At 58.4% G+C, this 111,917-nt stretch carries 108 protein-coding genes and 6 pseudogenes (1 of these 114 running past the window's edge); 64 read left to right on the forward strand and 50 right to left on the reverse strand.

The annotated features are described in order from the left end of the window. Positions 1 to 642: pseudogene (locus AAEZ06_RS21425) on the forward strand (type IV secretion protein Rhs); the annotation flags it as partial. 3 nt (positions 643 to 645) lie between these two features. Then, on the forward strand, positions 646 to 1,062 hold the full coding sequence (locus tag AAEZ06_RS21430) for a hypothetical protein (RefSeq protein ID WP_350616077.1): 417 nt from the start codon (positions 646 to 648) through the stop codon (positions 1,060 to 1,062). Between the two features lie 494 nt (positions 1,063 to 1,556). Here AAEZ06_RS21430 and AAEZ06_RS21435 read toward each other — a convergent pair. Together AAEZ06_RS21435 and AAEZ06_RS21440 are read right to left on the reverse strand one after the other, a co-directional pair. After that, positions 1,557 to 1,926 (reverse strand): annotated as a pseudogene (locus AAEZ06_RS21435) (transposase); the annotation flags it as partial. A 29-nt stretch (positions 1,927 to 1,955) separates the two neighbouring features. Next, positions 1,956 to 2,546, reverse strand: a complete 591-nt coding sequence (locus AAEZ06_RS21440) for an NAD(P)H-dependent oxidoreductase (protein WP_350616079.1) — start codon at positions 2,544 to 2,546, stop codon at positions 1,956 to 1,958. Positions 2,547 to 2,637: 91 nt separating this feature from the next. Here AAEZ06_RS21440 and AAEZ06_RS21445 point away from each other — a divergent pair, with 91 nt between their 5' ends. Next, the gene (locus AAEZ06_RS21445) at positions 2,638 to 3,255 is read left to right on the forward strand and encodes a TetR/AcrR family transcriptional regulator (RefSeq protein WP_149415069.1); all 618 of its coding nucleotides are present in this window, start codon (positions 2,638 to 2,640) and stop codon (positions 3,253 to 3,255) included. 12 nt (positions 3,256 to 3,267) lie between these two features. Here the strand turns inward: AAEZ06_RS21445 and AAEZ06_RS21450 are convergent, their stop codons facing one another. Together AAEZ06_RS21450 and AAEZ06_RS21455 are read right to left on the reverse strand one after the other, a co-directional pair. Then, complete coding sequence (locus AAEZ06_RS21450; RefSeq protein ID WP_149415068.1) at positions 3,268 to 3,954, reverse strand: GNAT family N-acetyltransferase; 687 nt, start codon at positions 3,952 to 3,954, stop codon at positions 3,268 to 3,270. 83 nt (positions 3,955 to 4,037) lie between these two features. Then, positions 4,038 to 4,928 (reverse strand): LysR family transcriptional regulator, encoded by an 891-nt coding sequence (locus AAEZ06_RS21455; RefSeq protein ID WP_350616082.1) that lies wholly within the window; start codon positions 4,926 to 4,928, stop codon positions 4,038 to 4,040. Between the two features lie 127 nt (positions 4,929 to 5,055). On the opposite strand from AAEZ06_RS21455, the gene AAEZ06_RS21460 reads away from it, so the two are divergent. From AAEZ06_RS21460 to AAEZ06_RS21480, 5 genes are all read left to right on the forward strand, one after another. Then, a complete protein-coding gene (locus AAEZ06_RS21460; protein ID WP_350616084.1) occupies positions 5,056 to 6,285 on the forward strand; it encodes an MFS transporter in 1,230 nt (409 codons plus the stop codon). A gap of 57 nt (positions 6,286 to 6,342) precedes the next feature. Continuing rightward, positions 6,343 to 7,053: a FadR/GntR family transcriptional regulator gene (locus tag AAEZ06_RS21465; RefSeq protein WP_350616086.1), complete on the forward strand. Its 711-nt coding sequence runs from the start codon at positions 6,343 to 6,345 to the stop codon at positions 7,051 to 7,053. 116 nt (positions 7,054 to 7,169) lie between these two features. Beyond that, positions 7,170 to 8,363 (forward strand): L-2-hydroxyglutarate dehydrogenase, encoded by a 1,194-nt coding sequence (lhgD, locus tag AAEZ06_RS21470; RefSeq protein WP_350616088.1) that lies wholly within the window; start codon positions 7,170 to 7,172, stop codon positions 8,361 to 8,363. Positions 8,364 to 8,497: 134 nt separating this feature from the next. Continuing rightward, positions 8,498 to 9,826 (forward strand): MFS transporter, encoded by a 1,329-nt coding sequence (locus AAEZ06_RS21475; protein WP_350616090.1) that lies wholly within the window; start codon positions 8,498 to 8,500, stop codon positions 9,824 to 9,826. Between the two features lie 78 nt (positions 9,827 to 9,904). Continuing rightward, positions 9,905 to 10,756 (forward strand): CAP domain-containing protein, encoded by an 852-nt coding sequence (locus AAEZ06_RS21480; protein WP_149415062.1) that lies wholly within the window; start codon positions 9,905 to 9,907, stop codon positions 10,754 to 10,756. A 74-nt stretch (positions 10,757 to 10,830) separates the two neighbouring features. On the opposite strand, the gene AAEZ06_RS21485 is transcribed toward AAEZ06_RS21480, so the two are convergent. The 3 genes from AAEZ06_RS21485 to AAEZ06_RS21495 all read right to left on the reverse strand — a co-directional run bounded on the left by AAEZ06_RS21485 (position 10,831) and on the right by AAEZ06_RS21495 (position 14,653). Beyond that, the gene (locus tag AAEZ06_RS21485) at positions 10,831 to 11,958 is read right to left on the reverse strand and encodes a GGDEF domain-containing protein (RefSeq protein WP_149415061.1); all 1,128 of its coding nucleotides are present in this window, start codon (positions 11,956 to 11,958) and stop codon (positions 10,831 to 10,833) included. A gap of 150 nt (positions 11,959 to 12,108) precedes the next feature. Beyond that, positions 12,109 to 13,524, reverse strand: a complete 1,416-nt coding sequence (locus AAEZ06_RS21490) for an amino acid permease (RefSeq protein ID WP_350616093.1) — start codon at positions 13,522 to 13,524, stop codon at positions 12,109 to 12,111. 94 nt (positions 13,525 to 13,618) lie between these two features. Beyond that, entirely contained in the window at positions 13,619 to 14,653 is a 1,035-nt protein-coding gene (locus tag AAEZ06_RS21495) for a histone deacetylase family protein (RefSeq protein ID WP_350616095.1), read from the reverse strand. A 123-nt stretch (positions 14,654 to 14,776) separates the two neighbouring features. Between AAEZ06_RS21495 and AAEZ06_RS21500 the strand changes: the two genes are divergently transcribed. The 4 genes from AAEZ06_RS21500 to AAEZ06_RS21515 all read left to right on the forward strand — a co-directional run bounded on the left by AAEZ06_RS21500 (position 14,777) and on the right by AAEZ06_RS21515 (position 19,689). Then, on the forward strand, positions 14,777 to 15,274 hold the full coding sequence (locus AAEZ06_RS21500) for an Lrp/AsnC family transcriptional regulator (RefSeq protein WP_149415059.1): 498 nt from the start codon (positions 14,777 to 14,779) through the stop codon (positions 15,272 to 15,274). A 643-nt stretch (positions 15,275 to 15,917) separates the two neighbouring features. Beyond that, on the forward strand, positions 15,918 to 17,630 hold the full coding sequence (locus AAEZ06_RS21505; RefSeq protein ID WP_350616097.1) for a peptidoglycan D,D-transpeptidase FtsI family protein: 1,713 nt from the start codon (positions 15,918 to 15,920) through the stop codon (positions 17,628 to 17,630). Between the two features lie 472 nt (positions 17,631 to 18,102). Beyond that, on the forward strand, positions 18,103 to 19,314 hold the full coding sequence (locus AAEZ06_RS21510) for a YeeE/YedE family protein (RefSeq protein WP_350616099.1): 1,212 nt from the start codon (positions 18,103 to 18,105) through the stop codon (positions 19,312 to 19,314). 213 nt (positions 19,315 to 19,527) lie between these two features. Then, on the forward strand, positions 19,528 to 19,689 hold the full coding sequence (locus tag AAEZ06_RS21515; RefSeq protein WP_133103395.1) for a DUF2986 domain-containing protein: 162 nt from the start codon (positions 19,528 to 19,530) through the stop codon (positions 19,687 to 19,689). A 197-nt stretch (positions 19,690 to 19,886) separates the two neighbouring features. On the opposite strand, the gene AAEZ06_RS21520 is transcribed toward AAEZ06_RS21515, so the two are convergent. Continuing rightward, a complete protein-coding gene (locus AAEZ06_RS21520) occupies positions 19,887 to 20,252 on the reverse strand; it encodes an avidin-fold protein (RefSeq protein ID WP_149414553.1) in 366 nt (121 codons plus the stop codon). Positions 20,253 to 20,708: 456 nt separating this feature from the next. Here AAEZ06_RS21520 and AAEZ06_RS21525 point away from each other — a divergent pair, with 456 nt between their 5' ends. The 7 genes and pseudogenes from AAEZ06_RS21525 (at position 20,709) to AAEZ06_RS21555 (ending at position 28,187) form a co-directional block, all read left to right on the forward strand. Continuing rightward, complete coding sequence (locus AAEZ06_RS21525; protein ID WP_149414552.1) at positions 20,709 to 22,085, forward strand: pyridoxal-phosphate dependent enzyme; 1,377 nt, start codon at positions 20,709 to 20,711, stop codon at positions 22,083 to 22,085. Beyond that, complete coding sequence (locus tag AAEZ06_RS21530; protein WP_350616102.1) at positions 22,082 to 23,248, forward strand: cystathionine gamma-synthase; 1,167 nt, start codon at positions 22,082 to 22,084, stop codon at positions 23,246 to 23,248. The genes AAEZ06_RS21525 and AAEZ06_RS21530 overlap by 4 nt, the downstream gene beginning before the upstream one ends. A gap of 204 nt (positions 23,249 to 23,452) precedes the next feature. Next, a pseudogene (locus tag AAEZ06_RS21535) lies at positions 23,453 to 24,106 on the forward strand (IS3 family transposase); the annotation flags it as partial. Between the two features lie 247 nt (positions 24,107 to 24,353). After that, the gene (locus tag AAEZ06_RS21540) at positions 24,354 to 24,833 is read left to right on the forward strand and encodes an InvB/SpaK family type III secretion system chaperone (RefSeq protein WP_149414550.1); all 480 of its coding nucleotides are present in this window, start codon (positions 24,354 to 24,356) and stop codon (positions 24,831 to 24,833) included. Positions 24,834 to 24,846: 13 nt separating this feature from the next. Continuing rightward, positions 24,847 to 25,671 carry an IQM protein middle domain-containing protein gene (locus AAEZ06_RS21545; protein WP_350616104.1) on the forward strand — a complete coding sequence of 275 codons (825 nt, stop codon included), beginning with the start codon at positions 24,847 to 24,849 and terminating at the stop codon, positions 25,669 to 25,671. 75 nt (positions 25,672 to 25,746) lie between these two features. Continuing rightward, a complete protein-coding gene (locus AAEZ06_RS21550; protein ID WP_350616106.1) occupies positions 25,747 to 26,880 on the forward strand; it encodes a m7GpppX diphosphatase in 1,134 nt (377 codons plus the stop codon). 110 nt (positions 26,881 to 26,990) lie between these two features. Further along, entirely contained in the window at positions 26,991 to 28,187 is a 1,197-nt protein-coding gene (locus AAEZ06_RS21555) for a hypothetical protein (RefSeq protein ID WP_350616108.1), read from the forward strand. 451 nt (positions 28,188 to 28,638) lie between these two features. Here the strand turns inward: AAEZ06_RS21555 and AAEZ06_RS21560 are convergent, their stop codons facing one another. The 4 genes from AAEZ06_RS21560 to AAEZ06_RS21575 form a co-directional block, all read right to left on the reverse strand. Further along, positions 28,639 to 30,054, reverse strand: a complete 1,416-nt coding sequence (locus AAEZ06_RS21560) for a purine-cytosine permease family protein (protein ID WP_149414546.1) — start codon at positions 30,052 to 30,054, stop codon at positions 28,639 to 28,641. 41 nt (positions 30,055 to 30,095) lie between these two features. Continuing rightward, complete coding sequence (locus tag AAEZ06_RS21565) at positions 30,096 to 30,872, reverse strand: TorF family putative porin (protein WP_350616110.1); 777 nt, start codon at positions 30,870 to 30,872, stop codon at positions 30,096 to 30,098. Between the two features lie 103 nt (positions 30,873 to 30,975). Continuing rightward, complete coding sequence (locus tag AAEZ06_RS21570) at positions 30,976 to 32,718, reverse strand: amidohydrolase (RefSeq protein ID WP_350616112.1); 1,743 nt, start codon at positions 32,716 to 32,718, stop codon at positions 30,976 to 30,978. Between the two features lie 203 nt (positions 32,719 to 32,921). Then, complete coding sequence (locus AAEZ06_RS21575) at positions 32,922 to 33,944, reverse strand: helix-turn-helix transcriptional regulator (protein ID WP_350616114.1); 1,023 nt, start codon at positions 33,942 to 33,944, stop codon at positions 32,922 to 32,924. A 216-nt stretch (positions 33,945 to 34,160) separates the two neighbouring features. Here AAEZ06_RS21575 and napE point away from each other — a divergent pair, with 216 nt between their 5' ends. The 5 genes from napE to AAEZ06_RS21600 are packed head-to-tail and all read left to right on the forward strand — an operon-like array spanning position 34,161 to position 38,218. Further along, a complete protein-coding gene (napE, locus tag AAEZ06_RS21580) occupies positions 34,161 to 34,319 on the forward strand; it encodes a periplasmic nitrate reductase, NapE protein (protein WP_133103414.1) in 159 nt (52 codons plus the stop codon). A gap of 34 nt (positions 34,320 to 34,353) precedes the next feature. Further along, positions 34,354 to 34,614, forward strand: a complete 261-nt coding sequence (locus AAEZ06_RS21585; RefSeq protein ID WP_133103415.1) for a chaperone NapD — start codon at positions 34,354 to 34,356, stop codon at positions 34,612 to 34,614. Beyond that, a complete protein-coding gene (gene napA, locus AAEZ06_RS21590; RefSeq protein WP_350616117.1) occupies positions 34,611 to 37,115 on the forward strand; it encodes a nitrate reductase catalytic subunit NapA in 2,505 nt (834 codons plus the stop codon). The genes AAEZ06_RS21585 and napA overlap by 4 nt, the downstream gene beginning before the upstream one ends. A gap of 11 nt (positions 37,116 to 37,126) precedes the next feature. Further along, entirely contained in the window at positions 37,127 to 37,612 is a 486-nt protein-coding gene (locus AAEZ06_RS21595) for a nitrate reductase cytochrome c-type subunit (protein WP_350616119.1), read from the forward strand. 9 nt (positions 37,613 to 37,621) lie between these two features. Beyond that, complete coding sequence (locus tag AAEZ06_RS21600) at positions 37,622 to 38,218, forward strand: cytochrome c3 family protein (RefSeq protein ID WP_133103418.1); 597 nt, start codon at positions 37,622 to 37,624, stop codon at positions 38,216 to 38,218. 44 nt (positions 38,219 to 38,262) lie between these two features. Here AAEZ06_RS21600 and AAEZ06_RS21605 read toward each other — a convergent pair whose 3' ends face one another. From AAEZ06_RS21605 to AAEZ06_RS21625, 5 genes and pseudogenes are all read right to left on the reverse strand, one after another. Then, a complete protein-coding gene (locus AAEZ06_RS21605; RefSeq protein ID WP_350616121.1) occupies positions 38,263 to 39,300 on the reverse strand; it encodes a sensor histidine kinase in 1,038 nt (345 codons plus the stop codon). Further along, complete coding sequence (locus AAEZ06_RS21610; RefSeq protein ID WP_350616123.1) at positions 39,297 to 40,784, reverse strand: ATPase domain-containing protein; 1,488 nt, start codon at positions 40,782 to 40,784, stop codon at positions 39,297 to 39,299. The genes AAEZ06_RS21605 and AAEZ06_RS21610 overlap by 4 nt, the downstream gene beginning before the upstream one ends. Further along, complete coding sequence (locus AAEZ06_RS21615; protein ID WP_256666347.1) at positions 40,781 to 41,215, reverse strand: hypothetical protein; 435 nt, start codon at positions 41,213 to 41,215, stop codon at positions 40,781 to 40,783. Before AAEZ06_RS21615 ends, AAEZ06_RS21610 begins: the two co-directional genes overlap by 4 nt. 216 nt (positions 41,216 to 41,431) lie before the next feature. After that, positions 41,432 to 42,202 (reverse strand): annotated as a pseudogene (locus tag AAEZ06_RS21620) (agmatine deiminase family protein); the annotation flags it as partial. A gap of 123 nt (positions 42,203 to 42,325) precedes the next feature. Beyond that, entirely contained in the window at positions 42,326 to 43,378 is a 1,053-nt protein-coding gene (locus AAEZ06_RS21625) for an agmatine deiminase family protein (protein ID WP_350616126.1), read from the reverse strand. 136 nt (positions 43,379 to 43,514) lie between these two features. On the opposite strand from AAEZ06_RS21625, the gene AAEZ06_RS21630 reads away from it, so the two are divergent. The 3 genes from AAEZ06_RS21630 to AAEZ06_RS21640 all read left to right on the forward strand — a co-directional run bounded on the left by AAEZ06_RS21630 (position 43,515) and on the right by AAEZ06_RS21640 (position 45,330). Then, entirely contained in the window at positions 43,515 to 44,381 is an 867-nt protein-coding gene (locus AAEZ06_RS21630; RefSeq protein ID WP_149414537.1) for a LysR substrate-binding domain-containing protein, read from the forward strand. A gap of 367 nt (positions 44,382 to 44,748) precedes the next feature. After that, a complete protein-coding gene (locus AAEZ06_RS21635; protein ID WP_350616128.1) occupies positions 44,749 to 44,949 on the forward strand; it encodes a hypothetical protein in 201 nt (66 codons plus the stop codon). Between the two features lie 132 nt (positions 44,950 to 45,081). Continuing rightward, positions 45,082 to 45,330 carry a hypothetical protein gene (locus tag AAEZ06_RS21640; RefSeq protein ID WP_350616130.1) on the forward strand — a complete coding sequence of 83 codons (249 nt, stop codon included), beginning with the start codon at positions 45,082 to 45,084 and terminating at the stop codon, positions 45,328 to 45,330. A 517-nt stretch (positions 45,331 to 45,847) separates the two neighbouring features. On the opposite strand, the gene AAEZ06_RS21645 is transcribed toward AAEZ06_RS21640, so the two are convergent. Next, complete coding sequence (locus AAEZ06_RS21645; RefSeq protein WP_350616132.1) at positions 45,848 to 46,438, reverse strand: hypothetical protein; 591 nt, start codon at positions 46,436 to 46,438, stop codon at positions 45,848 to 45,850. 746 nt (positions 46,439 to 47,184) lie between these two features. Then, positions 47,185 to 47,577, reverse strand: coding sequence for a GFA family protein (locus AAEZ06_RS21650; RefSeq protein WP_149414524.1), 393 nt, complete (start codon positions 47,575 to 47,577; stop codon positions 47,185 to 47,187). Positions 47,578 to 47,777: 200 nt separating this feature from the next. Between AAEZ06_RS21650 and AAEZ06_RS21655 the strand changes: the two genes are divergently transcribed. Further along, positions 47,778 to 49,955, forward strand: coding sequence for a TonB-dependent siderophore receptor (locus AAEZ06_RS21655; protein WP_350616134.1), 2,178 nt, complete (start codon positions 47,778 to 47,780; stop codon positions 49,953 to 49,955). On the opposite strand, the gene AAEZ06_RS21660 is transcribed toward AAEZ06_RS21655, so the two are convergent. Next, a complete protein-coding gene (locus AAEZ06_RS21660; RefSeq protein WP_256666345.1) occupies positions 49,897 to 50,115 on the reverse strand; it encodes a LysR family transcriptional regulator in 219 nt (72 codons plus the stop codon). The genes AAEZ06_RS21655 and AAEZ06_RS21660 overlap by 59 nt on opposite strands. After that, positions 50,070 to 50,300, reverse strand: coding sequence for a DUF6434 domain-containing protein (locus tag AAEZ06_RS21665; protein WP_149414522.1), 231 nt, complete (start codon positions 50,298 to 50,300; stop codon positions 50,070 to 50,072). The genes AAEZ06_RS21660 and AAEZ06_RS21665 overlap by 46 nt, the downstream gene beginning before the upstream one ends. A gap of 77 nt (positions 50,301 to 50,377) precedes the next feature. On the opposite strand from AAEZ06_RS21665, the gene AAEZ06_RS21670 reads away from it, so the two are divergent. Then, positions 50,378 to 51,058, forward strand: a complete 681-nt coding sequence (locus AAEZ06_RS21670; RefSeq protein WP_350616137.1) for a hypothetical protein — start codon at positions 50,378 to 50,380, stop codon at positions 51,056 to 51,058. Between the two features lie 176 nt (positions 51,059 to 51,234). Further along, entirely contained in the window at positions 51,235 to 51,876 is a 642-nt protein-coding gene (locus AAEZ06_RS21675) for a LysE family translocator (RefSeq protein WP_350616139.1), read from the forward strand. On the opposite strand, the gene AAEZ06_RS21680 is transcribed toward AAEZ06_RS21675, so the two are convergent. After that, on the reverse strand, positions 51,873 to 53,201 hold the full coding sequence (locus AAEZ06_RS21680; protein ID WP_149414519.1) for an aminotransferase-like domain-containing protein: 1,329 nt from the start codon (positions 53,199 to 53,201) through the stop codon (positions 51,873 to 51,875). The genes AAEZ06_RS21675 and AAEZ06_RS21680 overlap by 4 nt on opposite strands. 89 nt (positions 53,202 to 53,290) lie before the next feature. Between AAEZ06_RS21680 and AAEZ06_RS21685 the strand changes: the two genes are divergently transcribed. From AAEZ06_RS21685 to yghX, 3 genes are all read left to right on the forward strand, one after another. Next, positions 53,291 to 54,181: a DMT family transporter gene (locus AAEZ06_RS21685; protein WP_149414518.1), complete on the forward strand. Its 891-nt coding sequence runs from the start codon at positions 53,291 to 53,293 to the stop codon at positions 54,179 to 54,181. 87 nt (positions 54,182 to 54,268) lie between these two features. Continuing rightward, on the forward strand, positions 54,269 to 54,763 hold the full coding sequence (locus AAEZ06_RS21690; RefSeq protein ID WP_149414517.1) for a PaaI family thioesterase: 495 nt from the start codon (positions 54,269 to 54,271) through the stop codon (positions 54,761 to 54,763). A 57-nt stretch (positions 54,764 to 54,820) separates the two neighbouring features. Next, positions 54,821 to 55,708 (forward strand): YghX family hydrolase, encoded by an 888-nt coding sequence (gene yghX / locus AAEZ06_RS21695; protein WP_350616142.1) that lies wholly within the window; start codon positions 54,821 to 54,823, stop codon positions 55,706 to 55,708. Between the two features lie 212 nt (positions 55,709 to 55,920). On the opposite strand, the gene AAEZ06_RS21700 is transcribed toward yghX, so the two are convergent. After that, positions 55,921 to 56,802 carry a LysR family transcriptional regulator gene (locus tag AAEZ06_RS21700; protein WP_350616144.1) on the reverse strand — a complete coding sequence of 294 codons (882 nt, stop codon included), beginning with the start codon at positions 56,800 to 56,802 and terminating at the stop codon, positions 55,921 to 55,923. Positions 56,803 to 56,934: 132 nt separating this feature from the next. Between AAEZ06_RS21700 and ampC the strand changes: the two genes are divergently transcribed. Then, on the forward strand, positions 56,935 to 58,089 hold the full coding sequence (ampC, locus tag AAEZ06_RS21705) for a class C beta-lactamase (protein WP_350616146.1): 1,155 nt from the start codon (positions 56,935 to 56,937) through the stop codon (positions 58,087 to 58,089). A gap of 209 nt (positions 58,090 to 58,298) precedes the next feature. Here ampC and dctM read toward each other — a convergent pair whose 3' ends face one another. From dctM to AAEZ06_RS21745, 8 genes are all read right to left on the reverse strand, one after another. Then, positions 58,299 to 59,579 (reverse strand): C4-dicarboxylate TRAP transporter large permease protein DctM, encoded by a 1,281-nt coding sequence (gene dctM / locus AAEZ06_RS21710; protein WP_350616148.1) that lies wholly within the window; start codon positions 59,577 to 59,579, stop codon positions 58,299 to 58,301. Further along, on the reverse strand, positions 59,579 to 60,211 hold the full coding sequence (locus AAEZ06_RS21715) for a TRAP transporter small permease (RefSeq protein WP_149412357.1): 633 nt from the start codon (positions 60,209 to 60,211) through the stop codon (positions 59,579 to 59,581). The genes dctM and AAEZ06_RS21715 overlap by 1 nt, the downstream gene beginning before the upstream one ends. 166 nt (positions 60,212 to 60,377) lie before the next feature. Continuing rightward, positions 60,378 to 61,361, reverse strand: coding sequence for a TRAP transporter substrate-binding protein (locus AAEZ06_RS21720; RefSeq protein ID WP_149412358.1), 984 nt, complete (start codon positions 61,359 to 61,361; stop codon positions 60,378 to 60,380). A gap of 101 nt (positions 61,362 to 61,462) precedes the next feature. Beyond that, positions 61,463 to 62,278 (reverse strand): HpcH/HpaI aldolase/citrate lyase family protein, encoded by an 816-nt coding sequence (locus AAEZ06_RS21725; RefSeq protein WP_149412359.1) that lies wholly within the window; start codon positions 62,276 to 62,278, stop codon positions 61,463 to 61,465. 14 nt (positions 62,279 to 62,292) lie between these two features. Further along, positions 62,293 to 63,489: a CaiB/BaiF CoA transferase family protein gene (locus AAEZ06_RS21730; protein WP_149412360.1), complete on the reverse strand. Its 1,197-nt coding sequence runs from the start codon at positions 63,487 to 63,489 to the stop codon at positions 62,293 to 62,295. A gap of 9 nt (positions 63,490 to 63,498) precedes the next feature. Further along, positions 63,499 to 64,848, reverse strand: a complete 1,350-nt coding sequence (locus AAEZ06_RS21735) for an MmgE/PrpD family protein (RefSeq protein WP_350616151.1) — start codon at positions 64,846 to 64,848, stop codon at positions 63,499 to 63,501. Positions 64,849 to 64,858: 10 nt separating this feature from the next. Then, positions 64,859 to 66,022 carry an acyl-CoA dehydrogenase family protein gene (locus AAEZ06_RS21740; protein WP_149412487.1) on the reverse strand — a complete coding sequence of 388 codons (1,164 nt, stop codon included), beginning with the start codon at positions 66,020 to 66,022 and terminating at the stop codon, positions 64,859 to 64,861. A gap of 35 nt (positions 66,023 to 66,057) precedes the next feature. Then, positions 66,058 to 66,876 (reverse strand): HTD2 family dehydratase, encoded by an 819-nt coding sequence (locus AAEZ06_RS21745; RefSeq protein ID WP_350616153.1) that lies wholly within the window; start codon positions 66,874 to 66,876, stop codon positions 66,058 to 66,060. Positions 66,877 to 67,115: 239 nt separating this feature from the next. Here AAEZ06_RS21745 and AAEZ06_RS21750 point away from each other — a divergent pair, with 239 nt between their 5' ends. From AAEZ06_RS21750 to AAEZ06_RS21760, 3 genes are all read left to right on the forward strand, one after another. Further along, positions 67,116 to 68,009: a LysR family transcriptional regulator gene (locus AAEZ06_RS21750; RefSeq protein WP_350616155.1), complete on the forward strand. Its 894-nt coding sequence runs from the start codon at positions 67,116 to 67,118 to the stop codon at positions 68,007 to 68,009. A gap of 94 nt (positions 68,010 to 68,103) precedes the next feature. Then, the gene (locus AAEZ06_RS21755) at positions 68,104 to 69,927 is read left to right on the forward strand and encodes a serine hydrolase domain-containing protein (protein WP_350616157.1); all 1,824 of its coding nucleotides are present in this window, start codon (positions 68,104 to 68,106) and stop codon (positions 69,925 to 69,927) included. A gap of 18 nt (positions 69,928 to 69,945) precedes the next feature. Next, entirely contained in the window at positions 69,946 to 70,737 is a 792-nt protein-coding gene (locus AAEZ06_RS21760) for a MipA/OmpV family protein (protein ID WP_149412365.1), read from the forward strand. A 94-nt stretch (positions 70,738 to 70,831) separates the two neighbouring features. On the opposite strand, the gene AAEZ06_RS21765 is transcribed toward AAEZ06_RS21760, so the two are convergent. From AAEZ06_RS21765 to AAEZ06_RS21775, 3 genes are read right to left on the reverse strand one after another with little or no spacing between them, the layout of a single operon-like run. Next, positions 70,832 to 71,068 (reverse strand): cytochrome C oxidase subunit IV family protein, encoded by a 237-nt coding sequence (locus tag AAEZ06_RS21765; RefSeq protein WP_149412366.1) that lies wholly within the window; start codon positions 71,066 to 71,068, stop codon positions 70,832 to 70,834. Between the two features lie 7 nt (positions 71,069 to 71,075). Continuing rightward, complete coding sequence (locus tag AAEZ06_RS21770) at positions 71,076 to 71,657, reverse strand: cytochrome c oxidase subunit 3 (protein WP_350616160.1); 582 nt, start codon at positions 71,655 to 71,657, stop codon at positions 71,076 to 71,078. Beyond that, positions 71,641 to 72,432 (reverse strand): CbbQ/NirQ/NorQ/GpvN family protein, encoded by a 792-nt coding sequence (locus tag AAEZ06_RS21775; protein ID WP_149412368.1) that lies wholly within the window; start codon positions 72,430 to 72,432, stop codon positions 71,641 to 71,643. The genes AAEZ06_RS21770 and AAEZ06_RS21775 overlap by 17 nt, the downstream gene beginning before the upstream one ends. Before the next feature lie 199 nt (positions 72,433 to 72,631). On the opposite strand from AAEZ06_RS21775, the gene AAEZ06_RS21780 reads away from it, so the two are divergent. From AAEZ06_RS21780 to AAEZ06_RS21830, 11 genes are all read left to right on the forward strand, one after another. Next, positions 72,632 to 74,314, forward strand: a complete 1,683-nt coding sequence (locus tag AAEZ06_RS21780) for a nitrite reductase (RefSeq protein WP_149412369.1) — start codon at positions 72,632 to 72,634, stop codon at positions 74,312 to 74,314. A 24-nt stretch (positions 74,315 to 74,338) separates the two neighbouring features. Then, positions 74,339 to 74,653, forward strand: coding sequence for a c-type cytochrome (locus tag AAEZ06_RS21785; RefSeq protein WP_149412370.1), 315 nt, complete (start codon positions 74,339 to 74,341; stop codon positions 74,651 to 74,653). Between the two features lie 16 nt (positions 74,654 to 74,669). Further along, complete coding sequence (locus tag AAEZ06_RS21790; RefSeq protein WP_178114494.1) at positions 74,670 to 74,996, forward strand: c-type cytochrome; 327 nt, start codon at positions 74,670 to 74,672, stop codon at positions 74,994 to 74,996. Continuing rightward, on the forward strand, positions 74,993 to 76,168 hold the full coding sequence (locus tag AAEZ06_RS21795; RefSeq protein ID WP_149412371.1) for a cytochrome D1 domain-containing protein: 1,176 nt from the start codon (positions 74,993 to 74,995) through the stop codon (positions 76,166 to 76,168). The genes AAEZ06_RS21790 and AAEZ06_RS21795 overlap by 4 nt, the downstream gene beginning before the upstream one ends. A gap of 2 nt (positions 76,169 to 76,170) precedes the next feature. After that, positions 76,171 to 76,629 (forward strand): Lrp/AsnC family transcriptional regulator, encoded by a 459-nt coding sequence (locus AAEZ06_RS21800; protein WP_149412372.1) that lies wholly within the window; start codon positions 76,171 to 76,173, stop codon positions 76,627 to 76,629. Further along, entirely contained in the window at positions 76,626 to 77,141 is a 516-nt protein-coding gene (gene ahbB / locus AAEZ06_RS21805) for a siroheme decarboxylase subunit beta (protein ID WP_350616163.1), read from the forward strand. The genes AAEZ06_RS21800 and ahbB (AAEZ06_RS21805) overlap by 4 nt, the downstream gene beginning before the upstream one ends. Beyond that, positions 77,134 to 77,577, forward strand: a complete 444-nt coding sequence (locus tag AAEZ06_RS21810; RefSeq protein WP_149412374.1) for an Lrp/AsnC family transcriptional regulator — start codon at positions 77,134 to 77,136, stop codon at positions 77,575 to 77,577. The genes ahbB (AAEZ06_RS21805) and AAEZ06_RS21810 overlap by 8 nt, the downstream gene beginning before the upstream one ends. Then, positions 77,552 to 78,055 (forward strand): siroheme decarboxylase subunit beta, encoded by a 504-nt coding sequence (gene ahbB / locus AAEZ06_RS21815; protein ID WP_149412375.1) that lies wholly within the window; start codon positions 77,552 to 77,554, stop codon positions 78,053 to 78,055. The genes AAEZ06_RS21810 and ahbB (AAEZ06_RS21815) overlap by 26 nt, the downstream gene beginning before the upstream one ends. Positions 78,056 to 78,081: 26 nt before the next feature. Next, positions 78,082 to 79,260 carry a heme d1 biosynthesis radical SAM protein NirJ gene (nirJ, locus tag AAEZ06_RS21820; protein ID WP_350616165.1) on the forward strand — a complete coding sequence of 393 codons (1,179 nt, stop codon included), beginning with the start codon at positions 78,082 to 78,084 and terminating at the stop codon, positions 79,258 to 79,260. A 67-nt stretch (positions 79,261 to 79,327) separates the two neighbouring features. After that, a complete protein-coding gene (gene cobA / locus AAEZ06_RS21825; RefSeq protein WP_350616167.1) occupies positions 79,328 to 80,164 on the forward strand; it encodes a uroporphyrinogen-III C-methyltransferase in 837 nt (278 codons plus the stop codon). Next, the gene (locus tag AAEZ06_RS21830; protein ID WP_350616169.1) at positions 80,161 to 81,621 is read left to right on the forward strand and encodes a cytochrome D1 domain-containing protein; all 1,461 of its coding nucleotides are present in this window, start codon (positions 80,161 to 80,163) and stop codon (positions 81,619 to 81,621) included. The genes cobA and AAEZ06_RS21830 overlap by 4 nt, the downstream gene beginning before the upstream one ends. An 80-nt stretch (positions 81,622 to 81,701) precedes the next feature. On the opposite strand, the gene hemN is transcribed toward AAEZ06_RS21830, so the two are convergent. From hemN to AAEZ06_RS21845, 3 genes are all read right to left on the reverse strand, one after another. After that, complete coding sequence (hemN, locus tag AAEZ06_RS21835; RefSeq protein WP_350616171.1) at positions 81,702 to 83,087, reverse strand: oxygen-independent coproporphyrinogen III oxidase; 1,386 nt, start codon at positions 83,085 to 83,087, stop codon at positions 81,702 to 81,704. Then, a complete protein-coding gene (locus AAEZ06_RS21840) occupies positions 83,074 to 84,399 on the reverse strand; it encodes an oxygen-independent coproporphyrinogen III oxidase (RefSeq protein WP_350616173.1) in 1,326 nt (441 codons plus the stop codon). Before AAEZ06_RS21840 ends, hemN begins: the two co-directional genes overlap by 14 nt. Before the next feature lie 107 nt (positions 84,400 to 84,506). After that, positions 84,507 to 84,950, reverse strand: coding sequence for a hypothetical protein (locus AAEZ06_RS21845; protein ID WP_133100962.1), 444 nt, complete (start codon positions 84,948 to 84,950; stop codon positions 84,507 to 84,509). Between the two features lie 326 nt (positions 84,951 to 85,276). On the opposite strand from AAEZ06_RS21845, the gene AAEZ06_RS21850 reads away from it, so the two are divergent. Together AAEZ06_RS21850 and AAEZ06_RS21855 are read left to right on the forward strand one after the other, a co-directional pair. Beyond that, positions 85,277 to 85,882: an SCO family protein gene (locus AAEZ06_RS21850; RefSeq protein WP_149412381.1), complete on the forward strand. Its 606-nt coding sequence runs from the start codon at positions 85,277 to 85,279 to the stop codon at positions 85,880 to 85,882. Continuing rightward, entirely contained in the window at positions 85,882 to 86,349 is a 468-nt protein-coding gene (locus AAEZ06_RS21855; RefSeq protein WP_350616176.1) for a copper chaperone PCu(A)C, read from the forward strand. Before AAEZ06_RS21850 ends, AAEZ06_RS21855 begins: the two co-directional genes overlap by 1 nt. Before the next feature lie 11 nt (positions 86,350 to 86,360). On the opposite strand, the gene AAEZ06_RS21860 is transcribed toward AAEZ06_RS21855, so the two are convergent. Next, positions 86,361 to 86,690 carry a DHCW motif cupin fold protein gene (locus tag AAEZ06_RS21860; protein WP_350616178.1) on the reverse strand — a complete coding sequence of 110 codons (330 nt, stop codon included), beginning with the start codon at positions 86,688 to 86,690 and terminating at the stop codon, positions 86,361 to 86,363. A gap of 137 nt (positions 86,691 to 86,827) precedes the next feature. On the opposite strand from AAEZ06_RS21860, the pseudogene AAEZ06_RS21865 reads away from it, so the two are divergent. Then, positions 86,828 to 86,911 (forward strand): annotated as a pseudogene (locus AAEZ06_RS21865) (HIT family protein); the annotation flags it as partial. Between the two features lie 5 nt (positions 86,912 to 86,916). Here the strand turns inward: AAEZ06_RS21865 and AAEZ06_RS21870 are convergent. Then, a complete protein-coding gene (locus tag AAEZ06_RS21870) occupies positions 86,917 to 87,384 on the reverse strand; it encodes a GNAT family N-acetyltransferase (protein ID WP_149412384.1) in 468 nt (155 codons plus the stop codon). A 37-nt stretch (positions 87,385 to 87,421) separates the two neighbouring features. After that, the gene (locus AAEZ06_RS21875; RefSeq protein ID WP_350616180.1) at positions 87,422 to 87,856 is read right to left on the reverse strand and encodes a GNAT family N-acetyltransferase; all 435 of its coding nucleotides are present in this window, start codon (positions 87,854 to 87,856) and stop codon (positions 87,422 to 87,424) included. Positions 87,857 to 87,968: 112 nt separating this feature from the next. Between AAEZ06_RS21875 and AAEZ06_RS21880 the strand changes: the two genes are divergently transcribed. Then, a complete protein-coding gene (locus AAEZ06_RS21880) occupies positions 87,969 to 88,499 on the forward strand; it encodes a GNAT family N-acetyltransferase (RefSeq protein WP_149412386.1) in 531 nt (176 codons plus the stop codon). Positions 88,500 to 88,543: 44 nt separating this feature from the next. Next, positions 88,544 to 89,059, forward strand: a complete 516-nt coding sequence (locus AAEZ06_RS21885) for a P-loop nucleotide/nucleoside kinase family protein (protein WP_149412387.1) — start codon at positions 88,544 to 88,546, stop codon at positions 89,057 to 89,059. Positions 89,060 to 89,101: 42 nt separating this feature from the next. Here AAEZ06_RS21885 and AAEZ06_RS21890 read toward each other — a convergent pair whose 3' ends face one another. Next, on the reverse strand, positions 89,102 to 90,667 hold the full coding sequence (locus tag AAEZ06_RS21890) for a L,D-transpeptidase family protein (protein ID WP_350616183.1): 1,566 nt from the start codon (positions 90,665 to 90,667) through the stop codon (positions 89,102 to 89,104). 37 nt (positions 90,668 to 90,704) lie between these two features. Here AAEZ06_RS21890 and AAEZ06_RS21895 point away from each other — a divergent pair, with 37 nt between their 5' ends. Then, positions 90,705 to 91,403, forward strand: a complete 699-nt coding sequence (locus tag AAEZ06_RS21895; RefSeq protein WP_350616185.1) for a murein L,D-transpeptidase catalytic domain family protein — start codon at positions 90,705 to 90,707, stop codon at positions 91,401 to 91,403. A gap of 44 nt (positions 91,404 to 91,447) precedes the next feature. Continuing rightward, positions 91,448 to 92,197: a creatininase family protein gene (locus AAEZ06_RS21900; protein WP_350616187.1), complete on the forward strand. Its 750-nt coding sequence runs from the start codon at positions 91,448 to 91,450 to the stop codon at positions 92,195 to 92,197. An 8-nt stretch (positions 92,198 to 92,205) separates the two neighbouring features. Here the strand turns inward: AAEZ06_RS21900 and AAEZ06_RS21905 are convergent, their stop codons facing one another. Continuing rightward, positions 92,206 to 92,850, reverse strand: a complete 645-nt coding sequence (locus tag AAEZ06_RS21905) for an ATPase (RefSeq protein WP_350616189.1) — start codon at positions 92,848 to 92,850, stop codon at positions 92,206 to 92,208. A gap of 147 nt (positions 92,851 to 92,997) precedes the next feature. On the opposite strand from AAEZ06_RS21905, the gene AAEZ06_RS21910 reads away from it, so the two are divergent. Continuing rightward, on the forward strand, positions 92,998 to 93,270 hold the full coding sequence (locus tag AAEZ06_RS21910) for a hypothetical protein (RefSeq protein ID WP_149412392.1): 273 nt from the start codon (positions 92,998 to 93,000) through the stop codon (positions 93,268 to 93,270). A gap of 91 nt (positions 93,271 to 93,361) precedes the next feature. On the opposite strand, the gene AAEZ06_RS21915 is transcribed toward AAEZ06_RS21910, so the two are convergent. Continuing rightward, positions 93,362 to 93,946 carry a DUF924 family protein gene (locus AAEZ06_RS21915; RefSeq protein ID WP_350616216.1) on the reverse strand — a complete coding sequence of 195 codons (585 nt, stop codon included), beginning with the start codon at positions 93,944 to 93,946 and terminating at the stop codon, positions 93,362 to 93,364. After that, positions 93,947 to 94,708 (reverse strand): annotated as a pseudogene (locus tag AAEZ06_RS21920) (pyrroline-5-carboxylate reductase family protein); the annotation flags it as partial. A gap of 222 nt (positions 94,709 to 94,930) precedes the next feature. Here AAEZ06_RS21920 and AAEZ06_RS21925 point away from each other — a divergent pair. After that, on the forward strand, positions 94,931 to 96,094 hold the full coding sequence (locus tag AAEZ06_RS21925; RefSeq protein WP_149412393.1) for an acetyltransferase domain-containing protein: 1,164 nt from the start codon (positions 94,931 to 94,933) through the stop codon (positions 96,092 to 96,094). Between the two features lie 31 nt (positions 96,095 to 96,125). On the opposite strand, the gene metE is transcribed toward AAEZ06_RS21925, so the two are convergent. Continuing rightward, positions 96,126 to 98,414 (reverse strand): 5-methyltetrahydropteroyltriglutamate--homocysteine S-methyltransferase, encoded by a 2,289-nt coding sequence (gene metE, locus AAEZ06_RS21930; RefSeq protein ID WP_350616191.1) that lies wholly within the window; start codon positions 98,412 to 98,414, stop codon positions 96,126 to 96,128. 96 nt (positions 98,415 to 98,510) lie between these two features. Here metE and AAEZ06_RS21935 point away from each other — a divergent pair, with 96 nt between their 5' ends. The 3 genes from AAEZ06_RS21935 (at position 98,511) to AAEZ06_RS21945 (ending at position 101,490) form a co-directional block, all read left to right on the forward strand. After that, positions 98,511 to 98,984 carry an FAD-binding oxidoreductase/lyase gene (locus AAEZ06_RS21935; RefSeq protein WP_149412395.1) on the forward strand — a complete coding sequence of 158 codons (474 nt, stop codon included), beginning with the start codon at positions 98,511 to 98,513 and terminating at the stop codon, positions 98,982 to 98,984. A 132-nt stretch (positions 98,985 to 99,116) separates the two neighbouring features. Next, positions 99,117 to 100,214, forward strand: a complete 1,098-nt coding sequence (locus AAEZ06_RS21940) for a carboxynorspermidine decarboxylase (RefSeq protein ID WP_149412489.1) — start codon at positions 99,117 to 99,119, stop codon at positions 100,212 to 100,214. 28 nt (positions 100,215 to 100,242) lie between these two features. Next, entirely contained in the window at positions 100,243 to 101,490 is a 1,248-nt protein-coding gene (locus tag AAEZ06_RS21945) for a saccharopine dehydrogenase family protein (protein WP_149412396.1), read from the forward strand. A gap of 62 nt (positions 101,491 to 101,552) precedes the next feature. Here the strand turns inward: AAEZ06_RS21945 and AAEZ06_RS21950 are convergent, their stop codons facing one another. From AAEZ06_RS21950 to AAEZ06_RS21960, 3 genes are read right to left on the reverse strand one after another with little or no spacing between them, the layout of a single operon-like run. After that, complete coding sequence (locus AAEZ06_RS21950; protein WP_350616194.1) at positions 101,553 to 102,548, reverse strand: ABC transporter substrate-binding protein; 996 nt, start codon at positions 102,546 to 102,548, stop codon at positions 101,553 to 101,555. Then, a complete protein-coding gene (locus tag AAEZ06_RS21955) occupies positions 102,541 to 103,314 on the reverse strand; it encodes an ABC transporter ATP-binding protein (protein ID WP_149412398.1) in 774 nt (257 codons plus the stop codon). Before AAEZ06_RS21955 ends, AAEZ06_RS21950 begins: the two co-directional genes overlap by 8 nt. A gap of 1 nt (position 103,315) precedes the next feature. Beyond that, positions 103,316 to 104,200, reverse strand: a complete 885-nt coding sequence (locus AAEZ06_RS21960; protein WP_350616196.1) for an ABC transporter permease — start codon at positions 104,198 to 104,200, stop codon at positions 103,316 to 103,318. Between the two features lie 445 nt (positions 104,201 to 104,645). On the opposite strand from AAEZ06_RS21960, the gene AAEZ06_RS21965 reads away from it, so the two are divergent. Continuing rightward, on the forward strand, positions 104,646 to 107,075 hold the full coding sequence (locus AAEZ06_RS21965; protein WP_371923901.1) for a TonB-dependent receptor plug domain-containing protein: 2,430 nt from the start codon (positions 104,646 to 104,648) through the stop codon (positions 107,073 to 107,075). A 28-nt stretch (positions 107,076 to 107,103) separates the two neighbouring features. Then, positions 107,104 to 108,192 carry an LLM class flavin-dependent oxidoreductase gene (locus tag AAEZ06_RS21970; protein WP_350616199.1) on the forward strand — a complete coding sequence of 363 codons (1,089 nt, stop codon included), beginning with the start codon at positions 107,104 to 107,106 and terminating at the stop codon, positions 108,190 to 108,192. Between the two features lie 198 nt (positions 108,193 to 108,390). Here the strand turns inward: AAEZ06_RS21970 and AAEZ06_RS21975 are convergent, their stop codons facing one another. Continuing rightward, entirely contained in the window at positions 108,391 to 109,185 is a 795-nt protein-coding gene (locus AAEZ06_RS21975; RefSeq protein ID WP_149412402.1) for a class II aldolase/adducin family protein, read from the reverse strand. Positions 109,186 to 109,347: 162 nt separating this feature from the next. Next, positions 109,348 to 110,253, reverse strand: a complete 906-nt coding sequence (locus tag AAEZ06_RS21980; protein WP_149412403.1) for a LysR family transcriptional regulator — start codon at positions 110,251 to 110,253, stop codon at positions 109,348 to 109,350. Positions 110,254 to 110,485: 232 nt separating this feature from the next. Between AAEZ06_RS21980 and AAEZ06_RS21985 the strand changes: the two genes are divergently transcribed. Together AAEZ06_RS21985 and AAEZ06_RS21990 are read left to right on the forward strand one after the other, a co-directional pair. Then, on the forward strand, positions 110,486 to 111,094 hold the full coding sequence (locus AAEZ06_RS21985) for a cysteine dioxygenase family protein (RefSeq protein ID WP_149412404.1): 609 nt from the start codon (positions 110,486 to 110,488) through the stop codon (positions 111,092 to 111,094). Further along, positions 111,091 to 111,917, forward strand: partial view of a rhodanese homology domain-containing protein gene (locus AAEZ06_RS21990; protein ID WP_149412405.1) — the 5' portion only. The gene runs 757 nt beyond the window's last position; only the first 827 of its 1,584 coding nucleotides appear in the window; its start codon is at positions 111,091 to 111,093; the stop codon falls past the right edge of the window. The genes AAEZ06_RS21985 and AAEZ06_RS21990 overlap by 4 nt, the downstream gene beginning before the upstream one ends.

Below are 111,917 nucleotides of genomic sequence, written 5' to 3' on the forward strand. Positions count from 1 at the left end.
CCGGTGAAACTGGCGGGCGGGCTGAACGGATACCAGTACGTGCCCAACCCTACGGGGTGGGTGGATCCGTTGGGGTTGAGTACGTGTCCGGGTGGGGATGGGTGTAAGCCCAGTGAAGGGGGCGAAAACCCAGCGGCAAAGGCGAAGGTAGATGACGGCGAGCCGCCTCTACCCAAACAAACACAGGCCGAGCGCCGGGAACGAATTAACGAGCTAACGGAAGCGAACGCAAAACGGCGAGTCCTAGAGTTTGAAAAGAAATACAACATGCATACTGTAGTCAAGCATGGACCAGAGATACCGGGAATATCTATGAGACAACGTGCTATAGATGGGACTAATCCAGCCAATGGCAAAAAGGGAAAAGTAAGTTCCAGCTCTCAATTTAACAGCTGGAAAATGCAGCTTCATGCGATAAATAAGGCGCTATCTAAAATGCAGGGCAATAATCCTTCACCTACAGGATATGACAGTGACGGCAATCCAGTAGTCCGTATGGAGTTGCCAGGAGCAGGGCGTGGCTACATGCCAAACAACAAAGATAAAAACAATCCTAAATACTTCGAAAACATGAATAAAGCAGAAGTCCGATTCGACAAACACAACGTGAGCCGTCCTTTCACCGCGTTTCCAGTGAGATAAGAAATGTTAAAAGTTCCATATATAGATGCTCCCTACGAGCCAAAAATCTCCCACATACTGGGAGCACTCTCGATATATGACCGTGAAGAAACTAAAGGCGAAGCGCTTTGGCAATACAACCCTAACGATTCTAAAGACCGAGAAGAGATCATTAGGTCGTTTATTTTAAAAGATCTTATGTACCTACCTTACAGACACCGCTTTGTCTTAATTACCATATTGAAAGACGCATTAGAAATTCCAGAGTTTGATTTTTCGAAAGAATTTGAAAGCGACTATGACAAATATATAAGCATGGCTTGGGATGAGACCGAGATAGATGACCCGAGAGGTTTTTTCGAAGAAGTTTTTAGATTAGCCAATAAGGAATGGGAAGATGACATCCAGAAGGCCAGCCTAGAAGATCAGTCCACTTGGTAAGACCGTGAATAAAACTAAATACACCCATCTTCTTCTCTCTATCTAGCGGCATCTTTACGGGATCTAAAAATGAAAAACCCACCTAACCTTTCGATAGTTCGAGGTCTGTTTGTACACATACAACATTGAAAACATAAAAAACCTCGAGTGAGAAGAGCTTATCGTCTCGAAAAGCGTGAACACCTCAAAAAAATTGTCAGAACTTTTCGAGGCCCTTACCAAGCCAGAATTTACTTCATATACAAAAGCCGACCAGGACTGGTTTATAAGCGCCCTAAAATACTATTTAGCCACCGATGATAATTTCGACTCCACTTTTTATCTATTTGACACATACTTCGACGATGAAATCTCTGATCAACGTCAGTTCATGAAAGCTTTACTGAAATATTTGACCCGATACCAGGCGGAAGTCATAGCGAAAGCATTGGATTAGCCAATAACAACCAAAAACCTTCAAACCACCTGCTGCAACCGACTAGCGGCCTGAGCGATTAATTCAACCACTTACTCTTTATCGCGCCAAGCTTTGCTCTGCTTACAGAGCTGATGATTGATTCAGCTGTTTTGTTCCACCGAAAAGGCTGAGCCTGAAAGTTCATTGTGAGCCTCAATAAATTGACGGATAGCTGCTTTTAGTTCGGCATCGCGGATGAAGACGCCACGATACAGCGCCCGTATTTCCAGTTGAGCGAACCAGCCTTCTACTGCGTTCATCCACAAGGCACTGGTTGGTGTGAAGTGCAGTTTGAAACGCGGGTGTTTTTCTAGCCATTGCTTGATGGCCGCCGTTTTGTGAGTCGAGCTGTTGTCCAGAATGACGTGCAGATCAAGCTCTGCCGGGGTAGCACGGTCGATCTGCCGCCAAAAGGCCAAAAACAGTGTGCCGGCTATTACCTGGAAAACATAACCCCGTCACGCCCCATCGCCCGAACTGCTGCCAGATGAACCTGAGGCTCAGCCGTCTCCGACTCCAGCAACAACTGCGAACCCACCACCCTCGCCCCACAATAATCAAAAATTCCATGGTCAATTTGTGCGCGCATGGCCTCGGCATAACCATGGCGCTCATAAGTGCCGCCATCGGCGCCGCCCACGCCAATCAACTGCACGTGCAGGTGTCCGAGCTTTTTCACCAGCTTGGCGTCGAGGCTGAAATCGAAAGCCCAGCCGTTGGCAAAGACCCGGTCAATCCAGCCCTTGAGCAACGCTGACATGGACCACCAGTAGACCGGGAACACCAGTACCAGCGCATCGGCGCGGTCGATCCGTGCTTGTTCGGCGAGAACATCGGCGGGTGGCGTTGCCTGGGTGCGGTGGGCGGCGTGATCGGCCAGGGTGAAACGTGGGTCGAAGCCTTCAGCGGCCAGGTCGGCGATGTCGAACGTATCGCCGGACAGGGCCAGGCCTTCGGCCAATTGTGTGGCGAGGCTATGGGTGAGGGACTGAGGATCGTGGTGAGCAACAACGATAAGCGCGTGCATGGCGAAGACTCGGGGGCAATTTGCGAGCAGAAGGCGAACCGTATAGGCTGGACATAAGTTACCTTTGGTAAGTTACTTTTGGTATATAAGTATGTCAAGCACCGAAACGAACACCCCACAGCCACGCCGTCGCCTGGCGCGGGAGGATCGCCTGCGCCAGTTGCTGGATGTTGCCTGGCAGTTGGTTCGCGAAGAAGGCACTGAAGCACTGACCCTTGGTCGACTGGCAGAAATGGCGGGCGTGACCAAACCGGTGGTGTATGACCACTTCACTACGCGGGCCGGCCTGTTGGCGGCGCTGTATGAGGATTTCGACGGACGCCAGAACCAGTTGATGGCCTGTGCCCTGGAGGCCAGCGAACCGACCCTTGATGAGCGCGCGTGGGTGATCGCTTCGTCCTATGTCGACTGCGTGCTGTTCCAGGGCCGGGAGATACCGGGCGTGATCGCAGCACTGAGCAGTTCGCCGGAGCTGGAAACCCTCAAGCGCGAGTACGAGATGATTTTCATGGAGAAGTGCCGCGCCGCCCTCGCCCCTTTTGCAGTGTCAGGTGCCATTTCCCAGGCGAGTCTGCGGGCAATGCTCGGCGCGGCCGAGGCGTTGTCCCATGCGGCTGCCAGCGGTGAAGTCAGCCCGCTGGAGGCGCAGGAAGAACTGTTTGCCAACATCAAGGCGATGGTCAATCGCGGTGCACGCCTGGAAAAGTAAGGGGGCGTTTTTTCAGTCCTCGCCCAAACGCCCGCGCACAAAACCCTGGGCCTTGTGCGTCATCTGGTCGAAGTGCCGGTCTCGCTGTTTTTCGGCGTCGACCATTGCCCGCTTGCCGTGTTTTTGCAGCAGATAGGTGTGAATCTGCCGCACTTCCAACGAACTGTAGATCGACGCCACATCCAACAGCCCCATCAAGCCATCGGTGCTGTAGTCGCGGGTGTTCATCAACACCTGAGTACCGCGTACGCCCCGGACCTGAAAGCCCATGGATTCAAACGCCGGTACCTTTTCCACGGCGCAGGTCAGTTCGGCATGAGGGTAGCGAGCGAGCATGTCCTGCATCATCGCTCGCGCCACGCCCTGGCGCCGATGACTGGCATGCACCGCCATATAGGCCACGCCGCACGCGTCGGGGTCGCCCTTGACCGGCAGGTACAGCAAAAAGCCGATGGCCTGTGCCGGGGCCTGCTCGTCCACGGCGACGATCAGTTCAACCGCAATCCCCTTCGAGCCTCCGACCGCTTCCAGGTACAGGTGCACTTCATAACCGATCGTATATTGGTAGACGTTGTAGAGCAGGTTGCTCGGCGCGATAGCAACCATACTGATGTCAGTCAGGTAGTCGACCACCATCTGCAAGATCTGGCTGTTGATGTGCTCGGGGCACGGGGTTTCATAGTGGGTAAGGCTGAACATTGAATTCCTGTTTCCTGGTGTGTCGCATCAAGGCTGGGCAGAGTGTACCTGTTGCAGCAACACCTCGACGCAGATGCGTTGTTTCACTGCGCACACACCTCGCGCAGGCAACCGCGCAACCAGCGGTGCGCCAAATCGGCATCCAGGCGTGGATGCCAGAGCATCGCGACACTGAACACCGGCAACTCGACCGGCAACGCAAAACTATACAGGCCATCCCGCAGGCCGCTGGTGTGTCGCTCAGGGACGCTGGCGATCAGGTCAGTGCTGCGCACCAGAGCCAGTGCGGTAGAGAAACCGGAGACGATGGTGACGATGTCTCGCGTCAGTTCGAGAGACTCAAGAGCATCGTCAATCTGCCCCCTGTCGCGCCCGCGTCGGGACACGTAGATGTGCTTGCCTGCCGCATAGCGGGCCAGCGTGATCTTGCCCTGGCTCAGCGGATGATCACTGCGCACCACGCCGATAAAACGGTCGCGAAACAGCGCCTGGGTCAACACCTCGGGGCTGGCGTTACTGTCGACTACGCCGGTCTCCAGGTCGACGCTGCCGTCGCGCAAGGGCGTGCTGTCCTTGTCCGGCTTGTGCACGAAGCGCAACCGCACGCCGGGGGCTTGTTCGGCAACACGGGCGAGCAGTGCCGGGCCGAAACTTTCGACAAAGCCTTCGCTGGTGCGCAGGGTGAAGGTGCGCACCAAGTGTATAAGGTCCAGAGTCTGGGCCGGACGCAGCACCGCCTCGGCGTCCTGCACCAACTGGCTGACCTGTTCGCGCAGCTCAAGGGCACGCGGTGTCGGCACCAGGCCGCGACCGGCGCGCACCAGCAGCGGATCGCCGGTAGTCTCACGCAAGCGCGCCAGGGCTCGGCTCATCGCCGACGGGCTCAGGCGTAAACGCTGTGCGGCACGGGCGACGCTGCCTTCGGCAAGCAACACGTCCAGGGTAACCAGCAGATTGAAATCAGGGGTCGACACGGGGCAATCCTCACAAGGCGTCAGGCGCAAGCATAGAGTGCAACTGCTGCGTCTTCCGCCATGTTATGCGAGGGCGTAACTTTCTGACAGCTGTCCGTTTGGCAGTGGTCAGAACAAGGAACCGCCCATGACATCCCTAACCCCTCGCGGCGCCCTCGCCAGCCTGTCGCTGTCCATGCTGCTGGCGTCCCTGGGCACCAGCATCGCCAATGTCGGCCTGCCAAGCCTGGCCCAGGCTTTTGATGCGTCATTGCAGGCGGTGCAATGGGTCGTCCTGGCTTACCTGCTGGCAATTACTGCGGTGATTGTCAGTGTCGGCCGACTGGGTGATCGCCTAGGCCGCCGCCGTCTGTTGTTGGCGGGGCTGGCACTGTTCACCCTGGCCTGCGCACTGTGCGGTGCCGCGCCTTCTCTGGGACTGCTGATAGGCGCACGCGCTCTGCAAGGTCTCGGTGCGGCAACCATGATGGCAATGACGATGGCCCTGGTCGGCGAGACGGTACCCAAAGACCGGACCGGCCACGCCATGGGTTTACTGGGCACGATGTCTGCCATTGGCACCGCACTGGGGCCAGGTATTGGCGGCGTGTTGATCGCTGGATGGGGCTGGCAGGCGTTGTTCTTCTTCATGGTGCCGCTGGGCGTGCTGACGTTTGCCCTCACCCGCCGCTATCTGATGGTCGACTGTAATGAGCAGAATTCGACGCGAGCCGATTTCAATTTTTTCTCGGTGTTACGCGACGCGCCGCTAAGAGCCGGGCTTTGCATGAGTACGCTGGTCTCTGCCGTCATGATGACAACGCTGGTGGCCGGGCCGTTCTACCTGACCCATGGAGTAGGGCTTGACCCGGCCTCAATGGGCTTAGTGATGGTGGTCGGGCCATGCATTGTTGCGCTAGTGGGAATACCTGCGGGCCGTCTGACCGATTGTTTTGGTGGCCATCCCATGACCCTCGCAGGCCTGGCTGGCATGCTTGGCGGCTGCCTGTTGCTGGCGCTGACGCCGCTGAACCTGGGCGTTACCGGGTATATCGGCGCCCTCGCCATCCTCACCCTCGGCTACGCCCAGTTCCTGACGGCCAACAACACCAACGTGATGAGCAATGTGGCGACGGATCGGCGCGGCGTGATCGCAGGCCTGCTAAACCTGTCGCGCAACCTTGGGCTGATCACTGGCGCCTGGGCGCTGGGTGCGGTCTTCGCCTTGGCCACGGGCGACATCACGGTAGCCACGCCTGAAACGATTGGCAGCGGCCTGCGCATCACCTTCGCCGTGGCGCTGGGGTTGATCGGCGCGGCGTTGCTGATTGCCTTGAGCCATCGCTCGGCAGCCACCCAGCTTTCACGGGCGCCTTGACAAGAGAAAATCACCGCGGCTATTGTCTGACAACCTGACCACTAAGGTTTTGCTTCCATGCTTGAACTCCAGCGCCCTGATTCGCTCGTCGTGCGTGTCGTCAACGCCATTCGTACCGAGATCGATTCCGGACAGCTCGCGCCCGAGTCGCGCCTACCCACCGAGCAACAGTTGGCCGAACAGCTCAACGTCAGCCGCTCCGTGGTGCGCGAAGCCATTGCCCAGCTCAAGGCCGATGGCGTACTGACCGCCCGGCGCGGCCTGGGCTCATTCATTTCGCAAACGCCGACCGGAACTGTTTTCCGTTTCCCGGAAAAAGACGGGCGCCGGCCAGACTTGGCGCAAATGTTCGAAGTGCGCCTGTGGATCGAAACCCAGGCCGCCTCCATTGCCTCCCGCCGCCGTGACGCCACTGACCTCAAGCGCATGAAACAGGCCTTGCAGGAAATGCACGACAAGCGCGCCGACTTCGAAGCCGCCGCCCTCGCCGACGTGGAATTTCACCGGGCCATCGCCGAAGCCAGCAAGAACGACTACTTTGTCGCCTTCCATGACTTCCTCAGAAGCCAGTTGGCGAGCGCCCGTAAAACCGCCTGGGAAAACTCGGCATCGCGTTTTGCCAGCGGCTCGGCCGACGCCACCCAGGAACACCAGGCGCTCTACCAGGCCATCGCCGACGGTGACGCCCAGGGCGCAGCCGCGACCGCCGAATCGCACTTGCGTGCCGCCGCCAAACGCCTACAACTTGAACTGCCTGCCACCGATTGATTGATTCACCCAACTATTTGAAGCGTGCCTCTAGTGCGCCGTTTTTTTAACAAAAACATTAGTCTGACAACCTGATAAGCAGACTGAAATGTATTGATTCTAGGTAGCCACACACCATGATTTATGACTTTTGCATCATTGGCGGCGGTATCGTCGGCCTCGCCACCGCGATGGAGCTGCTCAAGCGCCAGCCCGAGGCATCCTTGGTGATTCTGGAAAAGGAACCGGCGCTTGCCAAACACCAGACTGGTCACAACAGCGGCGTGATCCATGCCGGCATCTACTACGCGCCGGGCAGCCTCAAGGCGGACCTGTGCAAGCGCGGCGCCGAGGCGACCAAGCAGTTCTGCACCGAGCACGGCATTAAGTTCGAGGTGTGCGGCAAATTGCTGGTGGCCTCCACGGCGCTGGAAGTGGAGCGGATGGAGGCGCTTTACGCCCGCTCGCAACTCAATGGCATGAAGGTCGAGCGCCTAGACGCCGATCAACTGCGCCAGCGCGAACCCAATATTGTCGGGCTCGGCGGGCTGTTCCTCGACGCCACCGGCATCGTCGATTACCGCCAGGTCTGCGAAACCATGGCCGGAGTCATTCGCCGAAGTGGCGGTGAAATCCGCCTGGAAAAAACCGTCACCGCGATCCAGGAAGATACCGACAAGGTCACCGTCAGCACCCACGACGGCGCCTGGCAAGCCAGGCACCTGGTGGCCTGCGCGGGCCTGCAATCGGATCGCTTGGCGACCCTGGCCGGGATCGACATTGACCACCAGATCATCCCGTTTCGTGGTGAATACTTCCGTTTGCCTGCGGCGAAAAACAACATCGTCAATCACTTGATCTACCCGATCCCGGACCCGGAGTTGCCGTTCCTGGGCGTACACCTCACCCGGATGATCGATGGCAGCGTCACCGTCGGCCCCAATGCTGTGCTGGGCCTGGGTCGTGAGAACTACAAGAAGTTTTCCATCAACTGGCGAGACGTGGCCGAGTACGCCAGCTTCCCGGGCTTCTGGAAAACCATCTGGCAGAACCTGGGCTCCGGCAGCGTCGAGATGAAAAACTCACTGTTCAAGTCCGGCTACCTGGAGCAATGCCGCAAGTATTGCCCGTCCCTGGAGATTGACGATCTGCTGCCCTACGAAGCAGGCATTCGTGCCCAGGCAGTCATGCGCGACGGCACGCTGGTCCACGATTTCCTGTTCGCCCAGACGCCGCGCATGTTGCACGTGTGCAACGCACCTTCGCCCGCCGCGACCTCGGCCATTCCCATTGGCGAAATGATCGCCGACCGTATGTTCAAGTCCAACTGAAACCCACCCGTTTTATCCGTCGGTTGACTTCGCCAAGAGGTGGACTGCCAACCCCCTATCGCCGAAAAACGGCCCCTGGGGCGTAGTAAGCGTCAATTTAACAATAAATATAATGACTCATAAGGAAGTACAGAATGACGGCACCAGCCCACAACACCGCCGCCGTGGAAACCCCGGCACAAACCAAAAAACGCCTGCGCAAGGTCGCTGCCGCCACCATCTTTGGCTCGATGCTGGAGTGGTATGACTTTTACCTCTACGCAACCATGGCGGCGATTGTCTTTTCGAAAATATTCTTTGATAACAGTGACCCGAAAGCCGCCACGCTGATGGCCTTCTCCACCTTTGCCATTGGTTTTATCGCCCGCCCCTTCGGCGGCGTTCTGTTTGGTTACCTGGGGGACAAGTTCGGCCGCAAACACGTATTGGTGATCACTTTCTGCATGATGGGTGTGTGCACCACACTGATCGGCCTGATCCCAAGCTACGCGTCCATCGGCATCTGGGCGCCGATTGTCCTGGTGTTTATCCGGATCATCCAAGGGCTGGGCGCCGGTGCCGAATTGTCCGGCGCGGCGGTCACGTCCTACGAGCACGCATCCGAAGGCAAGCGCGGCAGCCAAGGTGCCTGGCCGGCGCTGGGGCTGAACCTGGGCCTGCTGCTGTCCTCGCTGACCGTGTACCTGCTGACCATCAACGGCAACGAATTCCTTTTGGCTGGCGGCTGGCGTATCCCGTTCATCTGCAGCATTGCGCTGGTGGGTGTCGGCTTATGGGTGCGTAACAGCATCCCGGAAACCCCGGAATTCAAAGAGCTGAGCAAGGAAACCGCCAAGTCCAAGGTATCGCCGCTCAAGGCCCTGTTCAAGAACGACCTCAAGGGCCTGGCCGTGGTGTTTTTCGTGGCGGTTGGCTACAACGCCCTGAGCTATATCTTCAAAACCTTTTCCCTGGCCTACCTCACCCAGTTCAAGGGTATTGATGTGCATGTCACCTCGTTGTCGGTGACCATTGCCAGCCTGATCGCCATCGTCGCCGTGCCCTGCTTCGGCTGGCTGTGCGACAAGTGGAGCAGCAAGAAGGTGCTGATGCTCGGCGGTGTGTTGTCGCTGCTGTTTGCCTACCCGTTCCTGGCGCTGCTCAACACTGGTGAAAGCCTGATGATCTACATCGCCATTGGTGTGGGCACCGGTATTCTCGCGCCGATGATGTTTGCGCCCCAGGGGTCGTTCCTCAGCCGTCAGTTTCCTACCCAGACCCGTTCTTCAGGCTTCGGCACCGGACGCGAAATCGGTACTGCCATCGCCGGTGGCCTGGCGCCGCTTGGGGCGTTGTCGCTGGTGGCGTCGTCGGCTACCCATTCAACGGATGGCGTGGTGATCATCCTCGCAATCGCCTCGGTGCTGGTGGTGGTGTTTGCCCTGTGTGATCAGGGCCGCAAGCACTCGGCGTTCAAGAACTGACCAAAAAACTGACCAACGGGTGCATGGATGCCCCTTCATCGCGCATCATGGGCACTTTTAAGCTCAAGGATAACGTCCATGCGCGTGCTGTCATTGATGATGGGGTTTACGACGCTGGCCGCCAGTCTGGTGTTCTGTGCCCAGGCGTCGGCGAGCGAAGAAAGCCAATTAGTAGATTCGATCAACCAGTACCGCAGCCAGGTGCAACGTTGTGGCAACCAGGGTTCCCAGGAGTTGCCCCCCCTGGCCACCGATGCGCGCCTGGTGCTGCCGGTCAACAACGCCGGTGACCTGCAACAGGCGCTGGCGCGGGCGGCGTACCCGATGGTCAACGTCCAGGCCATCAGCCTGTCCGGCCCACGGGACGCCCAGTCCGCCATGAAGGCCGTGCGCGAAAGCTTCTGCCGGGTGGTGCTGGACCCGCAATTCGTCGACATCGGCGTGAGCAATAATGGCCAGGACTGGCGCATCGTGCTGGCCCGTCCGCTACTGACCCGCGGCCTGGGTAGCTCGCAGGCTGCCGGCCAGCAAGTACTTGAGATGATCAACGCCGCCCGCAATCAACCGCGCCAATGTGGCGGACAAGCCTTCGCAGCGACCAAACCACTGGCCTGGAACACCCAACTTGCCAGCGCCGCCGACAGTCACTCGCGCAACATGGCCAACAACAATTTCTTCGATCACCTTGACCGCGACGGTCGTACGCCGGGCGACCGAGCGGAACTGGCGGGCTATATCGGCCAGGCAATCAGCGAAAACATCGCCGCCGGCCTGGACACCCCACGCAAGGTGGTCGACGGCTGGCTCGCCAGCCCTGGCCATTGCGCCAACCTGATGAACCCGCAGTTGCGCGAATTGGGCGCTGCTTATGGACTTGACCCGAAAAGTGATGCGGGAATTTATTGGACGGGGTTGTTCGGGGTGCAGTAAATAGATGACGGAACGCGATGGACGGCCAGGCACGCGGGGGCTGGCCAAGGCTATGCGCAAGGATTGAGCGCACTCTACGACGCCACCGCCACCTGATTGCGCCCTTGGGCCTTGGCGCGATACAGCGCTTTGTCGGCGGTGTTCATCAGGCCGTGCAGATCGTCGTCCACTGATTGCGTCGAGGCGACACCGAGGCTGGCGGTCAGGCCAAGTACCGGTTCGGTAATCAAGCCCGCGATGGCGCGGATCAGTTGCTCGGCAATGTCCCGCGCCACCTCGACAGTGGTGTCCGGCAGCAGCACCGCGAACTCCTCGCCACCCAGGCGACCATAAACATCAGCCTGGCGAAACGACGCACTGATCACCCCGCCGATCTGGCGCAATACCTGATCGCCGGCCTGGTGGCCGTAGGTATCGTTGATAGCCTTGAAGTGATCCATATCCAGCATCAACACACACAACGGCTGTTGGTTGCGTTTGCACTGGTTGTACAACAGCTGGGCATGCTCGAAGAAAGCCCGGCGGTTCATCAGGCCGGTGAGTTCATCGGTCTGTGCGGCACGGGTGGAGATGTTGTGGGCCCGCTCCATTTCCCGGGTCAGGCGAAAGGCAGTCTCCAAGGCCTCGGACAATTTGCGCGTGGCGCCCACCACAAACGAAGAGAAAACCAGAACCGCCATGGCCATGCCCACTTGCATCGATGCCGGTTGAAACAGTAGCCACAGGGTGCAGGGCAACAACACCAGGCCGATAGACCCCAGCGTCATGTAACGGTATGCCGAGTAACACGACACCGCGCTGACCGACATGCCCACGGCAAACAGCATGACCAGCGCCTGGGACAGCCGATCGTCGGTGGGCATCACCGCAAACGCGCCGGCCCCCCAGATCCCAGCGGATAGCACCAGGGTGCTCCAGTAGCGGCGCTCCCAGCGCTGGGGCGTGCGTTCACTTTTAGGGCTGCGAAAATAGGCCATGAACATCGCGACACGCAGCAGCGTCGCCCCCGCCAGCAGCGCCAGCCAGCTGACCATGACGTTGTGCTCAAACCGGTCCCAGCACAACCAACAGAGCATGATCGCGGCCATATAACTGCCGAAAACGGCAAAAAATGATTGGCGAAACAACTGGTGCAGTCGATCAGTGCGCACCTGTTCCTCTATGGAAAAATCCTGGTCCTGCCCACGCCCAAGGCCATTCATTTGATCCGCCTGATCATAATGCTGCGACAAAATGGCATTGTGGCATCCTGCCAGCAGGCGGAACAGCAGAATCAAGCGGATCAGGACCGGGAAAGCGCTTGCTAAAGCGTGCGGATGAAGCTTTCGCGGGGACCGGACTGGAAAGTAGCGTCAACCCACTCGCCCGGCCACCGCGCTCGCCACAAACCGATTCCGCAAATGCGAGAGCTGGTAGGCGATGGCCAGCCAGATAAACCACGCGGGCATCACGCACAGCGCCAATCGTGTATCCGGCCGCAAGGCCAGCAAGCACAGCACAAATGCCAGGAACGCCAGGGAGAACCAGGCCATCGGTACCCCACCCGGCATTTTGTAGAGCGATTGTGCATGCAGGTCAGGTCTTTTTTTGCGGTAGGCAATGTAGGACGCCAGGATGGTCGACCAGGTAAAGATCACCAGGATCGCCGATACCGTCGAGACGATGGTAAAGGCGGTCATCACTTCCGGGACGATAAACAGCAGCAACACCCCCAGCAGCATCAGAAAGGTGGTGAAGGCCAGGCTGATAAACGGCACGCTGTTTTTCGACAGCCGGCGGAAGATCCCCGGCGCATTGCCCAGGTCCGCCAGGCCAAACAGCATGCGGCTGGCGGAGAACACCCCGCTGTTGGCGGACGATGCCGCCGAGGTCAGTACCACAAAGTTGACGATACCAGCCGCCGCCGGAAAGCCCGCGATCAGGAACAGTTCAACAAACGGACTCTTGCTCGGCGACACCTGCTGCCAGGACGTCACAGCAATGATGCAAGCCAGGGCCAGCACGTAAAACAGAATGATCCGCAGTGGTATGGAGTTGATCGCCTTGGGCAAGGTCTTTTCCGGGGAGCGGGTTTCGGCGGCCGCGGTGCCGATCAGTTCAGTGCCGGCGAAGGAGAAGACTGCCATCTGGAAACCGGCGAAGAAGCCAAACAGGCCATTGGGAAATACCGCCTGCTTATCCAGCAGGTTTGTCAGGGATGCGGTAACGCCGGTGGGCGATACAAAGGAGCTGGCGATCAGCGCCACACTCACACCGATCAAGGTGACGACGGCAATGATCTTGATGATCGCGAACCAGAACTCCACTTCGCCGAACAGTTTGACGGTCAGTACGTTCAAGGCGAACAACGTCAGCATCATGCCAATGGCGGGAATCCAGGCGGGTACATCGGGGAACCAGTACTGGAAAAACCCGCCCACCACCACCGCATCCCCCACCACTGCCACACTCCAACTCAACCAATAAGACCAGCCGAGAAAGAACGCCGCGCGCGGCCCGAGGTAAGCGCCGGCAAAGTCGGCGAAGCTTTTGAAGTTCAGGTTGGATAACAGCAACTCGCCCATGGCACGCATGACGAAGTACACGAACAGGCCGATGATCATGTAGATCAGGATGATCGAGGTGCCGGACAGGGCAATGATCTTGCCGGATCCCATGAACAGGCCGGTGCCGATCGCCCCGCCCATGGCCATGAGTTGAATATGACGATTGCTCAAGGTGCGCTGCAACGCAGGCTTTTCGATTAGCCCAGGCGTAGTTGTTTTCATCACAAAACCTCTTGATCTTATGTTTTTGAGTTTTGGCAGAAAAATATCGGGCGATTTTTATTGTGGGTGGGGCTCGGACTCAGGGGGTCAACTTTCAGGCATGTTTGCTTTCATAGCCTCGCAGCACGTTGACTGCATTGATGCCAATCTCATCGACCATGTAGCCGCCCTCCATCACAAAGAGCGTGGGCACGCCTACGCTGGCGATGATTTCGCCCATGCCGGTGAAGTCATGACTTTCCAGGAGGAAATGGCTGATGGGGTCGTCCTTGAAGGTGTCGACGCCCAGGGAAATCACCAGCACTTCAGGCGCGAAGTTGCGCAGCTTTTGGCAGGCGTCGATCAAGGCTGTTTTGTAGGTTGGCCAGGTGGTGTTTTTTGGCAACGGGTAATTCAGGTTGAACCCCTCGCCCGCACCGGCACCGCGTTCGGTACTGAACCCGGAAAAATAGGGATAGGACACCGATGGCTCGCCATGCAGGGAGACAAACATCACGTCGCTGCGATCAAAGAAGATGTTTTGTGTGCCATTGCCATGGTGGAAATCCACGTCCAGCACCGCGACGCGTTTGGCTCCTTGGGTTATCGCCTGTTGCGCCGCGATGGCCGCGTTGTTCAAGTAGCAATAGCCGCCCATGTATTCCCGCGCGGCGTGGTGGCCGGGCGGACGGCACAGGGCGAAGGCACTGTTGTGACCCTCGTCGATCAAGGCCAGGCCGGTGAGCGCGATGTCAGCGCTGGTCTTGACCGCTTCCCAGGTGGTCGCGGTGATCGGCGAGCCGGCATCCATGGCGAAGAAGCCGAGCTTGCCGTCGATAAAGTCGGGGGCCTGATCGTTGGCCAGGTCGCGAACCGGCCAGACTAGCGGCAATGCGTCATGGCTGCGGCCGATGGCGGTCCATTGCGCCCAGGCTGTTTCCAGAAAGGACACGTAGCGCTCGCTGTGGGCGTTGACGTAGCACGAGCGGTCGAACGTGCGCGGGACGATGATATCGCCAAGCTCTACCTGCCTGACGCGATCACGAACGGTGTCCGCCCTGCTCGGCTGCTCGAAAGACGGCTTGAGCACGCCGTCCTTCAATTCGGTGCCATGGTGCAAACGATGGGAGTCGCTAAAAATAGTCAGCATGAGTACATATCCGCCTAATGAGATCCAGGCGTCTATTTTGTTCTGGCCGCAAGGGGCTTTCTTTGCTTTTACTTCTCGTGATGCTAGCGTAATCGGGAATATTTTCCCCAAAGACATTCAATAATGAAAAAAACAACCAAGCATGCCGCGCTTGACGATACCGACCTTGCGATCCTCGCCCTGCTGCAGGAAGACGCCAGTATCTCCAACGCCGAACTGAGCGAGCGCCTGTCCCTGAGCCTCACACCTTGCTGGCGACGGCGTAAACGTTTGGAAGAAGAAGGCGTGATCAAGGACTACCAGGCCAACCTGGACCGACGCAAGCTGGGCCTGGATATCATGGCCTTCGTGCATATCCGCTTTGCCACCCACACCGACCACACCCCTGAAGCCTTCGAAGCGGTGATCAAGCAACTGCCACAGGTGCAGTCGTGCCACAAGATCACTGGTGATGCCGACTATTTGTTGCAGGTGTTGGCTGAGGATCTGGACAGTTACAGTGAGTTTGTTGAAAGCGTGTTGCGGCGCCAGTTGGGGATTGCGTCGATTCAGTCGAGTTTGGCATTGCGGGAGGTGAAGACGACGAGCCGGATTGCTATTCCAGAGCGGATCAAGCAGTGAACGGCGATGCCCAACCAGCCTGTTCTAACGCGCGCCGATGATCACCGTGAAGTCATAAGTCCATATCCATCGCACATCCGTCCTGATCCTGCGTCAGGGCCAGGCAAGTAGCAACGAGCCTCCGTTAACGCCTCAACGCTCCTTAGCTCGCCGCGATGTCGATTTTCCTCATCCCCGTCATGGCATCGAACAACCGCCTGGTCGCCACTCGATCAGGATTGGGCTGCTCTTGTTACGCCTCTCAAGGTGTTGGCTGAGATTGATTAGTAAGGTAGGCGCTCAAACGACGGCAGGCTAAGTAAGTCATCTCGAACTTGAGTGCTCGCTTTGGGTCGATTGCAGCCCTTGGTGACCGGTAGCAATCGGCCAAAAACGGTCATTCAGCTTCGAAGACATCGATTTCTCTCACCGTCTTTTAACAGGGTATGAAAAACGCAGGGATCCGCGCCGTTACTGCGAACTGGTACGGCATTACGAAATAGCAAGGGACTAGACTCGCTTGAAACATCTGCATTTCACTCTTGATTCACCGTAATTGTTTTCCCGTAACTCATGAAAAACTGTTTCTTAATAATACCAAGCAAAATAGTAATAAGTTAGTTAGGCTGTTTTTTTCATAGTACGTATAAATCAGGAAAGCTGCATGAGTCTCCTAGCGCAAAATCCAAGATTTACGATAATTTTAGCTATTTTTTATTTCCTTTCAATGGTACTTGCGGCAAGGATTATTCACCTTACAATTTTTTCTCATGAGTTCTTGAATAACGAAGGCCGCAAACGTTCAACGCGACTGACTGAAACAGTCCCCGTCCGCGGCACTATATTTGATCGATTCAAACAGCCCTTGGCGGTCTCCACACCCGTCAGCACCTTGTGGGTGAATCCTAAACAGTTCGCCCCAACTAAACAGCAGGCAGTAATATTGAACGAGCATCTTGATATTGATGCCTCGCTGATTAGCCATTTGACATTGAACTCCCAAGGCAAATCCTTCGCTTATTTAGCCAGAAGGGTTGATCCAGAGGTCGCAAGGAAGATAATAAAATTATCTATCCCAGGCATCTATGAGCGCCAGGAATACAAGCGATTTTATCCGCAGTCTTCGATGCTAGCTCAGACATTAGGCTTCACCAACATTGACCAAAAGGGCATTGAAGGCATTGAATTAATGTACAATCATAAACTTTCAGGCATGTCTGGCCTAGAAGAACTCACCTTGAATTTACGCAAGAGAGTCACTAGCGAAATCCTTGTGCACAAGCTCATCACCCCTGGAGAGGATCTATATTTAACAATTGACTCCACCCTTCAGCACTACGTTGAAAAAGCACTATTGAAAGGACTTAAGAACAATGCAGCACGGTCGGCAAGTGCAATTCTTATACACGCTAAAACAGGAGAGATATTAGCATTATCCACGATGCCCTCATTCAATCCAAATGCGCGTAAAAGCTTTAGCGCGGACGTCATTCGAAACCGAGTATTTACTGACGTATATGAACCGGGATCAGTGATAAAGCCATTCAGTATGGCCGCCGTTCTGACAGCTGGTATAGTTGACAAAAATGCCATAATTCAAATAGCGCCTGGCTTCGTAAAAATTAATGGATATACGATTCGAGATGTGGGTAGGGACAATCAGTTAGACCTGCCGGGCATCATCCGCCGCTCTTCAAATGTCGGCATGAGCAAGGTCGCGATTCCGACAGGTGGAGCAGTCATTTCGCGATTGCTGATTGAGCTGGGATTCGGAAACAACACCTCGGTCTACTTTCCAGGGGAAAGTGTTGGGACTGTTCCAACCAAGAGGGTATGGTCAGATATCGCCACCGCTAGCCTTTCATACGGATACAGTTTGTCGGTCAACTTGGCTCAACTAGCTCAGGCTTATACCGTCTTTGCAAATAATGGAAACCTGGTTCCATTATCGATAATCAAAGGTGAGGCACAGCCACCCCGCAATGTCATAAGCCCGGAGGTCGCCAACAGTATTCTGGACATGTTGGTGCATGCAGTCGATGGACCTGGAGCAGGCGGAAAGCGCGCAGCAATCAAAGGTTATGTAATTGCGGGTAAAAGCGGGACCTCACGCAAGGCATCCAGTGGCGGATATCAAAGCAATAAATATAGAGCCATATTCGTGGGTATCGCTCCGGCCAACGCGCCTGAGTTCATTATGGCTGTATTGGTGGATGAGCCCACCGCCAAGGGTTACTTCGGGGGAGCGATTGCAGCACCGATTTTCAAGGAGGTACTTGAAGATGTCCTTCGCATCAGAAATATACCGAGTGACCAAAATCAAACTCTGCCAGCCGCTCAAGGTTCAGTTGGCGCAGAACGTTCCGGCCCGGTCTAGAGTTATGGCGACTGAAGTGACCGTGATAACCACCCTGAAATGCAGACCGGCTTGCGGCGCTGACTGAATCGATTTCGGGCCGTTGGCAGACAAGGGGCCTATCCCAAATCGTTCCAACAATCAGCTTCTGATTACTGGCGCAGGATTAGGATCCTTCGGTTTCCAGCGGGAGGAAGCTCCCGCTGAACGCCAGCTCGACATTGACGGTGCCACGCCAGTTTCCCAGGCGATCGATCTGATAGATGAGCTGCTCGAAGCAACAACGGGTTACTTTTGGCCGTTTTCTGCCTGTCTCGACTGACTGAAATCGACCCATAGCTGCCAGTCATTTGTGTCTACACAATCAGGGCAATTCACTCCTTGGCAAAGGCAATGGGCACCTAATGACCATTTATACAAAGATCAGACACCCTCCTGGGTTTATACTCGGCGCCATCGAAATTAACCAAACTCAAATGAACTGAGATACCTCATGAGCCGTTCTCTCTCTATGACACCTGAACGCAAGCTGGTCGCGCCACTGGTGGCTTTTGTATTCCTGTTAGTTGGCGCCGCGTTCCTGCAAAACAGCGTCGGCTCGCGCCAAGTGCTGTTGCTGGTGGTCGGCGCGGCGCTGGGTTTGACGCTTTATCACGCAGCCTTCGGTTTTACGTCGGCCTGGCGGGTGTTCATCAATGATCGGCGTGGCGCGGGTTTGCGTGCGCAAATGGTGATGCTGGCGGTGGCGGTGCTGCTGTTCTTCCCTGCACTGGGGGCGGGCACTCTGTTCGGTCAGCCAGTGGTCGGGTTGGTGGCGCCGGCCGGGATTTCGGTGGTGTTCGGTGCGTTCATTTTCGGCATCGGCATGCAGTTGGGCGGCGGATGTGCGTCAGGCACCTTGTTCACCGTGGGCGGCGGTAATGCGCGCATGCTGGTGACCTTGTTCTTCTTTATCTGCGGTTCGTTGATCGCCACTCACCACGTTGACTGGTGGTTTTCTCTGCCCTCGTTCCCGGCGACTTCCATCGTCAAAAGTTTCGGCGTGGTTCCGGCATTGCTCGTGAGCCTGGCCGTGTTCGGGATGATTGCGGCTGTGACCGTACGGCTGGAAAAGGGCCGTCATGGGCAGCTTGAAAAGGGCGTGACCAGCGAGCACCAAGGTCTGCGCCGCTTCTTGCGCGGGCCGTGGCCATTGGTATGGGGTGCAATTGGATTGGCCCTGCTCAACTACGCCACTCTGGCGCTGGCCGGGCGGCCGTGGGGCATTACTTCGGCGTTCGCGCTGTGGGGCGCCAAGGCTGCTAGCGGGTTGGGCGTCGATGTCGGCAGTTGGGTGTTCTGGCAGATCCCGGGTAATGCCAAAGCCCTGGCCGCGCCGGTGTGGGAAGACATCACCAGCGTCATGGACATCGGCATCATCCTCGGTGCGCTATTGGCCGCAGGCTTGGCCGGGCGTTTTGCACCCAACCTGAAAATTCCGGCCCGTTCGCTGTTCGCGGCGGTGATTGGTGGCCTGCTGCTCGGTTATGGTTCGCGCCTGGCATACGGTTGCAACATCGGCGCGTACTTCAGTGGCATCGCCTCGGGCAGCCTGCATGGCTGGCTGTGGTTAGTGGCTGCGTTTATCGGTAATAGCGTGGGCGTGCGTCTGCGGCCGTTTTTCTTTGGGGCCGAGCGTCGGCAATTGGCGTTGGGCGGTTGCTGAGAAATCTGCGGCTGGCAGCCGATAAACCTCGACTGCCGGCCTTGGTACTGTTCTACGGGATCAAAGAGCATGGGCTTCCCGAGGCATACATCAGTCCCCTCGAAACGAGCGCTGCCAAGATCGATGCCGATGCACTAAGAACCGAGAAGAATTTCGCCCTTACTAATGCCGGCTAACCAGTCAATCAAGACCTTACAAGCTGAGTAGAAAAACATGAATCGTCGTAAAAAAATAAAGCAGCTATTAAAGGCTCACGCCAAAAAGGCTAGTGCCAAATTGGCACCGCCAAGCAAGTCTAAATACATTAGTAAAGCTGACCAATTGAAACTAGCTGCTGAATCCAGTCACGACTCAATCATTTCCTCTGAGAGCTGATCTTAGGTATTGCGATGGCACGTACCGCGAGAACGCGGCCGAACAATGCAGTCAACGTCGCTCTCTTCGGGTGCTGGACGCTGCAAATTCCACTACGAAGGGAGGTTTAGGTCATTTCGTATGGTTCGCGGCAACCCAGGCACCTTCGACATATACGCCCGTTTGAGCACGGACTGTCCCCTTTAGTCCGTTAACCGCTATGCGGCAAGCTCGACGTAGCTTGACTCCCCTCCTCCAGTCGCGCCCGACAACCAACCCCATATGAAGGTCAGAGTGGTACGTCCTGCGTGATCAACGCCTACCTTGCCACGAGACCAGCCGGCAAGAATCTCGCCATCCGTAGTTAAGCACTGATAAAGAAGCTCAATGGTATCGGGGCCTGTTGCACGCCCGACTTGATTACCCATGCGGATCCGGCCGCCTTGGTAAGTGCCCGAAATGGCATTTTCCTCGACATGGTAATGAAATACTGTGCCTGCACCGGATAGCCCGTGGGTGTTGTCCGCTACCGTAAATCGGCGATTGTTCAAACGCTCGCTGATTTGAGAAAAGGGGGTTTCCATAAATGTCGCGTCCTTTAGTCGAGATGTTCCATTCCAGCCTTCGATTATCTTAAGCCATTTTTTCGCGACTGCAGAAAGCGCTGCTTTGGCTATCTCTGAAGCTGCGAACCCACGACGATAAAAAGCAAGATGGGTTCACCTCCGACCAAAAAAGGGGCACTGTTCGTTCTGCATGGTGGACTCCATCTTGTATCCAAGCTGGAGTCCTCTAAAGCAAGCCGTGGCCAACGGCTAAACAGTCAATGAATACAGGCTTTGGCCAGACTAAAGAACGTTGGCATCTCAGGTAAAGCCCCCTAATGAAACAGTAAGGCCTGCTTTCGGTGCAGCATGGAGAACCCATACGGTTGCAGGTGGCGCGATACCGGCCTATGTTCCAGACAGTGCATTGTCTGCAACCACCACCCGCAGGCTGCTGTCGATCCAATACGATTACCCCCGTAGTGAGGTAAAGACATGCCGAACGATTCCCGCCCCGCCGTGCTCGAACTGATCGGTAATACGCCGCTGGTGCGTGTCAGCCGTTTCGATACTGGCCCGTGCACCCTGTTCCTCAAGCTCGAATCCCAGAACCCCGGCGGCTCGATCAAGGATCGCATCGGCCTGGCGATGATCGATGCCGCCGAGCGCGATGGTCGGCTGCGCCCCGGCGGCACCATCGTCGAGGCCACCGCTGGCAACACCGGGCTGGGCCTGGCCCTGGTAGGCCGGGCCAAGGGTTATCGAGTGGTGCTGGTGGTACCGGACAAAATGTCCACGGAAAAAGTCCTGCACCTCAAGGCCATGGGCGCCGAGGTGCACATTACCCGCTCCGACGTCGGTAAGGGCCATCCCGAATACTACCAGGACGTGGCGGCGCGGATGGCGCGGGGCATTCCCGACGCATTTTTCGCCGACCAGTTCAATAACCCGGCCAACCCGCTGGCCCACGAGACCAGCACCGCGCCGGAGATCTGGGCGCAGACTCAGCATGACCTGGACGCTATCGTCGTCGGTGTCGGCTCAGCCGGCACGCTAACCGGGCTGACCCGCTTCTTCAAACGCGTGCAACCGAACCTGGCCATGGTACTGGCCGACCCGGTGGGTTCAGTGGTTGCCGAATACAGCCGCAGCGCCACCCTCGGCACGCCAGGCTCATGGGCGGTAGAAGGCATCGGCGAAGACTTCATTCCGTCGATTGCCGACCTGTCCAGTGTGCGCCAGGCCTACTCCATCAGCGACGAAGAAAGCTTCGACCATGCCCGCCAACTGCTGCGCGCCGAAGGCATTCTCGGCGGTTCTTCCACCGGCACCCTCCTCGCCGCCGCACTGCGTTACTGCCGCGAGCAAACCGAGCCCAAGCGTGTTGTGACCTTCGTCTGCGACACCGGCACTCGCTACCTGTCCAAGGTCTACAACGACCAATGGATGAACGATCAGGGGCTGTTGCAGTACAAGCACTACGGCGACCTGCGCGACCTGATCGCCCGGCGCTTCGAGGATGGCCGGGTGATCAGCGTAGGCCCGGACGACACCCTGCTCACCGCCTTTCAGCGCATGCGCCTGGCGGATGTTTCGCAACTGCCAGTGCTGGTGGACGGCCAGCGGCTGGTAGGCGTGATCGACGAGTCAGACATCTTGCTCGGCATCCACCACGACGCCTCGCACTTTCACATGACCGTGGCCAGCGCCATGACCAACACCCTGCAAACCCTGGCCCCCAGCGCCAGCCTGGCGCAACTGCAGGCAGAACTGGACCGCGGCCTGGTGGCAATCATCGCCGACGCTACAGGCTTCCATGGCCTGATTACCCGCGTCGACCTGCTCAATCATTTACGGAGATCCCTTGCATGAGTCAGCACGATAAAAGCGCCTTCGCCACCCGCGTCATCCACGCAGGGCAAACGCCAGACCCCACCACCGGCGCGCTGATGCCGCCGATCTACGCCAACTCCACCTATTTGCAAGAGAGCCCCGGCGTGCACAAGGGTTTTGACTACGGTCGCTCCCACAACCCCACGCGCTTTGCCCTGGAGCGTTGCGTGGCCGACCTTGAGGGCGGCACCCAGGCCTTCGCCTTTGCTTCCGGGCTGGCGGCGATTTCCACCGTGCTTGAGCTGCTTGATGCAGGCTCGCATATCGTCTCCGGCAATGACCTGTACGGCGGCACCTTCCGCCTGTTCGACAAGGTGCGCCAACGCAGCGCCGGGCATCACTTCAGCTTCGTCGACCTGACGGACCTGGCGGTTTTCGAAGCATCATTGCAGGCCGACACGCGCATGGTATGGGTCGAAACACCGAGCAATCCCCTGCTGAGCCTCACCGACCTTGGCGCCATCTCACGCATCTGCCGCGACCGGGGCATCCTCTGTGTCGCCGACAACACCTTTGCCAGCCCGTGGATTCAACGCCCGCTGGAACTAGGCTTCGACATCGTGGTGCACTCGACCACCAAGTACCTTAACGGCCACTCCGACGTCATCGGTGGCATCGCGATAGTCGGACAAAACCCGGAACTGGCCGAGCGCCTGGGCTTCCTGCAAAACTCGGTGGGCGCCATCGCCGGCCCCTTCGACGCGTTCCTCACCCTGCGCGGGGTCAAGACCCTGGCGCTGCGCATGGAGCGCCACTGCAGCAACGCCCTGGAACTGGCGCAATGGCTGGAGCAGCAGCCACAGGTAGCACGCGTCTACTATCCGGGCCTGCCTTCGCACCCACAGCACGAACTGGCGCGCCGGCAGATGCGCGGCTTCGGCGGGATGATTTCGGTGGACCTGAACAGCGATTTGGCCGGGGTCCGGCGCTTCCTCGAAAACGTCAAGATCTTCGCCTTGGCCGAGAGCCTGGGCGGCGTGGAAAGCTTGATCGAACATCCAGCTATCATGACCCATGCCAGCATCCCGGCCGAAACCAGGGCGCAGTTGGGCATCGGCGATGGGTTGGTGCGGTTGTCGGTGGGCGTGGAAGCGGTTGAGGATTTGCGGACGGACTTGGCTCAGGCACTGGCACGGATCTGAGGGATGGTTGAAGGCTGCCTTTATTGAGGGGCGGCTTTCGGCCAGAAGCGGATACTCGGACAAGATTCGAGGGCACCATAAATCCAAACAAAAAAGAGTAGTGGACATGAAATAGGAGTTTACCCTCCGAACTGCACAACCAGGAGATGGCCAAGCTATTTTCCATGCCACTCGGCAATCGGTTGCCGAGCTGTCGAACGGACTGAAGACGGTGAGCAACTCGGTCGATTCAAAGTGCGCAGTTTGATGCGTGAGCTTGATTTAGTCAGTAAACAACCCGGCTCACATACCTATAAACGAGCGACAGTAGAAAGACTCGATATCCCAAACACCTTGAACCGAGAGTTTGATGTGCCGGCTTCCAATCAAGTCTGGTGTGGAGACATTACCTACATTTGGGTGCAAGGAAGGTGGCATTACTTGGCCGTCGTCCTGGATCTTTGTACGCGCCGGATAGTGGGTTGGGCGCTGTCGGAAAAACCGGACGCCTAACTCGTGATCCGGGCCCTGCATATGGCCTACGAGCAGCGTGGCAGACCTTCGGATCTGCTGTTCCACTCGGATCAAGGATCGCAATATGCAAGCCGGTTATTTCGCCAGCGGTTGTGACGATACCGCATACGTCAGAGCATGAGTCGCCGGGGAAATTGCTGGGACAATGCGCCGATGGAGCGGGTATTCCGGAGTTTGAAAACTGAATGGATACCGACCTTAGGTTATAGAGCTACGCAGGAAGCACAGCGCGACATAAGCCATTTTTTTATGCATCGGTACAACTGGATTCGACCGCATCAGTTCAACGGCGGGCTGGCGCCAGCGTGGGCCGAGGAAAAACTCAACATCGTGTCCGGGGTTAGTTGGCCACTACATCTAGAATGCAAAGGGAGAGGATATCTTGAACAAGATACAGCGAGCCCGAGAGGCAATGGCCTTGCAGGCTAATGGGTAAATTATTTCGAGAACAGCACACTATTGCAAACAGGATCACCTAAGTTACGGAAGGCCAACCTTTGTACCGATTTCAATAGAAAAAAACAATTTCCGTAAGACCTCTCATGCTTATCGGGTCAAAATATATGGCATATTTTTTCTTAAAGGTAATACCATGAACAGAAAAATTGATCGTCAAACCCACTCCTTGGGCAGGTCGTTGAAGTTCATGACCTACAACCCATTATCATTCTCTCAAAATATTCATCATGAACTTAGTTTGTTGGTTCGCGATGCACTGACCGAACTGGGAGTTCCAGACCGCTTATTGCACGATTTTGACTCACACTCAACCATAGCTATTGATATGAATGAAGAGCGATCTATTAATATTTCACTGGTCGACGATCGCCTCTTCATTTGGTCATTTATCCCGATTAGCGAAGAGCTATTAATAGACAATTCCAAGAGCATCATACCCGTCATTACAACCGCAATGGAGCACATTGAAACGGGCCACTTAACGCTAGGTAAATGCAATGATGGCTTCGAATTAAAAGCGTTAGTTAATCCGCTTGCATTAGTTGAAAACAAACTCAGCCAAGTCATCTATAACTTCCATAGCGCACTGAAGATAATATCTAACCACCGATGAAAGAAGATATTTAATGCTGGAAATTAAAGTCAATCACATCGCTCAGGTCAGCGTACACCAAGCAGAACAGCAGGATAAACCACCATCACTACCGGTTAAAACTATAAAAAATTCCCCAAGCATGATGCGTTTCAAAGAGACCGCACAATTCATAATAGAAATGATGCCAAGAAAAAATTATGGGGAAGCAGGTGCTAGCCAAAAGTACTGGCTGGAAATTAAAGATCCAAAGCATCGCGATCGTATTTCGCTGAACGGCCTTGATGCACAGTCCGGTGCATTAAGTGCATGGTTGGAAGACGTTAATAACAAGACTGGGCTATTCCAATGGATTGATCAATATCCCGATGTTGAAATCAATACGCTCAAGAATAAACCTAAGCACCCTCTATCTCTGGATGTCGGCTATATCAATTATCTGTCCCCAGACCAGGCCACTGACTATTGGGTAACTATTTCACAAGGTGAATGGAAAACCGGGAATAAATTATTGAATACGACACATCTACCAAGCAAGGCCGGGATGGAGGGCCACGCTGCTATCGTTATCCATCGCGACGGAAATATCTTTGTTCACCCGTATGAAAAAGGGAAATGGCAACATACTTCGACGACAGAAGGCAAGCCGGTTTTATCAGCGGGTATGATACTCATTGAGCAAGGAAAAGCGAAATCATTTTATCTGGATTCCGGCCACTATATACCGCAGCGACCTCAACTCGAACATCTTTTAGCTCGATTGGCGGCACAAGGCGTCAATATCAACGAACTCGATATCCACGCCAAGCATATCGCGCAGAATGATATAAAAGCACTAGTGAGGCAGTATTCTCGCTAACTCTGCTATTTACCAAGAAGGCACCTAATAATACAAATCCAATCAACTCAACTATATTTATCAAGGATATAGGCAATGACCCAAATCCATGCATTGCATCGTTCTACCTCTATTATACCGACTGAGCAAAGTCATCAGCGCAATCAGACCCTAAAGGTACAGGCAGTGCACAACACTCAAAACTCGCCGATGCGCAGAACGCTGGACGCCTATGGTATAGATGATAATCGGAGAAGGTTAAGCCAGCTAAATCAGGAGAAGTATCATGTATTGGTTAAAAAAGACCGCTCAGGCACCCCTGATTTAACCCACGGCGCCTATGTATCTAAACAGGGCGAAGATGACTATGGAAACTTTAACTGGTTAAATCCAAAGGGCCTGATGAAATATCAAACCAAAGATGTCGCTGTTATCACCTTTACGAATAAAGATCAGCTAACACAGCTCAGCGATACCTACTCGGAGACTCCCTTACCGGATTTTCTCATTAGGACACTCAATGCAGAAGCCTGTCTGGATACTCATCTTTATCGCCGGAATGCGAGTCTGGCTCAGTTTATCTCGCCGATCGATCACACGCAGCATGGCTATCTCATTAGCCCCAATACACCGTACTGTGATGCAAAAGTGTTAGATACCTATGTCAATGCTCCCGAGACACTCAAAAATAGCAAACATGGCATCATTTTGTGTACCTACGCGATTCATCCGGGGATACAGTCCTCGTTTCTGGAGGCGCGACATCATCAATCTGGCTCCGAAAGGCTTGAAGCAAGCCAGCAGACACCACAAAAGACGATCGATAAAAAAACACAGATTGACTCCTTGACCAGCATTTTAAGTTTAAAACAAGAACATCTTCCGCAGCTCGAAAAATTGCGGCAAGGGACATTGCAACATCTTCGAAATGTCTATGCTGTAGATGAACATGATAATACCAGAATGTTCTTTCATTTTCCCGTCGCAGAAAAAACCGCCACGCTCCACTTGCACACTTGGGTTAACAAAGGCGATCATCCGCTAAATGAGCCTAGGTCTTTCGATCTCGATACGATTATTGCGCAACTTAAGTCTGGAAAAGAGATCAGCGATCTTGTCCTTAACCGAAATGAAGGATCCTATTTTTTACCTACCTCGGATTCCATTAAGAATATTAGCGGCATTCCATTTAAAGGTGTGCACGACAATATTCTAAACCTGCCCTTGTAATCGATTATGCCCGTTCTTTTGCACGTTGCAGTACGATCAGGCAGGCCTTAGCTACTGAGCGCAGCCAACGTACCTGAAACTTGCAGTATGACAATTACAGGAGATAACTAATGATTTCAATTCAGGCATTACAGCGTTCTGCTGCGACTATGCCCGCTGACTCGGGTCACTCACGCCATCAGACCCTGGATGTACAGGCAGTACGTAACTCTCAGGTCAACCTGAAGCAACACGAAAGCTCTGCGATCCGCAGAACATTGGATGTTTATGGTATAGATGATAATCGGAAAACCCTGAGCCAGCTAAATCAAGACAAATATCATGTATTGATCAAACAAAACAAATCAGGTACCGCCGACTTGACCCATGGCGTCTATATATCCAAACAATCTGAAGACGACTATGGCAGTTTTAGATGGCTAAACCCAAAAGGTTTGCAAAAATATCAAACTAACGACCTGGCTCAGGTAACACTGACAACAACAAACCTGGCACAACTCCAGGAAACATACAAAAATACAAATGCCACCCAATTTTTGGTTGAACTGCTACGCGGTAACAGTCGAGAACCAGGCGACAAGGTATATAATGAGGTGTATAAAGAAAATCCTAATATCTTCCATTACTCTGCCCCATTGGGAACGGGTAATGGGTTTCTAATTTACCCGAATATTCCCTACATGTCGCAAACCTACACCGCTGGACAAATCACGGATTTGGCTACTAGGTCAGAAGGCATCCAGCTGACGGCCTGGGCCGTTCACCCTACAGTGCCACATGATTTAATCCAGGAAATTAATGGTGATCTTTCAATAGGAAAAACACCGACTAACCAGAAGGAAGAGCTAAATCAACATCGCGCTGAGTTAACATCAGGCGCGAAATCATTAACTTCTATATTGGATTTAGAGCAGGGTGATGTCGGGATGCTGGAAAAACTAAAGCTGGATAGCTTTCAGCATTTAGTTGATATCTACGGGGTATCTGCTGAAAAAGACAAGGTTAATTTATTTTTCCATTTCCCGGTAGCACCTTCAACTGCTACCTTGCATCTGCATATTTGGGTAAACAAAGGGGATCATCCCTTAAATGAGTCGCGCGCATTTGGCATTGACGAGGTCATTCAGCATTTAAAACAGGGTGAAAGTATCGATAAATTGATATTGTCCCGAAACGATGGGCAATTTATATTGCCAACCAAAGATATGTTACACAAGATTAAAGGCATGCCTGAAAGTAAAACGCCAATGCCTGCCGATTATAGCGAACTTAAGCTCCCTATCGGCGTTGGTGAATCAATAAGGTAAGGTCGCAGGCTCCCTTACCCACTGAAATTCAGGCGGCTAAGGATGTTCTGAAGTAGCCGGATATTTTCTGGCTATCGAGCCGCCAGCAATTTTCAAAAAAAGACGCATGTCGAAACTTGATCCAACCTCTTCATTTTTCAGCCCTCCGGGCCACAGAAAAGCGCTTCGCAGCAGCCATTTACTGCGCACGCCAACAAGTATCGGCGTGCCATCCACAGGTTCGACAGCGCGAACAACAAATGCCGCCCGTGAGTGCCCGCTTCTGACCGAAAGTAGCCCTTCACAACAGGCAGCAATCGGCCAAAAGCAATCATTCAAACGGTCTCAGCAGGAATGCTAGTTAAAATATCCACTAAGCGCCCAGGAAAACCTCCCGCCGCGATGACGCTGCCCGATAATCGAGTAACACCACTTGCCTTGGCCTCAGCGAGTGAGCTTTACAACCTGTGCTTCATTCAGGCTGCTTTACGAGTTTGGGCGACACGGCTTGGACTGATGTCCTGGCCAGCAGGTAATAGAGAACACCAGGCACCACTAACCCCACAATCCAGGAAATATCCACACCGCCGAGCTGCGCGACCATCGGCCCGGAGTAGAAGTGGCTGTCGACGAAGGGCAGTTGAATCAATACGCCGGCGGCATACACGCTGATCCCCAATACATTCCAGCGACCGTAGCGACCTTGTGGGTCGGATAATGCCTTGATGTCATAACGGCCCTTGTTGATGAAGTAGTAATCCACCAGGTTGATCGCGCTCCAGGGCGTGAAGAAGGTCAGCAGGAACAGGATGAAGTACTTGAAGGTGTTAAGGAACGAGTCCTGGCCCAACAGGGCGAAGGTGGTGGACGCCGCGACAATCACCAGCACAAACACCATGCGCTGTCTGGCGGTGATTTCAAGGCGACTCCTGAAGCCACTAAGGATGGTGGCAATGCACATAAAGCTGCCGTAGGCATTGAGGGTCGACACCGTGACCTTGCCGAAGATGATGCTCAAATACAGCAAGGAGGCCATCACGCCGGTACTGCCCAGGCCGACGATGGTGGCCACTTCATGACCGCGGAAATTCGCACCCGCCAACGCCGCAGCGAACACCCCCAACACCATGGACGCCTGGGCGCCCACGACCGTGCCAAGGCCGACGGCGGTGAAGGTCTTCCAGGACGAGGTCTTGCTCGGCAGGTAGCGTGAGTAGTCGGCTACATAGGGGCCAAAGGCGATCTGCCAGGACGCGGAGAGCGACACCGCCAGCAGGAAGGAACTCCAGCCGAAGTGGCGGTTCTCCAGCAACAGGCCGATATCGTTGAGCGTTATCAACCGGGTAAACAGATAGGCGAAGGCAATAATGCCCAGCACGCTGGCCACCTTCCCCACCAGGTGGATGACCCGGTAACCGAAGATGGTCAGAAACGCGATGCCGGCAGAGAACATCAGGATGCCGGTGCTATCGCTGACATCGATCAACTGAGCAATGGCCTGCCCCGACAGGACCGCACCGGTGGCGCTGAAGCCGAGATACATCAGGCACACCAGCACAATCGGGATCGCCGCACCATAGACGCCAAACTGCACGCGACTGGAGATCATCTGCGGCAGTCCAAGCTTGGGCCCTTGTGCGGCGTGCAAAGCAACCACCGCACCGCCAAACAGCTGGCCAATCAGCAAGCCGATAAGTGACCAGAACACATCGCCGCCCAGTACTACGGCCAGGGCGCCGGTGACGATCGCCGTGATCTGCAGGTTGGCGCCGAGCCACAGGGTGAACTGGCTGTACAGACTGCCGTGGCGCTCGGCCTCGGGAATGTAATCGATCGAACGGGTCTCGATCAGCGAACTTCGCTGCTGACTATCGCAGGCCTTGGTCATAACGGTGCTTTCCTTTAAGGGGCAGACGGGTGTTTTTGTTGTTAGAAGGTCTTGCTGGCGCTGGCCACGACGGTAGCGTTACAGGTGTCGTCGAAGCCGGTAAAGCTCAAGCACTCTTCTTTTGAGAGATCGGTGTCGATATAGCTCAGCGCCCAGTTCACGCCGACAAACTCACGGCTGAGTTTGATTTCCCAGTTGTAGTAGTTGGCGCGACTTTTGCCGTTCTCCTTGAAAAATACGTCGTCCTTATAGTCGACGTATTCATAGCGTGCTTCCAGGCCAAACTCGGAGGGCAGTACGGTGCGGTAGCCAATCAGTATCGAAGATAGGTCTTCATCTTTTTTGCCCTTGTGGAAGTTGCCTTCCTCATCTTCGTAGTCAGGGCCTTTCATGTTCTTGACGTATTTGCCGCCGAGCAGGACGCCGTACACATCAAGGAGGGTCCGGATGTCGCTCTGGTTGTATCCGCTTTCACGGGGAAATTCGTACTGAGTGTAGAAGGTGTCCAGGCTGATGTTGTCGTTGATCTGCCAGAAGTAGCCTGCGAAATAATCGATCTCCTGGCGCGCTTTCGAGCCGTAGCCAAAGTTGACATTCGAGGTCCAGATGCCAGCGTACAAACCGCTGGAGTGGCTAAGGGTTACCGCCAGTTGCGCGGCAGGGTCGCCCAGGGTTTGCGAGAGTCCGCTGACGCGATAGTCAGTGGTCAGCGCTGGCGTGATGATGAGCTCGAAGTTGTCATTGAGCTCCAGGGCCTGGGCGCTTATCAGTGGCGTCAGGGCGAGACCGGCCAGCATGAAGATGGAAAGTGCTTTCATGGGGTTTCTCTTATTGTTATGGAGTTTTGTGGGGTATTTCAGGCACAGCAGTGCCCAGCGCCGCGCAGAGAGCGGCGTCAGGCAGGTTGCTTGGCGTAAGGGGTCAGGCGTCGGGGGCGTAGACCTGCTTGCCGGCGAAGAAGGTTTTCAGGACCTTGGTTTCGTACAGATCATCGTCACTGACGTTGAACACATCCCGATCGAGGACGATCAGATCAGCCTGTTTGCCGGGCTCCAAGGAACCAATCTGCTTATCCAGACGCAGGGTTTTGGCCGCGTTGATGGTGTAGGCATAGAACATGCTCTGGCGATCAATGCTTTCCTTGGCATTCAGCACGCCCAATGGACCTTTGCGAGTGCTGGCCTGAGCAATGGCGTTCCATGGGTTGGGGCTCGACACCGGCCAGTCACTGGCGCCCGCGATGATTGCGCCCGCGTCATGCAGCGACCTGGCGGGGTATTGGTAGCCGTAGGCAAACGCGCTGATATAAGGCTTTACCAGCGCTTCGGTATAACTCTCGCTGGTGGCCCACAGCAGTTGCATGGAGGCGATGACGCCGAGCTCCTTGAAGCGCGGGAACTCTTTTGGATTGACCAGTTGCAGGTGGCTGATGCTATGGGCCATTGGCACAGGATTTAGCTTGCGCGCGTATTCAAAGCCGTTGAGTGCTTCACGTACGGCACGGTCGCCGACCGCGTGCACGTGCACGATCCAGTCGCGCTTTTCAGCCGCGACCACCAGTTCGCCAAAATGCTCCGGTTCGATCAACAACTGCCCGTTTTTATTGCTGTTCTTGTAAGGGACGATGACGGCTGCGGTCTGTCCTGGAAACTCCAGAACGCCGTCGCCAAATATCTTGATACCGGGGAACGTCAGATTGGGCACGCCCTCGAATTTTTTCACCACCTTGGCCAGGACTTCCAGGTCAGCCGGCTTGCTCTTGGAGTTGGTCAGCATCAAGGCGGCGACGTGGGCGCTGAGTTCGCCGCTCTCTGCCAGTTCACGGTAGAACGGCAGTACGCCGTAACTCTGCTCCGTTGCGGTGAAGTCGAACAGCGAGTCGGAACCGCCAGCGTTCGACGCGGCATCCATCCAGGCGGTGACGCCATAACCATTATTGACTTTCACCGCTTCGCGGGCGGCCTTCATCATGGTTGCTTTGGTTGGCGCTGGAATCTGGCTGCGTACCTGGTCCCAGACAGACTCGGCAAAATAACCGGTGGGGGTAAAGTCTTTTTCATGGCCCACATAGGCACGCTCGTTTTCTGGCAGGCCTTTGACCCTGGCAGCGTCGATTTTTACCCGCTTGAGCATGGCGTTGTTGGCCCAGCCGGTGTGACCGTCAATACCGCTCAGCACCAGCGGCTGGTCGGCCCAGCGGCCCTGGTTGAAAATCTTGCCCAGGTCACGGCTTTTATCCCAATAGGCCGAGCTGGTGCCGGCAATAACAATGACGTCCCCGGCGCGTGCGTTACCGGCTTTATCCTGTTCGATGATCCATTGCTCAAGCTCGGGCAACGGTTTTTCCTCATCCAGCAGTGTGGCCCCCAGACCGTCGAAGGCCGCCACCACCGGGTGGCTGTGGGTGTCAATCATGCCCGGCATCAAGACCTTGCCGGCAAGATCGATCCGTTGAGTTTGTGCATCAGCGAGTGCGTTGATCTGTGCATCGGTGCCAACTTCAAGAATTTTGCCGTTTTCCACCGCAACGGCTTGAACCAGGCCTTGACCGGGGACACCGGTAAAGATCTTGCCATTGGTGAGTACCAGATCGGCAGCGGCCATGGCTTGCAGCGAGGAATAGGCCAGTGCAGCAGCCAACACGCTTGGAATAAATCGTTGCATCGAAACCCCTTATTGTTTTTATTGGGCTAGCGACGAGATGAGTGAGTCCTCGCTACGCATCGCCGATTACGACTCACACGGGTATGAGCCTGTGCCGTACAACCCCTCAATATGCAAGGCACACCATATAGAGCGCAGGAGTCGTATGGACCTCTGCAAATGAGGAGGGTGAGGCAATTAGTTGGAGGCCCAGGCCGCCGCAATTAATCGCGGCGCGTAGCATCCGCAGGTGGGGTCGGCGATCGCAGGGCCGAACCGAGCTCCACCTTGCTCTTGACGCCGAGTTGCAAGTAGCAGTTGCGCAGATAGGTGCGCACTGTCGCAGGACTCAGCACAAGGATTTTGGCAATTTCCTTGTAGGAATGGCCGGCGGCGAACAGCAGGGCTACCGTTCTCTCGCGCGGTGCAAGCACCGCGCCGCGCGACTGCACTTCGAGTGACAGGATCACATGCTCTGCGTTAGGGCACAGTGTCAGTGCAGAGCGGCCCAGGCGTATCACGCAGGGCGCCTTTTGCAGTTGCGCGATCACCTCTGCGGGAAGGACTGAGCCATTCCACCCGGGCAACTCGCGCTGGATTGCTGCGCACAGCCTTGCCCCCACGTACAGCAGACTGCCGTCCATACGTGCGACACCGAAGTCTGTCACCCCGTTGTCGGTGTCGAACCGAATCATGTCTTTCACCTGGAATCGCCACAATTGCAAAAGATGGTCGCAAAAGGCCGAAAACAAATCAGCTTCGCTGTCATTGAACGCCGGTGCATGCATGCCACGATAGAGACAGACGAAGAACATCAAGCCGCTTTCGGGCAACTCGAAGGTGATGCACATCAAGTGGTAAAGATCGTGGCGCCGTGCAAACTCGTTCACCTCCTCGCAGGGGTCGGTGTACTCACTTGCGCGCACGACCTCACCTGGTTGAGTCAACGTGTCATGGGAGAAGCTGTCACTGCTCGCCACCTTGTGCCATTCGCTGGCAAACGACTCGGGCAGATCAATACGCCCATGCATCCAGCTTTTTGGGGGAATACTGGCATCTGACACAGACATCTCGCCCCACCACGCTGAAACGAAGGGCACCAGTTGGCGAAATACCTGCAGGCCGTCTGCAATGAAATGAGACCCGCCACGCTCTCGAGCGAGACGAGCAAGCTGGAGTACGCAAAGATTGAATGCTTTCAGCGTTCCCATCGACGTCCTTGCTCCGGACTCATCACCTCCCAACATCGTTCTGGTCTCAGCTGTTATATGCCCTGTTATTTTTCGACCTTGCCATAGGCAGAGCAATCGCGTCCAGCCCGAACATGATCCCACTCGTACATAGCCTTTACGTGGTTCGCACCGGGGCATGAAGGTTAACCGTCGGTCGAGAAAGATCATGACAGGGACCTCTACAAAATCTCGTGATCTAGTATCAATGCAAGTTCGGCTGGAGATCACTCCATGTCACTGGATAAAGAACGAAAATCTGAGCGCCGCAAGGAGACCCGGCTGTTCGTCTTTCTTGTCGCCTGCCTCTTTCCGTTGCTGTCAGTCGCTATCGTCGGCAGTTACGGTTTTATCATCTGGTTTTCCCAAATGCTCTACGGGCCACCCAGCTGACAGCCCTTCTCCTGAAATCTCCTGGAGCCAGCGCATGGACGAAGCCCTGCATATCGCCAGCCTGGTAGTACTTGCCCGGCCTGAATATTTTGACGCGGTTAAAGCAAACCTGCGCCTGTTGGACGGCCTGGAGTTGCATCAGGAAAGTGCTGCCGGAAAACTGGTGGTGGTACTTGAGGCCACACACGAAAACCAGATACTGCAACGCATCGAACAGATCAATAGCATGCCGGGCGTACTCAACGCCGCGTTGATCTATCACGAACTCCTCGACCCCGCAGGAGATATCGAATGAGTATGACGCGCCGCGAGTTCACCAAGGCCCAGGCCGCCGCCATTGCAGCCGCCGCTGCCGGCCTGCCGTTTTTTACCACCGCCAGTAACCTGGTGACTGAAGCGGACATGGTCACCCTGGACTGGAACAAGGCGCCGTGCCGTTTCTGCGGCACCGGTTGCAGCGTGATGGTCGCGACCAGGGATAACCTGGTGGTCGCCACCCATGGCGACGTCAAGGCAGAGGTCAATCGCGGGCTGAACTGCGTGAAGGGCTATTTTCTTTCAAAGATCATGTATGGCGTCGATCGCCTGACCCAACCGCTTTTACGCATGACGAATGGCCAGTACGACAAGCAGGGCGAATTCCAGGCGATTAGCTGGGAGAAGGCCTTCGACATTATGGAAACGAAATTCAAGGAAGCCTTGAAGAGCAAAGGCCCCGAATCGGTAGGCATGTTCGGCTCGGGGCAATGGACCGTGTGGGAAGGCTATGCCGCCAACAAGCTGATGAAGGGCGGTTTTCGCAGCAACAACATCGACCCCAACGCTCGCCACTGCATGGCCTCGGCGGCGATGGGCTTCATGCGAACCTTTGGCATGGATGAGCCGATGGGGTGCTACGACGACATCGAAGCCACCGATGCCTTCGTGCTCTGGGGCTCGAACATGGCCGAGATGCACCCGGTGCTCTGGAGCAGGGTCACCGACCGGCGCCTGAGCCAGCCTCACGTGAAAGTGGCGTTGCTGTCCACCTTCGAGCACCGCAGTTTCGAGCTGGCCGACATCCCCATGGTGTTCAAGCCGCAAACCGACCTGATGATCCTCAACTACATCGCCAATCACATCATTGAAAGCGGCGCGGTGAACCAGGACTTCATCACTAAACACACCCGGTTCGCCAAAGGCGCTGACGACATCGGCTACGGCCTGCGCCCTGACGATCCGCGGGAAATGAAGGCAAAAAATGCCGGCAAGGCCAACACCTGGACTGATATTTCCTTCGAACAATATGCCGCCTTCGTCAAGCCTTACACCCTGGAGCGAACCGCCAGGGAAACCGGAGTTCCGGCTGAACGGCTCAAGGCCCTGGCCGAGCTGTATGCCGACCCCAAGCGCAAGATCGTGTCGTTCTGGACCATGGGGTTCAACCAGCACACCCGTGGCGTCTGGGCCAACAACCTGATCTACAACATCCACCTGCTCACGGGCAAGATCAGCGAGCCGGGCAACAGCCCTTTTTCGTTGACCGGACAGCCGTCGGCCTGTGGAACGGCGCGCGAAGTCGGGACGTTCTCCCACCGGTTGCCCGCCGACATGGTCGTGACCAACCCCAAGCACCGCGCCATCGCCGAAAAAATCTGGAAGCTGCCCGCTGGCACCATTCAGGAGAAGCCTGGTTTTCACGCGGTAGAACAGAGCCGCATGCTCAAGGACGGCGTGCTCAACGTTTACTGGACCCTGGCCAGTAACAATATGCACGCTGGGGCCAACATCATGCAGGAGGTCCTGCCGGGTTGGCGCAACCCGGATAACTTCGTGATTGTCTCCGATGTCTACCCCACCGTTTCTGCTCAAGCCGCCGACCTGATCCTGCCTAGCGCCATGTGGGTGGAAAAGGAAGGCGCCTTTGGCAACGCCGAGCGGCGTACGCAATTCTGGCATCAGTTGGTGACCGCGCCGGGAGACGCCAAATCGGACCTGTGGCAATTGCTGGAGTTTTCCAAGCGTTTCACCACCGATGAAACCTGGCCCGCCGAGTTACTGGCCAAGACGCCTGAGCACAAGGGCAAGACCCTGTTCGAGGTGCTGTACAAGAATGGCCAGGTCGACCAGTTCCCGGTCGAGCAAATGGAAGCCGGATACAAAAACGATGAAGCCGAGGCCTTTGGCTTCTACCTGCAAAAAGGCTTGTTCGAAGAGTACGCCCAGTTCGGTCGCGGCCACGGTCATGACCTTGCCACATTCGATCGCTACCACAGCGAACGAGGTCTGCGCTGGCCGGTGGTCGACGGCAAGGAAACCCGCTGGCGTTACCGCGAGGGGCTGGACCCCTATGTGGAGAAAGGCAGCGAGGTGCAGTTCTACGGCTACCCCGACAAGAAGGCGATCATCTTCGCCCTCCCCTACGAGCCGCCAGCCGAAGCCCCGGATGCCGACTATCCGTTCTGGCTAAGCACCGGGCGCGTCCTCGAACACTGGCACACCGGCACCATGACCCAACGCGTCGAAGAACTGCACAAAGCGGTGCCGGACGCGCTGGTCTACATGCACCCCGAAGATGCCAAGGCATTGAAGGCACGGCGCGGCAGTGAAGTGAAATTGATCAGCCGGCGCGGTGAAATCCGTGCACGCATCGAAACTCGCGGGCGTAACAAACCCCCTCAAGGGCTGGTATTCGTGCCGTTTTTCGATGCCAACAAGTTGATCAACAAGGTCACGCTCGATGCCACCGACCCGATATCCAAGCAGACCGACTACAAAAAATGCGCGATACGAATTGAGTTGATCAGCGTGGCCTGAGGAGAACCGTCATGCCTTTTCGAATCCTGCCGTTGCTCCTGCTCGCCGCGATTGGCGTGGTGATCGCTGCAGAAATCGACTACCCCCTCGATGCGTCCGGGCCGGATGGGCGTCGACCCGGCGGCACCTTGACTCAAAGCATGCCGGCCCCGCCCATTGCCAACGATGAAAACAAGGACCTGAAGCGCGAACGCAACTACCCCGACCAGCCTCCCACCATCCCCCACAGCATTCGCGGTTATCAGATCGACAAGAACGGCAACAAATGCCTTTCCTGTCACAGCCGTGCCAACAGCGCGCGGAGCCAGGCGACGATGATCAGCATCACCCACTACATGGACCGCGACGGCCAGGCGCTGGCAGCGGTTTCACCGCGTCGGTACTTCTGTAACCAATGCCATGTGACGCAAAAAGACGTGCAACCCCTGGTGGGCAACAACTTCGAGACCATCGACAAAATACTGCAGGACGATGCCAACGCTGCGCAGAAACCCTGAGGAGGCAACATGAAAGCACTGTTCGCCCTGCTTAAGGATTACTGGGGCATCTTGTGTCGTCCGAGCATCTACTACAGCCTGGGCTTTCTAACGCTTGGGGGTTTTGTTGCCGGGATTATTTTCTGGGGCGGATTCAACACCGCGCTTGAGCTGAGCAATACCGAGAAATTCTGCATCTCCTGTCATGAGATGCGGGACAACGTATTCGTCGAGTTGAAAGACACGATTCACTACACCAACCGTTCCGGCGTGCGCGCCAGTTGCCCAGACTGCCACGTCCCCCACGAATGGCCCCATAAAATTGCGCGCAAGATGCAGGCTTCGAAGGAGGTGTGGGGCAAAATTTTCGGCACCATTGATACGCGCGATAAATTTCTTACCCTGCGTCGCGAACTGGCCGAACATGAGTGGGCCAGGCTCAAGGCCAACGACTCTCGCGAGTGCCGCAACTGCCACAACTTCGACTTCATGGACTTCACCCGCCAGAGCAAGCGCGCCGCGGCCATGCACTCGACGTCTCTGGCCAGCGGTGAGGCCACCTGCATCGACTGCCACAAGGGCATCGCTCACAAGCTGCCGGATATGAGCGGAGTGAAAGGCTGGTAACGCCTGTCTGCGCGGCTGACCTGGCCAAGAGTGGACGACGCCGGTTAGGTCCGCCCGGCGTATTCGATCAGAAGCGGTAGCGTCACCACAAACTCGCTTCCTTTACCGTCCCCCTCGCTCATGCCGGTCACAGTGCCACCGTGAGCTTCGACCAGCTCCCGAACTACGGTCAACCCAATGCCCAAGCCGGCCCCGTTGAAACCTATGGCGTGTGCGTCTTGAACATAAGGGTCAAAAATAAAAGGGAGTGCTTTAGCCGTAACGCCGATTCCATTGTCGGAAATACTTATCCTCAAAACGTCGGTTTCTACGGTTACAGACAGCTTGATTCTGCCGTTGGCTGGCGTGTATTTGGCCGCATTGGCCAGAAGGTTTTGGAGAATCTGAGCCAGGCGTCCTGGGTCACCACTCACCATCAAGACACCATCGGGAAGATGGGCGTCGAAATGCTGCTTTTGCGCAACCATCACAGGGCCGCACGCATCAATAGCGCCACTCAGAATTTTCATCATGTCGACATCGCAGCGATTGATTCGCAGCTTGCCAGTGCTGGCGCGGGAGACATCGAGCAGATCATCGACCAGCTGTGAAATATGCTGTACCTGGCTCTCGATCAACTCACGCATCCGCGGCAGCTGATCGCTAGGCAGTCGTACCATACGTTCTGCAATCATGCTGATGGGTGTTAGTGGGTTTCGCAGCTCATGGGCCACCATCGCAAGTATGCTTTTCTGCTGGCTCAGTGCGAGCTCGGCGGTAGCCTGAAGGTCTTGAGCGCTGAGCGCAGCGAGGACCAGTTGCGCGTTTGCCTCGCGCAGTTCCTGGTACAAACGCTGCTCCTCCACGTGAGGGGGTGTTACAGCGTCTGATTGCGCCAGGAGCATCGCCAACACCAACTGCTGATTGGCCTCGATCACTTGCTCGACCTGCTGGGTATCCACCAACCGGCTGCTGGCGTCGCTTAACTGCTTTTGCAGTGCGGCTAATATGGCGCGCGCTTCAACAGTTTTCTGGCCCAGCAGGAAGAGTTCGTGAGCGGCACTGGCCACCTCACGCTCATTCTTGTCGTCGATTTTACTCATGCGTTATGCTCAAATATTTTATCTCCTGTGCATACCACACCTAAACTCCCTGTTGTTGGTCGACCACCGAGCAAGCCCTCCTGATCCGGCAGCATTTCGCCGACCTGTAGGCCATTATCGTCGATGTGATACTGGCGCAACTCATCGGAGTGGGCGCTGGCGCGCACCTTGACCACGGCCATGATCCGCAACAAACGGCTCTGTACTTCAATATAGCGCTGAACGATGATCGCGTCGGTGAGAAACGCCGTGCCGTAAGGACTGAAACGCAGGTCGGTGTAGCGGTCTTCCAGCTCCGAGGTCATCAACACGCTGACCCCGACACGGGTCAACGCGGTGACCATGCGCGACAGCGACTCACGGAAGTCTTCACGGAAAGTTGGCGCCAACGCCAGTTCAAAGCCCGACAACGAGTCGATCACCACACGAGTAGCTTTCAGTCGGGTGATCTCGCTGATCAGCAAGTGAACGATTTCGTCAATGGATAAGTCTGGTGCCCGGCTATCCACCAAGCCTACCTTGCCGCTCTTGATCAAATTGGCCAGCGTGGCGTTTTGCGAGTGGTTGGGGCGTTGTTCGAATACCGCGATCACACCGGTTTCGCCATTGCGCGCGCCTTCAGCCAGGAAGGTCGCCGCCAGAATACTTTTGCCCGAGCCCGACGGCCCGGCCACCAGCAACGAATAACCTCTAGGCAAGCCACCGCCGAGCATCTCGTCAACCTTCGGCACACCCACGCTCAGGCGACTGATCGGGAACTTCAGCCGCGTTTCAGCCGGGCTGAGTACTGCGGGTGCAAAAACCTTGATCCCGGAAGTTGCAATGCGAAAGGTGTGCAGGCCTGGCAATGTCGGCTGGCCACGCATCTTCATGATTTCCATCTTACGCACCATCGAGTTGCGCTCAACGCTCTGACGCAGCCAGATCAGGCCGTCGGCCACGGTAAAAATCGGGTTCGTATCGGTTTCGGTGAAATACTCACCAATCAAGAAAGTCGTCGCCTGCCAGGAGGTCATCAACATACCCAGTTGCTGAACGAACTGCGGCAGGTTGTTGTTGGGGTTGTCCTGAGTCTGGCTGGCCAGCACCACCGAGCGGAACGAATCGACAAACACCAGCGACGGAGAGTGAACCTCCACCTCGCTGACGATGCGCCGCAATACCTCGTCCAGATTCCCAGCCAGGGTATCGTCGGCCAGGTTGATATAGCGAATAGATTGGTTGATCGCTTCGCTGTCAAAAAAGTCGAATTGCTGCTGATAACGCAGCATCTTCAGCGGCGGCTCGCCGAGTACGGTAAAGAACAGCGCGGGGCGTTCAGGCGTCGCAAGGGCAAACATCATCTGATGCGCCAGGGTGGTCTTGCCGCAGCCAGGGGGGCCGGCGATCAGGTTGAACGAAAACTCCGGCAATCCTCCGCCCAGCACCTCGTCCAATCCTGGCACGCCGGTGGCCAGGCGGTTGATAGTCACTTTGGTGCTCATGGCGTTTTTTCCTGCGAAGGGGTGTCGCTCAAAGAGAGTTCCCACACGCCACGAAGCAAACGGGCAGTGAGAGATGGCCCAATCAGCGAGGTCAGTAACTCGTAAAACGTCGTCAGCAGCACTTCACCGAAAAACAGTGCATCGACTTCGCTTTGCTTGACCAGTACGGATTTAAGGGCAATCAGGTCCAGCACGGCCTGCGCACTGTCGTAAGTGCGGGCCAGTCGGGGATGGGTAGAGGCGCACAGATGGAAGCTGCGGCGATACAGCGCGACAACCCCTGGCTGGCCGATGATGGGCGCAAGTGCTGCGTCCATATCCTGCAATATCGAAACGATCGCATCGGCGATTCTTGCAATATCAGCGCTGGGTCCAACACGGTGCGCCAGAGAAGCTACGATCTGGCGGCTCTCTTCGCTTAGCGTGGGCATGACTGCCTAATATCTGATGGACAGAGTTCGATGGTACACCCTATAGCGAGTTACCGAGACGCAGTCTGACGCTGCATTGCAAACATACCCGTGAATGCTGGCGTAATGGCCATGTTTGCAAGGCAGTCTAATTGTCTGCTTTGGGTAACAAGGCACCTTGCATGCTTTGTTCGCTTCTGGCACTTGCGTTTCCAGAGGAAGAAACCTTGAAACAGGCTAAACCAACGGTTGGTGGCTGGTCACACAGTGGATACCGCCACCACCGGCCGAGACTGCGTCGATGTTGAGCTGCACCACATCACGGTCCGGGTAGAGTTCAGACAACAGATCAAAGGCTCTTGTATCTGCCGCCCTGTCACCAAACTCGGGCGCAATGACCGCCCCATTGATTACAAAATAATTGATGTAGCCAGCCGCAAAGTCCGGGTTGTTGTTGCTGAACGTGCTCTTGCGCGGATTGAGCGGTGGCGACACGGTATGCACCTGTAGCTTGCGGCCATCGGCATCCGTGGCATTTTTGAGAATATCCAGGTGGGCCAGCGTCACTCTGTGGTCGTATGACTCGGGGTCGTTGTCGAGGTTGGCGATCACAACGCCTGGCTTGACGAACCGGGCGTAGAAATCGACGTGGGCATCAGTGATGTCCTTGCCTTTAATGCCAGGTAGCCAAATTATTTTGCGCAAGCCCAGGCGCGCGTTCAGCTCTTGCTCGACTTCGGCCTTGCTCCAGTCGGGGTTGCGATTGGTATTGATCCAGCTGCTTTCGGTCATGATCCCGGTTCCGTGACCATCGACTTCGATACCACCGTCCTCGCCCACCAACTCGCTACGCAGATAACGGGCATCCACGGTGCTGGCAACCAAAGCGGCCAACTGCGCATCCTCGCTATGCTGCTGTTTGTTGCCCCAGCCGTTGAAGTTGAAATCCACGGCGCTGAGCCCGCCTTCCCCATCGATGACAAAGTTGGCCCCGATATCGCACATCCATCGAGACCTGCTTAATGAACTCGCGACGAGTCGACATGTGTTGTTCCCTGAATGTTTGTTGCTATTACATGGTTTGCGAAGTCTGGACATCGGCCTGCATCCATTTCGCGGTGGCAATCGGCATCAACCCTCCAATAGCCATGCAGGCTGTTGCTGGGTGATGCAATGCACACCGCCGCCGCCATGCGCCAGATGATTGATCCGCACCGGCACCACCTCACGGCCCGGAAAGGCCTGACCCAAAACTTTGGCAGCCGCCTGGTCGGCATCAATGCCATAGGCCGGCATGATGATGGCGTCGTTGGCAATATAGAAGTTGGTGTAGGAGGCACAGAACACTTCAGCGTCGGTGTCCACGGCCTCGGAGGCTTCATACAACTCGATCAGGTCAAAATGTCGGCCCAGGGAATCAGTGGCCAGTTCAAGCGCGCGACGGTTTTCCCGGACAACTTCGGCATACACCGAACTCCTGTCGTGGGTGGCGTCCACCAGCAAAACCCCAGGGCGCGCGAACGCACACACGCCATCGACATGGCCATCAGTCATATCGCCAGTCACATAGTCCGGATCGCCCGGCAGCCAGATTGTTTTCTTCACGCCCAGAAGACGCGTAAAGATTTCCTCCATCTCAGCCTTGTTCATGCCCGGGTTGCGATTGGGGTTGAGCAGTACCGACTCGGTGGTGATCAGCGTGCCCTCGCCGTCGACATGAATGGCGCCGCCTTCGTTACTCAAGGGTGTGCCAAAGCACTGTACGCCCAGGTGGTTGAGTGCACGGCGCGCCAGGCTTTCATCCAAGTCATGCGCCGACTTGCCGCCCCACGCATTGAAACGCCAACTCACACCGGCCAAGCCTTGTTGCGGGTGGCAGACGAAGCTCGGGCCGGAGTCACGGCACCAACTGTCGTTCACTGCCAACTCGATCAGTTCGATGTTGGGTCCACATAACACTTTGGCACTCGCGACAGCAGAGGGGTCGACAACCATTTTCACCGGTTCGAAACGGGCAATGGCGTTGGCCACGCGAGCGAAGTCCTCTTGCACCAGCGCCAATGTCACGCCCCAACCCGACTCCCAAAGAGCCTTGTTATGTGGCCAAACCATCCAGGTCGCGGCGTGCCTGACCCACTCTGCCGGCATCCACCAACCACTGTTTTGAATTTCATTCTGCGGCATGATAAAAAGCTCTTTAAGTTAAGTAATTGTGTTCAATGAAAACTGCCTTGGCGGTCTTGGCATGTATGCTACGACTGTAAATACAGGGGGACAAACGATGGATTTTGCAGAAAAATGATTAGGAGAACTTATCAATATGCTCAAACACTGGCCACCGCTCGGCACCCTTCGCGGCTTTGAAGCCGCCGCCCGGCTGGGCAGTTTCCACAAGGCCGCCGCCGAGTTGCACCTCACCCAGTCGGCCATCAGTCAGCAGATCCGCGGCCTTGAGGCGTACCTTGAACAACCCTTGTTCTTTCGCAGTGGGCGCAGCGTCAGCCTGACCGATGCGGGTCACGACATGCTCAGCACCACCCAGGCGCTGCTACAGCAACTGGCCGTTGGCATTCGCCGCCTTGGGCAATATCAGAAACCCAACCAACTGGTCCTCAACACCACCCCGGCGTTCGCCCGTCACTGGCTACTGCCGCGCCTGGGGGATTTTCGCCGTCAGCATCCTCAAGTCGATCTCTGGATTTTCAGTACCGATGAAGTCCCGGACATGGCCAGCCAGACCATCGACATTGCTGTGCGCGATGACATCAGTTCCCAAGCCGAATGCAGCTTCAAGGTGCTGCACGCAGACCGCCTCTACCCGGCTTGTCACCCGAACCTGTTGGCGCTACCACGCGAACAGCGCACAACCCTTCACGGCGAGCGTGAAATGGACTGGAATCACTGGGCGGTGGAGGCAGGCATCGATGTGGGTCAGAAGGATCAGGGGCTGAACTTCTCCGATCCCGGCCTGCTGCTGGACGCCGCGTGCGCAGGACTCGGTATCGCCCTGGTCAGCCAATTACTGAGTCGCCAGGCGCGCGCCAACGGATTGTTGCAACCCTTGGTGGAGCAAACCATTCGCGGCCCGAACTGGGCCTTGCTGACCCATCGTGACAGTGAGAGCAATGCGCAAAGCTTCAGCAAGTGGTTGCTGAGTAACCTAGAAGCCGCAAGTCATACAACGTAGTCATTCTGGGCCGGGGCTTTTGTCCCTTTGCTTGTATAGAGGGCAGGTTGATGTACCTATGTATGACGGGCGGCCAAGGGTCGATCACAGCCCCTTGGGACAGGCAGCAATCGGCCAGGAGCGGACTTTCATGAATGATAGATGTCAGCGATTCGGCTCAATCCACCTCCACTGTCGCGCACCAGGTATCGTCCATGCGCTTACCCGAGTAGTCGGCAGTCTCTTAGCGACAGCGGCTCGTTTTTTGCCTTGCTACGAATAACTAATGGACGATGTTTTCAGCTGGATAGGGTACTGTCGGTTCGTAACGCTGGACGATGGAAATCTTCCGCGAGACAAACAACTTAGGATTAAACAAGGAATTTTGATGAATCGTATTTTTGGATTGGTCTTATGCGCACTCGTGCTGCCAATGAGCGGTTGCGTGCAAGGGACTTACACCAAGTCCATTCAAGTTACCAAGGACGAGACTGGTCGCGTTGTGCAGACCATCGAGACTGAGAGCGTTACGCAAGTCGGGCAGGGCAATGCTATGCGGTTGGAAAAAATTAAAGGGGTTCAAAATTAATTAGCAACAAAGGGGACGGATTTATTATTTTAAAGGGGCGGAAAATAAACCCGCCTCTTTAAAATAATAAATCCGTCCCTTTTTTCTGCGTTTTTATATACGATCGGGCTCGCCCCCCTAAAGAGGCGTATCGTGCTCACTTTTTTGATATTTTTAACTGTGGTAATGATTTCAGGAATAGTGGCGGTATGGCTAGCCCGGAGCATCATTCAATTACCTCGACGCTGGGAAGAAACCTTACGCCGTAATCGGGGCTGGATCGCCCTGTTAGCTGTTGCTGGATGCTTAGCATGGTATCCGCTGCACGGTATCTTTGACGTGAACACGTTCCCTATTTCTGTCGCATTTGCTACGGGGATGTGTATCGCCGTTTTTTGGTAACAAGAAACGCTTCCAACGGAATTATTCGGGCTTAGCTACATTCCCAAATGTACATACGATGCGATTTTTCGCGAGAGGCAGCTACGGGTCGATTTCTGCCCGTCAAGACAGGCATAAATCGGCCAAAAGCAGTCGCAGGACAGACTATGGAAAATAGATAGCGTCCTCCAGCCCACTGTAAACGCCGATGGTCGCTACCTTTCCAGCTTCAACAAGCACGTCCGTCGATAGGGCTGCAGTGTTGCCCGGTGCCAAGATGATCGTTTGGGCGATGTTCAAACCTCCAATGCGGGCGCAGCTGTGCGTGCGCGATATCGCTCAAAGGTGGTAGTAGGCACCAGGTGAGAGGCCTGCCAGGGGCGTACTTTTCCGACATGGCCACCCCCGGATAGGTGGCTATTGAGATAGTGAAAATCTACAGGGAGTTTCCCACATACTGATCTGACTGAGCGTCATACGTCACAACTATTGGATACGCCTTGTATCCTTGTTTAAAAACAGCCATGCAACTGTATTTTTATTCACTAATCTTTCTGTATTCGTTGCGACTCATTACTTCGAACATATTAATTTTTGCATACTTGTCAACGACCTTGTTGCACATCGCTCTTGTTTCGTTTCCCTCAGAAACAGTGCGTTCTTTGTCAGCAATGCCTTGAGGTGATTGCTCATATTGAACCTGCAACTGACGCGCACGTTCTTTGTTCGCCTGGTCGGCCTTCTGCTGCGCGAAAGCATCAGCCCGCTTCATGCTGGCTTTTGCCGTCAAATCTTCGTCATACGCGGGTTTGGCAATAGCCATCACGCAGGCAATGTCTAGGTTTTGGTCATACCAATGGCTACAAGTTGGGTATTTCGCTGCAATACAGGACTCGGAAATGTTAGTAATTTTGCCATCGCCAAAGCCATGCCCATCTTGTTTGTTTATCCTGCATGTTGCGCCACTGAACTTTAGGACGTCGAATACATCATCCACAGACAGGCGTGAATTGTTAACAATGAAATCCTTTTGCGGCACTAAGAAGCCATTAGACGCACAGCCGGAAACTTGCAGCAGGGCTGTTGCGATCAAAGCAGACCGCAACACGCTCTTGATAAGAATAGGCATTTCAAAACTCTAATTTGAAGGTGATTTAACCAAGGTGTCGCCACCTCTGGGGAAATGAACCGGCTTGTGGTATTGGAACGTGCCGTGGTCCTGCTCCAGTAGACCCAAGACTATCCCTTTCTGGCGATCCGGTTTCAGCTAGATGACGCTCACCTTGAAAAACGGGCAATTCGCACAAGGGCGCCGACTTGGCCACGCCCCGGAAAAGCTATTCCAGTTAGGTGCAAAGTTTTTCCGGTTACTGCCAGGGTGTGTAGAACCGGGTCAAGCGCAACACGGTGTAGCGCCCGAGCTGAATCTTGGTCTCTGTCTCGACCTGGCCGTCCGCATAGCGGCCGACCACCTCAACCCAAACGGTGATCAGGTTGTCAGCTAAATAGCCGTACTAGGGAAACACTCAACGACGAAACACCCGCTGAAAGATATAGCCAATCTGTTGCTTTGATCGGTTGAATCCACAGCCGATTGCTGACATCCGCGAACGTCAGCTAAGGGTCGAAAGCCGACGTTACAGCGCCTGTATTGCCGCAGGTGTCATTTTTGGTGGGCCCGTGCCAACGCCTTGGGAAGCGTCAGGTCTTGCTGCCGTTCTCGTAGGCGTGGTCATGGCGGTTCGTATCATCCTGACGTCAATCGGTAACCCGCACGGCAAGGTAAGAAAAACCGGCTCCGTGGGCTCCTGAGCAGCGCTGCGACGCTTGAGCAATTCATTGATGGCTACCGCAAGACCGATCTTGAGCAACGACCTACTCCTCAACGCGCCCCGTGGCGTCACGATCGCGATCGTATCGTCTCGTCAGTGCAAACGGCGGCAACCAGGACTCGCGACGAACAATCCAGCTTTCGTAGGTTGGTACCAGTTGGTCCGGGGCATCCAGGGAGCCCAGGTTCACTTCGATTTCGTCGCCGGTGCGGCCAAAAACTGGTGAGCCACAGCGTGGACAGAAAAACCGTCCGGCGTAATCACGTGTTTCGCCGTCTATCGTCACAGCATCCTGAGGGAACACCGCAGACGCATGAAAAAGCGCGCCATGATGTTTGCGACAGTCGAGACAGTGACAAAGGCCGACTCGATATGGCCGTCCCGCCGCCTCAATTCGAACATTGCCGCACAGGCAACCACCCGTGAATCGATCCATGCTGCTTCTCCTCTGAAATCAAGGTCAATACGCAGTTACCCCTCTGCGACAACAGGCCACCGCTCCCGGCAAATGTGAAAACTTTGTTAAGTATCTGTGCGCAGAGTCTTTTTTGAGCCGAAACAATCTGCCACACTAATGAGAATACTTATCAACACTATTGCTATTTGCCAGGGACGGCTTCGGGGAGAGCCAGATTCATGCCGGGGCATCAACTGCAAAGCCGTATGCGTTTTTCACCTGGTCTTCTGGCCATGGCCGTCTGCATCGCAAGCACTCAGGCAGCCATTGCCGCCGAAACCCAATCTACCCAAGCCCCATCCGGACAACCATCCGCCACGCTGGAACTGGGCGCCACCAATATCACCAGTGAACAGCTGGGTACCACTACCGAAGGCACCGGGTCCTACACCACCGGCGCCATGCAGACCGCAACCAAGTTGCCACTGACCATGCGCGAAACCCCGCAGGCAGTGACGGTCATTACGCGCCAGCGCATGGATGACCAGGCCATGACCAGCGTCAACGATGTGGTCAAGAACACGCCCGGCCTGTTTCTCAGCCAGGCCAGCGGACCCGGCCGCCAGACTTACAGTTCTCGCGGCTTCGATATCGACAACATCATGTATGACGGCCTGCCAAGCGCCTATTCGGGCTGGACCATGGGCGTGCAGCCGAACCTGGCGATGTTTGATCGCGTGGAGGTGATTCGCGGCGCCACCGGCCTGGTCACCGGCGCTGGCAACCCTTCGGCGGCCATCAACATGGTGCGCAAGCGCCCCACTGCCGACCAACAGGTCACCCTGACCGGTGCCGCCGGTAGCTGGGATGATTACCGCGGCGAATTCGATGCTTCCAGCCCGCTGAACGATAGCGGCACCCTGCGCGGGCGAGTGGTGGGCTCCTATCGCGATGCCAACAGCTTTCGCGACAAGGAAGAAAGCGATCACGGCCTGTTCTACGGGATCGTGGAAGCCGACCTGAGCGACAGCACCACCGCGAGCTTGGGCTTCTCCCGTCAGGAAGACCAGACCAACTTCTTCTGGGGCGGCTTGCCCATCGGCACCGACGGCCACCACCTGAATCTGCCCCGCTCCACCTACCCCGGCACCGATTGGGAAAACAAGAAGCTGCGTGTCGACACCGTGTTCGGTGACGTGGAACATCGTTTCGACAACGATTGGAAACTGCACGTAGCAGGCTCCACCTCGACTCTGGACGGCCTGTTCTCGGGTACTTACCTGTCGCGCTACAACGGCCCGATGCAGACCACCGCCTATCAATCGAGGCAAGACGAAAAGCAAAGCGCTTTTGACACCTATGCCAGCGGCCCGGTCGAAGCCCTCGGTCGCACCCATGAAGTAGTGGTCGGCGCCAGTAAGCGCATCTACGACAACACCACCAAGGATTACAGCCCTTACGACACCGGATTGCCGATCGGCGCACCGAAACCGGACTTCGTGCGCGACGGTAAAAGCCACACCATCACCACCCAGGACGCTGTCTACCTGACGACCCGATTGAGCCTGGCCGACCCGCTCACACTGATACTCGGCGGCCGCCTGGACTGGTATGACTCCGACGACCGCGCAGGCGACAACGACTACAAGGTTACCCGCAACCTCACGCGCTACGCCGGCCTGATCTACAAGCTTGATGATCACCATTCCGTGTACGCCAGCTACACCGACATATTCACGCCGCAATCAAACCAGGACCTGTCCGGAAAAATTCTGGACCCGATCGTGGGGGAAAACTACGAAATCGGCATCAAGGGCGAGTACTTCAACGGTGCCCTCAACGCCAGCCTGGCGGTGTTCCAGACCGACCAGAAAAACCGCGCCACCGAAGCGGTTACCCAGCTTGGCTGCCCGGTGCTCACCTGCTACGAAGCGTCCGGCCTGGTCCGCAGTCAAGGGATCGATATGGAGCTGCAAGGCGCGCTCACCGAGAACTGGCAAGTCGGTGCCGGCTACACCTACACCCGGGCCCACTTCATCAAGGACACCAACCCGGCCAACAACAAACAGCGTTTCGACCCCGACACGCCTGAGCATCTGTTCAAAGTCTCGACCGTTTACCACCTCCAGGGCCCTCTGGAAAAACTCCGTATCGGTGGCAACGTCTATTGGCAGAGCCGCATGTACAACGACGTGGCCGTGGCCGATAGCACCTATCGCCTCGAACAAGGCAGCTACGCCGTCGCCGACCTGATGGCGGGTTATCAGGTCAACAAGCATCTGGACCTGCAACTGAACGCCAACAACATTTTCGACCGCGTCTATTACGCAGCGATTGGCACCAGCCCTACCTGGGGGTCTACCGAAACCTACGGCAACCCACGCAGCTATGGATTGACGGCGAAGTACAGCTTCTAAACGTGACTGGCACCGCTGCTACACACTCTGTAGCAGCGGTTCTGCGCAACAGCCGCTGGCCGAGCAACTCTTCAAGCCTGCGAATCTGAGTGCTCAATGCCGATTGTGCCGGAACTACCGGCCAGCAGACGGTTGTGGACTGCCGTTCCGCCGTTGCCACTCGTCAACGACATCGCCCATGGTCTTGGGGATATCGTTGCCAATCCACGCCATGAACGCCCGGTCGAACTTGAACCCTGCGCCGCAGTGTTCAAGCATGAAGCGGCGCACGTTCTGGGTGTTTTTATAGTGTTTGGAGACCGCGGTATCGCGAGTGATAGAGCTGCTGTGCCAGTCAAAATCCATCTTTTTTCCCTGCTACGTCCTGAGTCGGGCAATCATAGCGCGCCGCAAGCCAGCGGATTAAACAAGGAGATAAAAACATGGACAGTCCGGATGAACCCGTATTGGCTCGCTATAGAAAGTACCTGAAGATCGAGGCGGCGCTGCTGATCGCCGGCATGCTGGGCGCGTTCATCCTGAACGGCTATGCCCACCTGGAAAAATACTACCTGGTACTGGACGTGCCCATTGACCGCTTGAACTTCAGCGCGCAAAAACTGGCCGTTTATGGTGGCGCTGGGCTGAGTTCAGTCATCGCGGCCATCCTGTTCATGATTGCTCTGGTATTTGCCATGACGATGCTCATCGCCCTGAGCGAAAAACCCGGCAGACAACCTCCACCGGCCAGAACCTTGCCCACATGGATCGACAACCGACGTCGACGCGCCAGCGAATTGAGCACACCTTTCAAGCTCCTTGGGGTGTGTGTCGCCCTCGCCGCCGTGGCTTACTCCGCCTGGTACTTCACCGTCAGCGTCCCTTTGGAGTCGGGTAAAAATGCAGCCCTAGAAACAGCAAAAGAATGCCAGGAACGCACGCTGACCTTCAGTAACCTGGACCGTTACACCGCCTGCCAGATAGCGGAATCAGACGACATGTTCTACCTGCTCAAACGCGAACCGGGAGACCCGTCGGGCCAGTCCTTCCACACGCTGCAAGTGCCCAAGGCCGGGCTAATCAAAAGCGAGGGGCAGACGCAGTTCGTGAAGGACACGCCTTAACCCCACGCTACGACGGCCTCAGCTATTTTGGCAGGCGTTGCCAGTGATCTGAAGCGCACTTGCATATCGACGAACGCGAAACTCCGGGCAGTGAACAGCGTTTCCACGGGGCGTTTAGGGACTTATACTGCCAATCTGTTATTCCTATCTGCGCTTCAACATCCACGAGACTGAACATGGACATTCACTCGATACTGACCTACTCCCTCGTCGCCGGCATTGCCATCGCCAGCCCTGGCCCGGCGACTCTAATGGCGCTCAATAACAGCCTCACTTACGGAGCCAAATCCACCTTGTGGTCTTCCCTGGGCAATGTCAGCGGACTGTTTTGCATATCAGCGGCGGCGATGTTGGGGCTGGGGGCACTGATCGTCAGTTCCGAGTGGATCTTCAGTGCCGTGAAGATCTTGGGTGCCGGCTATCTGTTTTACCTGGGGGCGAAGAATCTGTTGAAGACAAACTCGACGCTTTCAGATAACCCGCAAGTCCCGATGCGTGTCAGCAGCCCGTCACCCATGAAGTTGTTCAAGTCAGCCTTTTTAACCGCCGCCACCAACCCTAAAGCGGTGCTGTTCTTCACCGCGCTGTTCCCGCAATTCATTGACCGGCACTCGACCCTGGTGCCGCAGTTTCTGGTTTTGACCCTGATCTTCATGACGCTGTCGGCGCTGTCGTTGACCCTGTACGCCCTGCTCGCCTCCCAAACCAAAGGCCTGCTGGCCCGGCCGGGGTTTTCGAAATGGGTTAATCGCGTGATCGGCTCCACCTTTATCTTTTTCGGGACGATGCTGTTGACGATACGCCGGCAGACGGCCTAGTACGCCTGCACCAACCGCCGCACCTTTACCAGCGCCTCTCGCAATGCAGCCATACCCACCGACCCCAGCGCCAGGCGTAGTGCATGGGGCACATGGGCCGAGATCGCAAACGGCTCGGCCGTCGACACCGAGATATTTTCGCGCATCAGCGCCATGGCGATCTGGTCGGCCCGCGCGTCTTCCGGCAGTGGCAGCCACAGAAAATACGAGGACGGATGACTAACGTAATGCAGGTCGCCCAATACTTCGGCGGCCAAGGCTTGCCGGGCCTGGGCATCCTGGCGCTTATGCGTTTCAAGCTGGGCGACGGTGCCGTCATCAATCCAGGCGGCAGCAATGGCCGTCATCACCCCTGGGGTATTCCAGACGGTGGCCATGAGGGTGCGTTCCAGAGCAGACACCCACTGCGCAGGCGTACTGACAAACCCGATCCGCAAACCGGTGGCCACGCTCTTGGACAGCCCTGAGACATACACCGTTCTTTCCGGTGCCAACTGCGCCAGTGGCGGCGGCGCATCCTCCACCAGAAATGCGTAGGCCGCATCCTCGATGAGGATCAAATCATGCTCGCGAGCGATAGCTACCAGTTGCTGACGCGGCTCGACCCCCATCACCCAACCCAGCGGATTATGCAGGGTCGGCATGCTGTACACGGCTCGCACTGAGCGGGTGCGGCAAAGCTTTTCCAGGGCGACAAGATCAGGCCCCGTCGCAGTGACTGGTATGGCCACGACTTCAAGGTGCAGTGTCTCGGCCAGCACCTTAAAGCCCGAGTAGGTCAACGCATCCACCGCCACCACATCACCGGGCTTGAGCAACGCCATCATCGCCACCGCCAGCCCATGTTGGGCACCGCTGACGATCAGCACCTGCTCGGCGGCAACGGTCAGCCCTCGGCTGCGCAGATGACGCGCCATCGCTGCCCGCTCATGCGGCCGCCCGCCATGGGGCTGGTAGCGCAACAGGGATTCCAGGTCGCCGGACAGCGCCAACTGACGCAACGCCGTGCGCAGCAGATCGGCCTGGCCGGGTACCGACGGATAGTTGAAGTTGAGGTCGATCATGCCCGCTGCCACGGCGACCTGGCCAATGCCCTGCCCCGGCGACAGCGATATCTCCCGGACAAAGGTGCCGCGCCCGGTTTCGCCGCTGACCAGGCCCATGGACTCAAGTTCGGTATACACCCGGCTCGCCGTGACCAAGGCCAATCCATGGCTGGCAGCCAACTGCCGATGTGTCGGCAAGCGGGTGCCAGGCGCCAGGAGCCCGCTGCGGATATCCCTGGCAAACGTATCGACCAACGACTTATAACGAGCGCGAGGCATAGGTGATGTATCCATGACAATTTTTTGATTGTCTTAATCTTCGATCATAGGATGCACTGAATGCAACCCACCTATCGAGCGCAACTCCCATGGAACGTACCTCTCACCTGAGCACCGCTGAACACAGCACCCGCGGCTGGATCAACGGCTTTATCGGCGTGCTGATCTTCAGCGGTTCGCTGCCGGCGACGCGGGTGGCGGTGCTGGAGTTCGATCCGGTGTTTCTGACCGTCGCCCGAGCGACCATCGCCGCCCTGCTTGGGCTGTGCCTGCTCTGGCTGTTCAAGGAAAAGCGCCCTGCGCGTAGCCAATTAATGCCACTGGTCATCGTCGCCCTGGGCGTGGTGATAGGTTTCCCGCTGCTGACAGCCCTGGCGTTGCAGTACGTGACCTCCGCCCATTCCATCGTTTTTATCGGCCTGCTGCCCCTGGCCACCGCCGTATTCGGCGTGCTGCGCGGCGGCGAACGGCCGCGACCGGTGTTCTGGTTATTCTCGATACTGGGCAGCCTGCTGGTGATGGGTTACGCCGTGTCCCAAGGGCTCAGCGCGGCACCCATCGGCGACCTGCTGATGCTGTTGGCGGTACTGGCCTGCGGGCTGGGTTATGCCGAAGGGGCGAAGCTGTCCAAAACCCTGGGCGGCTGGCAGGTGATTTGCTGGGCACTGGTACTGTCGCTGCCGGTGGTAGCGCCACTGACCGCCGTGCTGGCACCCGACTCATTCTCGGGCATCAGCCTGCCGGCCTGGCTCAGCCTGGGCTATGTGTCGCTGTTCAGCATGCTGATTGGCTTTGTATTCTGGTATCGCGGGCTGGCCCAGGGTGGCATCGCTGCGGTGGGGCAGTTGCAGTTGCTGCAACCGTTCTTCGGCCTGGCGCTGGCGGCCACCTTGCTCCATGAGCAGGTCAGCCTGGGCATGCTGGGAGTGACAGTGGCGGTGATTGTGTGCGTGGCCGGGGCGAAGAAGTTTGCCCGCTAGCTCAGGTTGCTGGATTTATTCCAGTGCCTGGCATTAGGCTCGTCGGATGATGGGAGTCACATTCACCCACAAAAACAAGGAACCACGATGCACACCCCTTCCCTGCAAGACACCACCGCGCCGGACGGCGTCTGTTATGGCTGCGGCGCCAGCAACCCACACGGGCTGCACGTCAAGAGCCGTTGGGACGAAGACGGCGTCCACGTCATCGCCGAACACCAGCCCGACGCCAAATACTGCGGCTGGCCAGACCTGGTCTACGGCGGGTTGATCGCCATGCTGGTGGACTGTCATTCCAACTGGACCGCCATGGCCTATCACTACCAGGCTGAACATCGCGCCCCAGGCAGCCTGCCGCGCATCGACTGCGTGACCGGCAACCTCGGCATCAAGTTCATCAAACCGACTCCCATGGGCGTGCCACTGACCTTGCGGGCCAAAGTCGAAGGCGAAGTCGGGCGCAAGAGCCGGGTGGTCTGCGAGGTGTATGCCGATGGCGTGCTGACGGCGATTGGTGACTCAATCTTCGTGCAGGTCGATACCGGACAGTTGGCAACTGCGGCCCATGCTCGGCAAGCCTGATAGTGGTCTACATTCAATGCCATCTGCTGAACGGTCCCTGTGAAGAGGAATGCACCGATGACTCGTCTGACCGCCAAAGACTTTGCCCCTGAACTGCTGGAGCTCTACGACGGCTACGCCCACGGCAAGATCAACCGGCGAGAGTTTCTCGACCGTGCGGCGCTGTTCACCTTCGGCGGGTTGACCGCGTCGGCCCTGCTCGCCTCCCTGAGTCCCAATTACGCCCTGGCCGAGCAGGTTAAATTCACTGACCCGGACATCGTCGCCGACTACATCACCTACCCCTCACCCAAGGGCAATGGCGAGGTCCGCGGCTACCTGGTTCGCCCGGCAAAAACCACCGGTAAGCTTGCGGCTGTGGTGGTCGTGCATGAAAACCGTGGGCTAAACCCCTACATCGAAGACGTCGCCCGGCGCTTGGCCAAGGCCGGGTTTATCGCCTTGGCACCTGATGGACTGACCTCGGTAGGCGGTTATCCCGGCAACGACGAAAAAGGCGTGGCGCTGCAACAAACCGTCGACCCGACCAAACTGATGAACGACTTCTTCGCCGCCATCGAATGGTTGATGAACCATGACACCAGCACCGGCAAGGTCGGCATTACCGGCTTCTGTTATGGCGGCGGCGTGACCAATGCGGCGGCCGTGGCCTATCCGGAACTGGGGGCAGCGGTGTCGTTTTATGGCCGCCAGCCGCAGGCGAAGGATGTGCCCAACATCAAGGCGCCGATCATGTTGCACTTCGGCGAACTGGATACGCGGATCAATGAGGGTTGGCCAGCCCATGAAACAGCCTTGAAAGCGGCCGGCACGAACTATGAAGCCTTTATCTACAAGGGCGCCAACCATGGCTTTCATAACGACTCCACGCCCAGGTATGACGAAGCAGCCGCGAACCTGGCCTGGGAGCGGACCTTGGGGTGGTTTCGCAAGTACCTGGTTTAGGCTCAATCAGATGCTGACACAGAATCTGTGGCAGGCAGGCTTGTTGTGGCGAGCGGGCTTGCCCGCGTTGGGGCGCGAAGCGGCCCTAAAACCGGACACCTAGTTCTGTCTAAAGGAATGCAGTGACCTTACTGGGGCCGCTTCGCAGCCCAACGCGGGCAAGCCCGCTCGCCACAACAAGCACGCTCGCCATAAAAATTGCTCTGGGGTCCCTATAGTGGCGCCTCTACCACCTCCTGCAACCATTCCTTGAACGCCAGCATCGCCGACGTCTCGGCCCGTGACTGCAAGCGCGTCAGCCAGTAACTGCCCGTGGTGATCCCCACCTCGAACGGCTGCTGGATCGCATCCGTGACCAGTAGCCTGGAAAACATCATCGCCGGGGCAAGGGCCACACCGACACCTTGCAGCGCAGCCTCCATCATCGCCAATGAGGAATCGAAGACGACGCTACGAGGTACTAACGTGTCGGCAGGCAATCCCGCCGCCTGGAACCACTGAGTCCATTCGTCGGCACGATAAGAGCGCAGTAAGGTGTGCTTCAACAGGTCTGCGGGCGTGTGTAATTGCCGAGCGATCTGCGGTACGCACAGCACCGTGAGCGGCGCCTCCAGCAACTCAACCGCGTCGGTACCGTGCCAGGCACCTGCACCGAAGCGGATCGCGTAGTCCAGGCCTTCGGCGGCAACATCGACGCGGTTGTTGTGGGTAGACAAGCGCAGGTCGATAAACGGGTAGCGTGCCTGAAAATCCCCCAGGCGCGGCAGCAGCCAGCCCACGGCAAAGGTACCCACCGCGCCCACCGTCAACACTTCGCGATAATGCCCGCCTTCGAACTGGCCGAGGGTCTGGGCGATACGGTCGAAGGATTCGCGCAGCACCGGCAACAGGGTTTCGCCTTCACGGGTGAGCATCAGGCCACGGGGCAGGCGTTTGAACAGGATGACATTGAGCTGCGCCTCCAGGCTTTTCACCTGATGGCTGACCGCCGCCTGAGTCACGCACAACTCGATGGCGGCGCGGGTAAAACTCAAATGCCGTGCCGAGGCTTCAAAGGCTCGCAGGGCATTGAGGGGCAGATGAGAACGAAGCATGACTTAACCCCAAATTTTTCTAATGGCTGATGCGAGATATCATCGTTTGTCGATCGGGGGGAAAGTGCCTAGATTTGCAGCGCCTGCGCAGGTAGCAGTATTCAAGTTCAACCTCATGGAAGCGACACAATCATGTACGAAAAGACTTTGTTTCGGATGCACAACGTCGCGATCTTCGCCTTATTGCTCGGCGCAGGCAACTGCATGGCCGCCACCGATCTGCGCAAGGTGGTGGATGACACCATTGAACCGCTGATGCGGCAACAGGCTATCCCTGGCCTGTCAGTGGCCATCGTGCAGAACGGCAAGGCTCAATACTTTAACTACGGCGTTGCGTCAAAAGACGGCCAGCAACCGGTGACCGAAAACACCCTGTTTGAAATCGGCTCGGTCAGCAAAACCTTCACCGCGACCCTGGCCGGCTACGCCCAGGCCACCGGAAAACTGAAGCTGTCGGCTCCGGCCAGCCAGTACTTACCAGCCTTGCGCGGTAGCAAATTTGACCACATCAGCGTCCTCAACCTGGGGACTTATACCGCTGGCGGCCTGCCGTTGCAGTTTCCTCGCGATGCCGACAACGCCGACCGGATGATCAGCTACTTCCAGCACTGGAAGCCCGATTTCACCCCTGGCACCCACCGCCTGTACTCCAACCCCAGCCTGGGTCTGTTCGGTTATTTGGCAGCGCAAAGCCTGGGGCAGCCGTTCGACCGGATGATGGAACAGACCCTGTTCCCGAAACTGGGCCTCAAGCACACCTACATCACCGTGCCCAACGCGCAAATGAACCTGTACGCCCAAGGCTATGGCAAGGACGACAAGCCGGTGCGCGTCGGCCCTGGCGCGATGGACAGTGAAGCCTATGGTGTGAAAACCAGCCCATCGGACCTGATCCACTACGTCGGTGTGAATATGCACCCGGCCAATCTGGAAAAACCGCTGCAACAGACCATCGCCGCCACCCACACCGGTTTCTATACCGTCGACGGCACCACCCAAGGCCTGGGCTGGGAGATGTACCCCTACCCGATCACACTGGACGCCTTGCTCGCCGGCAACTCGACAGCCATGATCCTGGAACCTCATAAGGTCAACTGGCTGACACCGCCGCAGCCCCCTCGGGCCGACACACTGGTCAACAAGACCGGTTCCACCAGTGGCTTCGGCGCCTACGTGGCTTATGTCCCAAGCAAAGGCATCGGCATCGTGATCCTGGCGAACAAGAACTACCCGAATGCGGAACGGGTGAAGGCGGCCCACGCTATCTTGAAGGCGCTGGACCAATAAGCCCCGACGAAGCAGTCGTAAACCTGATACCTCGGTGTGTCAGATACACCGTGCACGCCGACAGCTTGCTACGCAATGCCAACCTCAACGATGTGTAGATACCTATGCCGCGATGAGGGCGTGTCAATCGCCAGATGTACTGACTGACATACCGCCATCGCGGGCAAGCCCGACGCCCACACTGTTTTTTGGTGCGCTCTGGATCGGGTTTACATCCCCAACCATCCCGGCAACGCCAGTGAAATAAACGGCACATAGGTCACAAGAATCAGGAACGCCAGCAGGATCATCAACCACGGCAACGCCGCGCGAATAGTCTCGCCCAGGGTCAATCCGGTCACCGCTGAGGTCACGAACAGGTTCAGGCCCACCGGTGGATGTACCAGGCCGATTTCCATGTTCACCACCATCACGATTCCCAGGTGAATCGGGTCGATACCCAGCTTCATCGCAATGGGGAAGAAGATCGGCGCCAGGATCAGCACGATGGCCGACGGTTCCATAAAGCTGCCCGCCACCAGCAACACCACGTTGACCATCATCAAGAAGCCAATTGGCGTCAGTCCTTCGGAGATCACCCAGGCAGTGATTTCCTGGGGAATCTGTTCGGTGGTCAGCACATGGGCGAAGAGCATGGCGTTGGCGATGATAAACATCAGCATGATCGCCAGGCGTCCAGACTCCACCAGCACTTTCGGGCAGTCCTTAAGCTTCATGTCCTTGTAGACGAACAGCGCGACAAACGCCGAATACACCGCCGCCACCGCCGCGGCTTCTGTCGGGGTGAACATACCGCTGTAGATCCCGCCAAGGATGATCACCAACAGCAGCAGGCCCCAGAATGCCCGGCGCGCGCAGGTCAGCCACTCACGGAAGGTCGCCCGTGGCTGCGCTGGCAGCTTCTTGATACGCGCGACGATGTAGATCGCGATCATCAGCATCAGGCCCAACAACAACCCCGGAATCACACCGGCCATGAATAGCTTGCCCACCGAGGTCTCGGTTGCCGCCGAGTACACCACCATTACGATGGACGGCGGAATCAGGATGCCCAGGGTGCCCGCGTTGCAGATAATCCCGGCACCGAATTCCTTCGGATAACCCGAACGCACCATGCCCGCCACCGCAATCGAACCCACTGCCGCCACCGTCGCTGGCGATGAACCGGACAACGCTGCAAACAGCATGCACGCCAGTACCGCAGCAATCGCCAAACCGCCACGGATGTGGCCGACGCAGGCGTTGGCAAAATCGATCAGCCGTTGCGCCACGCCACCAGTGGTCATGAATGCGCCAGACAGCAGGAAAAACGGAATCGCCAGGAAGGTGTAGGCATCCGAGGTTTCAAACAGCTTGATCGCCAGCGAACTGACCGAATCCGGACTGAACATCAGGATCGATACCGCCCCCGACAAGCCCAGGGCAATGGCAATCGGCACACCCAGAAACATGAACACAAACAGCAGCAAAAACAGACAAAGAACGGCCATCAGTGACGCTCCTCATGGCGGCTAGCCAACTTGCTGGCTTCACCGGCTTCATCCGCCAGCCCCAACCCGACCTGACGGTGGGTGAACAGTCGGTAGAAAATTTCCAGGTAGCGAATCAGCACCAGGGCAAAACCGATGGGCACGATCAGTACGATATGACCGACATCGATTCCGAACTTATCCAGGTCTTCGGCGCCGATATGCGCGTTCATCACCGCACTCATCCACTTGTAACTGGCAACCATGAACAGCCCCGCGTAGGCCAGGCAGCACAAGCAGGCGAGCATGCCCAGCAGGCGCTGGACCCGGCGCGGCGTCAGTTTGACCAATGCATCGACGCCCAGGTGGCCAGCAGTACGCACGCCATAGGAGATGCCGAAAAAAATCAGCCAGCCAAACATGGCTTTGGTCAGCGCCACGCTCCAGGTCATGTCCTGGGCCCAGGTCATGGTGCCGTCGCCCAAGGCGTTGAAGAAGTTGCTGCTGATCGCCCACTTGTCTGCCAGGGCGAAGAACAGGGTGTAGGTGTTGTTGAGCATGACGTAGACAAACGTCACCAGGGTCATGGCGGCCAGCAGGAAGGCGATAAACCCTTCCTCCAGGTGCTCCCAGACGCGCCTTAGCGATTGCATGGCAAAACCTCGCGAAACTGGAGGGGAAATGACGGTAAGGCTCAACATCGCGTAGCCGCTGTCGAGCCCCCGACGAGGCAGCGTTCGGCGGAGTATCAGGTACACCGCAGACGCAGCCTCGCCGGAGCTCGACAGCTGCTAAGAAGGTTGTACCTTCACGTGGCCATTATTGGTTGGACTCGTCCGCCGCCTTGATCAGGTTGGCACCGATTTCATCTTCAAACTTCTGCCACACCGGGCGCATGGCCTCGCGCCACAGCTGGCGCTGCTCGGGGGTCAGTTCGATGATTTCGCTGGTTTTGGAATCGATGATCTTCTGCTTGGCCGACTGGTTCAGCGCTTCGGCCTGCTTGTTCACCTCGACGGTGACTTCGACCATGATCTTGTCCAGCTCAGTGCGCACATCCGGCGGCAGACCGTTCCAGAACGTGGCGTTGGTGATCACCATGTAGTCGATCAGGCCATGGTTGGACTCGGTGAAGTATTTCTGCACCTCGTTGACCTTCTGGCTTTCATAGTTCGACCAGGTGTTCTCGGTGCCATTGACAGTGCCGGTCTGCAAGCCCTGGTACACCTCGGCAAAACTCATCTTGCGCGGGTTGGCGCGGATGGCCTTGAACTGCTCTTCCAGCACGCTTGAAGCTTGCACGCGAAACTTCAGGCCGCGGGCGTCCTTGGGTTCATGCAGGGCCTTGTTCGCCGACAGCTGCTTGAGGCCGTTGTGCCAATAAGCAAGACCCAGGATGTTCTTGTCCTGCATCGCGCTCAGCAGTTCCTTGCCCTGGGCGGCCTGGAAACGGTCGACAGCGGCGAGGTCGCTGAACAGGAACGGCAAGTCGTAGATCTGCACTTTCTTGGTGTATTGCTCGAACTTGGCCAGGGATGGTGCAAGCATCTGAACATCACCCAAAAGCAGTGCTTCCATCTCCTTGCCGTCACCGAACAGCGACGAGTTCGGGTAGACATCAACCTTGACCTTGCCCGGCAGGCGCTCTTCGGTGAGTTTCTTGAACAGCAGCGCGCCCTGGCCCTTGGGGGTATTTTCGGCAACGACGTGGGCGAACTTGATGACGATGGGGTCGGCCGCATGGGCCAGGCCCGCAGCACACAAGGAAGCGGCGCAGAACAGCGCTCGGGAAAGCTTGAGCATGGAAATCACCTTCTTATTGTTGTGTTATAGGGCAAGGTGCCTGATGTCACGCGTATAGAGAATTTCGATTTTTTGATACCTGCGTTCGGTGTGGACGAACGCTAAAGCTGTGCAGCCAACAACCGCTGCGCCCGCAGCAATACCGGCGCATCCACCATCTGCCCATCAATCTGATAGGCCCCTGCCCCGTGGCTCCCCGCATCCACCACTCTTTGAGCCCAGACCAAATCTTCAGCGCTGGGGGCCAGGGCCTGGTGGATCACGGCCACTTGCTTGGGATGGATACACAGCGCCCCGGCAAAGCCCATTTCGTAGGCATGGCGGATCGAACGGCGCAGGCCATCGGGGTCGTCGATGGCCGGGTGTACGCCGTCCAACGGCGCCACAAGGCAGGCGGCGCGCGAGTGCACGATCAGCGCCAGGCGGGCTTGGTCCAACGCAAACTCGGCGGCCCTGGAGTTGCTGCTCAGGTTCAGGTCCAGCGCCAGGTCAAGGCCGCCAAACGACAGTCGCTCAACCTGTGGCGCATGGGCGATTTCAGCCACCGCCAGCAAACCCCGCGCACTTTCGATAATGGGCCAAATCACTTTGCCGGTGGCCGCCACGAAGGCCACCTGCGCAGCGCTTTCGACTTTCGGTAACAGCACCCCGGCGACACCGCGATGGGCTTTGCAGAACGCCAGATCCGCCGCATGTTCAGGGTGGCCCGGGGCGTTGACGCGTACCCAGACACGCGCCTCTGGCGTGCCTTGCAAAAATACCCCGAGGTTGTCCCGGGCCTGACGCTTGAGAGGTTCTTCCACCGCGTCTTCAAAATCGACGATCACCGCGTCGGCGCCGCTGGCCAGGGCCTTGGAAAACCGCTCAGGGCGGCTGCCCGGAACGAACAGCGCGGAGCGCACAATTGGGTTTGGCATGGATCAATTCCTTATTAGATGACGCCGCGTGTGCGCAGGGCTTCGATGGCTTCGGTGGAGTAGCCCAACTGGCCCAGAATCCCCTGATTGTGTTGCCCCAGCCCTGGCACGCTATCCATGCGCGGGGTAAACGCGCTGTTGCGGGCCGGTGGCAACAGCGACGGCAACGGGCCCGCCGGGCTGTCAACTTGGCGCCAACTGTCACGGGCCTTGAGTTGCGGGTGGTCCCACACGCCCTGCATGTCATTGACTCGGGCACTGGCGATCTGCGCATCTTCCAGGCGCTGGATCACCGCTTCGGCACTCAGCTGCGAGAAGCTGTCAACGATGATCTGGCGCAGCACTTCGCGGTTGGCCGAGCGCTTGAAGTTGGCCGAGAAACGTTCGTCAGCGACCAGCGCCGGGGTCAGCAGGACCTTGTCGCAAAATGCCGCCCACTCGCGCTCATTCTGCAGGCCGAGCATCACCGTGCCGCCGTCACCCGTGGGGAACGGCCCATACGGGTAAATCGTCGAGTGGGCCGCACCGGCGCGCGGTGGCTGGGGCGCACCGTCAAAGGCGTAATACATCGGGTACCCCATCCACTCCACCAGGCTTTCCAGCATGCTGACGTCGATGCGGCTGCCCTGCCCAGTCTGGCTCCGTAACAGCAGTGCCGAAAGAATCCCACTGTAGGCGTACATGCCGGCGGAAATGTCTGCGATGGAGCAACCGGCCTTGGCCATCTGGTCGTCGCCAGGGCCACCGGTCACAGAGAGGAAGCCGCCTTCGCTCTGGATCAGCAGGTCATAGGCTTTCTTTTTCTCGTAAGGGCCGCCCTCGCCGTAGCCGGAGATGTCGCAAACGATCAGCCGTGGAAAGCGCTCGTGCAGCGCTTCGAATGACAGCCCCATACGCGCCGCTGCACCCGGTGCGAGGTTTTGCACCAGCACATCAGCATCGGCCAACAGGGTTTCCAGAATGGCACCCGCCTCATCCTGCTTGAGGTCCAGGGTCAGGCTTTCCTTGGAGCGGTTGGTCCAGACGAAGTGCGAGGCCAGGCCACGTACCCGTTCGTCGTAGCCACGGGCGAAGTCACCGGCGCCAGGGCGTTCGACCTTGATCACCCGCGCGCCAAGGTCGGCCAATTGACGGGTGCAAAACGGCGCGGCAATCGCGTGTTCAAGGCTGACAACGGTTATGCCGTCCAGCGGTCGTTGATTAACAGTCATGACAATTCCTCAGAGCCAGTGATCCATGGACACCGCATTGCGCAAATCCCAGACCTTGCGGACCAGCTCGTCGGCCTGCGACGGCGTGCGGGCGCCACTGAATTGCGCCAGGCGCTGGAATTTTTCGGCCAGTTCCTCGCGGCTCAGAGTGTTGCCCGGGTCGCCCTTGGGTTCGTCGATGGCGCCGCTTAATACGCGACCATCAACCGTGGTGACAATGACCCGGCCCAGCCAGCGCCGGGGATAAGCGGCGTCGACTTCCGCGTCCAGGGTCATGCTGACCTTGTCGCTAAAGGCCGACACGCTTGCATCGTGCAGCGCCAATTCATGGAACTCGGTCAAACCGGCCTTGCCATGCACGGCGATCAGGCCCAACACGGTGCCCATGGAAAACTTGGCCTGATGCACCGTCTGCGGCACTTTTACCCGTCCCAACACGTCGATGGCGGCTTGGTGGACACGGGTTTGCACACGGCTGATCTGTTCATGAGTGAGGCCTTCGCGCCGCATCAATTCCAGCAACGCATCAGCCGCCGGATGAGTGTGGCGGCAAGAAGCGTGGAACTTGAACGAGGTTTCCAGTAATGCCCAGCGACTGCCCAGGCGATCAGACAACTGCCGTGGGTCAGCATCGCTGGACATGCCCGCAGCCAGGCCCTGGTCACCCTCCAGAATATTGCGCGCACCAGTCAGCCCGTCCGCGGTTAAATAGGCGGCGAGCAATCCGTCGGCCGCAGCCTTGGCGGTGTGCAATTGCTTGGAGTCGGCGGCATCGCGCAAGAACTCCCAAAGGCCAGCCGCCTGGGTGCCGGCACTGCCCAGCAGGTTGATGAACTGTTCTTCGTTAAAGTCCATTAACTTGCCCACCGCCACCGCTGCCGCGAGGGTGCCGACAGTGGCGGTGGTGTGGAAGATCCGGTAATGGGAACGGCCCATGAACTCGCCGATGCGAATCCCCGCTTCGTAGCCGGCCACCGAGGCCAACAGCAGTTCAGGGCCTGATTTACCCAGATCCTGGGCCGCGGCCAATACCGCCGAAAACACCACGGTGGCCGGGTGCAGCACCGAGCTGTTGTGCAGGTCATCCTGCTCCACCAGGTGCGACGATGCACCGTTCACCAGGGCGGCGAAATAAGCACTGCTACTGCCAGCATTGACGATGACCTGCGCAGCTCCCGTGGCCGGGCCCATCCTTGAAGCGTAACGTTCGAACAACGGGATCGGATGCGCGCCTTTGCTTGCCAGCGCCGAACCGAGCCAGTCTAGAAACAGGTCTTCGGTGCGAGCCAGGACCGCATCCGGCAATTGCTCGTAATTCAGTGCCGCCAGAAAGCGGCAGAGGGCTTGGGTATGGCTCATGGTCAGGCCCTCAGAAGCTACGTGGCAGTTCGAGCAAATGCTCGGCCACGTAGGACAGGATCAGGTTGGTGGAGATCGGCGCCACCTGGTACAGGCGGGTCTCGCGAAACTTGCGCTCGACGTCGTATTCGCAGGCAAAACCAAAGCCGCCGTGGGTTTGCAGGCAAGCGTTGGCTGCTTCCCACGAGGCTTTGGCCGCCAGGTACTTGGCCATGTTGGCGCTTGCCCCCGCGTTGGCGCCGCTGTCGTATTCCTCACAGGCACGCCAGCGCATCAGGTCTGCCGCTTCGATTTCGATATGGGCTTGGGCAATCGGGAACTGCACACCCTGGTTCTGCCCGATGGGCCGGCCAAACACCACGCGGTCGCGGGCATAAGCACTGGCCTTTTCGATAAACCAGCGGCCGTCGCCGATGCACTCGGCGGCGATCAGGGTGCGCTCGGCGTTGAGGCCGTCGAGGATGTAGCGAAAGCCCTTGCCCTCTTCGCCAATCAGGCTATCAGCGGGTAATTCAAGGTTGTCGAAGAACAGCTCGTTGGTTTCGTGGTTGACCATGTTGGCAATGGGCTGGACCGTCAGGCCGTTGCCAATGGCTTCACGCAGGTCAACGAGGAAAATCGACATGCCTTCGGACTTTTTTTTCACTTCGGCCAGGGGCGTAGTACGCGCCAGCAGGATCATCAGGTCGGAATGCTGGACCCTGGAAATCCACACTTTCTGACCGTTGATCACGTACTTGTCGCCGCGCTTGATGGCGGTGGTCTTGATCTTGGTAGTGTCGGTGCCGGTGGTGGGCTCGGTGACGGCCATCGATTGCAGGCGCAATTCACCGCTGGCCAGCTTGGGCAGGTAGAAACTTTTCTGCGCCTCGCTGCCATGGCGCAGTAAGGTGAACATGTTGTACATCTGGCCGTGGACGGTGCCGGAGTTGCCGCCACAGCGGTTCACTTCTTCGAGGATCACCGACGCTTCGGCCAGGCCCAGGCCCGAGCCGCCGTATTCCACCGGGATCATCGCCGCCAGCCAGCCGGCGTCGGTCAGGGCCTTGACGAAGGCGTCGGGGAAGCCCTTTTCTTCATCGACCTTACGCCAGTAAGCGGCATCGAATTCGGCGCAAAGGGCGCGTACGCCTTCGCGGATGGCATTCAGTTCTTCGCTGTCGTTCGGGTTCATCATGGGGCTCTGCGCCTATTGTTCTTGGAGGTGGTTTATTCGAAATGCAGCTCTGCACGCTGGGCCAGGCCATCGGCGTTACCGGCCCACAGCTCAGCGACACCTTTTGCAGTGATGCGCCCGCCGACTTCAAAGGGTTGCGGCGCAATCAGCGGGCGAACGCCGCGATAAGAAAGCCGGCGCAAGGTCGCGTCGGGGTGGGCACGGCAAAAGGCGCGCAGGCTCAAGGTGGCGATCAGCGGGCCGTGTACCACCAGCCCCGAATAGCCTTCGGTGCCGGTGACATAGGGGTAGTCGTAGTGGATGCGATGGCCGTTGAAGGTCACGGCGCTGTAGCGAAACAGCAGGATGGCCGTCGGGTCGACAGCTTCGCGCCAGTCGCCCTGCGTCAGCGCCTCGCCGCTGCCCTGCTTGGGTGACGTGGGCTCGCGGTAGACGATGTCTTGCTCTTCGCGAATCGCCAGGAGGCCGTCCTGGGTGTAGTCATGGCATACGGTGACAAACAGCAGCGAACCAGTACGGCCGGTTTTTTCTTCCACCTGGGTGATGGTGGACACGCGAGTGGCTGACTCACCGGCGCGCAAGGCATGGAAAAACTCGATACGCCCACCGGCCCACATGCGGTTGCGATTTTCGGCGGGAGGCAGGAAACCACCACGGGCTGGATGACCGTCACCACCCAACGCCGATTCCGGCAACGGGTCCTGGAAAAAGCACCATTGCCATAACGCGGGAACGGAACCGCCATCGGCCGGAACCTCCTCGCCCAACGTCGCGGCGATACGTTTGAGCAAGTTGTGGCTCAAGTGGTCGTGGGCTGTTTCGCTACGGCCAATCCAGTCTGTGGCGCTCATCGGGGGGCATGTCCTTGGGCAGGGAATCTGCACCGGATCATGCAAGCCCGTGGTCGTTCCGGGAATTTGCATTTTAATAAAGCAGCGTTCGGCTATGCTGAACGCCAAATCCTCTCCCCAGTAGCAGATGTCGAGTGAAACGAGGCTGCGTCAGCGATGCGTCAGATACACCGCTGACGCTGCCTCGCCGGGGCTCGACAGCTGCTACGAGGAGTCATGATTATTTTCGGGAGCCTTGCATGCACTTCGATCTGACCGACCTGCGCCTGTTTATCCATATCGCCGAGTCCCCAAGCCTCACCCAAGGCGCCAAGCGCGCCTTCCTCTCGCCTGCCGCCGCCAGTGCGCGGATCAAGACCCTGGAAGGCCAGTTGGACACACGGCTGCTGTACCGCGACAGCCGTGGCGTGGAGATCACCCCGGCGGGCGAACGGCTGCTGCACCATGCACGGCTGATCATGCGCCAGGTGGATTACCTGAAAAGCGAGTTCACCCAATACGGTATTGATTCGGCCGGGCATATCCGCATCTTTGCCAACACCACAGCGGTGACTGAATTCCTTCCGGAAATCCTCGCCGGCTTCCTGTCTCAGCGCCCTGGCGTGACCGTCGACCTGCAGGAGCGCCTATCCCGTGACATCGTCCGTGGCGTGCTCGACGGCACCAGCGACATGGGCATCATCGCCGGCCCCGTGGAAGCTGCGGGTTTGCAGGTGTTGCACTTCAGCACCGACCACCTGGTGCTGATGGTGCCGGTGGGGCATCCACTGGCGGACAAGTCGTCGGTGACGCTGGAACAAACCCTCGCCTACCAACACATCGGCCTACACGAAGGCAGCACGCTGTTGAGTTTCTTGCGTGAGCATGTCGAGCGCCTCGGCAAGCACTTGTCACTGCGCATCCAGGTGTCGAGCTTCGAGGCTATCTGCCGGATGATCGAGGCTGGCGTGGGCATCGGCATCATTCCCGAGTCTGCTGCCGTTCGGCACAGCCGGACCATGCAGCTGGTGACGGTCAAGCTCGACGAAACCTGGGCCATACGTGAACGCAGTATCCTGGTGCGCGAACTGGAAGCGTTGCCGGGAACCATCAGGGCGTTGATTGCGACATTGATGCCACAGGCGCCCACTTAACAGTCTTTGACAGTTTCCCGACAAAGCTCTCAAAGACTGCTGGACACCCCTTCCCTAGCATTCAAGCATCCAAATTACCTGCTGGGTGCTTGCCATGTTTCGCACATTGCGCAGTCTTCCGCTGCTGGGTTGTCTGCTGGGCAGTATGGGGTGCCACGGACAACCACCGGCTGCGCCGCCGATTCTCAAGGGCGACTACCGCGCAATCATTCGCTACCTGCAAACCCGCATTCCCTGGGAGATGGCTCGCCATAACGTGCCGGGACTCTCCATCGCCCTGGTCAACGGCCAGGAGCTGATCTGGGCCCGTGGCTTCGGCTTTGCCGACAAGGCGCGGGGCGTGCCGGTGTCGCCGAACACGGCGTTCCGCGCCGGGCCACTGTCCAAGCTGATCACCGCCACCGCTGCGTTGCAATTGGTAGAGCAACAGCGGCTGGCCCTCGATGCGCCGATCCAGGACACCCTCAAGGAGTTCCACGTACGTTCGCGCTTTCATGCCGACCAGAGCGCCGCCGACCGCGACATCACTTTGCGCCGTTTGCTCAGCCATCAGTCCGGGCTGCCCAGCGAGCACCTGCGGGACCTGCGCAGCAGCTTCGCCATGAGCCAGATGCCGATGCGCGTCTCGGGGGTCTGGTTGAGTACGCCACCGGGCACCCAGGTGGCCTATTCCAACCTGGGTTATGCGCTGGTGGGCGCGGCCATCGAGCGCAGTGCAGGTCAAGACTTCGAAAACCAGCTGCAACACAGTCTGCTCAAGCCCCTGGAGATGGAGCAATCGAGTTTTGTCGGCACCACCACGCAACAGGTATACCGGGCCCAAGGCTATCAGGACGGCGCCATCAGCCCCGATGCCCAGGTCCGCGACCTCGCCGCCAGCGGCTTGTGGGCCAGCCCCAAGGACCTCAGTCATTACGTGCAGATGCTGTTCGCCCAAGGCACCTACAAAGACAAACGGCTGCTGAGCAGTGCATCGATCAACGAGATGCTCAGCCAGCAAAACACCGGCAACGCCCTGGATTTCGACTGCCAGATCGGCCTGGCCTGGTTTCTCGCGCCCTGTGGCGACGAACCGGTCAGCGCCGGGGTGCGAACCTTCCAGCACAGCGGCGCAAGCGACGACTTCGCCGCCCAGTTGACGATGCTGCCGGACCAGCAATTGGCGGTGATCGTCATGAGCAACGACAGCAACGCCGAAGACATGGTCGCCACCCTCACCACCCAAACCCTGCGCCTGATGCTCCAGGCCCAGAGTGGCCAGGCCATTTGCCCGGCTGATTGCCAGGCGCCCGTCGGCGGCCTTGACCATCGCCACGTACCGGCCGCCATGGACCGCAAGCGACTGGCCGGTTTTTACGCCACGGCCTGGGGCATCTTCCGGATCAAGGAAGAGAACAACCAGCTGTACGGTGAGCTGGCCGACGACCGCTTCGAACTGCTGCGCGACGGCAGCGGCTGGCTGCGGGCACAGAAAAAACTCCTCGGCTTCTGGCTCAAGGACCTGGGTGACCTGGGCCGTGTGCAACTGGACGTAGTGACCCTTCAAGGCCGGCAGATGCTCACCGCCCGCAGCCACGGCCAGCTTGTGCCGGTGGGCGAACGCATTGAACCGACGCCGCTGACCGGCGCCTGGGCCAACACCATCGGCACCTATCAGGTGCTCAGCACCCATGAAGCCGACGCACCGCTCAGTGGCCTCAGCGTGCGCCTGGAAGAAGGCTTCCTGGTGATTCGCGGCCAACTGCACGACCAGCCCTTGACCGACTACATCCTGCTACCGGTGGACAACGCCCATGCCGTGCTCGCCGGCAACGGCTATGGCCTGGGTGACACCGTAAGCCGCCAGATCAATGGCCTGAGCGCCTCCGGCTACCACTTCAAGCGCACCGATACACCCCACAACCCCTTGAACCTCTAACCCAAAACGAAGGTCATCATGCGTTCAAAAACGATCTACCTGTCCCTGACCTCACTGTGCCTGGCCACCGGCGCCCAGACCTTACTGGCCGAAGACTGGCAATACAGCCTCAAAGGCGGTGTCGCCAACCTGCCCCGCTACAGCGGCAGTAACGAGCGCGTGACCACGCCGCTGCTGGGAGGTGAAATCGTCAGCCCCTGGGGGATTTTCCTCAATACCGACAAGGGCCTGGGCTGGGGGTATGAAGGGGATAACGCCAGCTTCAGCGCCTACGTGGGCCCCAGCGCCGGGCGCAAGGACAAAAAGAAAAGCGGTCATGCCGGCTCTGACAGACTCAAGAGCATGGGCGAGATCAAGTCACGGGCGCAACTGGGCCTCAGCGCCAGCTATACCCTGAGCTCGGTGATCCTCGGCGCGACCCTGGAACATGCGCTGGAGGAGGACGATAAAAAAGACGCCGGCAAAGCCTTCACCAGCCTGGAACTGAGCATCGGCACCAACCTGTATGACGGCGACTACGGCACCGTGGACGCCAGCCTCAACAGTCTTTTTGGTGACGGTAATTACGTGCAGACCTGGTACGGCGTCACCACCGGGCAAGCCGCGCAAAGCCGCTTTCGCGCTTATGACGCCAAGGGCGGGTTAGTCAGCCGGGGCATGAACTTGAGCTGGAGCCTGCCCATCAACGACCACACCCAATTTTCCACCCTGCTGGATGTGCAGTATTTGTCCAATGACGCAGGCAAGAGCCCGATTGTCGAGCGCAGGTTGCAGACGTCGGTGATGGGGGTGGTTGAGTACACTTTCTGACGGGGTAATTCCATCAGCAATGTGTGATAGGTATCTACACATCTTCTGATGAGCCCACACCTGTGGCGAGCGGGCTTGTCGGATCGCCACCCTCTTAAAATCGCGTCACCGCAATCACCCCCACCAACACCACCGGCCACCCCAACAGCAACCCCCGCCACAACCCCGGCGCATGCCGCAACTCCATAAACCCGTCAGCAATCACCCAGGCCTTGGCCACCGCCAACACCAGCACCGCCTCCCATAGGCCCGGAGCACCCAGCATCACAGTCCCCACACTGAGGACCACTAGCGCGGCCCAGCAAACCATCACCAACTGAGAAACAGACATCGGCACCTCAACGAATCACATACACCAACGGAAACAACACCACCCATATCAAATCCACCATGTGCCAATACAGCACGCCAGACTCGAACCCCGTCTGCCGCCCCGCCGGATAAGCCCCTCGCCAACAGCCCAGCGCCATCCAGCCCAAAATCACCATCCCCAACAACACATGCAAAAAATGAAACCCGGTCAAAATCCAATACAGCGTGAAAAAAGTGCTGTATTCCAACCCAAGTCCAATCGAAACCAAGTGCCCGTACTCACCGAGCTTGATCCCCACATAAGCACCGGCCACCAGCAGGCCTAGGACCAACAACCCGCCAGCCAGACGCGAGCGCCCCTGACGAACCTTCTGCTGCGCCAACGCCGCCAACAACCCCGCCGTCAACAAACTCAAGGTCATTGCCAGCCCGGTAGAGGTATCCAGTTGCCCCCGCCCCTCGGCAAATACCTCGGGCCGCAACACCTGGGTCACGGCAAACGCCAGGATCAGAATGGCAAATACCGACAGTTCAGCGAGGATGAAAAACCACATCGCCAAATCCCCCGGCAGCCGCCGCTGGACCGTGCCCTCAGGCGAAGTGGACATCAACTACATCCATCAGCGCCGCCACAGTCTGCGGATCATCACTCAAGGATTCCGCCAGGCAGGCCATGCAGGCCTCGCGAGGGTTCATCCCGGCGGCGATCAGGCGCGCAGTAAAAATCAGCAAGCGCGTGGACGCGACTTCTTCCAGATCATGTTGATCAAGGCGACGTAATGCCTGACCCAACCTGACCACCTGAGCAGCCAGCGCGGTATCCACACCAGCCTCACGCGCCACAATCCGTTCCTCTTCCAACGTCGGCGGATAACCAAAGCGCATCGCCACAAACCGCTGCCGCGTACTGGGTTTCATGCCCTTGAGCAGGTTCTGGTAACCGGGGTTATAGGACACCACCAACATGAACGACGCCGGTGCCTTGAGCACTTCGCCGGTACGTTCCAGGAACAGCTCGCGGCGATCATCGGCCACCGGGTGCAGGACCACAGCGGTGTCCTGCCGAGCCTCCACCACCTCGTCGAGGTAGCAAATGCCGCCTTCGCGCACGGCGCGGGTCAGCGGGCCGTCCTGCCACCAGGTGCCCTGGGCGCCAATCAAGTGGCGGCCGATCAGGTCGGCGGCGCTGAGGTCGTCGTGGCAAGCGACGGTGTACAGCGGCAGTTTCAGCCGATGGGCCATGTATTGGACAAAGCGGGTCTTGCCGCAGCCGGTGGGGCCCTTGATCAGCACCGGCATGCCGTGGCGCCAGGCGTGTTCGAACAGGACCTGTTCGTTGTTCAGCGGTTGGTAGAAGGGTTCAAGCGGTTCGGGGAGAGTCATCGCACACCTTGGATCGACGCGGGTTTGAGGACCACGCTACGGGCGCCTGCGACAACCTGGCAAGTCGTACACCAAGCAAACTTGATCGCCGTCAAGCGAGCAATCACCCGCCTCGTCATAGTCTCCTCTGGCACTAAGAACCTGCGCTCTACCCTGCCGTCGCCGGGCATCGCAAAGGTCTTGCCTGAGGAGATATGGAATGCTGACTCGCAACAGAAACCCCTTCGCCCTGAGCCTCGCCAGCCTGAGCTGCGCGTTGGCCCTGGCCCTTTCGACGCACGCTTTCGCCGAGCAAACCGCGGCTGCCATGCCCATGGTCAAAAGCTCCGGCGCGCCGGATTTGAGCCAGGCCGAGTTCGACGCGTCAAAACAGATTTACTTCGAGCGCTGTGCCGGTTGCCATGGTGTGTTGCGCAAGGGCGCCACCGGCAAGCCGCTGACTCCGGACATCACCCAGGCCCGTGGCCAGGCATATCTGGAAGCGTTGATCACCTATGGCTCCCCCGCCGGCATGCCGAACTGGGGCACCTCCAATGCGCTGACCAAGGCGCAGATCACCAGCATGGCCAGCTTCATCCAGCACACCGCGCCCACGCCACCGGAATGGGGCATGGCCGAAACCCTCAAGACCTGGAAAGTACTGGTCAAGCCCGAAGACCGCCCGAAGAAACAACTCAACACGCTGAACCTGGAAAACCTGTTCTCCGTGACCCTGCGCGACGACGGCAAAATCGCCCTGATCGATGGCGACAGCAAGAAAATCGTCAAGCTGATCAACACTGGCTACGCCGTGCACATCTCGCGGATATCCGCCTCGGGGCGCTACCTGCTGGTGATCGGCCGCGACGCCAAGATCGATATGATCGACCTCTGGCCCGCCGAGCCGACCAAGGTGGCCGAGATCAAAGTGGGCATCGAAGCGCGCTCGGTGGAGACCTCCAAGTTCAAGGGTTATGAAGACAAATACACGATTGCCGGTTCCTACTGGCCGCCGCAGTTCACCATCATGGACGGCGAAACCCTGGAGCCCAAGCAGATCGTCTCCACCCGTGGCATGACCGTCGACAAGCAGGAATATCACCCCGAGCCCCGTGTGGCGGCGATCATCGCCTCCCATGAATGGCCGGAATTTATCGTCAACATCAAGGAAACCGGCAAGGTGATGCTGGTCAATTACCAGGACATCAAGAACCTCACCATCACCACCATCGACGCCGCACCGTTCCTTCATGACGGCGGCTGGGACAGCACTCACCGCTACTTTATGACGGCGGCGAACAACTCCAACAAGGTTGCGGTGATCGACTCCAGGGAGCGCAAGCTCACCGCCCTGGTGGACGTCGGCAAGACCCCGCACCCCGGCCGTGGCGCCAACTTTATCCACCCGCAATACGGTCCAGTCTGGGCTACCAGCCACCTGGGTGACGGCGGCATCTCGGTGATCGGCACCGACCCGGTCAAGCACGCCCAGTACGCCTGGAAACAGGTGGTCTCGCTCAAGGGCCAGGGCGGCGGTTCGCTGTTTATCAAGACCCATCCCAACTCGCGGCACCTGTACGTCGACACCACCCTGAACCCGGATACCAAGCTCAGCCAGTCGGTCGCCGTGTTCAATATCGACAAGCTGGACGCTGGCTATACCGTGCTGCCGATTGCCGAGTGGTCCGGGATCAAGCAAGGCGCCCTGCGCGTGGTGCAACCGGAATACAACAAGGCCGGCGATGAAGTGTGGTTCTCGGTATGGAGCGGCCAGGAAGAGGAGTCGGCGCTGGTAGTGATCGATGACAAGACCTTGAAGCTCAAGAACGTGATCAAGGACAAGCGCCTGATTACGCCGACCGGAAAATTCAATGTCTACAACACCCAATTCGACATTTATTGAGCTTTATCAACAAGAGGTAACCCAATGAAAAATATCCTGCTTGCACTGTGCGCCCTCGGCGCTGCGCTGAGCCTGCCATCGGCATTCGCCCAGGACGGCGCAGCGCTGTTCAAGAGCAAACCCTGCGCGGCCTGCCACACCATCGACGCCAAGATGGTAGGGCCGGCGCTCAAGGAAGTCGCCGCGAAGAACGCCGGCGTCAAGGATGCTGCCACCACCCTGGCCAGCCACATCAAAAACGGCACCCAGGGCAACTGGGGCCCGATTCCTATGCCGGCCAACCCGGTGACGGATGACGAAGCCCTGATTTTGGCCAAGTGGGTATTGACCCTGAAATAAGCACAAGGAGCACGCCATGAAAACATCGATGATCGGTTCGGCAATGGCGTTGCTCTTCCTCATTCCTGCGCCGGTGCATGGAGCACCGGCGCCGTCACGCCAAGTCCAGCTGGAACACCTGCTGGCCCAGGACTGTGGCGCCTGCCACGGCCTGCACCTGACCGGTGGCCTGGGCCCAGCCCTGACTCGCCAGGCCTTGGCCGGGCAAACCCGCGATTCATTGATTGCCACCGTTACCTACGGTCGCCCTGCCCTTGCGATGCCCGGTTGGGCACCTCTGCTCAGCAGCGATGACATTGCCTGGCTGGTGGATCGCCTCCTGCAAGGAACCTCTGCACCATGATCCGTCCACTGCTTGTCTCAATGGCCGCAGGCCTGTTGTTGTCGGCCTGTGTGCAACCGCCGTTGCGCGGCTCCGGTGACCTGGGCTTGGTGGTAGAACGCGCTACGGGCAGCCTGCAAATTATTGAAAGCAGTGGGCTGACCACGCTGGCACACATCGACGGCCTGGGTGATCTGTCCCATGCCTCGGCGGTGTTCTCACGGGACCAGCGCTACGCCTATATCTTCGGGCGCGACGGCGGGTTGACCAAGGTTGATCTTCTGGGGCAGCGCATCGATAAACGCATCATCCAGGGCGGCAACAGCATCGGCGGCGCCATCAGCCAGGATGGCCGCTTGATCGCCGTGTCCAATTACCAGCCGGGCGGGGTCAAGGTGTTCGACGCCGTGACCTTGCAGCAAGTGGCGGACATTCCGGCAACGCCCCTGGCCGACGGCAAGCACTCGCGGGTGGTGGGCCTGGTGGATGCGCCAGGCCAGCGCTTTGTGTTCAGCCTGTTTGATACGGGCGAAATCTGGAGCGCCGACTTCAGCCAAGGCCACATCCCGACCATCACCCGTTTCGAGGGTATCGGCCAGCAACCCTATGACGCGCTGATCACCGCCGACGGCCGCTATTACATGGCCGGGCTGTTTGGCGAAGACGGCATGGCCCAGCTCGACCTGTGGCACCCGGAACGCGGGGTCAAGCGCGTGTTGGCCGACTACGGCCGGGGCCAGGAAAAGCTGCCGGTGTACAAAATGCCCCACTTGGAAGGCTGGGCCGTGGCCGACAACCAGGCGTTCGTGCCCGCCGTGGGTCGGCATCAGGTGCTGGTGATGGATGCCCGCACCTGGCAACAGACTGCCGCGATCCCGGTGGCCGGCCAGCCGATTTTTGTCACCTCCCGCCCCGACGGCCGCCAACTGTGGGTCAACTTCGCCTACCCGGACAATGACCGGGTGCAAGTACTCGACAGCGAAACCCACCAGATAGTCGCCGACCTGCGTCCCGGCCCTGGCGTATTGCATATGGAATTCACCGGACGCGGCGAGCAACTGTGGTTATCCGTGCGCGACGGCCAGCAGGTGCAAGTCTGGGACCCTTATCGCCTGACCTTGGTCAAGACCCTACCGGCAGAGAGTCCCAGTGGAATTTTCTTCAGCAGTCGCGCACAAAAAATGGGGTATTGAAGATGGAACTTGATGAACTTAGCAGTCGCCTGATCGACCGCTATCAACACGACATGCCGCTGTGCACCGAACCCTACCAGGAGATGGCCCAGAGCCTGGGTTGCAGCGAGGCTGCGGTCATGGCCTGCCTGCAACGCCTGGAACTGACCGGTGCCCTGTCACGCATCGGCCCCGTGTTCGATCACACCCGCGCCGGAGCCAGCACCCTGGCCGCCCTGGCGGTACCCGCCGAGCGCCTGGAACAAGTGGCAGCGCGGGTCAGCCAGTATCCAGAGGTCAACCACAACTATGCCCGCGAGCATCACTACAACCTGTGGTTCGTATTGACCGGGCCTAACCGCCAGCACCTGGAGCAGGTCCTCGACGAGCTGGAAAAAGACACCGGTCTTACTCCCCTCGATCTGCCCATGCTCAGCGCCTACCGCATCGACCTGGGATTTTCCCTGGGAGTCCACTCGTGATCACCCCGCTCAACAACGAACAACTGCTCGACCTGCGCCAATGCCTGGAACGGGGTTTGCCCAGGGTTTCACGGCCCTATCAGGACCTCGCCGAACAGATCGGCGCCAATCAGGATCAGGTGTTGCAGCAGGTACAGCAATGGCACGAGCAAGGCCTGTTTCGCCGGATCGGCCTGGTGCTCAACCACCGCGCCTTGGGCTTTGTCGCCAACGCCATGCTGGTGCTGGACGTGCCCGATGCGCTGATCGATGAGGTCGGCCAACGCCTGGGCCGTGCAGCGGGCATCGCCCTGTGTTATCAGCGTCCCAGACGCCTGCCCGACTGGCGCTACAACCTGTTCTGCATGGTCCACGGTCGGGAGCGCGAAGCGGTTAAAGCGCACATCCAGGCAGTCTTGAAAGAGCAATTGCTGGGCGACCTGCCCCATCAACTGCTGTTCACCACTCAAGCGTTCAAGCAATGCGGCGGGCGTTTTGCACCGCCATCGTCACAGGTATGGGCCCATGGATGACCTCGACCGGCTGTTGATCAATCGTCTGCAACTGGGGCTGCCGCTGGTGCGTCATCCCTGGCAAGTCGTGGCCGAGGAACTGCACAGCACACCGGATGAATTGCTCGACCGTGTCCACCTGTTGCTGGAAGACGGTGTGCTCACCCGCTTCGGGCCGATGTTCGACATCGAGCGTCTCGGCGGCGCCTTCACCCTCGCCGCGCTGGCGGTGCCAGAACCTCGCTTCGAGCAGGTGGCCGCCCAGCTCAATGAACTGCCGCAAGTGGCCCACAACTACCGCCGAGAGCACCCCTGGAACATGTGGTTCGTGCTGGCCTGCAGCACGGCCAAGGACCTGGCCGAGACCTTGTCGCATATCGAAACCATCACCGGGCTGGGGGTCCTCAACCTGCCCAAGGAGCAAACCTATCATGTCGGTCTATATTTCCCGGTTTGACGAAACCCTGGCGCAACGCTTGATCCAATTGACCGAGACCGGCCTGCCGTTACTGGAAGATCCCTGGGCCTGGCTCGCCGAACAGTTGGACATCAGCGTCGAATCCACCCTCGACCTGCTCAAGCGCCTGCAAGGCGAAGGGGCGATCCGGCGAATCGCAGCGGTGCCCAACCATTACCGCATCGGCTATCGCCATAACGGCATGACCGTCTGGGACGTGACCGATGAACAGATGCCACGCCTCGGTGAATTGATCGGCGCCCAGCCCTTTGTCAGCCACTGCTATCGCCGGCCACGGCGCACCGATTGGCGCTACAACCTGTTCGCCATGGTCCACGGCCGCAGCCGCGAAGAAATCGACAGCTACCGCGAACATCTGCGTTTTTTGCTGGGGGATGCTTGTACCGCCGATGAGATGCTGGTGAGCAGCCGCATCCTGAAAAAGACCGGCCTGCGCCTGACGCCTGCGCCATGCTGAATTACGTGCTTTAGAAGGAACATCTTATGCTGAGGATCAGTCATTACCTGCGCACCCTCGTCGGCCAATGCCCGCCGCCCCGCCTATCGCCCCCTGGCAGCAACCGTGCCCCGGTGGTGATCTGGAACCTGCTGCGGCGCTGCAACCTGACCTGCAAGCATTGCTACGCCACCAGCGCCGACAGTGTGTTTCGCGATGAGCTGGACACAGCCGCCGCCCTCAAGGTGATCGACGATTTGCATGAAGCTGGGGTCAAGGTATTGATCCTCTCCGGCGGCGAGCCACTGCTGCGCGACGACCTGTTCCAACTCAGCGCCTACGCCCGCAAGAAGGGCTTTTTTGTCGCTCTGTCGAGCAACGGCACGCTGATCGACGAGCAGAATATCCAGCAGATCGCCGACGCCCGCTTCGACTATGTGGGCATCAGCATTGACGGCCTGGAGGCGACCCACGATGCGTTCCGCCAGCTACAGGGCAGTTTCCAGCGCTCAATGCACGCCATCAACCTGTGCCGCCAGGTCGGTATCCGTGTTGGCCTGCGCACTACCCTGACCCAGGAAAACCATGCCCAGCTCCCGCAATTACTGGCGCTGATGCGTGAATACGATGTGCAGAAGTTCTACCTGTCGCACCTCAACTACAGCGGGCGCGGTAAACGCAGCCGTCAGCTCGATGCCCACCGGCAAATGAGCCGCGATGCCATGGAACTGATTTTCCAGCAGGCCTGGGGCGATATCCAAAACGGCGTGGACAGCGATTTCGTCAGCGGCAACAACGACGCCGATGCGGTGCTGTTGCTGCAATGGGTACACCGCCATCTGCCGGAACACTACCCGCAACTTGAACAGTTGTTGCACGCCTGGGGCGGCAACGCTTCGGGCAGCGGCATCGCCAATATCGACAACACCGGTGAGGTGCATCCGGACACCTACTGGTGGCAACACTCAGTGGGCAATGTGCGCACCACGCCGTTTCGCAGCCTGTGGCTGGATCAACCTGACCCGTTGCTGCTGCGCCTGCGCGAACACCCACGGGTGGTGGGCGGCCGCTGCGCCGACTGCCGCTGGCTGGACATCTGCAATGGCAACACACGTACCCGCGCCTGGGCCGACGGCGACCTCTGGGGCCAGGACCCCGGTTGCCACCTCAGCGACACAGAAATCACCCGAACACCGCCCACCCTCATTCCTTGCTCGGCATGCTGAACCACCGGCCGACCACCTGGCGAAACAGCCGGGGGCGGCAAACCTGATGATGAACCAAGGAAGTCTCATGCACTCATCTCCCCTTGTAATACCGAGCGCCCTGCACAGTTCCTTCAGCTCCGGCGAAGTGGCCCTGGTGGGCGCCGGGCCTGGCGACCCACGCCTGCTGACCCTGCGGGCCTGGAGCCTGTTGATGCAGGCCGACGCCGTGGTGTTCGACCGGCTGATCAGTGCCGAACTGCTGACGCTGATCCCCCCGACTTGCGCCCGCCACTACGTCGGCAAGGCCAGCGGCTACCACTGCCTGCCCCAGGAACAGATTAACGAATTGCTGGCGGATTTGGCTGACCAGGGCCAGCGCGTGGTGCGGCTCAAGGGCGGCGACCCATTTATCTTTGGCCGTGGCGCCGAGGAACTGGAGTACTTGCTGCAGCGGGGCATTTGCTGCCAAGTGGTGCCGGGCATCACCGCCGCAGCCGGCTGCAGCGCCTATGCCGGCATCCCGCTGACCCACCGTAACCTGGTCAATTCATGCCGGTTTGTCACCGGGCACCTGCAACGCAATGGAGCATTGAATCTGCCCTGGGACAGCCTGGCAGACGGCAGCCAGACCCTCGTTTTCTACATGGGGCTGTCGAACCTGGCGATGATCTCGGACCGATTGATCGCCGCAGGTTTACCCCCTGACACCCCAGCGGCATTGATCAGCAATGGCGCTCGCGCCGATCAACAGGTGAATCGCGGCAACTTGCGCCAGCTACCGGCCATGGCCATGGCGTGCGAAGCCGGCGTGCCGACGCTGACGGTGATCGGTCATGTGGTGAATCTGTTTGCCGGCGCGGCCCTGCAGTACCCGGCCAGCCTTGCACCTGGACAACCGGCCAAGTCCAAGGTGGCGGTATGAAACGCCTGCTGCTGGTACCTCTGTTGTGGGCAAGTGGCGCCCATGGCGCACCGGATGCCGCCGCGGACTATCGAGCACACTGCGAAAGCTGCCATGGCATCAATCGCGTCGGCGGCACAGGCCCGGCCCTGTTTCCGGAAAGCCTGGGGCGGATCAAACCGGCCGAAATCCGCAAGGTGATCCAACAGGGTCGCCCGGCCAGCCAAATGGCGGCGTTCGCCCCGGTGCTCGCACCTGCGCAAATCGACGGGTTGGTGAGTTTCCTGCAACAACCCCCGGCCACGCCTGCCACCTGGAACGAACAGGACATCCGCAACAGCCACGCCTTGCTGGCCGATCTGCGGCAACTGCCGAGCACCCCGCAACACCACGCCGACCCGCTGAACCTGTTTGTGGTGGTGGAATCGGGCGATCATCATATCGACATCCTCGACGGTGATCGCTTTGAAGTACTGGACCGCTTCGCCTCGCACTTTGCCGTGCACGGTGGGCCGAAGTTTTCTCCCGATGGCCGCTTTGTCTACTTTGCTTCCCGTGACGGCTGGATCAGCCTGTACGACCTGCACAACCTCAAGCTGATCGCCGAAATCCGTGCCGGGCTCAACACCCGCAACCTGGCGGTGAGCAAGGACGGCCGCTGGGTACTGGTGGGCAACTACCTGCCGGGCAATTTGGTGGTGCTGGATGCGCGCGACCTGTCGCTGGTCAAGACATTACCCACGAATTCACGGGTCAGTGCCGTCTACACCGCGCCGCCGCGCAACAGTTTTGTCGTCGCCCTCAAAGACGTGAATGAAGTCTGGGAGCTGTCCTATGCCGACGCCCAGCCCAGCTTCGAACCCCGGCGCATCCAGGCCCAGGACGTGCTCGACGACTTCTCTTTCTCCCCGGATTACCGCCAGTTGCTCGCGACGTCGCGCAAGGCCGGCGGTGGTCAGGTGATCGATCTGGATTCAGGCAAAGTGGTCACCGACATTCCCCTGGCGGGCATGCCGCACCTGGGCTCAGGCACCTACTGGCAGCGCAATGGCCAATGGGTATTTGCCACGCCCAATATCAGCAAGGGCCAGATTTCGGTACTGGACCTCAAGACCTGGAAGCTGATCAAGGAGATCCCCACCCTGGGGCCTGGCTTCTTCATGCGCAGCCATATCAATTCGCGCTATGTGTGGAGCGACGTGTTCTTCGGGCCGGACAATGACGCCATTCACTTGATCGACAAACAGACCCTGGAAATCGCCCACACCCTGCGCCCGATGCCCGGCAAGACTGCTGCCCACGTTGAGTTCACCCGTGATGGCCGGTATCTGTTGCTGAGCATTTGGGACACTGAAGGTGCGCTGATTGTCTATGACAGCCAGACGCTCAAGGAGATCAAGCGCATTCCCATGAACAAGCCGTCAGGCAAGTACAACGTGGGGAACAAGATTGAGTTTGCGCAGGGGACGTCGCACTGAAGACCAGCCTGGGGGTATTGAGTACCTATCCGTTATCGCAGAAACGGATAGGTACTCACGCCTTTGATCTGCGACAGCCTTCAAACCGTGCGAGAAAACTGGCCTTTCTGCTCCCCCCCCAAATACGCATCAAACGCCATCGCCACACTGCGCACCATCAACTGCCCCTGAGGCAGCAACTGCACCGCGTCATCGTGGATCTGCAACAAGCCATCCCCTACCTGCTCATCCAGCAGTGAAAGCGCCTGGGCAAAATACTCGGTAAAACGAATATCATGCCCCGCCTCGACCCCGGCAAACTCAATACGCCCGTGGCACATCAAGCCATTGATCACCTCGCGGCGCAGCACATCATCGGCATTCAACCGATAACCGCGTTGCACTGGCAACAAACCCGCGTCGATACGTGCGTAGTACTGGGACAGTTCCTTGACGCTCTGGCTGTAGCTGTCGCCAACTTTGCCAATGGCCGACACGCCCAGGCCAATCAGGTCGCAATCGGCATGGGTCGAGTAACCCTGGAAGTTGCGCTGCAGGGTGCCATTGGCCCGAGCCAACGCCAACTCATCCTCGGGCAAGGCGAAGTGGTCCATGCCGATGTAGACATAGCCGGCCTCCGTCAGGCGGCGGATGGTCAGTTCCAGCAGCTCCAGCTTGCGCTCCGGTGGTGGCATGTCTTCGGGGCGGATCATGCGCTGGGCGCGGATCTGCGTCGGCAAATGGGCGTAGCTGTACGCGGCCACACGGTCGGGGCGCAGGGCGATAAGTTTGCTCAAGGTCACATCGAAACTGGCCACGGTTTGCAGCGGCAGACCGTAGATCAAGTCGACGCTGATGGACTTGAACCGCGCCTCGCGGGCCGCGGCCACCAGTTGCAGGATCTGTTCCTCGCTTTGCACGCGATTGACCGCCGCCTGCACATCCGGGTCAAAGTCTTGCACACCGAAGCTCAAGCGATTGAAGCCCAACCGGCGCAGGTTTTTGATACGTTCGACGCTGATGGTGCGCGGGTCCACCTCAATGGAAAACTCGTGCTGGTCGCTGTCATCCAGGTTGAAGCCCTCCTCCAGGCTGGCCATCAACTCAGCCAACTGCTCATCGTCCAGATACGTCGGCGTGCCTCCCCCCAAATGCAACTGGGTCAGGGGCCGCGAACGGTCGAACAATGCAGCCTGCATCTGGATTTCCCGCTTAAGGTAAGTCAGGTACTCCACCGCACGATGGGTCTTGCGGGTGATGATCTTGTGGCAGCCGCAGTAATAGCAAAGGCTCTGGCAAAACGGGATATGGATATACACCGACAGCGCCTTGGGCGCCACGGCCTGGTTGCTGGCCTGCACCGCCTGGTGGTAGTCATCCAGGGCAAAGGCTGAGTGAAACTGTGGTGCAGTCGGATACGAGGTGTAGCGCGGCCCCGGGCGGTCGTATTTCTGCACCAGGGCCCGATTGAACTCAAACGCAGTCATGGTCGATGGTCTCGTCATTGGAGCAAGGAGGGACAACGCTGCCGGTGCGACCAAACAGCGCGCAGAGCGCGTCCACCTGGCGGCGGCCAGCAGGCAACACACAGAGGAAGCGTTCGGACAAGTCGATCTGGCCATCGCGGTGCAACTGCTCCAGCAGCGGCCAGATCGTTGAAAAATAGCGAGGGAAAATCAGCCCGTAACGGCGCTCGACTGCCTGGATGTCCAGCTCCAGGTCGCAGGTCAGGCGCTCCATGATGTGCTGGCGAATCTGATCGCCGGCCTCGCAGCGCCAGCCGCGGACGGTGGCTAATAGGCCGTTGTCCAACTGCTGCCGGTAGACCTGCGGATCGTCACTGTTCTGGGCATATAACGTATCGATCTGGCTGATCGCGCCCAGGCCAAAACCGATGTGATCGCAGTACCCATGGCGGGTGAAGCCCTGGCAATTGCGGCTCAGGCGCCCACGCTCCTGGGCCAGCGCCAGGTCATCGTCGGACCGCACGAACTGCCCCAGACCGATGTAGTGATAACCCGCCGCTTCCAGGAGCCGGAAAGCGCTTTGGCGCATGGCGCTTTTATCCGCATCGCTCGACAGCGCTCGCGGTGCCTGTTGCTGATAGCGCCATGATGCCTGGGCGTAGTCGAACACCTGTAGACGGTCTGGCTCCAGGGCGATCAGACTCGAAAGCTTCGCCTCGAAACTGGCGATGGTTTGCCAGGCATGGCCGTAGCCCAGGTCGACGTTTACCGAGCGAAAACCGAAAGTGCGCGCCGCGTCAATCAGCGACTGGATCGGCGCCGGGTCCTGGTAGCCAGCCGGTGGAGTTTTGACGTCGTCACTGGCATCGGGCACACCGATGCTGACGTGGTTGAAGCCCAGGTCGCGCAACAGGCCCATGGTGGCCCAGTCGATGCGCTGGGGATCGAGGTCGATGCTGTAGTCACCCTGATCATGGTCAAGAAAATGCAAACGGCTGCGCAGGTGCGCCATCAAGCGTTGCAGCTCGGCTATTGCCGGAGTGGCGCCACCCAGATGGAATTGATCTACCGGTTGACGGCTGCTCAGGTGGCAACCGATCAGGTGGATTTCCTGCTCCAGGCAACGCAGGTAGTCGTCGCAAGAGTGGGACGTCGGCCATTGCAGGTTCAGCGCCAGGGGTCGCTGGTGCTGGCGGCTGTCGCGCAAGGCACGCAACAGGTCCAGGGAGCCGATGCCACTGTGAAACTTGCCGATGTCCGCCTTGCCCTGATCCAGCACAGCTGGGTCACGGCGCAGGCGCCACTCGCGGCGGGGATGAATGACGGTGAGCATGGCTGTCTCCGGGTCTGGCTACGGTAGGCCATTGTCCGGTGCGACCGGACAGCGCACCTTGATATGCATCAAGGCTGCAAGAATCTATGCATGAAACGGACCGACGGCTACCAGGTCAGGTAGAACATGCCCTTGGCCAACAGCACAATGGCGACCATATGGCAAAACAGGCTCAAGTGGACAAACCGCAAGTAAGCAGCAGTCACCTGCCCGCGCCGCATCAACAACATGGTCAGCAGGAAATGCATGAGCACGCTGGTGGCGAGGATCAGCTTGAGGGTCAGCAAGGCGCCGAATGAAGAACTCGAAGGCGAAGCCAGCGCCGGCAGATATCGCAACCAGACCATGCCGCCCCCGGCGCCGAACAGCACCAGCAACACCCACGGCATCAAGGCCCTGGCGCGACGGCCAATGCCTTGTTCCACCAGCAGCATGACTCGCACCGGCAGCTGTTTGTGCAGGCGGCCGAGGATCAGCACTTCAAAAAACACCGTGCCGATAAAGATCAGTGCAGCGAACAGATGGGCCAACAGGAACAGAAAATAGAGCATCAAAACCTCGCAGGTGAACTGGCCCTTATGCCAACCACTGTGCCAGATACGTCGCGGCGCGCGCCTTGATACGGGTCAAGGATGGCGGTGTCCTGACAGCGCGTGCTCGTCCTATTGTGCTGGAGTGCTCACCTCGTGCGACAGTCTGCCGCAGACTCACCCACCGCCCCGGCCTGTTAAGGTAACGCACCGCTCTGTGGCGTTAAGTCGCAGATGATCGAGTACGAGCCGCGTCGGCAGCCCTCCTGCCTTCCCCGCTCTCGCTCTTCAAGGCCTGATTGGCAAGCCCTGCGCAATCTTCAGGCGCTTCACAGGATGCACATTGCATGACGATGTTATTTACCCGCCGCAAAGTCCTCGCCGGCATGAGCTTGCTGGGCCTGGGCCTGCTCAGCGGCTGTGACACCAGCCCCAAGCTGAATTTCAAGTACGGCAAGGACCTGAGCGACAAGATCATGGGCCGTACCTTCAAGCTCAAGAACACCCAGGGCGAAACAGTCACTCTCAGCTCCTTCCGGGGCCTGATGCCGGTGGTGTTCTTCGGCTTCACCCAATGCCCGGCCGTGTGCCCGACCACCCTGGCGAGAATGGCCCAGGCCAAGAAGATGATGGGTCGAGACGGCGAGATCATGCAGGTGATCTTTATCACCCTTGACCCGGAGCGCGACACGCCGCAAGTGCTCGACGCCTACGTCAAGGCCTTCGACCCCAGCTTCGAAGCCCTCTACGGCACCCCGGAAGAAGTCGCCGTGGCCGCCAGGGAGTTCGGGATCTTTTATGAAAAGATCCCCGCAGGCGACAGCTACACCCTGTCCCACACCGCCACCAGTTTTGTATTTGACACCCGGGGCAATCTGCGCCTGGGCTTGTCGGCATCCCTTAACGCCAAAGAGTGCGCAGAAGACCTGCTCACCGTCATGGAGGTCTGCTAATGACTGCCGTTCAACACCTCAAGCGCATCGCCCTCGGCCTTTCCCTGCTGGGCCTGGCGGCACACGCCAACGCCCAGGCTCAGGTCAGCGACGCCTGGGTGCGCGCCACGGTACCGGGGCAGCAATCGAGCGGTGCATTCATGACCGTCACCGCCGACAGCGACAGCAAGTTGCTGAGCGTGCAGTCGCCGGTGGCCAAGCTGGTACAAATTCATGAAATGAGCATGAAGGACGACGTGATGCGCATGGGCCCGGTAGACTCAGTGGCCCTGCCTGCAGGTAAGCCAGTCAAGCTCGATCCGGACGGTTATCACGTGATGCTGATCAACCTGAAGGGCCAGATCAAGGAAGGCGACTTGGTGCCACTGACCCTGACCGTGGAAAATGCCAAGGGCGAAAAACAGTCGATTGAAGTCAAAGCTCCGGCCCGTGCCTTGAGCAGTTCCGACCACAGCATGATGCACTGAGCTGCCTGACCTCAATCCACCACAAACAACTTCGCACCGGTGGTGGTGAATGAGCGATGCCCCTCCATGTCATTGCCCACCTGATAACTCATCCCAGCCGTCAGGATGAACTGGCGGCCATCCTCCAGTTCGGTGTGCAACTCGCCTTCCAGGCACAGCAGGATATGCCCTCGCCAGCACCAGTGATCGGCCAGGTAGCCGGGGGTGTATTCGACCATCCGCACACGGGTCGAACCGAACTGACAGGTGCGCCACCAGGCGCTACCTGTTTCTCCGGGATGAAGGACCGGTTCGATGGTCGACCAGTCGGTGGTACCAAAGGGGATTGCCGTCAAATCCATGGTTGCCTCAGCGATAAAAGTGCCTCGGAGGACGGTATCCAGCCGATGGCTCGCGGGATAGACACAGATAGCCTGCATTTGTTTGATACAGGGCGCGCTTGGTATCCTCACGCGTCAACCTGCATGGACGCCCGCTTGTGAAAATCGATCCAGCCTTCATCCTCCACGAAACCGAGCACTGGCTCGTCAACCATCACCTGGTGTCGGCGTTGCCGGGTTATCCTCGTCAAAGAAGTGACTTCACCATAGGAATACACGCCAACTGCAACCCCGAAGGCGAATGATAGATAGCCTTTTCGCTACCCGTATAACCGCAGCGCCGATAAAAGTCCCCCGCATTCAGTGTCGCGTCCAGAATGACCTTCTTGAGCCCCAGCTCCCGCGCCAGGGACTCAAGGTGAGCGAGGATCTTTTTGCCAATGCCCCGTCCGATAAAACCGGGCAGCACAAACAACGCACCGACTTCGTCGTTATCCAGATCCAGCATGCCCGTGGCTACCTCCTCACCCTCGATACAGCCCAGGTAAAAGTGCTTGTCCATCAGCGCGCCGTAACCGTCCTCAGCCGAACCTCTGGTCCAGGCCAGCATCTGCTCTTCGGTGTAGGCACCGATGCATTGGCTGCGTATGGCCTGAAGGCGAATATCGAACGCCACCTGGCCATCGTTTGGGGTGGCTCGTCTGATCTCTAACATTTCAATCTCCGTAGACTATCAATCCTGGCGCGCGCATTCATGCGTTCTCGTTACCCCGCTGGGTGAACGAATAGCGGTCAATATCCGTCCTCAACTGCCAGCCCTGGCCTTGCCAATAGCGGGCGGCGCTGTCGTTGGTCTTGAATACGTCAAGATGGCATTTGTGGATGCCCTGCTGCGCAAGACTTGAAAGGCAGTGCGCCACCAGCGCGTTGGCGAGGCCTTGGCGACGGTAGTCGGGCAGCACCAGCAGATGCTGAAGATAGCCGCGACGACCGTCGTGACCACACATGACGCAGGCGCAGAGCGTGCCGTCGACTTCGGCGATGAAGCTCATGCCGGGGTTGCGCGCCAGGTACCTGGCGGTGGACTCGCGAGAATCGGCGTCGCGCATGGAAATGCCGGGGGTGTTCTGCATGAGGTCGAGGACGGCGTCGTAATCGGCCAGGGCCATGACACGGATATTGGGCATTGGATTGGGCCTGGGGTTGTTGGCTGACCGGGTTTGATACGCCTGCATTGAGCTTATCAAGTAGTCTATGTTCTTCGCACCCAATCAACCTTTTTAGCATTCAGGAATCGCAATGCCCACCCTCAGCTTTCGCAACGCCATCCCAACAGACGCCGCTCGCTGTTACCACATCGAAATCTCGGCCTACGAAGGTGATGAAGCTGCTACCCAGGAGAAGATTGCCACGCGGATTGCTCTGTACCCGGAAGGCTTTCTGATCCTGGAGGTCGATGGGGTTGTGGTGGGCTTTATCAACTGTGGATGCGCCCACGACGTGGTCATGTCGGATGAGTCGTTCAAGGAGTTGGTGGGGCACTCGGCGGATGCGCCGAACGTGGTGATCATGTCGGTGGTGGTTGAGCCAGCTCACCAGGGCCAAGGCTATTCACGCAAACTGATGGAGGCTTTTGTCCAGCGCATGAAGGTGATGGACAAGAAGACGATTCATCTGATGTGTAAAGAGCGCCATGTCGAGTTGTATAAGCGAATGGGTTATCGCTATGTTCAGCCCTCGGCTTCTGACCATGGCGGCATGGTTTGGCATGAGATGGTGATGGATATTAAGCAACCGAGAATAGACCGCGATGAAACAGCAGCTTATTGAAATTGGCGACCGCCACCCTTTTATCAATATTTGAAGGTTCGACGATGCTCATTGTTTTCAGCGGCCTCCCCGGCACCGGGAAAACCTCCATTGCCAGAGACCTTGCCGGCCAGACAAACGCCGTGTACCTGCGCATCGACACCATCGAACAGGCCATCCGTGATGCCGGGGTTCTGGCGCGGGATGTGGGCACCAGCGGTTACCGGGTTGCCCACGGGCTGGCGGCGAGCAATCTTGGCCTGGGTCACCGGGTCGTCGTTGACTGCGTCAATCCGGTCAGCGAAAGCCGGGAGGCGTGGCGTGAGGTCGCCATTCGCGCGGGAGCTGCGTTGGTCAATATTGAGGTGATCTGTTCGGACAGGCAGGAACACCAGCGACGTGTGGAGACACGCACGAGTGATATTCCCGGCCTGACTCCGCCCACCTGGCAGTCGGTGTTGGCTCATGAGTATGAGCCGTGGGATAACGCTGCGCTGACCATCGATACCGCGCTGAAGTCTGCAGCGCAAGCAGTGGCAGCGATCACCGAGGAACTTTTAACCCCGCGGGGCAAGGTTTGATCTGCTGAAAAAGCCCGCAGTCATCAAGCGGTTCGTCCGCGCCTAAAGCGGGCTCTCCATGGCTTTTATCAACGCTGGATCGCGCCCATAAATATCCGGTGCGTAGAGCAGCGCGCCCTGGCTGTCCACTTGTACCGTCCAATAGCCCAACAGCACCGGCACCGGCGTGGTGAGCCGGAATTCGTGGGTCACGCCGGTGGCCAGCAGTTCCTCGGTCCGCGCACGCTCGGCCGGGCTCACCAGCAGGTCGCGCAGCAACAACGGTTGCTCAACCCTCACACACCCCGAACTGAACGCTCGCGGGCCTTTGGTGAACAGCGGCTGGCTGGGGGTATCGTGCAGGTACACCGAGTACGGATTCGCAAAGCGCAAGACGATCCTGCCCAAGGGGTTTCGTGGCCCGGCGTCCTGGCGCAGGAGGATATTACCGGGGCGATCCCAATCGATAGTGCTGGTGTCCAGCGGATGGCCCTCGCTGTCCAGCACCTGCATGTTCTGCTGCCGCAGATAGGCCGGGTCCAGGCGAATAGCAGGCAGTTTGTCTTCGCGCATGATGGTCGGCGGCACGGTCCAGGTCGGGTTCAAGGTGAGCCGGGTGATGCGAGACTTGAGCAACGGTGTCTGGCGTTCGGCGCGGCCTACTTGCAGACGGGTCTGCCACACCGGCACACCGCCCTGATAGACGCTCAGTTGCGCAGCCGCGACGTTAACCAGTACGCCCTCGGGCTCCAAATCCTGGGCCAGCCAGCGAAAGCGTTCGAGGTTGATGCGCAGTTGTTCGCGGCGTACCGCCGGGCTGATGTTCAGTTCCGTGACAGTGCCCGGCCCGATAACGCCATCGGCCTGCAAGGAATGGCTCAACTGGAAGCTTTTCACGGCATTGACCAGGTCTTCGCTGTATTGCTTCCCGGAACCGGTCGGCTGACCTGCCAGATACCCTTCGCTGAACAGCCGCCGCGCCAGTTCGGGAACCCTTGGATCATCCTTGCCTGGGCGCAACAACGGACCGCTGGCGATTGCATCCCACTGCGGCAACGGTTGTTGACGCTGCGCGGCGTAGGCCGTGCGCAGGGTGCGATACAACTCAGCGCTGGGCCGGGCCTGATCAAACGCTTGGGCGATGTCCTGCTGCCCGGCCATGGCCAGGACTTCGATACTTGGGTCCTGCGTCGGCGGCTGTGCATGCCAAAGGGGTTCGAAATGAGCTTGCTGCAAGCGGCCATAATGCAGATCGTGTAAGGCTTGCAGATATTTCCAGCTAATCTCGATATCAGTACACAAGACATTGCTGGTCGCCGTATCCAGGGGCAGACGATAGTGAGCCGGGTCCAGGCCATCATCGGCCAACAGCCGCAACTGCGCCTGCAATGCCGACCGGCGCTCGCTGGCAGTCCACAGGGAAGCATTGCCCTGCTGTTGGTAAAACGCCTGCAACCGCGTCTGGTCGGCGGCATCGATCGGCCCGGCCAAGCCAGGACAAACACTGGACAATTGCCCGAGCGCCAACTGCACCGGGGCGGGCGATTCCACCAGCAGGTTTTCGGCTGTCGCGACCAATGGTGCAACGAGCAGGCAAATGCTCAAGTAATATGCGTGTTTTTTGAACAATGACGTTGCTCCATTCCATGGCGGAGATGTTTTGTAGATGCTGACTTTTTGCTGCCGACTCGCCCTGACTGCCGTCACCCTGGCCGCGCTGTGCAATGCTGCCCTCGCCGACAGCGCCAAGCCTCACACCTTGTATAGCAGCCTGGCGCGCACGGCTCCAGAACTCAATCCCCAAGTGCTTAAAAGCGCCCTGAGCGCGATGCAATGCGCAGTCAACAATGGCATTGAACGTTCCGAACGCCTGGCGGTGATCGACTATTCGCAGCCCTCGACCGCCCGTCGCCTGTGGATCTTCGACCTGCGTAAAAAGACCCTGGTACTGCGCGACCTCGTGGCCCACGGGCAAAAGTCCGGGGAAAATTTCGCCACGGCGTTCTCCAACCGCGAAGGCAGCTATCAGTCCAGCCTGGGGCTGTTCCGCACACAGGAAAGCTATCAGGGCGCCCATGGCTACTCACTGCGCATGGATGGCCTGGAGCCGGGGTTCAATGATCTGGCCCGCGATCGCGCCATTGTGATTCACGCCGCCGACTACGTAAGCCCGCTCTGGAGCAAGCGCGAAGGCCGCATCGGCCGCAGCCAGGGCTGCCCGGCTGTGCGCCCGCAAGTGGCGCGCCAGGTGGTGGATAAACTCAAGGATGGTCAGTTCATGTTTTCCTGGTACCCCGACCAGCGCTGGTTGAAGTCCTCGGCCTACCTCAATTGCAAGCCACGCCAGATAGCCAGTGCCGGTTGAGGTAGTATCCGTCAGGCCAAGCCTGACAAGAGAGAGAACCTCAAATGCTTTTGCACCAGTCAACGTGGATCGAGATTGGCCAATTCCTTGAACGCAGCCGCACTGTCGTGATTCCCATCGGCTCCAACGAGCAGCACGGCCCTACCGGCCTGCTGGGGACCGACTGGATGTGCCCGGAAATCATTGCCCATCACGCCCAGAAAAACGCCGACATACTGATCGGCCCGACGTTCAATATCGGCATGGCCCAGCATCACCTCGGGTTTGCAGGGACCATTTCGCTGCGCCCTTCCACCTTTATCGCCGCCATTGGCGATTGGGTGCACTCATTGGCCGGACATGGCTTTGAGAAAATCCTTTTTCTCAATGGCCACGGCGGCAATATCGCCTCGATTGAGGCAGCGTTCTCCGAGCTTTACGCCGAAGCCAGCTTCGCCCGCCGCCCGGCCGGGTTCGCCCTGAAGCTGGTCAATTGGTGGGACCTGGAAGGCGTCAGCGCACTGGCTCACAAGCAATTCCCCACCGGCCACGGCAGCCACGCCACGCCTTCGGAGATCGCGGTCACGCAATGGGCCTACCCAGAGGCGATCAAGTCGGCGTCCTACTCGCCGCAAATCGCCGGATCAGGACCTATCCGCGAAGCCCTGGACTTCCGTGCACGCTTCCCGGACGGGCGCATGGGCTCAGACCCGGGTTTGGCGACACCGGAAAAAGGCGGTGAATTGGTCGCATTGGCGGCCAAGGGGCTGGCGCAGGCGGTGGATACGTTCAGTCGGGAGCAGAATCCGAGCTGAGGCTTCGATTAACTGGCCGTCACCAAGGCTTTGAGCGAGGCGTCGAACTGTTTCAACGCCGTCAGTTGCACATCACGTTGCTGATCGATTTGCATGGCGATTTCCGGCGCGGCCTTGTCATGCACCCAAACCGAAGGCATTTGCTGCTCGACCGAACCTTCAGCCTTGGCGATGTATTGCAAATTGGCGTCGTAGAACCGGGCAACGAAACGTGCCTGGACCTGACTGTTGTGCGGGGTCAGCAGTTGATTGTAGGTGTCAAGCATCACCACCACATCCGGGTGAGCCTGCACCAATGCATCGAGGTTGTCGTAGGCCGTCACCGACAGGAACGTGCTCTGCAGCGAATTCATCAGCCAGTCGATGGCCAGCTCCGGGTCGGAGCTGTTGACGAAGGCCTGGCGAATTCGTCCATCCAGCGCATCTTTGGCACCGTTCACTGCCATGGCGTGATAGCGTTCAAGATAATGCAGGTTGTCGACGGTATTTTCGCTGTAGAGCACACCTACCGACTGCCCGTGTTGCAGGGAAACCACGCTGCCGGCAATGGGCAATAGATGCCAGGACCGAGCGTCATCGGCAAAGGCCACGTTGGCAGCCAACGCATGACCCAGCATCAGGGCCATCAAAACCAGTTGGGCAAAAATCCTCATCGCGCAGTTCCTTGAGCGGCATCTTCGATGGGGCGATTTTCCGCCTTTCCCGCAAAAACAGAACTAGCAATCCTTGATGGTGACTATTATCTAAACCGATACTGTCGCGCAGGCTGCACACCACACAAAACTTATAAGGATCAATCCATGAAGCCCTACCAGAGAACCTTTGACCGCATCCGCGAAGCAGTGCTGCCGGAGTATCGCGAACGGGTTGCCGACTACCTGATCGAGTATGAAACCGTGCTGCAGGACGCGGCGGCTGATCCTGATAAAACCAGCGCAGCGGCCCAGCAACTTCGCGGCTACTTGCGCGGCCTGAACACAACCCGGGTGCTCGGCATGGCGGACTGGGAAGATCTGGATCGCCGGGTTGGGCAGTTGCTGGAAATCGCTACAGCGCAGGCCGCGGCAGATTGACCCACGCCTGCACTGACGGCCGTCGGCCAGCAACGTTTGTGCGGCGATAACGGAACCCGCGATCTAATTCATGACTGACAGGCGTACTTCCCTAGCCAGCAAACCCTCCCGCCTTCAGGAAAGCCCGTTCCTCGTCGGTAAACGCTCTTCCCATGACGTCATTGCGGTGCGGAAAGCGGCCGAATCGATCGATGATGTCGGCGTGCTCTTTGGCCCATTTGTAGGTATTGGCATCAAGATCCTTGTTCAGGGCCAGGGACAGTAACTGATCCTCCATACACTCCGAATGCTCAAAGGGTAAATAGCAAAACGCCCGTAATGACGGCTCGATCAACCTGTCCATTCCAGCCTCCACCATTCGGCGAGCGTAGGCGCGCGCCAGCGGATCGGTGGCGAACATATGGGCGGTGCCCCGGAACGTGTTGCGCGGGTATTGGTCGAGCAGCAGGAGTAACGCCAAAGCCCCTTGCGGCGTTGCCAGCCAGTGCTCCAGTTCGCCCCTGGCGGCTTGAAAGTGGGCCGCCTGGAATTTGTTGCGAAACGCGTTATCGAACGCCTCATCCTTTTTGAACCAGCGCTTGGGCCCCGCCTGTTTCCAAAAGGCAATGACGGCCTGCGACGCGCTCACTGTCGCCGTTTCGGCAGGGGCCGACAGATTGGATGAAGCCACGGTCATGGCGCGATCCAGGCCCGCCTTCACGCTAGCCTCCAGCCCGCCCGCCTGCATCCCTTCGATGCCGGCCGCGCTGACGCCACGGTAGCCGATCAAGGTGTTGAGCAACGCGTCGAACCCGCGTTGCTCTCCAATCAACTGACTGGCATCGACCACCACGCCGTGCACCGCACGCCCTGCGACAGATGCAGGCAAGCCATATTCAATGGCGCAGTTGTACAACGCGCGGGCCAGCAATGCCGGATAGGAAGGCCCCGTCCCGGCCAGGCCGGTGAGGTAATTGAGGTCCTGCTCGCTGGTTATTTCGTCAGCCTCGCCACAGGTTTCGAAGAGTTGTTGGACGTAAGTCTTGCCGGCCCCGTCGACCTCAGCATTGGCCAGCCAAGGGGTGTACGACTTGCGAATTTCCAGGGCCGCGTTGGGCATTGCCCGTACCACTCTTCGAGCGCCGGTGAGCGCCTCGATATCCCGCAGCGAGACCCCGGCCACCAGGGAGATCAACAACCGTTCGCCCACGTCGATATGCACGCCGCCCAGATCCTGCGGCCGCACCGAAAGGATCACCACGTCATTGCGCAGCACCAGGCGTTGATTGTCGTCGGTAACCTGGACGCCATCGAGCACGCCTTTGGGCTCACTGAGTTGGCCCGTGCGGCTGGACAAGGTCAGCGACTCAGGCCCCACAAAGCCGGTGTCTACCAGGGCCGTGGCGATTGCCCGGCCCAACCAGCCGGTACCACCGATGATGCCTATTGAACCATTCATGATGCCCTCCAGGGGTGCCAGGGTCGTTAAAGGCTATGCGCCCTACCCTAACACCTGGAAACATCATCAGCCCGCGCGCGTGCCTAGAAATCCACCGTCGCTGACAGCTTCACCGTACGCGGCTCGCCCTGAGTCAGGCACAAGGGTTTGAAGGACAGCATTCGCGAATATGATGTTATAAGATAACCACAAACTCCCTACCCGGCCTTGCGATCCTCCCTCATGACTGATGCTGTTTCCCCTGCCCGATTGGGCCAACGCCTGCTGTCCATCGACGCCCTCAGGGGCTTGGTGATCCTGTTCATGCTGCTCGATCACGTGCGCGAAACCTTCCTGCTGCACCGGCAAGTGGCCGACCCGATGAACATCGACACCACCGAACCTGCGCTGTTTATCAGCCGCACCCTCGCCCACCTGTGTGCACCGGTGTTTGTCTTGCTGACGGGGCTTTCGGCCTACCTGTACGGCGCCAGGCATCAGGGGCGTAGCGATGTCTCAGCGTTTTTGTTCAAGCGCGGGCTGTTTCTGGTGGTGCTGGAGTTCACCTTGGTGAACTTCGCCTGGACCTTCCAGTTGCCGCCCAGCGTGATTTACATGCAGGTGATCTGGGCCATCGGCGTCAGCATGATCGGGCTGGCCGGGCTGGTCTGGTTGCCACGGCCACTGCTGTTTGCGGTGGCTGCGGCAATCATTGCCGGGCATAACCTGTTGGACAGTGTGCATTTCGCCCCAGGCTCGGCGATGCATATTCCATGGGCGATTTTGCATGATCGCGGCTGGATCGAATTCACCGACGGCCTGCGCTTGCGCACCTCGTATCCGGTGTTGCCGTGGATTGGCGTGATTGCCCTGGGTTATTGCCTCGGTCCGTGGTTTGCCAGATCGATATCCACTGCCGTGCGCCAACGTTATCTACTGCTGGCGGGGGCTGGCGCGCTGATTGGCTTCGTTGCGGTGCGCCTGCTTAACGGGTATGGCGAGGCTCAATGGCTGACCTATGACAGTGATGTGCAAACCTTGATGAGCTTTTTCAACATCACCAAGTACCCGCCTTCGCTGCTGTTTCTCGCCTTGACCCTGGGTGTTGGGTTGTTATTGCTGCTGGGTTTCGAGCGTGCGCAACAGCGTCCGTGGATTGGCGTACTTGCTGTGTTTGGCGCTGCGCCGATGTTCTTCTACCTGCTGCACTTGTATGTACTGAAAGTGCTGTATCTGATCTGTGTGGGGCTTTTTGGCTTGAACCAGGGCAGTTACTTCGGTTTCGACAGCGTTGACGCGATGTGGCTGACGGCGTTTTTGCTGACGGCGGCGCTGTACCTGCCGGTGCGCTGGTTTGCCGGGCTGAAGGCACGGCGGCGGGATGTTGCCTGGCTCAAATATTTTTAAGCCAGGCAAGCTCGGTCCTACAGATCAGGGGTTACGCCAGCTCGTTACGCAGTTGCCGCGCCGCACTGACCATATGGATCAACGCCGCTTCGGTTTCTGGCCAGCCGCGCGTCTTCAGCCCGCAATCGGGGTTGACCCACAGGCGCTCAGCCGGGATGCGCTTGGCGGCCTTGCGCAACAAATTGGCCATTTCCGAGGCATCCGGCACACGTGGCGAGTGAATGTCGTAGACACCCGGCCCGATGTCGTTCGGGTAAGCGAAGGCTTCGAACGCATCCAGCAGCTCCATGTCCGAGCGCGAGGTTTCGATGGTAATCACGTCGGCATCCATCGCCGCGATGGACTCGATCACATCGTTGAACTCGCTGTAGCACATGTGGGTGTGGATCTGCGTTTCGTCACGCACACCCGAGGCGCACAGGCGGAACACTTCGGTGGCCCAATCCAGGTAGTGCTGCCACTGCGCCTGGCGCAACGGCAAGCCTTCACGGAACGCCGCTTCGTCGATCTGCACGATTTTGATTCCCGCGGCTTCCAGGTCCATCACTTCGTCACGAATGGCCAGGGCCAGTTGCCGAGCCTGCACTTCGCGGCTCACGTCTTCGCGGGGGAAGGACCACATCAGCATGGTCACCGGGCCGGTGAGCATGCCCTTCATCACTTTATCGGTGAGGCCTTGGGCATAGCGAATCCATTCCACGGTCATGGCTTTGGGGCGACTCAGGTCACCAAAAATCACCGCCGGTTTCACGCAGCGCGAACCGTAGCTCTGCACCCAGCCAAAGCGGGTGAATACGTAGCCGTCCAGTTGCTCGGCAAAGTACTCGACCATGTCGTTACGTTCGGCTTCACCGTGTACCAATACGTCCAGGCCCAGGTGCTCCTGGACTTGCACCGCATGGCGAATCTCGCTGTGCATGGCTTCGGTGTATTGGGCTTCGCTCAGCTTGCCTTGCTTGAACGACTGGCGCGCCAGGCGAATCGACGTGGTTTGCGGGAACGAACCGATGGTGGTGGTCGGGAACAACGGCAGGTTCAGGCCGGCACGCTGCTTCTCTATACGGGTGGCAAACAGCGAATGGCGCTGGCTGTCCTTGGCGGTAATCGCGGCAACCCGAGCTTGCACAGCCGGTTTGTGGATACGCGGCGAAGCAGCACGACTGGCCTGCACGGCACGGCTTTGCGCCAAGGCTGCCAGTACCGATGCGGCTTCAGGTTCATTGACAGCCTGGGCCAGGACAGCAACCTCTTCGCACTTCTGTACGGCGAAGGCCAGCCAGCTTTTCAGTTCAGCGTCGAGCTTGTCTTCGCGGCCCAGGTCCACCGGGCTATGGAGCAACGAGCAGGACGGCGCGACCCACAGGCGATCACCCAGGCGCTCGGCAGCGTGCTGCAGGGTTGCCAGGGCGTTTTCCAGGTCGCAACGCCAAACGTTACGGCCGTTGACCAGGCCCAGGGACAACACTTTATAGGCCGGCAGGCGATCCAGGATGGTCGGGTACTGCTCGGGAGCGCGCACCAGGTCAATGTGCAGGCCGTCCACCGGCAGGTTTGCCGCCAGGCCGAGGTTCTCTTCCAGGCCACCAAAGTAGGTAGCAACCAGTTTCTTCAGCGGCTCGCGCTGGATCTGGTTGTAGGCACGCTCAAAGGCGTTTTTCCAGTCCTGTGGCAGGTCGAGCACCAGGATCGGCTCATCGATCTGCACCCACTCAACGCCCTGGGCTGCCAAGCGCTGGAAGATCTGGCCGTACAACGGCAGCAAGCGATCCAACAGGTCGAGCTTGTCAAAGTCGCCGCCCTTGGCCTTGCCCAACCACAGGTACGTCAGCGGACCGATCACCACCGGCTTGACGGTGTGGCCCAATTCGCGGGCTTCTTCGACTTCTTCGAACAACTGATCCCAGCCCAGCTGAAATTGCTGGTCAGCACTGAATTCCGGGACCAGGTAGTGGTAGTTGGTGTCGAACCACTTGGTCATTTCCTGGGCGTGAGCACCGCCACAGCAACTATCGCTGACGCCACGGGCCATGCTGAACAGGGTTTGCAGGGTGGCCTGGCCATCGGCTGGACGGAACCGCTCGGGGATCACACCGAACATCAGCGAGTGGGTCAGCACCTGGTCGTACCAGGCGAAATCACCGGCGGGCAGCAACTCGATACCGGCCTTCTTCTGCAAGTCCCAGTGGGTCTTGCGCAGTTCACGGCCAACGGCGCGCAGGCCAGCTTCGTCAAGCTCGCCCTTCCAAAACGCTTCCTGCGCTTTTTTCAGTTCACGATCGCGTCCAATGCGCGGAAATCCAAGGGAATGGGCAAAAGCCATGACATACAACTCCAATGTGTTTGATGGGAGCTATTGTCGACCTCGCCTAATAGTGAGACAAACTCATTTTATTAAGGATGATCACAAGTTCTACTCATGATAAGCGCTTGCTCGGCAAACCATTGCATAACCTGCGCACATGCGGGGTGGGTTGCCGTTCACGATGCCGACAAGCTCAACCATATCGATGCCAAGCTGGCGACACTGTGGGGGTTGGGCGCTACTGCGCAGTTTCTGCAAGGTGAACAACTGCGGCAAAAACTGGGAACCAGTCACTATCAGGCGGCGATCTGGTGCGGCAATGCTATTCACTTAAGCTCGGTGCTTCAGGTACATCCGCATTTGTGGCGAGGGGGTTTGCCCCCTCGCCACAGGTTTCTTGCTCACCTCAAGATTTTCTTAAGTGAACAGCATTGCGACATCACCGGCCTTGAGCGCATGGGCAATGGCAGTATTCGCGCCAACGGCCACGACGCCAGCATCGTGGCCAAGCAAGTGCGGGTGGGCCTGGACGTCAGCGCAACCGTCCCGATGGAACTCAGCGCCAGTCTCATCTACTTCGCTAGCTAACGATTATTCGTCACATTGCCAGGCCATCTTCGGGCACGAGCCAGCAAAATCCGCTGACTAACCTTTCGATCCGGACCAAGTGCGGGCACAATGCGTGTCCTTTTTTGGCTGGCCCTGCCGGAGGCTCTGAAAATGATCAAGACGCCGTATTACCTCATCGATAAACAGAAGCTTCTGGTCAACATGCAGAAGATCGCCTACGTGCGCGAACAGTCCGGGGCCAAGGCCTTGCTGGCGCTCAAGTGCTTCGCCACCTGGTCGGTGTTCGACCTGATGGAGGAGTACATGGACGGCACCACGTCGTCGTCGCTGTACGAGCTCAAGCTCGGTCGCCAGAAGTTCGAAGGTGAATCTCACGCCTATAGCGTGGCCTGGGCCGACGATGAAATCGAAGAGATGCTGGCTAACTGCGACAAGATCATCTTCAACTCCATCAGCCAGTTGCAACGCTTTGCCGAGCGCTCCGAAGGCAAGACCCGCGGCCTGCGAGTCAACCCGCAAGTGAGCAGCTCCGATTACCTGCTGGCCGATCCGGCGCGCCCGTTCAGCCGCCTCGGCGAGTGGGACCCGGTGAAGATCGAGGGCGTGATCGAGCAGATTTCCGGCTTCATGTTCCACAACAACTGCGAGAACGGCGACTTCAACCTGTTCGACCAGATGCTCAACACCATCGAAGAACGCTTCGGCGCGCTGCTGCACAAGGTCAACTGGGTTAGCCTGGGCGGCGGCATCCACTTCACCGGTGAAGGTTATGCCATCGATGCCTTCTGCCAGCGCCTCAAGTCCTTCTCGCAGAAGTACGACGTGCAGGTCTACCTGGAACCGGGCGAAGCGGCGATCACCAACAGCGCTTCGCTGGAAGTCACCGTGCTCGACACCCTGTACAACGGCAAGCACCTGGCCGTGGTGGACAGCTCTATCGAAGCCCACCTGCTTGACCTGCTGATCTATCGCCTCAACGCCAAGCTGGCGCCGAGCGAAGGCGACCACACCTACATGGTGTGCGGCAAGTCGTGCCTGGCCGGAGACATCTTCGGCGAATATCAATTTGATCGTCCGCTGACCATCGGCGATCGACTGTCGTTCATCGACACGGCAGGCTACACCATGGTCAAGAAAAACTGGTTCAACGGCCTGAAAATGCCGTCCATCGTAGTGAAACAACTCGACGGTACAGTCGAGGTGGTTCGTGAATTTGGTTACGACGACTACCTGTCTAGCCTCTCGTAAGCTGACGGATAAAGGAGAGATAAAAAAATTGAAAAAGAACGTTCTTATCATTGGTGCAGGAGGTGTCGCCAAGGTGGTGGCCCACAAGTGCGCGCAGCACAACGATGAACTCGGTCGTATTGCTATCGCGTCGCGCAACATCTCCAAATGCCAGGCCATCATCGACAGCGTCAAGGCCAAGGGCAGCCTCAAAGTGCCCGCCGACATCCAGGCCTTCGCGCTGAACGCCCTGGACGTCGAAGCGACCAAGGCGCTGATCCGCGAAACCCAATCGCAGATCGTCATCAACGTCGGCTCCGCGTTCCTCAACATGTCGGTGCTGCGTGCCTGCATCGATACCGGCGTGGCCTACCTGGACACTGCCATTCACGAAGAACCGGGCAAGGTCTGCGAGACACCACCGTGGTACGGCAACTACGAGTGGAATCACCTCGAAGAATGTAAAGCGAAGAACATCACCGCGATCCTCGGTGTGGGCTTCGATCCGGGCGTCGTCAACGCTTATGCAGCGCTGGCGCAACAACAGTATTTCGACCGCATTGATTCGATCGACATTCTCGACGTCAATGCCGGCTCCCATGGCAAATATTTCGCCACCAATTTCGATCCGGAAATCAACTTCCGCGAATTCACCGGGCAGGTGTGGAGCTGGCAGAACAGCCAGTGGACCAGCAACACCATGTTCGAAGTCAAGCGTACCGACGACCTGCCCGTGGTCGGCGAACAGAACCTGTACCTGACCGGCCACGATGAAGTGCACTCGCTGTCGAAAAACCTCGACGTGCCCAACGTGCGTTTCTGGATGAGCTTCGGCGAACACTACATCAACGTGTTCACCGTGCTGAAAAACCTCGGCCTGCTCTCCGAGAAACCGGTCACCACCGCCGAAGGCCTGGAAGTGGTACCACTGAAACTGGTCAAGGCCGTACTGCCTGACCCGTCCTCCCTGGCACCGGGCTACACCGGCAAGACCTGCATCGGTGACCTGGTCAAGGGCACCAAGAACGGTCAGCCCCGCGAGCTGTTCATCTACAACGTGGCCTGCCATGAAGAAGCCTTTGCCGAGACCGACAGCCAAGGCATCTCCTATACCGCAGGCGTACCACCTGTGGCTGCCGCGCTGCTGGTTGCGCGTGGCGAGTGGGACGTGAAACACATGGCCAACGTTGAAGAACTGCCAGCTGGGCCGTTCCTCAAGGCGCTGGATATGATGGGGTTGCCGACTCGGATTAAAGACGAGAATGGTGATCGCGCGTGGGATGCTATCGCCTGGTAGCTGCCACATGACAAAGTGCGCCCGAATGGGCGCATTTTGCTTTTAGGTGGGGTGGATATTCGCTAAGGCGCTGCCGCCGAGCGCAATGGCGCGGCAAACACCTGCGTATCCGTCAACTGCTGCACATCCACCCGATGCGGAAAGATCTTCTTCTGCACAAACAAATCATCCACCTGCTGCAACGCCTGAACATCCCGCGCCTCCACCGGCAATAACGACTCATCGCCCCAACTACGCAGCAACTGCGAAACCTCAAGGGGAATGTCATTGACCTTGGCAAATACCCGCGCGTACTCCTCGGGGTTCTGCTGGGCCCACTCAAAGGCCTTGGCGAAACGTTGCAGTACATCGCTCAAGGCCTTGCGCTTGAGCGGATCGGCCAGCACTTCATCAGACGCGGTAATAAAGGTCAGCCCGGTATTGATGCCTTCACCACTGATCAGTACCCGCGCGCCCTTCTGTTCGGCAAATGCCTGGTACACACCGAAGGTAGCCCAGGCTTCGATCTTCCCGGCATTAAAGGCCGGCAAGGCATCAGTGGGCAGGACGAAACCAACGTTGACGTCTTTTTCATCCACTGCGGCGTTGGCCAGGGCGCGAATCAACAGGTACTGGGAAATGCTGCCACGGGCCGACGACACCACCACGTTGCGCCCTTTCAAATCAGCCACCGTGCGGATCGGCGAGTCAGGTGGCACCAAAATCCCGATGCCACGAGATTGACTGCGGCGTACCGCGACGATGCGCAACGGCGTGCCGCCAGTGGCGGCGGCCAGCACCGGTGTATCTCCGGCCGGCCCCAGGTCCACCGCGCCGGCCCGCAAGGCTTCGAACAACGGCGCGGCACCCTGGAAGTTGGCCCATTCGACCTTGTAGCCGATGCCCTCGAAGGCGTTGGCAGCCTCCACTACGGTGCGCAAGCCCTTGGTTTGATCACCCAGGATCAGGGTCACGCCAGATAATTCAGATTGTGTAGTGACCGGTGCTTCGGCAGTTTTATCGCAGCCGCCCAGCAATAAGGCGGCGCCCGCCAGTAATAACGCTCTGAACTCAACCATGGGCAAACCGCCGTACGCTGCTGGTAGCGGCTTGCGCCACCGGCGCAGGGACGTCCACTTCCACCCCCAACAGGCTCAACAACCGTGCCCGGATCGCCTGGAAACCGTCCTGGCCGGTGTCCCGTGCCCGTGGCAGATCAATAATCAACTGCTCGGCAATCTTGCCATCGGCCAGGACGATAACGCGGTCAGCCAACAGAATCGCTTCGTCGACGTCATGGGTCACCAACAGGACCGCTGGCGTGTGCTTGCGCCACAGCTCGATGATCAATCGATGCATCTTGATGCGGGTCAACGCATCCAGCGCAGCAAAGGGCTCGTCCAGCAGCAACAGCTTGGGCTCGCGCACCAGGCCACGGGCCAGGGCCACACGCTGAGCCTCGCCACCGGAGAGCGTGGCCGGGTAGGCTTCCAGGCGATGGGCCAGCCCGACTTCGGTCAAGGCCTGCACCGCGCGTGCCTTGGCATCGGGAATGCGCAGGCCGAGAACCACATTTTTCCAGGCGCGTTTCCAGGGCATCAATCGCGGCTCCTGGAACACCGCAGCCCGAGCCTTGGGCACCCGCAACTGGCCGCTGTCGATGCTATCCAGCCCGGCCAGGCTACGCAGCAAGGTGGTCTTGCCGGAACCGCTGGCCCCCAGCAAGGCGACAAATTCTCCCGGTGCGATGTCTAGGTCCAGGCCATCGATGACCCGCTGCTCGCCGAACTGGCGCACCACATTGCGTAACTGAACGGGTGCCACTGAAGATTCGATGCTCGACATATCAGTTCCTCACAAAAGATGGGCGCCAGGCCAGGGCGAAACGTTCCAGGGTGCGGATCAGCCCATCGATCAACAGACCGAGGACGCTATAGATCAGCAGGCAAATGACGATGACATCGGTGCGCATAAAGTCCCGCGCATCACTGGCCAGGTAGCCGATGCCGGCGGTGGTGTTGATTTGCTCGACGAATACCAGGGCCAGCCAGGAGATTCCCAGGGAGTAGCGCAAGCCGACAAAAAACGAAGGTAAGGAGCCCGGCAGGATTACATGCCAGATCAACTCGCGACGGTTGAGGCCCAGGGTATTGACGGCCTCAATCAATTTGGGGTCGATGTTGCGGATGCCGGCAAACAGGTTGAGGTACACCGGGAAGGTAGTACCGGTGACGATCAGCGCGATCTTGGTGAACTCACCGATGCCAAACCAGAGAATGAACAGCGGTACCAGGGCCAGGGAAGGAATGGTACGCAGCATCTGCATGGGCGAGTCGAGGATCACTTCGCCGCGCTTGGACAGGCCGGTGATCAGTGCCGCCACCACGCCGATACTGACGCCGATACTCAAACCCAGCAGCGCTCGCTGCAAGGACACAAACAGATGTTTGCCCAACTCACCGGAGACGATCATTGCCCACAGGGTGCCGCCGATCTGCGACGGTGCGGCGATGACCCGTTGCGGGATCAAACCCGCCTGGGATGCCAACTCCCACAGCAACAGCAGGACAATCGGGCTGACCAGGCGCAACAGCACCTCAGGGGTGCGCCAGTTACGCAGCCAGTTAGGGATCAGCCGTGACGCGCCCTCAAGGTCGCCAGTGAGGCGAGCGGCCTTGTTGACGGAAAACGAGCTGGCGGCGCTCTGCGCATCGAGGGTCTTTTCAGTCATCGGGCTTGCTTCCTCATCAAGAACACGGCCAGGGGCGCCGCTTCGGTTTTTCATGCTAATCGCATAAAAAACCTCAGTGAAATTCTTTTTGGGAATAACCTAATATGATTAAAAATCAGATATAAAATTATCCAGATAAATTATTTGCATAATAAAACGCCTCAAGCCCCGCCCTTCGCTGCCTGCACTGCAGCCGTCACTTTAAAATGCGCATTACTGATATCAGTTATTAATTAAGATTCGTTAAATTAATAATTAACTTAGAACAAAACGGCATTTTACAGCCTGGCCCGCTGCCCCTACTTTCGACCCACAGACCGACCCCGATACCAGGTGGAGGCTTTGAATCACGCCTATCCTGCCCTGAACGAGAGTCGTCTCCATGCCTGCAACACCCTCTGTACGTTATCGATCGCCCCTGCTCATTAGCCTGGCCGCCTGCGGCATGGCGCTGGGAAGTTCGTCACTCAAGGCCGAGGACACGGTGGACACCAAGGACACCCGACTGGAAAAAGTCACGGTGATCTCCACCGGCGTACGCGGCACCCAACGCACCGTGGCCGAGAGCCCTGCGCCCATCGATGTGGTCAGCGGCGAGCAACTGCTGAAAACCGGTCGCGCCGACCTCACTGAGGCCATCTCCAAGCTGCTGCCATCGTTCAACTACGGCACCAACGTCGCCGGCTACAACTCCACCATCCGCCCCCTGTCCAACCGCAGCCTGGCGCCGGCCTACACCCTGGTGCTGGTCAACGGCAAGCGCCGGCACAACAGCGCCCTGCCCGCCAATGGCTCCACCGACAGCAGCGGCGCCAACTCGGTGGACATCGACATGATCCCCATCAGCGCCGTGGAACGGATTGAGGTGCTCAAGGACAGCGCTGCGGCGCAATACGGCTCCGACGCGATTGCCGGGGTGATCAACATCATCCTCAAGTCCAGCGCCGAGGGCGGCCATTTAGGGGTGACCTACGGCAAGCTCTACAACGGCGAAGGCGAAGTGACCAAGACCGAGGGCGATATCGGCTTTGCCCTGGGCGACGGTGGGTTTTTGCATTTGTCGGGGGATGCGCGCCAGCGCGGCGATGCCAGCTGGAACGAGAAAGCCACCAACCAGGCGTACTTCCCCGGCGACCCGCGCAACGCCACCTGGGACCGGGTCGGGGTGAAAAACGGCGACCCGCAGATCAAGGCTTTCAACCTCGGCTACAACGCCGAACTGCCCCTGGATGAACAAACCAAACTGTATTCCTACGCCACCTATGGCGAGCGCAAAGCAATCATCAATAACTATTTTCGCTACCCCAACGGCAACGCCAACATCCCCGAGCTATTCCCCGACGGCTACTACCCGCTTAACAACCTCAACGACAAGGACTACCAGTTCCTGTTCGGCGCCAAAGGGCTGGCGGCCGGTTGGGACTGGGACTTGAGCACCACCTACGGGCGCAACACCAACCACCAGTACAGCGACCTGACGATCAACCCGTCCCTGGGCCCAGCCTCGCCGACGTCCTTTGATGACCTGGCCACTTACCGCTTCGATCAGTGGGTCAATAACCTGGACATTACCCGTGCCTTCGACGGGGTGTTCGGCTTTCCGCTGCAAGTGTCTGCCGGCCTGGAACATCGCTGGGAGCGCTTCAGCACATTTGCCGGTGATCCCCAGGCCTATACAGTGGGCGGTTATCGCTTCCCGGCGACGCTGCCCAACGGCCAACCCAACCCGTTGGCCGGGCAACTGGCATCGATTGCCGCCCAAGCCGCCGCGACCATCGCGCCCCAGGACGAAGCCAATATCAAGCGCAACAACTACGCGGCCTATATCGACTTCGGTATAACCCCCGTGGAGCGCCTGTTTATCGACGTAGCGGCACGGGCCGAGCACTTTGACGATGACTCGGGCGACACCGTCAGCGCCAAGGTCAATTCCCGTTATGAACTGACCGAAACGGTTGCCGTGCGCGGTACCGTCGGCAGCGGCTTTCGCGCGCCATCATTAACGCAGATCGGCTACAGCATTACCGACAACCGGGTCGGCGCCGCCCCTGACGGCACCATCGTGCCGGCGGTAACCCGCATTGCCCCGGTCAACTCGGCCCTGGCCAAAGCGTTGGGCGCTACCAGCCTGGACCCGGAAAAATCGCGCAATGCAGGCATCGGCATCACCTGGCAACCGGCCAAGCGCACTAGCCTGACGGTGGATGCCTACTGGATCGAAATTGCCGACCGTATCGCCCGCACCGAAAGCCTCTACGGCCCGGCGCTGACGCCGGTCCTCACCGACCTGGGCATCGACCCTTCGACCTGGACCTCCTACTACGCCAACGCCTTCGACACCCGCACCCGTGGCGTCGACGTCGTCGCCGATCACTTCACCAATCTGGGCGCCTGGGGCGAAGTGCGCTGGAACGCCGCCTTCAACTACAACGACACGGTGATCACCGACCTCAAGCAGCCGCCAGGCGCACTCCAGGGGCTGGGCAACAACAGCGGCGGCAGCCTGACGTGGGTAGGCCGCGCGCGCCAGGGCGACCTCACCGAAGCCCAGCCTCGGACCAAGTGGATCCTGGGCGGCAACTGGAAGCTGGCCGACCTGGCCATCAACCTGCAGACCACCCGCTACGGCAAGGTCAAGACCCTGCAACAACTGGAAAGCGGCGACCGCACGTTCGGCGCGAAGTGGATCACCGACCTAGATATCTCCTACACCCTGCTGGACAACATCACCCTGAGCATCGGCGGCACCAACATCTTCGACGTGCGCCCGGACAAGAACGCCGTGCCCTCGGCCGTGGGCCTGAACCTGTACGGCAACCCGCCGTTCTACCCCGGCGGTGGCTTCTGGTACAGCAAGCTGGCCTATGACTTCTGATCCATCAACCAACGACAAGGAACTGACCATGAGCATTGAATTTATCGGTTATATCGGCGGCCACCACGCCTCGGAGATTCATCCCCGCAGCGGCCCTACCTTGCAACCCGAGTACGTGGAGCAAGTCGCCCGCGTCCATGAAGAGGCAGGCTTCGATCGCGCCCTGGTGGCGTTCCACTCCAACAGCCCGGACAGCACGCTGATTGCCTCCCACGCCGCCAGCGTGACGAAGAAGCTGCAATTTTTGATCGCCCATCGACCGGGCTTTGCCCAACCGACCCTGGCCGCGCGGCAGTTCACCACCCTGGATGTATTCAACGGCGGACGCACCGCCGTGCACATCATCACCGGCGGCGACGACCGCGAGTTGCGCGCTGACGGCAGCCATATCGGCAAGGACGAACGCTACGCCCGCACCGATGAATACCTGAGCGTGGTACGCCAGGAATGGACCAGCGAAAAGCCCTTCGACTTTGACGGCACCTACTATCAGGTCGAGGGCGCGCATTCGACCGTGAAGTCGCCGCAGCAACCGCATATTCCGTTGTACTTTGGCGGCTCATCACCCGCCGCCATCGCCGTGGCCGGCAAGCATGCCGATGTGTATGCGCTGTGGGGGGAAACCTACGAGCAAGTGCGGGAAGTGGTGACTCAAGTGCGTGCTGAGGCGGCCAAGCATGGGCGCACCATTCGTTTCAGCTTGTCGTTGCGACCGATCCTGGCCGAGACCGAAGAACTGGCCTGGGCGCGTGCCGAGCGTATCCTGGAGCAGGCCACCGCCCTCGCCGAACAGAATGGCTTTGTACGCCGCGAACCGCCCAACGAAGGCTCGCGCCGCCTGCTCGCTGCCGCCGCCCAGGGGTCACGCCTGGACAAGCGCCTATGGACAGGAATCGCTGGCCTGCTGGGCGCCCAAGGCAACTCCACTTCGCTGGTGGGCACCGCCGAGCAAGTGGCCGAGGCCCTACTCGATTACTACGACCTGGGCATCACCACCTTCCTGATTCGCGGCTTCGATCCGCTCAATGATGCAATCGACTATGGCAAACGGCTGATCCCACTGACCCGTCAATTAGTGGCCGAGCGGGAGCGCCAGGCTGCCGAAAAAGTCGCCTGAGTTCTCGTAGCAGCTGTCGAGTAAAACGAGGCTGCGTTGGGGGCGACTCGGTGCTTGGGGCTGATCTGATAGCTGTGGTGTGGCCGACGTAGCCTCGCGGGGGCTCGACAACTGCTACGGCGGTTGTCCCTATGCTGCGAGCCAGGTGTATTGACTGACACGCAGCTATCGCAGGCTTGGTCTGCGTTACTGCCTACCTTAGTTCTTGTAGTCGGTATCAGTTCGTTCCAACTGCCGGATCAACGCATTCCAGTGCCGGGCCACCCCAGGCCCGTCACCACTTTTAAACACCTCGGCCTGCTTCTCGACCTTGGCCACCACCTCGGCCGGCGGGAAGATCAACTCAGCATTGCCCCCTGCCTGCGCCGCGATCTGAATGTTGCAGGCACGTTCCAAACCCTGCAGCTGCTGGAATGCATGCTCAACGCTGATCCCGGCGGTCAACAGCCCGTGGTTGCGCAGGATCATCACGCTTTTATCCCCCAAGTCCGCCACCAGCCGCTCGCGCTCATCCAAATCCAGGGCCACACCCTCGTAGCCGTGATACGCCACGCGCCCGGAAAAACCGATGGAGTGCTGGGAGATCGGCAACAAGCCATCCTTCTGCGCGGATACCGCAATACCATCACGGGTGTGGGTGTGCAGCACCGCTTGCAGGTCGGGACGGGCGCCGTGGATGGCGCTGTGGATGACGTAGCCGGCGTAGTTGATGCCAAGGCCAGTAGGGTCATCGACAAGGGTGCCGTCGATGTCCACCTTGACCAGATTGGAGGCGCTGATTTCATCGAACAACAACCCGAAGGCGTTGATCAGAAAATGCTCCTCCGGGCCCGGCACCCGTGCGGAGAAGTGGGTATAGATGTGATCCGTCCACTTGTACAAGGCAGCCAGGCGATAGGCCGCGGCCAACTTGACACGAACCTCCCACTCTTCAGGGCTGACCCGCTGACGGACATTTTTCGAGACGCTGGCTAATGGGCTGACGCTGCTCATGGCAAAACTTCCTGGATGGCCTAAGGATCTCCAGGCAGCCTATGGCAAGGAAAAAAATAATAAAAAGCACATTTTAATCTAAGCTAATTATCATTTTTTTGCATACATCAATAAGGCGGTGCAAGCCCTGCAGGAGCCAGCAAGCTCGCTCCTGCAAAATGCTCATGCAGCGCTCTTGATCTTGTGCAGGGAACCGGCCACCAGTTTGCCAAAGGCGTCCACCGGGCCTTGCAGGTTGCCAAGGAAGCGCGGGTAGATCAGCCACAGGTCCATCACCGGTTTGAAGTCCTTGAGAGGCATCACCGCCAGTTGATCGCGGTGGGCGCTACGATCCAGCAATGGGCGTGGCACCAATCCCAAGCCCAACCCATCGGCCACCAGGCCCAGTTGCAACTCGGTGCCGAAGGTTTCCAGGTTGACCCGCAAAGCCAGTCCCTGGTCCGATAAGGTGCGCTGCAACCCGGCGCGGAAACCGCAGCCATCGGGGTTGAGAATCCAGCCGCTCTGGTAGATATCCGCCAGCTTGCACGGGCGCTTGGGCAACTGGGCCTTGGCGCAGACCACCACCAGCTCCATCTTGCCGATGGACTCACCGACGATGTTGTCCGGGAAGATCTTGCCGGCGGGAAACAGCGCCGCCGCTGCGTCCAATTCACCGCGCTCGATCTTGCCCACCAACTGGCTGCCCCAGCCCGTGGCGACCTGGGCACGCAATTCGGGGTACTCGGTGCGCAAGTGCTTGAGGGCATCAAGCAGCACCACGTCACCGATGGTTTGCGGCACGCCCAGGCGCAACAGGCCGGTGGGCGGCGCGTCGGTCGCTACCAACTCGCGCAGGGCATCCATTTCCCGCAGGATCAAGCGGCACTGTTCATACACCCGCGTACCGATCAGCGTCGGCTTGAGCGGCTTGGTGTTGCGGTCGAACAACTCCACGCCCAGGGCCTGTTCAAAGTTCTGCACCCGCCGGGTGATAGCGGGTTGGGTCAGCTGCAGCGACTCGGCGGCATGGCTGATGGACTGGCAACGAATCACTTCGACAAAGGCATCGATATCGTCAATTTTCATTTGGTCCGCACATAGAGATCAGTCATTAAGATGTGTGAAAAACATAGTCCGAAAGCATAGTTCCATTAGGGGTATCTGGATAGCCCAGAGGCCTATCGATAACGTCTAACGCTATTCAAATGGGTTCTAAATTCCTTTCAGCTATAACCTAATCATTAAAAAATAGCATATTACAAACAAACATTATGCTTAGATAAAGTCACCGCCACGAATCACCCACAATGGAATTGTCATGACCCAGGACCGACACCCGGAAAGACTCAGGGCATTCATAGGTGCCCTGGCGGAATTGATCGACGGCAACCCCCGCGAAGGCGACCTGCTGCACCGCGGCGGCAAGCTGCTGGCCCAGTTGGTCAGCTATGACGACTGGCTGCCGGAGGCATTTGCCCAACCCAGCGCCGAGCGTTATCAGCAATACCTGCTACATGCCGATTCGCGGCAGCGCTTCAGCATTGTCAGCTTCGTGTGGGGGCCGGGGCAAAGTACGCCGATTCACGATCATCGTGTATGGGGATTGATCGGCATGTTGCGCGGCTCCGAGTACTCCCAGGGCTTCGAGCGCGATGCCAACGGTGCCCTGATCGCCGAGGGCAAGCGCATACAGCTTGCGCCGGGCCACGTGGAAGCCGTGTCGCCGAAGATCGGCGACATCCATCAAGTCAGCAATGCCTTCAGTGACCAGGTGTCCATCAGCATCCACGTCTACGGCGCCAACATCGGTGCGGTGCGCCGCGCGGTGTACCAGCCTGACGGCAGCGAGAAACTGTTTATCTCCGGTTACTCCAACGCTTTTCTCCCCAACATCTGGGACTTGTCCAAAGAGAGCCATGCCCTATGAGTACTGCATCGACCCGCTCCTTCGCCCAGATTCGCCAGGCACTGCTGGACCATGAAGAAGTCGCGCTCATCGACGTGCGTGAAGAAGCCCCCTTTGCCGACGCACACCCGTTATTCGCCGCCAACATCCCGCTGTCCAAGCTGGAACTTGAGGTGTACTCGCGCATTCCCCGGCGTAATACCCACGTCACTGTCTATGACAACGGCGAAGGCCTGGCGGGTATTGCTGCCGGGCGTTTACAGGCGCTCGGCTACACCCAGGTCAGCCTGCTGGAGGGTGGCCTGGACGGCTGGCGCAGCGCCGGCGGTGAGTTGTTTATCGACGTCAACGTGCCCAGCAAGTCCTTTGGCGAACTGGTGGAAAGCCAGCGCCTCACACCATCCCTGGCCGCTGAAGAAGTCCAGGCCCTGCTCGACAGCAAGGCCGACGTGGTGGTGCTCGATGCGCGGCGCTTCGATGAATACCAGACCATGAGCATTCCTACCGGTATCAGCGTGCCGGGCGCGGAGTTGGTACTGCGTGCCCGTGAACTGGCACCGGACCCGTCCACCCGCATCATCGTCAACTGCGCCGGACGCACCCGCAGCATCATCGGCACCCAGTCACTGATCAACGCCGGCATCGCCAACCCGGTGTCGGCGCTGCGCAACGGCACCATCGGCTGGACCCTGGCCGGTCAGGCCCTGCAACACGGCCAGGCTCGGTGCTTTGCGCCCACCTCGGAAGAACATCGCCAGGTCGCTGCCAAGGACGCCCGTGGCGTTGCCGACAAGGCCCGCGTCGGCCGCGCCACCCTTGCCGACCTGCAACGCTGGCAGCAGGA

The organism is Pseudomonas sp. HY7a-MNA-CIBAN-0227 (genome assembly GCF_040310325.1).
Taxonomy (GTDB): Bacteria; Pseudomonadota; Gammaproteobacteria; order Pseudomonadales; family Pseudomonadaceae; genus Aquipseudomonas.

Excerpts from the sequence above, each read along its gene's own strand:
- AAEZ06_RS21430 (WP_350616077.1), top strand. The coding sequence starts at position 646 with ATGTTAAAAGTTCCATATATAGATGCTCCCTACGAGCCAAAAATCTCC.
- AAEZ06_RS21440 (WP_350616079.1), bottom strand. The coding sequence starts at position 2,546 with ATGCACGCGCTTATCGTTGTTGCTCACCACGATCCTCAGTCCCTCACC.
- AAEZ06_RS21445 (WP_149415069.1), top strand. The coding sequence starts at position 2,638 with ATGTCAAGCACCGAAACGAACACCCCACAGCCACGCCGTCGCCTGGCG.
- AAEZ06_RS21450 (WP_149415068.1), bottom strand. The coding sequence starts at position 3,954 with ATGTTCAGCCTTACCCACTATGAAACCCCGTGCCCCGAGCACATCAAC.
- AAEZ06_RS21460 (WP_350616084.1), top strand. The coding sequence starts at position 5,056 with ATGACATCCCTAACCCCTCGCGGCGCCCTCGCCAGCCTGTCGCTGTCC.
- AAEZ06_RS21465 (WP_350616086.1), top strand. The coding sequence starts at position 6,343 with ATGCTTGAACTCCAGCGCCCTGATTCGCTCGTCGTGCGTGTCGTCAAC.
- lhgD (WP_350616088.1), top strand. The coding sequence starts at position 7,170 with ATGATTTATGACTTTTGCATCATTGGCGGCGGTATCGTCGGCCTCGCC.
- AAEZ06_RS21475 (WP_350616090.1), top strand. The coding sequence starts at position 8,498 with ATGACGGCACCAGCCCACAACACCGCCGCCGTGGAAACCCCGGCACAA.
- AAEZ06_RS21480 (WP_149415062.1), top strand. The coding sequence starts at position 9,905 with ATGCGCGTGCTGTCATTGATGATGGGGTTTACGACGCTGGCCGCCAGT.
- AAEZ06_RS21485 (WP_149415061.1), bottom strand. The coding sequence starts at position 11,958 with ATGAATGGCCTTGGGCGTGGGCAGGACCAGGATTTTTCCATAGAGGAA.
- AAEZ06_RS21490 (WP_350616093.1), bottom strand. The coding sequence starts at position 13,524 with ATGAAAACAACTACGCCTGGGCTAATCGAAAAGCCTGCGTTGCAGCGC.
- AAEZ06_RS21495 (WP_350616095.1), bottom strand. The coding sequence starts at position 14,653 with ATGCTGACTATTTTTAGCGACTCCCATCGTTTGCACCATGGCACCGAA.
- AAEZ06_RS21500 (WP_149415059.1), top strand. The coding sequence starts at position 14,777 with ATGAAAAAAACAACCAAGCATGCCGCGCTTGACGATACCGACCTTGCG.
- AAEZ06_RS21505 (WP_350616097.1), top strand. The coding sequence starts at position 15,918 with ATGAGTCTCCTAGCGCAAAATCCAAGATTTACGATAATTTTAGCTATT.
- AAEZ06_RS21510 (WP_350616099.1), top strand. The coding sequence starts at position 18,103 with ATGAGCCGTTCTCTCTCTATGACACCTGAACGCAAGCTGGTCGCGCCA.
- AAEZ06_RS21515 (WP_133103395.1), top strand. The coding sequence starts at position 19,528 with ATGAATCGTCGTAAAAAAATAAAGCAGCTATTAAAGGCTCACGCCAAA.
- AAEZ06_RS21520 (WP_149414553.1), bottom strand. The coding sequence starts at position 20,252 with ATGGAAACCCCCTTTTCTCAAATCAGCGAGCGTTTGAACAATCGCCGA.
- AAEZ06_RS21525 (WP_149414552.1), top strand. The coding sequence starts at position 20,709 with ATGCCGAACGATTCCCGCCCCGCCGTGCTCGAACTGATCGGTAATACG.
- AAEZ06_RS21530 (WP_350616102.1), top strand. The coding sequence starts at position 22,082 with ATGAGTCAGCACGATAAAAGCGCCTTCGCCACCCGCGTCATCCACGCA.
- AAEZ06_RS21540 (WP_149414550.1), top strand. The coding sequence starts at position 24,354 with ATGAACAGAAAAATTGATCGTCAAACCCACTCCTTGGGCAGGTCGTTG.
- AAEZ06_RS21545 (WP_350616104.1), top strand. The coding sequence starts at position 24,847 with ATGCTGGAAATTAAAGTCAATCACATCGCTCAGGTCAGCGTACACCAA.
- AAEZ06_RS21550 (WP_350616106.1), top strand. The coding sequence starts at position 25,747 with ATGACCCAAATCCATGCATTGCATCGTTCTACCTCTATTATACCGACT.
- AAEZ06_RS21555 (WP_350616108.1), top strand. The coding sequence starts at position 26,991 with ATGATTTCAATTCAGGCATTACAGCGTTCTGCTGCGACTATGCCCGCT.
- AAEZ06_RS21560 (WP_149414546.1), bottom strand. The coding sequence starts at position 30,054 with ATGACCAAGGCCTGCGATAGTCAGCAGCGAAGTTCGCTGATCGAGACC.
- AAEZ06_RS21565 (WP_350616110.1), bottom strand. The coding sequence starts at position 30,872 with ATGAAAGCACTTTCCATCTTCATGCTGGCCGGTCTCGCCCTGACGCCA.
- AAEZ06_RS21570 (WP_350616112.1), bottom strand. The coding sequence starts at position 32,718 with ATGCAACGATTTATTCCAAGCGTGTTGGCTGCTGCACTGGCCTATTCC.
- AAEZ06_RS21575 (WP_350616114.1), bottom strand. The coding sequence starts at position 33,944 with ATGTTGGGAGGTGATGAGTCCGGAGCAAGGACGTCGATGGGAACGCTG.
- napE (WP_133103414.1), top strand. The coding sequence starts at position 34,161 with ATGTCACTGGATAAAGAACGAAAATCTGAGCGCCGCAAGGAGACCCGG.
- AAEZ06_RS21585 (WP_133103415.1), top strand. The coding sequence starts at position 34,354 with ATGGACGAAGCCCTGCATATCGCCAGCCTGGTAGTACTTGCCCGGCCT.
- napA (WP_350616117.1), top strand. The coding sequence starts at position 34,611 with ATGAGTATGACGCGCCGCGAGTTCACCAAGGCCCAGGCCGCCGCCATT.
- AAEZ06_RS21595 (WP_350616119.1), top strand. The coding sequence starts at position 37,127 with ATGCCTTTTCGAATCCTGCCGTTGCTCCTGCTCGCCGCGATTGGCGTG.
- AAEZ06_RS21600 (WP_133103418.1), top strand. The coding sequence starts at position 37,622 with ATGAAAGCACTGTTCGCCCTGCTTAAGGATTACTGGGGCATCTTGTGT.
- AAEZ06_RS21605 (WP_350616121.1), bottom strand. The coding sequence starts at position 39,300 with ATGAGTAAAATCGACGACAAGAATGAGCGTGAGGTGGCCAGTGCCGCT.
- AAEZ06_RS21610 (WP_350616123.1), bottom strand. The coding sequence starts at position 40,784 with ATGAGCACCAAAGTGACTATCAACCGCCTGGCCACCGGCGTGCCAGGA.
- AAEZ06_RS21615 (WP_256666347.1), bottom strand. The coding sequence starts at position 41,215 with ATGCCCACGCTAAGCGAAGAGAGCCGCCAGATCGTAGCTTCTCTGGCG.
- AAEZ06_RS21625 (WP_350616126.1), bottom strand. The coding sequence starts at position 43,378 with ATGCCGCAGAATGAAATTCAAAACAGTGGTTGGTGGATGCCGGCAGAG.
- AAEZ06_RS21630 (WP_149414537.1), top strand. The coding sequence starts at position 43,515 with ATGCTCAAACACTGGCCACCGCTCGGCACCCTTCGCGGCTTTGAAGCC.
- AAEZ06_RS21635 (WP_350616128.1), top strand. The coding sequence starts at position 44,749 with ATGAATCGTATTTTTGGATTGGTCTTATGCGCACTCGTGCTGCCAATG.
- AAEZ06_RS21645 (WP_350616132.1), bottom strand. The coding sequence starts at position 46,438 with ATGCCTATTCTTATCAAGAGCGTGTTGCGGTCTGCTTTGATCGCAACA.
- AAEZ06_RS21650 (WP_149414524.1), bottom strand. The coding sequence starts at position 47,577 with ATGGATCGATTCACGGGTGGTTGCCTGTGCGGCAATGTTCGAATTGAG.
- AAEZ06_RS21655 (WP_350616134.1), top strand. The coding sequence starts at position 47,778 with ATGCCGGGGCATCAACTGCAAAGCCGTATGCGTTTTTCACCTGGTCTT.
- AAEZ06_RS21665 (WP_149414522.1), bottom strand. The coding sequence starts at position 50,300 with ATGGATTTTGACTGGCACAGCAGCTCTATCACTCGCGATACCGCGGTC.
- AAEZ06_RS21670 (WP_350616137.1), top strand. The coding sequence starts at position 50,378 with ATGGACAGTCCGGATGAACCCGTATTGGCTCGCTATAGAAAGTACCTG.
- AAEZ06_RS21675 (WP_350616139.1), top strand. The coding sequence starts at position 51,235 with ATGGACATTCACTCGATACTGACCTACTCCCTCGTCGCCGGCATTGCC.
- AAEZ06_RS21680 (WP_149414519.1), bottom strand. The coding sequence starts at position 53,201 with ATGCCTCGCGCTCGTTATAAGTCGTTGGTCGATACGTTTGCCAGGGAT.
- AAEZ06_RS21685 (WP_149414518.1), top strand. The coding sequence starts at position 53,291 with ATGGAACGTACCTCTCACCTGAGCACCGCTGAACACAGCACCCGCGGC.
- AAEZ06_RS21690 (WP_149414517.1), top strand. The coding sequence starts at position 54,269 with ATGCACACCCCTTCCCTGCAAGACACCACCGCGCCGGACGGCGTCTGT.
- yghX (WP_350616142.1), top strand. The coding sequence starts at position 54,821 with ATGACTCGTCTGACCGCCAAAGACTTTGCCCCTGAACTGCTGGAGCTC.
- AAEZ06_RS21700 (WP_350616144.1), bottom strand. The coding sequence starts at position 56,802 with ATGCTTCGTTCTCATCTGCCCCTCAATGCCCTGCGAGCCTTTGAAGCC.
- ampC (WP_350616146.1), top strand. The coding sequence starts at position 56,935 with ATGTACGAAAAGACTTTGTTTCGGATGCACAACGTCGCGATCTTCGCC.
- dctM (WP_350616148.1), bottom strand. The coding sequence starts at position 59,579 with ATGGCCGTTCTTTGTCTGTTTTTGCTGCTGTTTGTGTTCATGTTTCTG.
- AAEZ06_RS21715 (WP_149412357.1), bottom strand. The coding sequence starts at position 60,211 with ATGCAATCGCTAAGGCGCGTCTGGGAGCACCTGGAGGAAGGGTTTATC.
- AAEZ06_RS21720 (WP_149412358.1), bottom strand. The coding sequence starts at position 61,361 with ATGCTCAAGCTTTCCCGAGCGCTGTTCTGCGCCGCTTCCTTGTGTGCT.
- AAEZ06_RS21725 (WP_149412359.1), bottom strand. The coding sequence starts at position 62,278 with ATGCCAAACCCAATTGTGCGCTCCGCGCTGTTCGTTCCGGGCAGCCGC.
- AAEZ06_RS21730 (WP_149412360.1), bottom strand. The coding sequence starts at position 63,489 with ATGACTGTTAATCAACGACCGCTGGACGGCATAACCGTTGTCAGCCTT.
- AAEZ06_RS21735 (WP_350616151.1), bottom strand. The coding sequence starts at position 64,848 with ATGAGCCATACCCAAGCCCTCTGCCGCTTTCTGGCGGCACTGAATTAC.
- AAEZ06_RS21740 (WP_149412487.1), bottom strand. The coding sequence starts at position 66,022 with ATGAACCCGAACGACAGCGAAGAACTGAATGCCATCCGCGAAGGCGTA.
- AAEZ06_RS21745 (WP_350616153.1), bottom strand. The coding sequence starts at position 66,876 with ATGAGCGCCACAGACTGGATTGGCCGTAGCGAAACAGCCCACGACCAC.
- AAEZ06_RS21750 (WP_350616155.1), top strand. The coding sequence starts at position 67,116 with ATGCACTTCGATCTGACCGACCTGCGCCTGTTTATCCATATCGCCGAG.
- AAEZ06_RS21755 (WP_350616157.1), top strand. The coding sequence starts at position 68,104 with ATGTTTCGCACATTGCGCAGTCTTCCGCTGCTGGGTTGTCTGCTGGGC.
- AAEZ06_RS21760 (WP_149412365.1), top strand. The coding sequence starts at position 69,946 with ATGCGTTCAAAAACGATCTACCTGTCCCTGACCTCACTGTGCCTGGCC.
- AAEZ06_RS21765 (WP_149412366.1), bottom strand. The coding sequence starts at position 71,068 with ATGTCTGTTTCTCAGTTGGTGATGGTTTGCTGGGCCGCGCTAGTGGTC.
- AAEZ06_RS21770 (WP_350616160.1), bottom strand. The coding sequence starts at position 71,657 with ATGTCCACTTCGCCTGAGGGCACGGTCCAGCGGCGGCTGCCGGGGGAT.
- AAEZ06_RS21775 (WP_149412368.1), bottom strand. The coding sequence starts at position 72,432 with ATGACTCTCCCCGAACCGCTTGAACCCTTCTACCAACCGCTGAACAAC.
- AAEZ06_RS21780 (WP_149412369.1), top strand. The coding sequence starts at position 72,632 with ATGCTGACTCGCAACAGAAACCCCTTCGCCCTGAGCCTCGCCAGCCTG.
- AAEZ06_RS21785 (WP_149412370.1), top strand. The coding sequence starts at position 74,339 with ATGAAAAATATCCTGCTTGCACTGTGCGCCCTCGGCGCTGCGCTGAGC.
- AAEZ06_RS21790 (WP_178114494.1), top strand. The coding sequence starts at position 74,670 with ATGAAAACATCGATGATCGGTTCGGCAATGGCGTTGCTCTTCCTCATT.
- AAEZ06_RS21795 (WP_149412371.1), top strand. The coding sequence starts at position 74,993 with ATGATCCGTCCACTGCTTGTCTCAATGGCCGCAGGCCTGTTGTTGTCG.
- AAEZ06_RS21800 (WP_149412372.1), top strand. The coding sequence starts at position 76,171 with ATGGAACTTGATGAACTTAGCAGTCGCCTGATCGACCGCTATCAACAC.
- AAEZ06_RS21810 (WP_149412374.1), top strand. The coding sequence starts at position 77,134 with ATGGATGACCTCGACCGGCTGTTGATCAATCGTCTGCAACTGGGGCTG.
- ahbB (WP_149412375.1), top strand. The coding sequence starts at position 77,552 with ATGTCGGTCTATATTTCCCGGTTTGACGAAACCCTGGCGCAACGCTTG.
- nirJ (WP_350616165.1), top strand. The coding sequence starts at position 78,082 with ATGCTGAGGATCAGTCATTACCTGCGCACCCTCGTCGGCCAATGCCCG.
- cobA (WP_350616167.1), top strand. The coding sequence starts at position 79,328 with ATGCACTCATCTCCCCTTGTAATACCGAGCGCCCTGCACAGTTCCTTC.
- AAEZ06_RS21830 (WP_350616169.1), top strand. The coding sequence starts at position 80,161 with ATGAAACGCCTGCTGCTGGTACCTCTGTTGTGGGCAAGTGGCGCCCAT.
- hemN (WP_350616171.1), bottom strand. The coding sequence starts at position 83,087 with ATGACTGCGTTTGAGTTCAATCGGGCCCTGGTGCAGAAATACGACCGC.
- AAEZ06_RS21840 (WP_350616173.1), bottom strand. The coding sequence starts at position 84,399 with ATGCTCACCGTCATTCATCCCCGCCGCGAGTGGCGCCTGCGCCGTGAC.
- AAEZ06_RS21845 (WP_133100962.1), bottom strand. The coding sequence starts at position 84,950 with ATGCTCTATTTTCTGTTCCTGTTGGCCCATCTGTTCGCTGCACTGATC.
- AAEZ06_RS21850 (WP_149412381.1), top strand. The coding sequence starts at position 85,277 with ATGACGATGTTATTTACCCGCCGCAAAGTCCTCGCCGGCATGAGCTTG.
- AAEZ06_RS21855 (WP_350616176.1), top strand. The coding sequence starts at position 85,882 with ATGACTGCCGTTCAACACCTCAAGCGCATCGCCCTCGGCCTTTCCCTG.
- AAEZ06_RS21860 (WP_350616178.1), bottom strand. The coding sequence starts at position 86,690 with ATGGATTTGACGGCAATCCCCTTTGGTACCACCGACTGGTCGACCATC.
- AAEZ06_RS21870 (WP_149412384.1), bottom strand. The coding sequence starts at position 87,384 with ATGTTAGAGATCAGACGAGCCACCCCAAACGATGGCCAGGTGGCGTTC.
- AAEZ06_RS21875 (WP_350616180.1), bottom strand. The coding sequence starts at position 87,856 with ATGCCCAATATCCGTGTCATGGCCCTGGCCGATTACGACGCCGTCCTC.
- AAEZ06_RS21880 (WP_149412386.1), top strand. The coding sequence starts at position 87,969 with ATGCCCACCCTCAGCTTTCGCAACGCCATCCCAACAGACGCCGCTCGC.
- AAEZ06_RS21885 (WP_149412387.1), top strand. The coding sequence starts at position 88,544 with ATGCTCATTGTTTTCAGCGGCCTCCCCGGCACCGGGAAAACCTCCATT.
- AAEZ06_RS21895 (WP_350616185.1), top strand. The coding sequence starts at position 90,705 with ATGCTGACTTTTTGCTGCCGACTCGCCCTGACTGCCGTCACCCTGGCC.
- AAEZ06_RS21900 (WP_350616187.1), top strand. The coding sequence starts at position 91,448 with ATGCTTTTGCACCAGTCAACGTGGATCGAGATTGGCCAATTCCTTGAA.
- AAEZ06_RS21905 (WP_350616189.1), bottom strand. The coding sequence starts at position 92,850 with ATGAGGATTTTTGCCCAACTGGTTTTGATGGCCCTGATGCTGGGTCAT.
- AAEZ06_RS21910 (WP_149412392.1), top strand. The coding sequence starts at position 92,998 with ATGAAGCCCTACCAGAGAACCTTTGACCGCATCCGCGAAGCAGTGCTG.
- AAEZ06_RS21915 (WP_350616216.1), bottom strand. The coding sequence starts at position 93,946 with ATGACCGTGGCTTCATCCAATCTGTCGGCCCCTGCCGAAACGGCGACA.
- AAEZ06_RS21925 (WP_149412393.1), top strand. The coding sequence starts at position 94,931 with ATGACTGATGCTGTTTCCCCTGCCCGATTGGGCCAACGCCTGCTGTCC.
- metE (WP_350616191.1), bottom strand. The coding sequence starts at position 98,414 with ATGGCTTTTGCCCATTCCCTTGGATTTCCGCGCATTGGACGCGATCGT.
- AAEZ06_RS21935 (WP_149412395.1), top strand. The coding sequence starts at position 98,511 with ATGATAAGCGCTTGCTCGGCAAACCATTGCATAACCTGCGCACATGCG.
- AAEZ06_RS21940 (WP_149412489.1), top strand. The coding sequence starts at position 99,117 with ATGATCAAGACGCCGTATTACCTCATCGATAAACAGAAGCTTCTGGTC.
- AAEZ06_RS21950 (WP_350616194.1), bottom strand. The coding sequence starts at position 102,548 with ATGGTTGAGTTCAGAGCGTTATTACTGGCGGGCGCCGCCTTATTGCTG.
- AAEZ06_RS21955 (WP_149412398.1), bottom strand. The coding sequence starts at position 103,314 with ATGTCGAGCATCGAATCTTCAGTGGCACCCGTTCAGTTACGCAATGTG.
- AAEZ06_RS21960 (WP_350616196.1), bottom strand. The coding sequence starts at position 104,200 with ATGACTGAAAAGACCCTCGATGCGCAGAGCGCCGCCAGCTCGTTTTCC.
- AAEZ06_RS21965 (WP_371923901.1), top strand. The coding sequence starts at position 104,646 with ATGGCGCTGGGAAGTTCGTCACTCAAGGCCGAGGACACGGTGGACACC.
- AAEZ06_RS21970 (WP_350616199.1), top strand. The coding sequence starts at position 107,104 with ATGAGCATTGAATTTATCGGTTATATCGGCGGCCACCACGCCTCGGAG.
- AAEZ06_RS21975 (WP_149412402.1), bottom strand. The coding sequence starts at position 109,185 with ATGAGCAGCGTCAGCCCATTAGCCAGCGTCTCGAAAAATGTCCGTCAG.
- AAEZ06_RS21980 (WP_149412403.1), bottom strand. The coding sequence starts at position 110,253 with ATGAAAATTGACGATATCGATGCCTTTGTCGAAGTGATTCGTTGCCAG.
- AAEZ06_RS21985 (WP_149412404.1), top strand. The coding sequence starts at position 110,486 with ATGACCCAGGACCGACACCCGGAAAGACTCAGGGCATTCATAGGTGCC.